This window comes from Chitinophaga sp. MM2321 (genome assembly GCF_964033635.1).
Classification (GTDB): Bacteria; Bacteroidota; Bacteroidia; order Chitinophagales; family Chitinophagaceae; genus Chitinophaga.
Genome location: NZ_OZ035533.1, coordinates 4,729,050 through 4,844,392, shown reverse-complemented (window position 1 = coordinate 4,844,392; position 115,343 = coordinate 4,729,050). Strand labels below are relative to the sequence as shown.

At 46.0% G+C, this 115,343-nt stretch carries 98 protein-coding genes (2 of these 98 cut by a window edge); 72 read left to right on the top strand and 26 right to left on the bottom strand.

Translation table 11 applies throughout. The features are described from left to right. The 8 genes from hisA to ABQ275_RS18685 all read left to right on the top strand — a co-directional run. On the top strand, positions 1–178 hold the final stretch of the coding sequence (gene hisA, locus ABQ275_RS18720) for a 1-(5-phosphoribosyl)-5-[(5-phosphoribosylamino)methylideneamino]imidazole-4-carboxamide isomerase (RefSeq protein WP_349314686.1). Its footprint begins 968 nt before the window's first position; only the last 178 of its 1,146 coding nucleotides appear in the window; its start codon lies off the left edge, out of view; its stop codon occupies positions 176–178. 11 nt (positions 179–189) lie between these two features. Beyond that, positions 190–945, top strand: coding sequence for an imidazole glycerol phosphate synthase subunit HisF (gene hisF / locus ABQ275_RS18715; protein WP_349314685.1), 756 nt, complete (start codon positions 190–192; stop codon positions 943–945). 21 nt (positions 946–966) lie between these two features. Continuing rightward, positions 967–1,560 (top strand): bifunctional phosphoribosyl-AMP cyclohydrolase/phosphoribosyl-ATP diphosphatase HisIE, encoded by a 594-nt coding sequence (hisIE, locus tag ABQ275_RS18710; RefSeq protein ID WP_349314684.1) that lies wholly within the window; start codon positions 967–969, stop codon positions 1,558–1,560. A gap of 141 nt (positions 1,561–1,701) precedes the next feature. After that, the gene (locus tag ABQ275_RS18705; protein WP_349314683.1) at positions 1,702–2,784 is read left to right on the top strand and encodes a TlpA disulfide reductase family protein; all 1,083 of its coding nucleotides are present in this window, start codon (positions 1,702–1,704) and stop codon (positions 2,782–2,784) included. 71 nt (positions 2,785–2,855) lie between these two features. Next, a complete protein-coding gene (locus tag ABQ275_RS18700) occupies positions 2,856–3,995 on the top strand; it encodes a TlpA disulfide reductase family protein (protein WP_349314682.1) in 1,140 nt (379 codons plus the stop codon). 152 nt (positions 3,996–4,147) lie between these two features. Beyond that, the gene (locus ABQ275_RS18695; protein WP_349314681.1) at positions 4,148–4,507 is read left to right on the top strand and encodes a BlaI/MecI/CopY family transcriptional regulator; all 360 of its coding nucleotides are present in this window, start codon (positions 4,148–4,150) and stop codon (positions 4,505–4,507) included. 14 nt (positions 4,508–4,521) lie between these two features. Beyond that, entirely contained in the window at positions 4,522–6,087 is a 1,566-nt protein-coding gene (locus ABQ275_RS18690) for a M56 family metallopeptidase (RefSeq protein WP_349314680.1), read from the top strand. Positions 6,088–6,204: 117 nt separating this feature from the next. Next, positions 6,205–6,714: a thioredoxin domain-containing protein gene (locus tag ABQ275_RS18685; RefSeq protein ID WP_349314679.1), complete on the top strand. Its 510-nt coding sequence runs from the start codon at positions 6,205–6,207 to the stop codon at positions 6,712–6,714. Here ABQ275_RS18685 and ABQ275_RS18680 read toward each other — a convergent pair. Further along, complete coding sequence (locus ABQ275_RS18680) at positions 6,688–7,758, bottom strand: formylglycine-generating enzyme family protein (RefSeq protein WP_349314678.1); 1,071 nt, start codon at positions 7,756–7,758, stop codon at positions 6,688–6,690. The genes ABQ275_RS18685 and ABQ275_RS18680 overlap by 27 nt on opposite strands. A 155-nt stretch (positions 7,759–7,913) precedes the next feature. On the opposite strand from ABQ275_RS18680, the gene ABQ275_RS18675 reads away from it, so the two are divergent. Beyond that, positions 7,914–9,263 (top strand): GH1 family beta-glucosidase, encoded by a 1,350-nt coding sequence (locus ABQ275_RS18675; protein WP_349314677.1) that lies wholly within the window; start codon positions 7,914–7,916, stop codon positions 9,261–9,263. 124 nt (positions 9,264–9,387) lie between these two features. On the opposite strand, the gene ABQ275_RS18670 is transcribed toward ABQ275_RS18675, so the two are convergent. Both ABQ275_RS18670 and ABQ275_RS18665 read right to left on the bottom strand, forming a co-directional pair. Beyond that, entirely contained in the window at positions 9,388–10,623 is a 1,236-nt protein-coding gene (locus tag ABQ275_RS18670) for a hypothetical protein (RefSeq protein ID WP_349314676.1), read from the bottom strand. A gap of 8 nt (positions 10,624–10,631) precedes the next feature. Then, on the bottom strand, positions 10,632–11,966 hold the full coding sequence (locus tag ABQ275_RS18665) for a DUF4270 family protein (RefSeq protein ID WP_349314675.1): 1,335 nt from the start codon (positions 11,964–11,966) through the stop codon (positions 10,632–10,634). Positions 11,967–12,213: 247 nt separating this feature from the next. Here ABQ275_RS18665 and ABQ275_RS18660 point away from each other — a divergent pair, with 247 nt between their 5' ends. The 5 genes from ABQ275_RS18660 to ABQ275_RS18640 all read left to right on the top strand — a co-directional run bounded on the left by ABQ275_RS18660 (position 12,214) and on the right by ABQ275_RS18640 (position 17,026). Beyond that, on the top strand, positions 12,214–13,209 hold the full coding sequence (locus ABQ275_RS18660) for a kelch repeat-containing protein (RefSeq protein WP_349314674.1): 996 nt from the start codon (positions 12,214–12,216) through the stop codon (positions 13,207–13,209). Beyond that, positions 13,202–13,549 (top strand): DUF4907 domain-containing protein, encoded by a 348-nt coding sequence (locus ABQ275_RS18655; RefSeq protein ID WP_349314673.1) that lies wholly within the window; start codon positions 13,202–13,204, stop codon positions 13,547–13,549. Before ABQ275_RS18660 ends, ABQ275_RS18655 begins: the two co-directional genes overlap by 8 nt. A gap of 198 nt (positions 13,550–13,747) precedes the next feature. Beyond that, the gene (locus ABQ275_RS18650; protein WP_349314672.1) at positions 13,748–15,019 is read left to right on the top strand and encodes a sensor histidine kinase; all 1,272 of its coding nucleotides are present in this window, start codon (positions 13,748–13,750) and stop codon (positions 15,017–15,019) included. Then, positions 15,016–15,726, top strand: coding sequence for a LytTR family DNA-binding domain-containing protein (locus tag ABQ275_RS18645; protein WP_349314671.1), 711 nt, complete (start codon positions 15,016–15,018; stop codon positions 15,724–15,726). The genes ABQ275_RS18650 and ABQ275_RS18645 overlap by 4 nt, the downstream gene beginning before the upstream one ends. Positions 15,727–15,898: 172 nt before the next feature. Then, a complete protein-coding gene (locus tag ABQ275_RS18640) occupies positions 15,899–17,026 on the top strand; it encodes a cysteine desulfurase family protein (protein ID WP_349314670.1) in 1,128 nt (375 codons plus the stop codon). A gap of 196 nt (positions 17,027–17,222) precedes the next feature. On the opposite strand, the gene glmM is transcribed toward ABQ275_RS18640, so the two are convergent. Next, positions 17,223–18,605, bottom strand: a complete 1,383-nt coding sequence (gene glmM, locus ABQ275_RS18635) for a phosphoglucosamine mutase (protein ID WP_349314669.1) — start codon at positions 18,603–18,605, stop codon at positions 17,223–17,225. Positions 18,606–18,767: 162 nt separating this feature from the next. On the opposite strand from glmM, the gene ABQ275_RS18630 reads away from it, so the two are divergent. The 30 genes from ABQ275_RS18630 to ABQ275_RS18485 all read left to right on the top strand — a co-directional run bounded on the left by ABQ275_RS18630 (position 18,768) and on the right by ABQ275_RS18485 (position 50,407). Further along, positions 18,768–20,792 carry an LTA synthase family protein gene (locus tag ABQ275_RS18630; RefSeq protein ID WP_349314668.1) on the top strand — a complete coding sequence of 675 codons (2,025 nt, stop codon included), beginning with the start codon at positions 18,768–18,770 and terminating at the stop codon, positions 20,790–20,792. 73 nt (positions 20,793–20,865) lie between these two features. Next, positions 20,866–21,609 (top strand): class I SAM-dependent methyltransferase, encoded by a 744-nt coding sequence (locus ABQ275_RS18625; RefSeq protein WP_349314667.1) that lies wholly within the window; start codon positions 20,866–20,868, stop codon positions 21,607–21,609. A 2-nt stretch (positions 21,610–21,611) separates the two neighbouring features. Continuing rightward, positions 21,612–22,190 carry a phosphatase PAP2 family protein gene (locus tag ABQ275_RS18620; RefSeq protein ID WP_349314666.1) on the top strand — a complete coding sequence of 193 codons (579 nt, stop codon included), beginning with the start codon at positions 21,612–21,614 and terminating at the stop codon, positions 22,188–22,190. Continuing rightward, complete coding sequence (locus tag ABQ275_RS18615; protein ID WP_349314665.1) at positions 22,187–22,918, top strand: ZIP family metal transporter; 732 nt, start codon at positions 22,187–22,189, stop codon at positions 22,916–22,918. Before ABQ275_RS18620 ends, ABQ275_RS18615 begins: the two co-directional genes overlap by 4 nt. A gap of 24 nt (positions 22,919–22,942) precedes the next feature. Further along, a complete protein-coding gene (locus ABQ275_RS18610; protein WP_349314664.1) occupies positions 22,943–24,235 on the top strand; it encodes a hemolysin family protein in 1,293 nt (430 codons plus the stop codon). A gap of 146 nt (positions 24,236–24,381) precedes the next feature. Then, positions 24,382–25,920, top strand: coding sequence for an aromatic amino acid ammonia-lyase (locus tag ABQ275_RS18605; protein WP_349314663.1), 1,539 nt, complete (start codon positions 24,382–24,384; stop codon positions 25,918–25,920). Positions 25,921–26,051: 131 nt separating this feature from the next. Beyond that, on the top strand, positions 26,052–26,780 hold the full coding sequence (gene fabG / locus ABQ275_RS18600) for a 3-oxoacyl-ACP reductase FabG (RefSeq protein WP_349314662.1): 729 nt from the start codon (positions 26,052–26,054) through the stop codon (positions 26,778–26,780). A 79-nt stretch (positions 26,781–26,859) separates the two neighbouring features. Continuing rightward, on the top strand, positions 26,860–28,086 hold the full coding sequence (locus tag ABQ275_RS18595; protein ID WP_349314661.1) for a beta-ketoacyl-[acyl-carrier-protein] synthase family protein: 1,227 nt from the start codon (positions 26,860–26,862) through the stop codon (positions 28,084–28,086). Positions 28,087–28,246: 160 nt separating this feature from the next. Then, a complete protein-coding gene (locus ABQ275_RS18590) occupies positions 28,247–28,504 on the top strand; it encodes an acyl carrier protein (protein ID WP_349314660.1) in 258 nt (85 codons plus the stop codon). Further along, positions 28,504–29,379, top strand: a complete 876-nt coding sequence (locus ABQ275_RS18585) for a lipid A biosynthesis acyltransferase (RefSeq protein ID WP_349314659.1) — start codon at positions 28,504–28,506, stop codon at positions 29,377–29,379. Before ABQ275_RS18590 ends, ABQ275_RS18585 begins: the two co-directional genes overlap by 1 nt. Before the next feature lie 76 nt (positions 29,380–29,455). Beyond that, positions 29,456–29,881 (top strand): 3-hydroxyacyl-ACP dehydratase, encoded by a 426-nt coding sequence (locus ABQ275_RS18580; protein ID WP_349314658.1) that lies wholly within the window; start codon positions 29,456–29,458, stop codon positions 29,879–29,881. 4 nt (positions 29,882–29,885) lie between these two features. After that, positions 29,886–30,617, top strand: a complete 732-nt coding sequence (locus ABQ275_RS18575; RefSeq protein ID WP_349314657.1) for a hypothetical protein — start codon at positions 29,886–29,888, stop codon at positions 30,615–30,617. A gap of 134 nt (positions 30,618–30,751) precedes the next feature. Next, the gene (locus ABQ275_RS18570) at positions 30,752–31,165 is read left to right on the top strand and encodes an acyl-CoA thioesterase (protein WP_349314656.1); all 414 of its coding nucleotides are present in this window, start codon (positions 30,752–30,754) and stop codon (positions 31,163–31,165) included. Between the two features lie 32 nt (positions 31,166–31,197). Beyond that, positions 31,198–32,337: a beta-ketoacyl synthase N-terminal-like domain-containing protein gene (locus tag ABQ275_RS18565; protein WP_349314655.1), complete on the top strand. Its 1,140-nt coding sequence runs from the start codon at positions 31,198–31,200 to the stop codon at positions 32,335–32,337. Between the two features lie 31 nt (positions 32,338–32,368). Further along, positions 32,369–33,433, top strand: coding sequence for a class I SAM-dependent methyltransferase (locus tag ABQ275_RS18560; protein WP_349314654.1), 1,065 nt, complete (start codon positions 32,369–32,371; stop codon positions 33,431–33,433). Between the two features lie 168 nt (positions 33,434–33,601). Beyond that, positions 33,602–34,861: an NAD(P)/FAD-dependent oxidoreductase gene (locus ABQ275_RS18555; RefSeq protein ID WP_349314653.1), complete on the top strand. Its 1,260-nt coding sequence runs from the start codon at positions 33,602–33,604 to the stop codon at positions 34,859–34,861. A 28-nt stretch (positions 34,862–34,889) separates the two neighbouring features. Beyond that, complete coding sequence (locus tag ABQ275_RS18550) at positions 34,890–35,480, top strand: hypothetical protein (RefSeq protein WP_349314652.1); 591 nt, start codon at positions 34,890–34,892, stop codon at positions 35,478–35,480. A gap of 25 nt (positions 35,481–35,505) precedes the next feature. Then, positions 35,506–35,775, top strand: a complete 270-nt coding sequence (locus tag ABQ275_RS18545) for a phosphopantetheine-binding protein (RefSeq protein WP_349314651.1) — start codon at positions 35,506–35,508, stop codon at positions 35,773–35,775. Further along, positions 35,772–36,965, top strand: a complete 1,194-nt coding sequence (locus tag ABQ275_RS18540; RefSeq protein ID WP_349314650.1) for a beta-ketoacyl-[acyl-carrier-protein] synthase family protein — start codon at positions 35,772–35,774, stop codon at positions 36,963–36,965. Before ABQ275_RS18545 ends, ABQ275_RS18540 begins: the two co-directional genes overlap by 4 nt. A 10-nt stretch (positions 36,966–36,975) precedes the next feature. Beyond that, positions 36,976–38,040, top strand: coding sequence for a beta-ketoacyl synthase N-terminal-like domain-containing protein (locus ABQ275_RS18535; protein WP_349314649.1), 1,065 nt, complete (start codon positions 36,976–36,978; stop codon positions 38,038–38,040). Next, positions 38,034–38,813 (top strand): polysaccharide deacetylase family protein, encoded by a 780-nt coding sequence (locus ABQ275_RS18530; protein WP_349314648.1) that lies wholly within the window; start codon positions 38,034–38,036, stop codon positions 38,811–38,813. The genes ABQ275_RS18535 and ABQ275_RS18530 overlap by 7 nt, the downstream gene beginning before the upstream one ends. 28 nt (positions 38,814–38,841) lie before the next feature. After that, positions 38,842–39,438 (top strand): outer membrane lipoprotein carrier protein LolA, encoded by a 597-nt coding sequence (locus tag ABQ275_RS18525; protein ID WP_349314647.1) that lies wholly within the window; start codon positions 38,842–38,844, stop codon positions 39,436–39,438. Positions 39,439–39,442: 4 nt separating this feature from the next. Continuing rightward, a complete protein-coding gene (locus tag ABQ275_RS18520; RefSeq protein WP_349314646.1) occupies positions 39,443–40,036 on the top strand; it encodes a hypothetical protein in 594 nt (197 codons plus the stop codon). A 41-nt stretch (positions 40,037–40,077) separates the two neighbouring features. Then, entirely contained in the window at positions 40,078–40,440 is a 363-nt protein-coding gene (locus ABQ275_RS18515) for a 3-hydroxyacyl-ACP dehydratase (RefSeq protein WP_349314645.1), read from the top strand. After that, positions 40,441–41,625 carry a DUF2062 domain-containing protein gene (locus tag ABQ275_RS18510; RefSeq protein WP_349314644.1) on the top strand — a complete coding sequence of 395 codons (1,185 nt, stop codon included), beginning with the start codon at positions 40,441–40,443 and terminating at the stop codon, positions 41,623–41,625. A gap of 2 nt (positions 41,626–41,627) precedes the next feature. Further along, a complete protein-coding gene (locus ABQ275_RS18505) occupies positions 41,628–45,503 on the top strand; it encodes a 1-acyl-sn-glycerol-3-phosphate acyltransferase (protein WP_349314643.1) in 3,876 nt (1,291 codons plus the stop codon). After that, positions 45,490–47,007 carry an NAD(P)/FAD-dependent oxidoreductase gene (locus ABQ275_RS18500; protein WP_349314642.1) on the top strand — a complete coding sequence of 506 codons (1,518 nt, stop codon included), beginning with the start codon at positions 45,490–45,492 and terminating at the stop codon, positions 47,005–47,007. The genes ABQ275_RS18505 and ABQ275_RS18500 overlap by 14 nt, the downstream gene beginning before the upstream one ends. Before the next feature lie 2 nt (positions 47,008–47,009). Next, positions 47,010–48,701 (top strand): C45 family peptidase, encoded by a 1,692-nt coding sequence (locus ABQ275_RS18495; RefSeq protein ID WP_349314641.1) that lies wholly within the window; start codon positions 47,010–47,012, stop codon positions 48,699–48,701. Positions 48,702–48,711: 10 nt separating this feature from the next. Continuing rightward, a complete protein-coding gene (locus ABQ275_RS18490) occupies positions 48,712–49,089 on the top strand; it encodes a holo-ACP synthase (protein ID WP_349314640.1) in 378 nt (125 codons plus the stop codon). 25 nt (positions 49,090–49,114) lie between these two features. Next, positions 49,115–50,407 carry an AMP-binding protein gene (locus ABQ275_RS18485; RefSeq protein ID WP_349314639.1) on the top strand — a complete coding sequence of 431 codons (1,293 nt, stop codon included), beginning with the start codon at positions 49,115–49,117 and terminating at the stop codon, positions 50,405–50,407. Here ABQ275_RS18485 and ABQ275_RS18480 read toward each other — a convergent pair. From ABQ275_RS18480 to ABQ275_RS18470, 3 genes are all read right to left on the bottom strand, one after another. Next, on the bottom strand, positions 50,404–50,784 hold the full coding sequence (locus ABQ275_RS18480) for a helix-turn-helix transcriptional regulator (RefSeq protein ID WP_349314638.1): 381 nt from the start codon (positions 50,782–50,784) through the stop codon (positions 50,404–50,406). The two genes, ABQ275_RS18485 and ABQ275_RS18480, sit on opposite strands and share 4 nt — an antisense overlap. Positions 50,785–50,836: 52 nt before the next feature. Next, the gene (locus ABQ275_RS18475) at positions 50,837–51,130 is read right to left on the bottom strand and encodes a type II toxin-antitoxin system HigB family toxin (protein ID WP_349314637.1); all 294 of its coding nucleotides are present in this window, start codon (positions 51,128–51,130) and stop codon (positions 50,837–50,839) included. 85 nt (positions 51,131–51,215) lie between these two features. Then, positions 51,216–51,704, bottom strand: a complete 489-nt coding sequence (locus tag ABQ275_RS18470) for a DUF6702 family protein (protein WP_349314636.1) — start codon at positions 51,702–51,704, stop codon at positions 51,216–51,218. 68 nt (positions 51,705–51,772) lie between these two features. Between ABQ275_RS18470 and ABQ275_RS18465 the strand changes: the two genes are divergently transcribed. From ABQ275_RS18465 to ABQ275_RS18455, 3 genes are read left to right on the top strand one after another with little or no spacing between them, the layout of a single operon-like run. Next, entirely contained in the window at positions 51,773–52,357 is a 585-nt protein-coding gene (locus ABQ275_RS18465; protein WP_349314635.1) for a HupE/UreJ family protein, read from the top strand. A 36-nt stretch (positions 52,358–52,393) separates the two neighbouring features. Then, a complete protein-coding gene (locus ABQ275_RS18460) occupies positions 52,394–54,724 on the top strand; it encodes a M1 family metallopeptidase (RefSeq protein ID WP_349314634.1) in 2,331 nt (776 codons plus the stop codon). A 34-nt stretch (positions 54,725–54,758) separates the two neighbouring features. Further along, positions 54,759–55,574: an alpha/beta hydrolase family protein gene (locus ABQ275_RS18455; RefSeq protein WP_349314633.1), complete on the top strand. Its 816-nt coding sequence runs from the start codon at positions 54,759–54,761 to the stop codon at positions 55,572–55,574. A gap of 82 nt (positions 55,575–55,656) precedes the next feature. On the opposite strand, the gene ABQ275_RS18450 is transcribed toward ABQ275_RS18455, so the two are convergent. The 7 genes from ABQ275_RS18450 to ABQ275_RS18420 form a co-directional block, all read right to left on the bottom strand. Further along, a complete protein-coding gene (locus tag ABQ275_RS18450) occupies positions 55,657–57,261 on the bottom strand; it encodes a SusD/RagB family nutrient-binding outer membrane lipoprotein (protein ID WP_349314632.1) in 1,605 nt (534 codons plus the stop codon). Positions 57,262–57,291: 30 nt separating this feature from the next. After that, positions 57,292–60,438, bottom strand: coding sequence for a SusC/RagA family TonB-linked outer membrane protein (locus tag ABQ275_RS18445; RefSeq protein ID WP_349314631.1), 3,147 nt, complete (start codon positions 60,436–60,438; stop codon positions 57,292–57,294). 405 nt (positions 60,439–60,843) lie between these two features. Then, positions 60,844–62,421 carry a SusD/RagB family nutrient-binding outer membrane lipoprotein gene (locus ABQ275_RS18440; RefSeq protein WP_349314630.1) on the bottom strand — a complete coding sequence of 526 codons (1,578 nt, stop codon included), beginning with the start codon at positions 62,419–62,421 and terminating at the stop codon, positions 60,844–60,846. Between the two features lie 11 nt (positions 62,422–62,432). Next, entirely contained in the window at positions 62,433–65,918 is a 3,486-nt protein-coding gene (locus ABQ275_RS18435) for a SusC/RagA family TonB-linked outer membrane protein (protein ID WP_349314629.1), read from the bottom strand. Between the two features lie 5 nt (positions 65,919–65,923). Then, positions 65,924–66,949 carry a FecR domain-containing protein gene (locus ABQ275_RS18430; protein ID WP_349314628.1) on the bottom strand — a complete coding sequence of 342 codons (1,026 nt, stop codon included), beginning with the start codon at positions 66,947–66,949 and terminating at the stop codon, positions 65,924–65,926. A gap of 76 nt (positions 66,950–67,025) precedes the next feature. Beyond that, positions 67,026–67,616 (bottom strand): RNA polymerase sigma-70 factor, encoded by a 591-nt coding sequence (locus tag ABQ275_RS18425; RefSeq protein ID WP_349314627.1) that lies wholly within the window; start codon positions 67,614–67,616, stop codon positions 67,026–67,028. A 145-nt stretch (positions 67,617–67,761) separates the two neighbouring features. After that, on the bottom strand, positions 67,762–68,637 hold the full coding sequence (locus tag ABQ275_RS18420; RefSeq protein ID WP_349314626.1) for an AraC family transcriptional regulator: 876 nt from the start codon (positions 68,635–68,637) through the stop codon (positions 67,762–67,764). Positions 68,638–68,896: 259 nt separating this feature from the next. Here ABQ275_RS18420 and ABQ275_RS18415 point away from each other — a divergent pair, with 259 nt between their 5' ends. From ABQ275_RS18415 to ABQ275_RS18400, 4 genes are all read left to right on the top strand, one after another. Next, entirely contained in the window at positions 68,897–69,913 is a 1,017-nt protein-coding gene (locus ABQ275_RS18415; RefSeq protein ID WP_349314625.1) for a substrate-binding domain-containing protein, read from the top strand. 122 nt (positions 69,914–70,035) lie between these two features. Next, positions 70,036–70,770 (top strand): hypothetical protein, encoded by a 735-nt coding sequence (locus ABQ275_RS18410; protein ID WP_349314624.1) that lies wholly within the window; start codon positions 70,036–70,038, stop codon positions 70,768–70,770. A 599-nt stretch (positions 70,771–71,369) separates the two neighbouring features. Then, a complete protein-coding gene (locus ABQ275_RS18405) occupies positions 71,370–74,621 on the top strand; it encodes a SusC/RagA family TonB-linked outer membrane protein (protein ID WP_349314623.1) in 3,252 nt (1,083 codons plus the stop codon). 27 nt (positions 74,622–74,648) lie between these two features. Beyond that, a complete protein-coding gene (locus ABQ275_RS18400; protein WP_349314622.1) occupies positions 74,649–76,352 on the top strand; it encodes a SusD/RagB family nutrient-binding outer membrane lipoprotein in 1,704 nt (567 codons plus the stop codon). A 163-nt stretch (positions 76,353–76,515) separates the two neighbouring features. On the opposite strand, the gene mutS is transcribed toward ABQ275_RS18400, so the two are convergent. Continuing rightward, on the bottom strand, positions 76,516–79,125 hold the full coding sequence (gene mutS, locus ABQ275_RS18395; RefSeq protein WP_349314621.1) for a DNA mismatch repair protein MutS: 2,610 nt from the start codon (positions 79,123–79,125) through the stop codon (positions 76,516–76,518). A gap of 46 nt (positions 79,126–79,171) precedes the next feature. Here mutS and ABQ275_RS18390 point away from each other — a divergent pair, with 46 nt between their 5' ends. The 3 genes from ABQ275_RS18390 to ruvX are packed head-to-tail and all read left to right on the top strand — an operon-like array spanning position 79,172 to position 81,088. Beyond that, on the top strand, positions 79,172–79,714 hold the full coding sequence (locus ABQ275_RS18390) for an RNA methyltransferase (protein ID WP_349314620.1): 543 nt from the start codon (positions 79,172–79,174) through the stop codon (positions 79,712–79,714). Positions 79,715–79,765: 51 nt separating this feature from the next. Next, the gene (locus tag ABQ275_RS18385) at positions 79,766–80,632 is read left to right on the top strand and encodes a UbiA-like polyprenyltransferase (protein WP_349314619.1); all 867 of its coding nucleotides are present in this window, start codon (positions 79,766–79,768) and stop codon (positions 80,630–80,632) included. Positions 80,633–80,677: 45 nt separating this feature from the next. Continuing rightward, entirely contained in the window at positions 80,678–81,088 is a 411-nt protein-coding gene (gene ruvX, locus ABQ275_RS18380; protein ID WP_349314618.1) for a Holliday junction resolvase RuvX, read from the top strand. An 82-nt stretch (positions 81,089–81,170) separates the two neighbouring features. Here ruvX and ABQ275_RS18375 read toward each other — a convergent pair whose 3' ends face one another. The 5 genes from ABQ275_RS18375 to ABQ275_RS18355 form a co-directional block, all read right to left on the bottom strand. Then, entirely contained in the window at positions 81,171–82,406 is a 1,236-nt protein-coding gene (locus ABQ275_RS18375; RefSeq protein WP_349314617.1) for a metallophosphoesterase family protein, read from the bottom strand. A gap of 32 nt (positions 82,407–82,438) precedes the next feature. Further along, the gene (locus tag ABQ275_RS18370; protein ID WP_349314616.1) at positions 82,439–84,217 is read right to left on the bottom strand and encodes a RagB/SusD family nutrient uptake outer membrane protein; all 1,779 of its coding nucleotides are present in this window, start codon (positions 84,215–84,217) and stop codon (positions 82,439–82,441) included. A gap of 25 nt (positions 84,218–84,242) precedes the next feature. Beyond that, the gene (locus tag ABQ275_RS18365) at positions 84,243–87,647 is read right to left on the bottom strand and encodes a TonB-dependent receptor (RefSeq protein WP_349314615.1); all 3,405 of its coding nucleotides are present in this window, start codon (positions 87,645–87,647) and stop codon (positions 84,243–84,245) included. 160 nt (positions 87,648–87,807) lie between these two features. Then, complete coding sequence (locus ABQ275_RS18360) at positions 87,808–88,863, bottom strand: FecR domain-containing protein (RefSeq protein WP_349314614.1); 1,056 nt, start codon at positions 88,861–88,863, stop codon at positions 87,808–87,810. Between the two features lie 145 nt (positions 88,864–89,008). Next, positions 89,009–89,587 (bottom strand): RNA polymerase sigma-70 factor, encoded by a 579-nt coding sequence (locus ABQ275_RS18355; RefSeq protein ID WP_349314613.1) that lies wholly within the window; start codon positions 89,585–89,587, stop codon positions 89,009–89,011. Between the two features lie 179 nt (positions 89,588–89,766). Here ABQ275_RS18355 and def point away from each other — a divergent pair, with 179 nt between their 5' ends. The 6 genes from def to ABQ275_RS18325 all read left to right on the top strand — a co-directional run bounded on the left by def (position 89,767) and on the right by ABQ275_RS18325 (position 94,385). After that, a complete protein-coding gene (gene def, locus ABQ275_RS18350; protein ID WP_349314612.1) occupies positions 89,767–90,345 on the top strand; it encodes a peptide deformylase in 579 nt (192 codons plus the stop codon). 35 nt (positions 90,346–90,380) lie between these two features. Further along, complete coding sequence (locus ABQ275_RS18345; RefSeq protein WP_349314611.1) at positions 90,381–90,965, top strand: sigma-70 family RNA polymerase sigma factor; 585 nt, start codon at positions 90,381–90,383, stop codon at positions 90,963–90,965. Positions 90,966–91,015: 50 nt separating this feature from the next. After that, entirely contained in the window at positions 91,016–91,843 is an 828-nt protein-coding gene (locus tag ABQ275_RS18340; RefSeq protein WP_349314610.1) for an anti-sigma factor, read from the top strand. 83 nt (positions 91,844–91,926) lie between these two features. Beyond that, positions 91,927–92,475: a sigma-70 family RNA polymerase sigma factor gene (locus ABQ275_RS18335; protein WP_349314609.1), complete on the top strand. Its 549-nt coding sequence runs from the start codon at positions 91,927–91,929 to the stop codon at positions 92,473–92,475. A 15-nt stretch (positions 92,476–92,490) separates the two neighbouring features. Next, on the top strand, positions 92,491–93,339 hold the full coding sequence (locus ABQ275_RS18330; protein WP_349314608.1) for an anti-sigma factor: 849 nt from the start codon (positions 92,491–92,493) through the stop codon (positions 93,337–93,339). 95 nt (positions 93,340–93,434) lie between these two features. Continuing rightward, a complete protein-coding gene (locus ABQ275_RS18325; RefSeq protein WP_349314607.1) occupies positions 93,435–94,385 on the top strand; it encodes a hypothetical protein in 951 nt (316 codons plus the stop codon). Here ABQ275_RS18325 and ABQ275_RS18320 read toward each other — a convergent pair whose 3' ends face one another. Beyond that, complete coding sequence (locus tag ABQ275_RS18320; protein ID WP_349314606.1) at positions 94,386–96,068, bottom strand: gliding motility-associated C-terminal domain-containing protein; 1,683 nt, start codon at positions 96,066–96,068, stop codon at positions 94,386–94,388. Between the two features lie 110 nt (positions 96,069–96,178). Next, positions 96,179–97,246: an RluA family pseudouridine synthase gene (locus ABQ275_RS18315; RefSeq protein WP_349314605.1), complete on the bottom strand. Its 1,068-nt coding sequence runs from the start codon at positions 97,244–97,246 to the stop codon at positions 96,179–96,181. 163 nt (positions 97,247–97,409) lie between these two features. Between ABQ275_RS18315 and lipB the strand changes: the two genes are divergently transcribed. Beyond that, positions 97,410–98,108, top strand: a complete 699-nt coding sequence (lipB, locus tag ABQ275_RS18310) for a lipoyl(octanoyl) transferase LipB (protein WP_349314604.1) — start codon at positions 97,410–97,412, stop codon at positions 98,106–98,108. Here lipB and ABQ275_RS18305 read toward each other — a convergent pair. The 3 genes from ABQ275_RS18305 to ABQ275_RS18295 all read right to left on the bottom strand — a co-directional run bounded on the left by ABQ275_RS18305 (position 98,096) and on the right by ABQ275_RS18295 (position 101,113). Next, positions 98,096–98,800 (bottom strand): hypothetical protein, encoded by a 705-nt coding sequence (locus ABQ275_RS18305; RefSeq protein ID WP_349314603.1) that lies wholly within the window; start codon positions 98,798–98,800, stop codon positions 98,096–98,098. The two genes, lipB and ABQ275_RS18305, sit on opposite strands and share 13 nt — an antisense overlap. Positions 98,801–98,865: 65 nt before the next feature. Next, positions 98,866–99,753: a pyridoxal-phosphate dependent enzyme gene (locus ABQ275_RS18300; RefSeq protein WP_349314602.1), complete on the bottom strand. Its 888-nt coding sequence runs from the start codon at positions 99,751–99,753 to the stop codon at positions 98,866–98,868. 19 nt (positions 99,754–99,772) lie between these two features. After that, the gene (locus ABQ275_RS18295; RefSeq protein WP_349314601.1) at positions 99,773–101,113 is read right to left on the bottom strand and encodes an alpha-L-fucosidase; all 1,341 of its coding nucleotides are present in this window, start codon (positions 101,111–101,113) and stop codon (positions 99,773–99,775) included. 130 nt (positions 101,114–101,243) lie between these two features. On the opposite strand from ABQ275_RS18295, the gene ABQ275_RS18290 reads away from it, so the two are divergent. From ABQ275_RS18290 to ilvA, 8 genes are all read left to right on the top strand, one after another. Continuing rightward, the gene (locus tag ABQ275_RS18290) at positions 101,244–102,146 is read left to right on the top strand and encodes a sugar phosphate nucleotidyltransferase (RefSeq protein WP_349314600.1); all 903 of its coding nucleotides are present in this window, start codon (positions 101,244–101,246) and stop codon (positions 102,144–102,146) included. Beyond that, complete coding sequence (locus ABQ275_RS18285; RefSeq protein WP_349314599.1) at positions 102,137–103,228, top strand: aminoglycoside phosphotransferase family protein; 1,092 nt, start codon at positions 102,137–102,139, stop codon at positions 103,226–103,228. The genes ABQ275_RS18290 and ABQ275_RS18285 overlap by 10 nt, the downstream gene beginning before the upstream one ends. 518 nt (positions 103,229–103,746) lie before the next feature. Then, complete coding sequence (locus ABQ275_RS18280; protein ID WP_349314598.1) at positions 103,747–104,649, top strand: branched-chain amino acid transaminase; 903 nt, start codon at positions 103,747–103,749, stop codon at positions 104,647–104,649. A 298-nt stretch (positions 104,650–104,947) separates the two neighbouring features. Beyond that, a complete protein-coding gene (gene ilvD, locus ABQ275_RS18275; protein ID WP_349314597.1) occupies positions 104,948–106,627 on the top strand; it encodes a dihydroxy-acid dehydratase in 1,680 nt (559 codons plus the stop codon). Continuing rightward, positions 106,593–108,341, top strand: coding sequence for a biosynthetic-type acetolactate synthase large subunit (gene ilvB / locus ABQ275_RS18270; protein ID WP_349314596.1), 1,749 nt, complete (start codon positions 106,593–106,595; stop codon positions 108,339–108,341). Before ilvD ends, ilvB begins: the two co-directional genes overlap by 35 nt. Before the next feature lie 105 nt (positions 108,342–108,446). Beyond that, the gene (gene ilvN, locus ABQ275_RS18265; RefSeq protein WP_349314595.1) at positions 108,447–108,980 is read left to right on the top strand and encodes an acetolactate synthase small subunit; all 534 of its coding nucleotides are present in this window, start codon (positions 108,447–108,449) and stop codon (positions 108,978–108,980) included. 96 nt (positions 108,981–109,076) lie between these two features. Further along, complete coding sequence (gene ilvC, locus ABQ275_RS18260) at positions 109,077–110,123, top strand: ketol-acid reductoisomerase (protein ID WP_349314594.1); 1,047 nt, start codon at positions 109,077–109,079, stop codon at positions 110,121–110,123. A gap of 160 nt (positions 110,124–110,283) precedes the next feature. Next, the gene (gene ilvA, locus ABQ275_RS18255; RefSeq protein ID WP_349314593.1) at positions 110,284–111,540 is read left to right on the top strand and encodes a threonine ammonia-lyase IlvA; all 1,257 of its coding nucleotides are present in this window, start codon (positions 110,284–110,286) and stop codon (positions 111,538–111,540) included. A 110-nt stretch (positions 111,541–111,650) separates the two neighbouring features. On the opposite strand, the gene ABQ275_RS18250 is transcribed toward ilvA, so the two are convergent. Further along, positions 111,651–112,703, bottom strand: a complete 1,053-nt coding sequence (locus tag ABQ275_RS18250; protein WP_349314592.1) for an NAD(P)-dependent alcohol dehydrogenase — start codon at positions 112,701–112,703, stop codon at positions 111,651–111,653. A gap of 105 nt (positions 112,704–112,808) precedes the next feature. On the opposite strand from ABQ275_RS18250, the gene ABQ275_RS18245 reads away from it, so the two are divergent. The 3 genes from ABQ275_RS18245 to ABQ275_RS18235 all read left to right on the top strand — a co-directional run. Continuing rightward, positions 112,809–113,609, top strand: coding sequence for a glucose 1-dehydrogenase (locus ABQ275_RS18245; RefSeq protein WP_349314591.1), 801 nt, complete (start codon positions 112,809–112,811; stop codon positions 113,607–113,609). 9 nt (positions 113,610–113,618) lie between these two features. Further along, on the top strand, positions 113,619–114,758 hold the full coding sequence (locus ABQ275_RS18240) for an FAD-dependent oxidoreductase (RefSeq protein ID WP_349314590.1): 1,140 nt from the start codon (positions 113,619–113,621) through the stop codon (positions 114,756–114,758). Between the two features lie 261 nt (positions 114,759–115,019). Beyond that, a protein-coding gene (locus tag ABQ275_RS18235; protein WP_349314589.1) for a sodium/sugar symporter crosses the window boundary here: on the top strand, positions 115,020–115,343 show its beginning. Its footprint extends 1,362 nt past the window's final position; 324 of the gene's 1,686 nt are visible here — the first part of the coding sequence; its start codon is at positions 115,020–115,022; its stop codon lies beyond the right edge, outside the window.

Sequence of the window (115,343 nt, the reverse complement as noted above, 5' to 3'; positions counted from 1 at the left end):
GGATCTCTACAAAAAGATTATTGCCCGCTTCAGCGATATTAACTTTGTAGCCAGCGGTGGGGTAAGCAACATTGAAGATGTAGCAGCCCTGCAGGAAATAGGCTGTAGTGGCGCTATTATCGGGAAGGCTATCTACGAAGGAAACATCTCGATGGCAGAATTAAAATCATTCCTGTAAATTATTATTGTATGCTGACCAAACGCATCATACCATGCCTGGATATCAAAGACGGACGTACCGTGAAAGGCATTAACTTTGAGAATATACGGGATGCCGGTGATCCGATAGAACTGGGTGCATTGTATGCTGAACAGGGTGCTGATGAACTGGTATTTCTGGATATAACGGCTACGAACGAACGAAGAAAAACATTAGCGGAGCTGGTTACGCGCATTGCCCGTCATGTAAACATTCCGTTTACCGTGGGTGGTGGCATTGCCGCGGTGGAGGATGTAAACATATTACTGCAATCCGGCGCTGATAAAATATCCGTGAACACGGCAGCCTTCAAAAATCCCGGCCTGGTGGATACACTGGCCCGTGAGTTTGGCAGTCAGTGTATTGTATTGGCTATTGATACCCGTTTCGAGGATGGCGACTGGTTCGTATACCTGAATGGAGGCCGCGTAAAAACGGACATCAAAGCCTACGATTGGGCGCGGGAAGCCGTGAACCGTGGCGCAGGTGAAATACTGCTAACCTCCATGAATAACGACGGAACAAAGAAAGGTTTCGCACTGGATATTACCGGTAAGTTGTCGCAAAACCTGAATGTGCCTGTTATCGCTTCCGGCGGTGCAGGTAATATGGAACATTTTGTGGACGTCTTTGAAAATGCACAGGCCGATGCGGCGCTGGCAGCCAGTATCTTCCATTATAAAGAAATAGAAATACCTGCGCTCAAAACCTTCCTTTATCAGAAAGGGGTGAACGTAAGATTTTAGTGATATTTGAAACAAGCATATATGCAGATAGATTTTCAAAAGTCAGCCGATGGCCTGGTACCGGCTATCATTCAGGACCCGGCCACCAATAAAGTGCTGATGCTCGGTTACATGAACCAGGAAGCACTGGACAAAACCCTGGCAGAAAAAAAGGTGACTTTTTTCAGCCGCTCAAAAAACCGCTTATGGACAAAGGGGGAGGAGAGTGGTAACTTCCTGTTGTTGCAGGATATCAAAATCGATTGCGATCATGATACCCTGCTCATCAAAGCCAATCCTGTTGGCCCGGTATGCCATACCGGCGCTGATACCTGCTGGGATGAACAGAATGTAAGCAACGATTTTCTCGCTAAACTGGAAAGTGTTATTACAGACCGTAAAAATAATCCTTCCGAAAAATCCTATACCTCCCAGCTCTTTGCACGCGGCATTAATAAAATGGCGCAGAAAGTAGGGGAAGAAGCGGTGGAAGTGGTGATCGAAGCAAAAGATAATAACGACAACCTGTTTCTCAATGAATCGGCTGATTTGCTGTTCCATTATCTTATCCTGTTGCAAGCCAAGGGATTCCAGCTGGCGGATGTTATAGCAGTGTTAAAAGAAAGACATAAATAGACGTAAACAGATTTTAAATGATTTTCCTGGGTTATTTTTGCGGTTAATAAATAATTAATTATTTATATTTAATCGACAAGATCAACCAGGAGGATCATTTTTTTTATTTAAATCCTGGTCAAAAATCAATTAATCATAGTTATGAAGCAAATGTTCCTGTTAGCCGCAGGTATATTATTATCAGCGGGAGTGTATGCCCAACAGGTATCGGGCACTGTAAAGGGAGGTAACGGTAAGAAAATATACCTGTTTGATGACCAGGATAATAATCCGGACGACTCACTACTTATTGCGAATGAGCAATTCAGCTTTAAGGTAAAGAACGGCAAAGAGCCGGCTGTATATGCCCTGATTCTGCAGGATGTTAATTATCCGATGCTGTTTGTATCCGGTAATGAGCCTGTTCATTTTACAACTACTACCGCCACGTATCCTATTGCTTCGGCAGTAAAGGGTAATGAAAATACATTGAGTATGCAGGCGTACCAGAAAGCATTTGATCCATTGATCAAAAGGGCGCAGGTATTGAATACAGAGGCAAGCAATATCAACCCGGAGGACGAGCCGGCAAAAAATGCTTTCCGTACCAAAGCGGAACAGTTTAGCAAGGATATTGTGAAAACGGGTACTGGCTTCATTAAGGAGCATCCAAAGAGTATTGCCAGCATCTGGTTGATGATGAATGAATTACGCTCCCGCGTGGAACCGGAAGAATTTCAGCGGCTGTTTGCATCACTGGATAAATCCGTTCAGGAAAGTCCGTATGGGGAAAGCGTCACCGCCTATATAAAAAGCCTGAAGGCAAATGCGGTGGATATTCCTGCAGATGACTTTTCGCAGCACAATGAAAAGGGGGAGCCTGTTAAACTGTCATCATTCCGCGGTAAGTATGTATTGGTGGATTTCTGGGCCAGCTGGTGCGGACCATGCCGGCAGGAGAATCCCAATGTAGTAAAGGCTTATAACAAATTCAAGGATAAGAATTTCACGATCCTGGGCGTGTCCCTGGACAACGACCGTGACCGCTGGCTGCGTGCCGTGAAACAAGATGGCCTTGCCTGGACCCAGGTATCCGATTTGCAGGGTTGGGGTAATGAAGTAGCTGTACAGTATGGCATTCAGTCTATTCCGGCTAATCTCCTCATTGATCCGGATGGTAAGATCATTGCCAGGAATCTGCGGGGAGCACAGCTGGAAGAGAAATTGCAGGAGTTACTGAAATAGCCGCTTATCAAAATCAGGTTGGCAATGATCGCCTGATACTTGAAATTTGTTATTCGTAAATTTTAAGATCAATGAAGATATCGATAATAGGCGCCGTCATGCTTTTCCCAGCAATGTTGTTTGCACAGGATAAAAAAACGGCGGCTGCGGGTAAGCCTTTTACCATAGAGGGAACGGTTACTGAATTGAAGGACCCTGCTACTATATATATCAGAATGCGTAAGGGTGGTGAAAGTGTGATCGATAGTGCGCAGGTGAAAGATGGTAAGTTCACTTTTTCCGGCAACCTGGAAGAGCCTTCACTGGCCAGCCTGATGCTGGTACAGAAGAATGCGGAAAAACAGGTGTCCATGAGCCGTGATATGCTCGCCGTATACCTGGATGAAGGGATGGTGAGTATCAATACCACAGATTCTATCAGCAAGGCCGTGGTAACAGGTTCCAGGGCCAATGATGATTACAGGAAATTACAGGAGCAACTGAAAGACGTGAATGTAAAAGGCGCCGCCCTTCAGAAAAAATACCGGGAATTGTCTGCCAATAAGGATGAGGAAGGATTGAAGAAACTGGAAGCAGACTACGACGAACTGGATGCCGAAGAGAAAAAGATAGAGTATGATTTTCTCCGCAAAAATACTGCTTCCCCTATCGCGGTATATGTATTAAACCAGTATGCCGGTTATGATCTTAAACCCGCTGAAGTAGCTCCCCTGTTTAAGAAAATCAATAAGGATGCAAAAAAATCCCCTTCCGGAAAAGAATTTGCCAAACGCCTGGAATCTGCCAGGAAAACGGCGATAGGCCAGTCTGCTATTGAGTTTGCGCAGACAGATGCGAATGGTAAAGAGGTAAAGCTGTCATCTTTCCGGGGTAAATATGTGTTGGTAGACTTCTGGGCCAGTTGGTGCGGACCCTGCCGTGCAGAGAACCCCAATGTAGTGAAGGCATACAATAAATTCAAAGCAAAAGGATTTGAAATCCTGGGCGTTTCCCTGGATGATAAAAAGAATAAATGGCAGGCGGCTATAGATGCCGATAAACTCACCTGGACGCATGTTTCAGACCTGAAGGGCTGGAAGAATGCGGCAGCTGAACTTTACGGTGTACGCGCCATCCCGCAGAATGTACTGATCAATCCTAAAGGAAAGATCATTGCCAAAAACCTGCGCGGCGAAGCCCTGGAAGAGAAACTGGGAGAAATATTGCAATAAACTTCCCCGTAAAAAGAAATTACTTCCCCTGATGAAACGTAAAGTTTTATCAGGGGATTTTTATTTTAATCCATCTTCAAAAATAAAAATTTGCATTATTACGAAACATTCGTAGTTTTACGAAACAATCGTAATTGATAAATAAAATAATTATGGAAAAACTGACCCAACAGGAAGAAGCTGCTATGCTTGCTATCTGGAAAGCGGGAAAAGGTTTTGTGAAAGATTTTCTGGAAATACATATAGCACCGGTTCCTCCGTATACCACCCTGGCTTCTACCATTAAGAACCTGGAAAAGAAAGGATTTGTGGCAAGCCATAAGGTAGGTAACGTATATGAGTATACGCCATTAATGGAGGAAGCTGCCTATAAAAAGAAGTTTATGAATGGCTTTGTAAAAGACTATTTCGAAAACTCGTATAAAGAGCTGGTATCCTTCTTTGCAAAGGAGAAGAAGATCAGTCCTGATGAGCTGAAAGAAATAATCCGCATGATAGAAAACGGCAAATAAATAAAATCGTGGTTATGGTACCTGCTATCTTAATATATCTGTTAAAAGCAAATATCGCCCTCACATTATTCTTTCTTGCTTATCATATCGGTTTGCGCAGGCTTACCTTTTATACGCTTAACAGAGTGTATCTAATAGGTGGGATCATTTTATCCTCCCTTTTCCCGCTCATTTCCATCGATGATTTTATCAACAGGCATGAAACCATTGCAGGAAATGTAATGACCTATGTACCTGATTTCAGCGCATGGCAGGCGCCTGCACCTGTTTTTACCATCTGGACGGCGCTGGTATATATTTTTTGGGTAGGGGTATCGCTAATGGCTATACGCTTTTCTATACAGCTTTTTTCATTATGGAAGATACACAGCCGGTCGGAACGTGGGGAGATAAACGGTTTCCGCGTACACCTGCTCCAACAGCAGGTAAATCCCTTCTCGTTTTTCCGGCAGATCTATATCAATCCCTCCCTGCACAAGGCCATGGAACTACCTGCCATACTGCGTCATGAAAAAGTGCATGTACGCCAGTGGCACAGCGCAGATGTTTTGCTGGGGGAACTGAACAATATTTTTTACTGGTTCAATCCGGGCGCCTGGCTCATGACCACTGCCATCCGTGAAAACCTCGAATTTATTACCGACAGATACCTGCTCCGGCAGGGCGTTGATAAAACAACTTATCAGTACAGCCTGATTAAAGTAAGTGGGATCCCATATGCGACGGCCATCGCAAACAATTTCAATTTCTCACATCTAAAAAACAGGATCATCATGATGAACAAGAAAAAATCATCAGGTTATCAGCTGGTGCGCTACCTGGTGTCAGGCATGCTGGTTGGTGGATTGGTACTATCACTCAATTACAGCCGGGCAACTGTTGCTGTGCAACAGGTAAGCCACCCGGAAAAAACAGATACGATTCCACCAACGCCGCAACCGGCCCCACTTCCACCTAAAGCACCCAAAGCACCACCGGCTCCGCCAAAAGCGTCCATCATCGGAGTGGCGCCTGTGCCTCCTGCACCACCCGTACCGCCTGCACCACCACCTGCGCCAAAGCTGGATAAACTTCCGGATAACGCAGTGTACCTGCTGGACGGAAAACTCAGCAACAAAATAGCAGTAGCTGCTTTGAATAGCCACGATATTGAAACAATAGAGGTATGGAAAAATGATGATGTGAAGGATGAAATGGTCGCAAAATATGGCGAAAAGGCAAGGAATGGAGTGATAAGCATTGTTACCAGGAAGGGTCCTGCCGCCCCCAAGGCTAACGTGACAGTTATAACAGGTAACAAACCTGATCCTTTATGGGTAATAAATGGGAAAATTGCACCGCCAACTGCTATGAAGGAGATGAACCCGGCTGATATAGAACATATAGATGTTCTGAAAGGTCAGTCAGCTACCAGTTTATATGGAGAGAAGGGAGCAAACGGGGTGATTATTGTTACCACAAAACCAGGTGCCGCTCAAGGAACGACTTTAAAGTCGGGTGGAGATACCACCAATGTTATCAGGGTGGTCGGCTTTAAATCAGGTGTAGATCTGCTGGATTCTATCCGGGTTATTAAATAATTATTTTATCAGGATACAAAAAGCCACGGTCCGCCACCGTGGCTTTTTTGTTTATAGCAAACATTATCTGCACCCGGATGTTTATATAAAAATACGGAAACCACAATTTGTATTTTTATGGCATCTCTTATTCCTCCCGTCAATAGTCATGATCATATTGCAGGTGGCACCAGTGCGGCAACTGAACTGGTAGAATATGGCGACTTTCAATGTCCTTATTGTGCAGCCGCTTTTCTTATTGTAAAGGAAGTACAACAACGCGCAGGGGAAACACTGAAGTTTGTTTTCCGGAATTTTCCGCTGTCAGAATCGCATGAATATGCTATGGATGCTGCATTGGCAGCTGAAGCCGCCAGCCGGCAAGGCAAATACTGGGAAATGTTTGATGCGCTGTACAGCCATCAGCAACTTTTTAGTGAAACCCTTTTTTCACGGCTGGCAAAAGAACTTGACCTGGACCCCGAAAAATTTCGGGAAGACATGGAAGATAACACGCTGCTCAGCAAAGTAGAAGCTGATTTCGAAAGCGGTGTGCGCAGTGGTGTAAATGGCACACCCACTTTCTTTATCAATGGCAAACGCTATAATGGTGATTACAGTTTACTTACTTCCGCGATCCCCCACTGAACGTGCGCACCGGAAACCAAGATTAGCCAGGCCCGATTCGGGGGTTGTTTTCATACGTGCTGATACGCGGTAACCCCGGCAATACTCATCACTGCACATGTAGGAACCACCTCTGATCACCCGTTTGTCCGCCGACGGATCTTCGGGGTCAAAACCTTTGGCCGGACCAGCCGGGTTCACGACACCGTTTTCTCCCTGTGCATAGTAGTTGGCATCATACCAGTCTGCACACCATTCCCATACATTCCCCGACATATCATACAACTGGTAACTATTAGGACTATACGATTTCACAGGTGCTGTACCATAAAAGCCATCAGTTTCGGTATTGTGATAAGGAAAGTTGCCATTCCAGGTATTGGCTTTTGGTTTGCCGCTGGTGAGGGCTTCATTCCCCCAGGGGTATAGTTGTCCGGACAGGCCGCCCCGCGCGGCATATTCCCATTCTGCTTCTGTAGGCAGCCGCTTGCCGGCCCATTTGGCATAAGCCTGTGCATCCAGCCACGATACCTGCGTTACGGGCAGCCGGTCGTTGTTGGGCACGTCTTTACCCACCCCATTGGGATGCTTCCAGTTAGCGCCGGGTTCAAAACTCCACCATTGTGATACATCATTAAAAGGTACCGCATGATCAGGAGGGGTGAATATCAGTGCGCCTGCTGCCATCATGCTGCTATCCGGTTCCGGAGAACCGGGGGGCATACTCGCCATCAGTTCTTCTTTGGTAATAGGTTTTTCCGCCGTGGTCACATACCCTGTGGCGGCTACGAAGGCCGCAAATTCCTGGTTGGTCACTTCGTGTTCATCCATCCAGAAACTATCCACCTGCACACTGTGTTTGGGGTATTCATCCGCGATGCCGGTGCTGTCGTCCGCTCCCATACTGAAGGTGCCACCCGGAATGAGTACCATCTTATTCAGTGTATCCGTTTCCGTTGTTGCCACGGCCTGCTTGTCCTTTGTTCCGCTGTTGACACCGCAGGCACTCAGGCCTGTTAATCCCAGCAGTACACAAATATTGATAAATTGGTTACTTCTTAACATTAACTTCGTTTGATTAGCGAGATAATATCAAAAATAGCAATAAAAAAAGGCGATAGGTAACAATTTTATAATGATTTATTTATCCAAACTATTGTAAACTGCACCTTCATTCGGTTCCGGTGCCATGCCGGTGCCGGTTATCATTGGTATTGCTTATGCAACAAACTGCCATACCCTTTACGCGAAAGGATTTCGGCGATGATTTCCTCTGGGGAGTCACGATTTCCGCGTTTCAGAATGAAGGCGCCAGTGAGCAGGATGGTAAAGGCGCCTCTATCTGGGATACCTTCTCCCGGCGTAAAGGAAAGATCAAAGATAAAAACCATGCACTGGTAGCATGTGATTTCTACAACAGGTATACACAGGATATTCTGCTGGCTAAACTGCTGGGCTTCACCGTATTCCGTTTCTCCTTGTCGTGGTCGCGCATCATGCCAAACGGCACAGGCAGCGTGAACCAGGCGGGGCTCGACTACTACCACCGGGTGATAGATGCCTGCCTGGAAGTGGGACTGGAGCCGTATGTGACCCTGTATCACTGGGACCTGCCGCAGGCGCTTGAAAACAAAGGCGGCTGGTGTCACCGGGGAGTGATATTTGCTTTCGAAGAATATGTGCGCGTTTGTGCCCGTGCTTTTGGCAATAAAGTCAAGAACTGGATTGTTTTAAACGAACCTTTTGGTTTTACGGCGCTGGGCTATATGCTGGGTGTGCATGCACCGGGAAAGTTTGGTCTTTCTTATTTTTTGCCGGCCGTGCATCATGTGGCGCTGGCACAGGCGGAGGGTGGCCGTGTACTCAGGGAAGAAGTAGCCGGCGCCAATATCGGCAATGCCTTGTCTTGTTCACAGATCATTCCATATACAAACAAAGAAAAGGATATGCAGGCTGCACGCCGTGCTGATGCGCTGTTTAATCGTTTGTTCCTGGAACCTGCGCTGGGAATGGGTTACCCGGTACAGGACTTCCCCCTGCTCAAACGTATTGAACGCCGCTACGCTTTGTGGCGTGACTGGGACCGGCTGGCCTTTGATTTTGATTTTATCGGGATACAGAATTATTTTCCACTGGTGGTAAAACACAATCCCTTTATGCCGGTGGTAAAGATTTCAGAAGTAAAAGCCCGGTCTAGGAATGTGCCGGTTACCGCCCTGGGGTGGGAAATTAATGGTAACGGCCTCTATGAAATACTGAAACAGTTTGCTGCCTGTAAGGGGGTGAAAAAGCTCATCGTTACAGAAGGAGGTGCAGCGTTTAATGATGTACGGGAAGAGGACGGCAACATCCATGATACCGCCCGCATAGCGTACTTCCGGGAATACCTCGCCGCCGTACTGAAAGCACGGCAGGAAGGCATTCCTGTAGACGGCTATTTCGCCTGGACACTCACCGATAATTTTGAATGGACGGAAGGCTACCGCGCCCGTTTCGGATTGGTACACATAAATTTCGACACACAGCAAAGAACCATAAAGGACTCCGGATATTGGTTCCGCAACCTGTAATCATGGGGTTATTTATCTCCCACATTTTTCTAAAAAAAATCACAAACAACAAAACACAAACAACAAAACACAAACAACAAATCACCCATCCGTTTTAATCCTATCATCTGTTTAATCCTGGTCTCTATTCGGCCAACCTTTTAAAGAACCATATATCTCTCAGGCTGAAATTAAACACAGCATTCACATAATTTTCCTTCACCAATCCGTTGTTGCTGCCACCTCTTTGTCCGGCTTCGAGGCCCACGTAATAGCGCAGCTGCCCGTTTTTGCTGGGCAGTGAAAGTCCCAGTGTGCCGGATATATCGGTGATCTGCGCGCCGTTAATAACCAGCGGGGATTTATTATAACTGAATCCCGCCTGCATGATGGCGCCTTCAAAAGTCTGGTTGTAATATTTGCGGGTAAGCGCATATTCCACCCCGGTAGAATACCGCTCTCCATCCTGGTAATAATAGTTGCTGCCTTTATTGCGCAGGGTATTCCATAACTGGTGACGATAATCCGCTACCCAGGTAATGGTACCGTTGGTAAGCGAAAGACCGCCGCCATATTCAGCCGGCAGGGTAAAGTATCCGGCAGGTAGTTGCTCGGTGTAGTAAGAGGTTTCATCCTGGTTTACAATATTCAGTTTTTCCTGTAGCTTCAGTTTTGTTTCAAAGCGGTAAGTGGCGCCCAGTCCCAGTTGCCAGCCTTTGGCGACTTTGGCAACGTATTGTGCGCCTGCTGTGAAGTTAGGTTTGAAGGTATATTTATTGTGTTGTGTCACGAGGGAATCAGAGCCTATTGTCTGTGCGGTATTCAGCGGTCCGAAAAGGAATGCAGTGGATACGCCGACAGACAGATGTTTATTCAGTTGAAAACCATTGGAGATGTAAGTCCTGTTGATACCGCCGGTGCCGGTGGTGGTAGCGGTGACGGGATTTCCGGTACCGGTGATAAACTGGTTGTTGAGCAGTTTATAATCTACGGTGCTGAAAGGAGAAATGCCGGCGCTGATGCCCCAGAACTTCGCGGCTTTGAATCCCAGTGCCAGCCGTTTGAAGTTTACATCGCCTGCATTTTGTGAGATGCCGGCGCCGGAGTAATTCACCTGTTGTGCTTTTATGGATACATCAAACATAAAGTTCTGGGTGGGTAATGCGCTGTAAGAGGCCGGATTCAGCTCGTTCAGGTAGCCGGAGTTGCGTCTGCCTATGCCGGTGCTTCCGAGGCCGTAATTGCGGCTGTAATCCCTTGTTTCCAGATCGCCTATGCCATAGGCGGAATAGATGGAATTAAGACCGTGTTGCGCCTTTACCGAGGCAGCGCCCAGGAGAAGGAGTAATAAACAGGTATATAGTTTTATCCGCATGAGCATATGATCCATTATTTATACAACAGGAAGTACACCTGTATTTTGATCTTGTTTTTTGTGTTGCGCTGATCGCCGATAGCGAGACGGTCCAGTGTTGTTCTGGCTTCCCCGCCGCTGGTGGTGAGCAACAGGCCGCGGGCCGTGTTGTCTGTAGCCGTTAGCTGTGCTGTACAATACGATGTGATGTCGTAGGTGTAGGTGGTATGTTCGTTATACATGTTGTCAATCGTCAGCGTGCCGTAATTGAGGGTGTCGGTTACATCGTTTGTTTTATTTACCGCACAGAGGACCAGGTTAGGCGGTAGCCGGTATCCGATTGTACTGCCGTTGGCGGGAGATACCGTCATGATCACTTTCATGAGCTTGAAGTATTGTCCCAGTTGCGGGAGGCTTTTCAGGTACGGCAGATCTATTCGTGTAGCCACCCCCGTTATAGGCTGTATAAAAGCAACATTCCCTGTTTGTGTAGATGGCAATTCCTTTTCAGTGCCGTCCAGCGCGGCTATGGGCGTACCGGTGCGGTTTGTGGACACCTGGTTGAACTGGAGCTCAGGCGTGGTCATTTTAAAATCCACATATTTCACCGTTGTGATGATCTCATTGGTATGATAATATAACCGCATGGTAAGACTGGTGTCCTCCGCTGAAAAGCCTGTTACCGCTTTACTGTTGGGACCGGGCCTCACCTGCAGCCCTTTGAAAAATTCGAGGAAAGTATTGGAAGCGGTAATATCCGGACTCTTATCGCGCAACATGGTAAACAGCTGGTTGCCCAGGATGTCAGACATCTTGACCGAAATAATCTTATCGGTGCCAGGGCGTATAATGCCCGTGAAACTACCGATGGGATTGGTTTCTGTAGAAAAGCTACTGTTGTTGTAGAGATAATAAAAGTTTTTTGCCGGCTGAATTTTTTCCGTCACCCGGTACACGCGCAGATCCTGCGGTATAGTAGAATCACCTGACATATATCCGTTGGGATGCATGATCAGCGACATGGAATCATATTGTGATCCGTGAACAGGAATATCAATGGTGGCGGGTTGTAACAGCTGAAAGAAAGAAGTAGCGGTGGTGGTACCGAACAACGGATCTGTTTTGATACCGGTGAGCAACGTAGCTGCACCGGAAGTGGGTATGGAATCATACCGGATTGTTTTCATGGTGAGCGACAAAGTATCAGAAAGGATATAATCTGTTGCCTGATTATTATCTACCACATTATTGTAAGTGAAGCCGGCCTTTTCACAGGAAGAAAAAGCTGCCACGAGCAAAACTCCCGGCAGGTATTTGAAGATGCTGCGCCGGAAGCGGCTGAAAAATAAATGATACATGGTCGTGTTCATGGTGCGCAATTTTAGACAGGATCAATACTTACAGTTCCTTTAATATGCCAACAGGCATAATTCATCGATGAACCGTGGATTCTGTTCTTTATGCTGCCAATAGCGCATGAACAAGCATTAGCGGCGAAAGATTACTGCTGGCAGATAAAATAACGGTATCTGTCATTTAAAAAGAGGGGTATATCTATTTCCTGTTTGCCGGAATGCTCCTGCGGATAATTTTGGCTATCGTAAAAAGAACATGCTAATGCGTTATTTAAAAGGTTATAGTTTATTATTGATCGCTTCTTTGGTGGCCTGCTCTAAGGATTCTTCCACCACCACCCTGGTGGGTAACTGGATCAAACGTTCCGAATTTGAAGGGGTCGCCAGAAGTTCGGCTGCATCTTTTGTGATTGATAATAAAGCCTACATCGGTACCGGCTATGATGGTGAAAACCGGTTGCAGGACTTCTGGGTATATGATGTAGATCTCAACCAGTGGACGCAGAAAGCAGCATTCCCCGGTGCGGGCCGCAATGGCGCGGTAGGTATTGCCATGGCCGGTAAAGGGTATATCGGCACGGGTTACGACGGACTCAACAAACTGAATGATTTTTATCAGTATGATCCTGCTGCCAACAGCTGGCAACGCAAGGCCGACTTTGCAGGCTCTGCACGTTATGGCGCGGTTAGCTTTGCACTGAAAGATAAAGGCTTTATCACTACCGGCTATGATGGTAACTGGTTAAAAGATAACTGGAAATACGATCCCACCACAGATAGCTGGGCACAGGCACCCAGCCTGAACACCGGTAAAAGAACAGATGCTTCTTCTTTCGTGATCGGCAACCGGGCATACGTGGTCATGGGAACGGCCAACTCTACTTTTATCAGCGATTTCTATGCGTATGACGGCGATACAGACAACTGGGTACAGTTGCGTGCTATCGACAATCTTTCTGACGACAGCTATGATGATAGCTACAACTTCAAAGGTAGCAGCGCAGCGGCTTTTGCCATGAAAGGAAAAGGATATATCGTTTCCGGTACCACCGGTGGATTAACCAGTGCGGTATGGGAATACACACCCGGTTCCGATACCTGGGTACAGAAAACAGACTTCGAAGGTGCTGCCCGTACAGGTGCAGTGGGCTTTTCTGTAAAAGACCGCGGCTTTGTAGTACTGGGTACCAGCTCCAGCCAGGCGTTTGATAACATGTTTGAATTTGATCCTACAGCTGAGTATAACAAGAATGACTAAACGAAATATCTTAATCGTAGCCGGCATCGTGCTGGCGGTACTGGTTTTTGTAGCCGTAAAACACCGCACAGTCACACCGGAAAAGAGTTCCACCGCAATGGTTTCCCTTGCGGTGGAGCCTTTTGAAATTAATGGTGGCTGGGGATATAAAGTAGTCATGGACGGACATCCCTACATTTACCAGGATGTAATTCCAGGCGTTCCCGGCAACCGGGTATTTCATTCAAAAGAAGATGCCCTGCGCGTAGGGAATGCGGTGATGGAAAAATTAGTACAGCGTAAAATGCCAGCCATGACGCAGGCCGAATTAGTAAAAATGCAGATCGCAGAAGCGCGGTAGAAATACCTGTCGGCACATCAATTCAAGGCCCCTCATTTTAAGCTGATTTTAATATTTTAATCGGATGGAGATCGCTATGGGCCTTAATTTTAACGTATTTTTAATATCATTGTAATTTTAACAATCCCTTATAGGGTGATTAACAAACTTTAACAGAAGGATAACCTGTTCTGGTGTAAGTTTATTGCGTCAAACAAAATGATGCTAAACTTCAAACAGATTCTTAGAAACCGTCCCTTCATCATTGCACTGCACATCCTGGGATGGGCGTGCTTTTTATTTTTTCCTTTTTTTATCTACCGGATTCAGATCCTGCACAAAGGGTTTTTTATCAAAGAACTGATTGATAATCTCTTTCTCATTGCTATTTTCTATCTCAATATTTACGTATTAATTCCGCGTTTTTTCAACGGAAAAAAAATTGCCATTTACCTGAGCAGCGTAATCCTGCTGGTTACCTTCATTACAGTACAACAGGCTGCACTTGATTTTTATTTTTTCAGACACTTTTTATCGCGTCCGGCCATGACGACGATGCGGATAGATAAAAATAATCAGGTACAAAATGTAACACGGGAAGGCTTTCCTCCGTTTCACCCTCGCAGGAATCGCATGTTCAGGATAGAAGCAGAGGAGGGTGTACATGCGATGCGTGCGGAGCGGATACTGGTTTCCCGCGGAACAGATAGTTTGCCGATACCGCCACCACCGGGTAGTACAGACAATTTCATAGTAAGAAGGGACCCGCCTTATTTCTGGGAATACCTGCTGTTTCCGGAAGTATTACGACGATCAGGGTTCTTTGCTTTGCTCATGTTGTTTATGAGTGGCTTTATAAAAATTGCCCAGGAATGGTTTAAGAGCGAAAAACAACGGGAAGAACTGAAAGTAGAGAAACTGAATGCGGAATTAAAATTTTTGAAGTCGCAGATTAATCCTCACTTCCTTTTTAACTGTCTGAATACTATTTATTCGCTGGCACATAAACAATCAGCACAAACAGAGCATGCGATCCTGAAGTTGTCAACCATTATGCGCTACATGATTTATGAGTCCAATGAAGCAAGGGTATTGCTGTCGCAGGAACTGAAATATTTACAGGATTATATTGATATACAGCGGTTGCGGTTGCCCAAGGACATCAGCATTAACTATCAGTTAACCGGCGACGCGGTGGCATGGCAGATAGAACCTATGCTCCTGGTACCTTTTGTGGAAAACGCTTTTAAACATGGCATCAGCTATACAGAACATTCCTTTATCGATATAGATATTACTATTGCGGAAAATATGATCAACTTAATCGTTAAAAACAGCCTCTTTAAAGAGCGGGTCGCAGAAAGGGGAGGAATAGGCTTACAGAATGTATTAAAAAGACTGGAAATGCTTTATGCAAATGAGCATGAAGTAAATATTACAGAAGCGGGAAACCAATTTATTGTTGAGCTTAAAATAGTATTGAAAAAATGATAAAGTGTATAGCAGTGGACGATGAGCCACTGGCGCTGGAAATCATGGAAGATTATATCCGGAAGGTGCCCTATCTGACCCTTGCAGGCAAATTTGAGAATGCGGCCAACGCATTGCACTTTCTGCAAGAAGAACCGGTAGACCTGGTATTTCTGGATATAAAGATGCCCGACATCACCGGTATCCAGTTCCTTAAGTCATTAAAATACCCGCCCATGGTGATCTTTACCACGGCCTACGGAGAGTATGCACTGGATGGCTTTAACCTGGATGTGGTGGACTATCTGCTCAAACCCGTGCCCTTTGAGCGTTTCCTCAAAGCTGCGGCTAAAGCCAACGAAACAATGTCGGCCACCCAGCAAAAAGGCAACACCGTGGATGCTGCCTGGCTCAATGACTACATCTTTATTAAAACGGAATACAAGATCATCAAGATTAATCTTGAAGATATTCTCTTCATCGAAGCATTGAAAGACTATACGAAAATCTATACGCAAAATCTGCCGGTACTCACCCTGCGCAGTCTCAAATCATTCGAAACCCGGTTGCCCGCCGATAAATTTATCCGCGTACACCGCTCTTACCTGGTATCGCTCAATAAAATAAATTCAGTGGAGAAGAATACCGTCATGATTGCCAATCAACCTATTCCTATCAGTGATGGCTACCGCGATCGGTTCTATGATGTGATCAACAGGAACTCGTAAATCATTTATGAATTTTCGGATTTATGAATTTTGATATTTGTTTAGACGATAATATGCTGTTTAAACTAAATATCTAAGTTCATAAATCGGAAAATAGCTCTATTCCATCCACGGTCTAATTCACATTTTTTTCGGAACTTTGCGGGCACCAATCATCAAAAACCATCCGACATTGGAAAGAATTTATTTTGATAACGCCGCCACCACACAACTTGACCCAGTGGTATTGGACGCTATGCTGCCCTATCTGACCGGAAAATTTGGCAATCCTTCTTCTATCTACTCATTTGGAAGAGAAACAAGACTGGCTATCGAAACTGCACGTAAATCTGTCGCGAAAATCCTTCATGCCAATCCGGGAGAGATCTTTTTTACTTCCGGTGGTACGGAAAGCAGCAACACCGCCATCAATGCGGCTATAAAAGACCTGGGATGCACGCATATCATCACCTCGCCTATTGAGCACCATGCTACCCTGCACACCGTGGAATGCCTGCATAAACGCGATGGTATTGCCCTCTCTTATGTAAACGTATTACCTTCAGGACATATCGATCTGGCCCACCTCTATGACCTGCTGAAAGGCGCCGAAGGGAAATGCCTGGTTACCCTCATGCATGCAAACAACGAAATAGGCAATATGCTGGACCTCTGGGAAGTAGGTGAAATGTGCAAGGAGTTTAATGCCATCTTCCATTCAGACACGGTACAGACTGTAGGGCACTATCCGTTTAATCTGCATAAAACAAACGTACACTTCATTACCGGCGCCGGTCATAAATTTCATGGTCCAAAAGGAGTTGGTATTTTATATATCAATGATAGTGTGAAGATATCCCCCTTCATCCAGGGAGGCAGCCAGGAACGCAATATGCGTGCAGGTACTGAAAATCTGTATGGTATTGTTGGTTTCGCCAGGGCACTGGAAATGGCAACCGAAAGTTACGAAGAACACAGACGCTATATCAGCGACCTGCGTATGTATATGGTAGAACAGCTGGAAAGCCACATTCCCGGTGTTGTTTTCAATGGCGACCTATATGGCCGTAGCCTGTACACGGTACTGAACGTATCTTTCCCCAGAACAGATAAAAGTGAGATGATCCTCTTTAACCTCGATATAAACGGTATTTGTGCCTCTGGTGGCAGCGCCTGTTCTTCCGGCGCCAGTACGGGGTCTCACGTTATCAGTACATTAAATAACGATCCTGACCTGGTGGCCGTACGCTTCTCTTTCTCTAAAAATAATACCAGGGAAGAAGTGGATAGGGTGGTGGCTAAGTTGAAGGAACTAATATGACCAGGATTAAAGGATTATAAGATTTACCCGGATGGGTGTTTTGTTGTTTAATTAGAATAGTATTAAAAAATTATATAAAGAAAGAAGTCCTGCTTGTTAAGGCAGGACTTCTTTCTTATATTCTTTAAAAATTCTTTAAAAAAAATCAAACAACAAAACACCCATCCGGGTAAATCTTATAATCCTTTAATCCTGGTCAGTGCATGAACTCTTTTATATCCTGCATAATCCTCTTTGCAATATTATCTGCCGTTGTTTCATTCTGGCTTTCTGCGTAAATGCGGATAATGGGTTCTGTATTGGAAGTGCGCAGATGCACCCAGTCTTTATCAAATTCTATTTTTAGCCCGTCTTCAGTGTTTAAAGGTTGGTTTTTATACTTGCCCTTAATTTTTTCGAAGATGGTTTTTACATCTACGCCTTTATCCAGCTCTATTTTATTTTTAGAGATAAAATAATCGGGATAGCTGTTGCGGAGTGCTTTGATATTTTTCTTGCTATGCGCCAGGTGGCTGAGGAAAAGACCAATACCAATCAGTGCATCGCGGCCATAATGCAGGTCCGGAACGATGATACCACCGTTACCTTCTCCACCGATTACAGCGTTTGTTTCTTTCATTTTCTTTACTACGTTCACCTCGCCAACAGCAGAAGGAGCGTACTGGCCGCCATGTTTCAGGGTAATATCTTTCAGTGCCTGGGTGGATGACATGTTGGAAACAGTATTGCCGCTGCGTTTGCTCAGTACGTAGTCAGCCACCGCCACCAGTGTGTATTCTTCGCCGAACATGCTGCCATCTTCGCAAACAAAGCAAAGACGGTCCACATCCGGATCAACGGCGATACCCAGGTCGGCCTTGGACTTATTTACTTCATTGGAGAGGGCTGTGAGGTTTTCCGCCAGCGGCTCCGGGTTGTGACTGAATTTACCATTCACTTCACCAAACAGTACTTCTACTTCTTCCACGCCTAATGCTTTCAGCAGGGGCGGAACAAATAAAGCGCCGGTAGAGTTTACGGCATCAATCACTATTTTGAAATTACGTGCTTTAATAGCGGCCACATCCACCAACGGATAATTCAGTACCAGGTCAATGTGTTTTTGCAGATAGGAATCATCTTGTGTGTAGGTGCCGAGTTTGTTCACGTCTACAAAGTTGAAATCCTCTCTTTCAGCGATGTCCAGCAGCAGGGCGCCGTCTTCACCGGAAATGAATTCACCTTCTCCATTCAGGAGTTTCAGGGCGTTCCATTCTTTAGGATTGTGACTGGCAGTAAGAATAATACCGCCTGCTGCATTTTCCATCTTAACGGCAATCTCTACCGTCGGAGTAGTGGAAAGGCCCAGATCTACTACATCGATACCCAATGCGTTCAGGGTGGATACAACCAGGTTTTTCACCATTTCGCCGGAAATACGGCCATCACGGCCTATTACCACCTTACGGTTTTCTGTTTGACGGAGAAGCCAGGTGCCATAAGCTGCCGTAAATTTTACCACATCTAATGGAGAAAGGCCCTCACCGGGCTTGCCACCTATGGTTCCGCGTATACCGGATATTGATTTGATCAGTGCCACAAGATTCTATTTTTAAGGAAGGCAAATATAAAAAAAACCCGTGCAGATTTCCTAATTATGAATAGAGGATGAGTGGCGCCGGAGGTTATTGATTTTCTCTTTTCCCCACTCACTTTTCATTATATTTGCAGCTACGCTTTTAAAAAAACAGCTATACGTTGCATGCAATACTCCTGGAAGAATATACCCCGGTATATTCGTTATGTGCTTGTTCAGACGCTTTACCTTTTCTTGCTGACGGTGATGTTCAGGGTTATTTTTTACCTGTTCTTCTTCAAAACCACGGTTACTGATAATGGGGCAATTGCTAAAGCATGGTACCTGGGATTGAAGTTTGACATGCGACTGGCACTCATCCTCATCATCCCTGTTGCACTGGTGGCGGTTATCGTAAGAAACCGCTTTTTTACGTCCAGGGCTATACGCAAAAGCATTTCCATCTATCTCTTCCTGGTATTTACCTTACTTACCTTATTATATATATTGGATCTGGGGCATTACGATTACCTCGGTCAGCGCCTGGACCCTTCTATCCTGCGGTTCCTGGCTAAAGGCGAGCGCGCCGATAATGCCCGCATGGTATGGCAAAGCTACCCGGTGGTACGCGGTTTACTCGCTATCGTGGTATTCATGTTTTTAATATACCGGCTTCAAAAATATACCTGGAAAAAGTTTGCGGCGCAACCGGCTGTTTACCTCCGTAACTGGCCGTTTACCGGCTATGTAACCGCATTGGTACTCCTGGTGGCCGCCGGTATCTATGGCAATTTTGCATATTTCCCCCTGCGCTGGAGCCAGGCCATGTTTACCCGCGATAATGGAGTGACCAGCCTGGGGCTCAATCCCATCCTGTATTTCGTATCTAACTTCACGGTGGAAGGAGATACTTTTGATCTCGCTAAAACAAAAAAATATTACCCTTATATAGCGGAATACCTCAAAGTTGATAGCCTGGATACCGCCAACCTGAATTATGTACGCACCGTGGCTGGCGATACCGCAAAACCGAAACTCAATGTAGTTCTGGTGATGCTGGAATCTACCGGCGCAGCGGTAACCAGTATGTACAACAACCCGATGCAGGCTACCCCGCATATGCAGCGGTTGGCAGACAGCGGCGTGCTCTTTAAAAACTTTTATGTACCCGCTATCAGTACCGCTAAAACAGTTTTTGGCGTAACCACCGGCCTGCCGGATATTACCGCGGTGAAAACGGCGAGCCGTCATCCTAAAATGCTGGATCAGCGCATTATCCTGGACCAGTTCAAAGGATACGATAAAATGTACCTGTTGGGCGGAAACACCAACTGGGCCAATATCCGCGCAGTATTTACCAACAATATAGAAGGCGTCCGGATTTATGAAGAAGGGATGTACAAGTCGGCAAAAGCAGATGTATGGGGCATTTCAGACTACGATCTTATCACCGAAGCCAGTGAATTGTTCAAAACCAATAACGACCGGCAGCAACCTTTCGTGGCTTTCCTGCAACTGGCCGATAACCATCCGCCTTACACCACCAGCAGTGGCGCCGGCGATTTCAAAAAGCTGACAGAGAAAGACATTGATATGAACAAGTTCAAAAAGTCCGGGTTCGTATCCATAGATCAGTTCAATGCCCTGCGCTATGAAGATTATAATGTAGGTCACCTCATAGATATGGCCCGCAAAGACGGTTACCTGGATAACACTATCTTCGTTTTCTTTGGCGATCATAATTGTGTGCTGAATCCGTATAGCTTTATGCCACTGCCAGAATATGAGATGGCTACCGGCGGAGAACACGTAACGGCATTTATGTATAGTCCCGCCCACCTGGCGGCGCAGCAGATCAACAGCCCCGGCAGCTTGCTGGATGTGTATCCTACGGTGGCCGGTATGGTAGGCATGCCCTATAAAAATTATACCCTGGGCGTAAACCTGTTCGACAGTAGCCGGGTGAATGATAAATATGTGTTTATAACATATATCCGTAACCAGCAGCCTTATTATGCTTTACTGGGCGACCGTTACCTGTATGAAATAAACATGAAAACAGATGCGGCGGCGATGTATGACCTGCAAAGCGATCCGCTGAAAAATATCAGGGATGAACAGCCGGATACGGCAAAAAATCTGGATAACTTAACACGCGGCTTCTATGAAAGCACGCGATATTTGATGTTTAATAATAAAAAAGGACTTTAGCACTGACCGTCATGCAGTAATTATATTTACGGAATGGCTGGTGAAAAACAGCTGCTAACAGCAGAAATGAACTATGGAAATTGATAAACGCTGGTTTGAAGATTGGTTTAATTCTCCTTACTATCACTTATTGTATAATAACCGTGATGAACGGGAGGCTGCTGCTTTTATTGACAAGCTGCTGGCCTATCTGCACCCGCCGAAGGATGCGGAGATGCTGGATGTGGCCTGTGGAAAAGGCCGTCATGCCAAATACCTGGCAGATAAAGGCTACGATGTAACCGGTATTGATCTTTCCATAGAAAGCATCAACGTGGCAAAAAAAATGGAAAATGCGCACCTCAGCTTTTTTCAGCATGATATGCGGTTGCCATTCCGCGTAAATTATTTTGATGTTGTACTGAATTTTTTTACCAGCTTCGGATATTTTGAATCCCAGCGGGATAATGACAACGCCCTGCGTACCCTCAAAAACGCATTAAAGCCGGGAGGCAGGCTGGTACTGGATTACCTCAACAGTAATTATGTAGCTGCCCACCTCGTAGTGGATGAAGTAAAGGAAAAAGACCAGGTGGTGTTTGATATCCACCGGCAATACATCAATAAAAAATTCATTAAAGAGATCAATATTCTCGATAAGGAGAAAATGCGCCGTGCAACATTTACAGAAAGTGTAAATGCTTTTGTGAGAGAAGATTTTGAGAAGATGTTTGCAAAGCAGGGGCTGATCATAACAGAAATATTCGGCGATTATCACTTTAACAGTTATGATGAACAACGTTCACCACGACTGATTATCATCGCTACAAAATCATAGGCATGCTTGAAAATATTCTTAAAGGCGATCTAAGGTTATTCTTTCATATCAACGGACAGTGGCACAATGCCGCGCTGGACGTTATTATGCCTTTTTTGCGGGAGCCTTACGTGTGGGCGCCCCTGTACCTTTTCCTGGGCTTATTTGTTACCATTAATTACGGCTGGAAAGGTTTATTCTGGATCATGTTCTTTTTGCTCTGCTTCGGTTTGGCCGATCAGAGCAGTCTTTACATCAAATCGGCTTTTGGCAGGATAAGACCCTGCCGCGACCCTGTTGTATCCCATTATACGAGGGTGCTGGTGTCTTATTGTCCTATGAGCGGCAGCTTTACATCTAATCATGCTGCTAATCATTTTGCGCTGGCTACATTTTGTTTCTTAACTTTAAAATCAGCTTTTGGCCGTTACACCTGGTTGTTTTTTGCATGGGCAGCCGTTATCTGCTATGCACAGGTCTACGTAGGTGTACATTATCCACTGGATGTAACGGGTGGTGCGGTGCTGGGCATTTTAATCGGGTTGCTGAGCGGTAGTTTCTTTCAACGCCGCATAAGACTGGAACCTGAACTTACATCATGAACTGGAACTATCTGATACTAATACTGGTGGCTACGCTTGCCGGAGGGGTGATTCCCATGACAGTGAAGCGTATTCACGCTAATTTTTCCATTTACCTGCTGGCCTTCACAGGCGCCTTCCTTTTTGGCGTAACCATTATGCACCTCCTGCCGGAAGTGTATCATGAACTGGGACATGCAGCCGGGATTTATGTCGTGCTTGGTTTCTTCCTGCAGGTTTTCCTGCAACAGTTGTCGCACGGAATGGAACACGGGCATACACATATACCCGGTGAAAATCATCATCATATTGCAGTAACACCGCTGCTGCTGGGGCTTTCCATCCATGCTTTCATGGAGGGTATCCCGCTTGGGTTTCATTATGAAGATCAATCTGCGCTGCCTTCTTTAATGCTGGGCGTTGCGGCACACAAAATACCGGAGGCATTAACGCTCATCACCGTAATGATGCACGCACATAAGAAAAGAGCGGAACTGTGGCGCATATTACTGCTATTTGCGGTTGTAACACCGCTGGCAGCTATACTGGCGGGATGGATGGGTGATCGTTTCGAAATCGTTTCCCACTACCTGCTGTTTGTAGTAGCACTGGTGATAGGCGCATTCCTGCACATCTCCACCACTATTTTCTATGAAAGCGGAACAAAACATCACGAACTAAGCGGGCGTAAAATTATGGCAATTGCAGCGGGGCTGCTTTTGGCTTTTCTTACCCTTATATTTGAATAATTTTTTATTTTTAGACTTTAAATCATGGAAGTCGTCATTATCCTCATCCTTATTTTATTAAACGGCATATTCTCTATGTCGGAAATAGCTATGGTGTCGGCGCGTAAAAGCCGCCTGGAATACCTGGCCAATAAAGGGGATGAAAAAGCGAAAGCAGCATTAAAGCTGGCAAATAATCCAGACACTTTTCTTTCTACCGTGCAAATCGGTATCACCCTTATCGGGATATTAACGGGTATCTACTCCGGCGAAAACATCAAAACAGATGTATTGGCCTGGGTCAATACCTTTCCTGTATTACAGCCTTATGGCAGTGCCGTTGCTACTACGATTATCGTGGTGGTGATCACTTATTTCTCTATGGTACTGGGCGAACTGGTACCCAAACGTATTGGGCTGGCCAAGCCGGAAACCATTGCGAAGGCCATGTCAAAGCCCATGCAGGCGTTATCCTGGCTTACGTTTCCCTTCATCTGGTTGTTGACCGCCTCCAGCAATGTCCTGATAAAATTATTCAACCTGCAACCAAAAGATACGCAGGTGACAGAAGAAGAGATCAAAGCAATTATCAGTGAAGGCACCAGTTCCGGTGCCATCGAGGAAACAGAACAGGAGATCATCGAACGTGTATTTCACCTGGGAGACAGGAACATTACGTCGCTCATGACCTACCGCAATGATATTACCTGGCTCGACATTACTGAGTCTTCCAGTGATTATCAGCAAAAAATTCACAGCAGCCTGCATTCGGTATATCCCGTATGTGAAGGACAGATAGACAGCATCAAAGGCATTATTTCTATCAAAGACCTGTACGTGGTGGCCGGTAAAAGCCTGCCCCTGACACAGATCATGAAGAAACCGCTGTTTGTGCCGGAAAATAATACTGCCTACCAGGTACTCGAAAAGTTTAAGGAAACACATAGCCATGCCGCCTTCATCGTAGACGAGTATGGTACATTCCTGGGCATGATCACGCTCAATGATATCCTGGAAGCGATTGTAGGTGATATGCCGGAAACAGGGGAGAGCGATGATTATGAAATGGTGTTGAGAGAAGATGGTTCCTACCTGGTGGATGCGCAGGTGCCGTTTTACGATTTTCTGGCAGAATTTGATAAGGAAGACTGGATGGCAGAATTTGATCAGGACTTTGATACGCTGGCCGGATTTATCCTGCACAACCTTGAACATATCCCGAAAACAGGCGAAAAGTTTACCTGGCGCGGCTTCGAGTTCGAAATAGTGGACATGGATGCTCACCGTATTGACAAAGTACTGGTTACACCTCCCGCCGTATCCACAGAGGAGGAATAAGGGTTTTCTCCCGGTAATCAGGTATAAACCGCATACGTAATTACCCGTAATTCATAAATGGTCAGCTGGATTTATTTGAATAAAGCCAGCTTTGTACTATTTTTGAGCACTTTTTTACATAGATAAATATTTTAATTTAATATAAGATGGTCGAATTAGGAAGTAAGTCGCTGACGCTGGACGAAGTGTACAGGATTCTCTTCGGCGGAGAAGAGCTGGTATTGGAAACAGCGGCTTTACAACAAGTGGAAGCTAGCTTTCTATTTCTTAAAAAGTTTTCGGCGAAAAAGCTGATCTACGGTATCAATACGGGTTTTGGGCCGATGGCACAATACCGGATCAGCGATAGTGACACCTTACAGCTACAGTACAACCTGATCCGCAGCCACAGCTCCGGTGCGGGGAAGTGTCTGTCGCCGGTACTCACCAAGAGCCTTATGATAGCGCGTTTGAGCAGCTTTATGCAGGCGCATTCCGGTATTCATCCGGAAGTGGTACACCTCCTGAAAGACCTGATCAATAAAAACGTATATCCATGCGTGTTTGAACATGGTGGCGTTGGCGCCAGCGGCGACCTGGTACAACTGGCTCACCTGGCACTGGTACTGATCGGCGAAGGAGAGGTGTGGTATGAAGATAAAATACAGCCTGCGGCAGAAGTATTTGCCCGCCTGGGACTTAAGCCCATCAACATTCATGTGCGGGAAGGACTGGCCATCATTAACGGTACATCCGCCATGACCGGCGTAGGGTTGGTAAACCTCATAGAAGCCAAAAAGCTCCTGGGATGGTCTGTGACCCTCTCCGCCATGATCAATGAAATAGTGGAAGCATTTGACGACCACCTGTCTGCTGAACTCAATGCAGTGAAAATGCATGAAGGACAGAACGCAGTAGCCGCCAAAATGCGTGGCATATTGCAGGGTAGCAAAATGGTCCGCCACCGCCCCGAGCACCTTTATAAAGAACTGGAAGAAGAAATATTTAAAGATAAAGTACAGGAATATTACTCCCTGCGCTGTGTACCGCAGATCCTCGGCCCCGTATACGATACGCTTGTACAGGCAGAGAAGCTGGTAGTACAGGAACTGAATTCTGTGAGCGATAACCCCGTAGTAGATCACCACCTGGAAAATGTATTCCATGGCGGTAACTTCCACGGCGACTACGTTTCACTGGAAATGGACAAACTGAAGATTGCCATCACCAAAGTATCCATGCTCTCCGAACGGCAGCTGAATTACCTGCTGAACGATAAGCTCAATCATAAATTCCCGCCGTTCATGAACCTGGGCAAACTGGGCTTCAACTTCGGTATGCAGGGCGTGCAGTTCACCGCTACTTCTACAGTGGCGGAAAACCAGACACTGTCGTTCCCGATGTATGTACACAGCATTCCCAACAACAATGATAACCAGGATATTGTGAGCATGGGTTGCAACGCAGCACTGATGACCAACAAAGTGATCGAAAACACTTTTGAAGTACTGGCCATTCAGATGATGACCGTATTACAGGCAGTGGATTACCTCCATTGCCAGGACAGGCTGGCTGCTTTTTCCCATAAGATATACGGGGAAGTAAGAGCAATTTTTCCTAAATTTATTGAGGACAGTCCCATGTATAAGGATCTCCGGAAGATTAAGGAGTACCTGTTGAATAATGAACCGGTGAAGATGTATTGATTTTTCCTGTATTCATTTTTTGTTTTGTTTTAAGGGAATAGCTCCGCTAAAGACAAGATCTGAATGATCATTCAATAAGCGGTATGCAAAAATTGTTAGCCGTAATTCGCAATACATAATTTTTAATTCTCATGAAATGTGCCTTAATAACAGGCGGTTCCCGCGGCATAGGAAGAGCAGTGTGCATAAAAATGGCTGAACTGGGATATCATGTCCTGATCAATTATAAAGGCAATGAAGCTGCTGCGCAGGAAACCCTGGAGGCGGTGAAGGCCAAAGGAAGTACCGGGGAACTACTGCCATTCAATGTAGGTGATGCCGCTGAAGTGCAGCAGGTATTGGGTGGATGGATAGAAAATAACAAAGAACACCAGGTAGAAGTACTCGTGAATAATGCCGGTATCCGGGAAGATTCCCTGTTATTCTGGATGACAGCTGATCAATGGAATAATGTACTGAACATCAGTTTGAACGGATTTTATAATGTTACCAAACAGGTACTGAATAATATGTTGCTGAAACGTCACGGACGGATCATCAACATGGTATCTTTGTCTGGTATCAAAGGGTTACCGGGCCAAACCAATTACTCTGCGGCAAAAGCGGGTTTAATTGGCGCTACCAAAGCACTGGCACAGGAAGTAGCCAAAAGAGGCGTTACCGTAAATGCCGTTGCACCCGGCTTTATCAGAACAGATATGACGGCCGAACTAAATGAAAAAGAACTGGCGGCGCAGGTACCCATGAATCGTTTCGGCACACCGGAAGAGGTAGCAGAAGCGGTTGCATTCCTTGCATCCGGCGCAGCAGGATATATAACAGGCGAAGTACTGAATATCAATGGAGGCCTCTATACATAAGGCCGCGCTGCCCCAGTAAGCTTTTAGCTGAAGGCAGCGACCATATTTTTTAATACAAAAGACTAAAAGCAGCATACAAATGAACCGAGTAGTGATTACTGGAATGGGAATCTACTCCTGCATTGGTAAGGATATGCAGGAGGTGAGGGATTCATTATATCAAGGTAAATCAGGTATTGTACTGGACCCGGAAAGAAAAGCCTTCGGCTATCGTTCCGGCTTAACCGGTTATATAGAAAGACCTGCGCTCAAAGGTTTGCTGGACCGCAGGGCCAGGCTCATGATGCCTGAGCAGGCCGAATTTGCTTTTATGGCCACCCGCGAAGCATTAGCGCAGGCAGGCATTGACCAGGATTATATCGACAAAACGCCGATCGGCCTTTTGTACGGCAACGACAGTTCTGCCAAACCCGTGGTGGAAGCTAACGATATCATGCGCGAAAAAAAGGATACCATGCTGGTAGGCTCCGGGTCTGTGTTTCAGACCATGAACTCTACGGTGAATATGAACCTGGCCACCATTTTCAAGCTTCGTGGGGTAAATTTCTCCGTAAGCGCGGCTTGTGCCAGCGGTTCCCATGCTATCGGTCTTGGCTATATGTTTATCAGGAACGGTATGCAGGATGCGGTGATCTGCGGCGGTGCACAGGAAGTGAATGTGTATGCCATGGGCAACTTCGATGCGATTGCCGCTTTTTCTGTAAGGGAAAGTGATCCCACACGTGCTTCCAGGCCGTTTGACCGCGACCGCGACGGCCTCGTACCCAGCGGGGGCGCGGCTACTGTGATCCTGGAAAGCCTGGAATCGGCACAGCGCAGAGGCGCTACCATCCTGGGAGAAGTACTGGGTTATGGCTTCTCTTCCAATGGCGGCCATATTTCCAACCCTACCGTAGACGGCCCTGTACGCTCCCTGCAAATAGCCCTTCAGGACGCCGGTTTACAGGCAGCAGATATAGCCTATATCAACGCCCACGCTACTTCTACACAGGCCGGCGATGCCAGCGAAGCCCGCGCTATCAACGAAGTATTCGGTGCTTCCAGGCCCTACGTCAGCTCCACCAAGTCCATGACCGGCCACGAATGCTGGATGGCAGGCGCCAGCGAAATCGTGTATTCCATGCTCATGATGCAAAACGGATTCATCGCTCCCAACATCAACCTGGAAAATCCGGACGAAGATGCCGCGAAACTGAATATCGTTACCAATACAATTAATAAAAAATTTAATATATTTTTGTCCAATTCTTTTGGCTTTGGTGGAACCAATTCCTCCCTTATTGTAAAAGAATGGCGTAACATTTAGGTATTTGGTCATTTGGGGATTTAGTTATTTGGTTTTAAATAATTAAATACCCAAATGACCAAATACCTAAATGTTATAACTTTGGCACAGAAATCGGAATAGATAATTCAAAACCGCATAAACAAATTTTAGAACGACCTATATCTGATTATATATTTTTATGGAGATTAAAGAAATTATAGCTGTCACAAATAAGTTTCTGGTAGAGGAGTTTGAAGCAAACCCCGGAGATATTACGCCTGAAGCAAACCTCAAATCCACACTGGATCTTGATAGTCTGGACTATATTGATATGGTCGTAGTTATTGAAGATAACTTCGGGTTTAAAGTTAAACCGGAAGACTTTCAGGCTATTATCAGCTTCCAGGACTTCTATGATTATGTAACTGCTCGTGTACAACAAAAAGAACTGGTATAATGCCTTCCTGGCAAGGAAAGTCAAAGGGAAGTAAGTTTGGATATAGTATTTTCGTATTCCTGCTGAAATATGGAGGTATTCATCCGGCCTATTTACTATTGCGATTTGTAGCATTTTATTTTTTTCTGTTTTCCCGGAGTTCTTCCAAACCCATGTACCGGTATTTTCGCACAAAAATTGGCTACGGCAGGTGGCGTTCCTTGTGTAGTATATACCGTAGCTACCATGTTTTCGGCCAGACACTGATAGATAAAGTAGTGGTGATGGCGGATATGGCAAACAAATTCACCTTCAACTTCGATGGCGAACATAACCTGCGGGAAATCGTTTCCGGCGGACGTGGAGGGATTTTGCTCAGTGCCCATCTCGGCAACTGGGAAGTGGCCGGCCACCTGTTCAAACGTCTCCAGACCCCGATTAATATTGTGATGTTTGATGGAGAACACCAACAGATCAAGGATTACCTGTCATCTGTTACCGGCGACAGGAATGTGAATATTATTGTTATTAAAGATGACCTGTCGCATATCTACGCCATCAATGAGGCGCTGAACAACAAGGAGCTGGTATGCATGCATGCGGACCGCTTTTTACCCGGCAATAAAACAGTGGCGGCCCCCCTGTTGGGCCATGATGCGCGTTTTCCCATGGGCCCCTTTTTGCTGGCCGCTACTTTTCGGGTACCGGTATGCGTGGTATTTGCCTGTAAGGAATCATCTACCCATTACCATTTTTACGCTACCCCTCCCCGCCAGTACCATGGGCGCCGCAACCAGGGCGTGGAAACTGCCCTGAACGATTTTGTACAATTATTGGAAGAAAAGATCCGCCTTTACCCCACCCAATGGTTCAATTTTTACGATTTTTGGGAATAATGCGTGTTTTTACTGTTAATAATGTCGTATAATTCCATTTATTTAGCGTTTTATTTTTTAATAATAATTTGTGCAGATGTTTATTCATACAGATGATATTACCGCATATATCCCCCAACGCACGCCTATCGTCATGATCAGCGGCATTCTGGAAGTAGATGGTCCCAAAACCCGTACAGGACTAAATATTGCACTGGATAACATCTTTGTAGAAAACGGTGTGCTCACCCCACCCGGCCTCATGGAAAATATTGCGCAAACCGCAGCTGCCCGCATCGGCTATATCGCCAAACAGGAAAATACGCCCGTACCCCTGGGATTTATCGGCGCTGTAAAAGACCTGGAGATCTTTGAACTGCCACCGGCGGGACAAATGATCGAAACCACCACAGAAATCGGTGGCGAAGTATTCAATGCCACCATGGTAACCGGAAAAGTAATGTGGGAAGGCAGAGTAATGGCCCAATGCGAAATGAAAATTTTCATCAACCCACAAATATAGCGTCATGAACAAAAGCAGATTTATTCCCCTGTTAATCATCTTCCTGTGCCTGTTCGCAGTGAATGTAAAGGCTCAGAAGTTGAAAAACTTCCTGGACAACAAAGACAGCAGCTTTACCTGGCTGGGTGTGGACTTTACACAGGCCCGCCTGATCGGTGATGCAGCTGCCAATGCAAGTGATATCGTAGAGCGTCAGTTTACCGGTATCAACCAGGTAGTTGTGAATGAACCTAAGAAATATGATATCAAAGGTGCATTTCATCACGATAACGTAACCACCGACATCGGCATTGTGAATAAACGCAATGAAGCCGCTAATAAAGATGCCCTGAAATCCGACAACGGTAGCGACTTCGAACGCCTGAAACCGGAAGATATTACCAAACTGGTAAAATCTTACGACTTCGGCGGCAAACATGGCATCGGCGTATTACTGGTAATGGACGGCATGAGCAAAACAGAAAAAAAGGCTTCCATGTACGTAACTATTATAGACATGGACCGGAAAAATGTACTGATGGCAGAACGTTATTCCGGCAAAGCACAAGGATTCACCTGGCGCAACTATTGGGCCTATACCGTTTATAAAGTACTGGACGATGTGGAAGATGATTACAAGAAACTGAAAGAAAAATATGCCAGCGCCACAGATCCGGCAGAAGAAAAAGTAGCAGCACCCGCACCTGCACCAGCGCCCGCAGCTAAAGACAAAAAGAAAGTAAAGAAGAAAGGATAATCATTTTGGGATTTTGAGATTTTGAGATTTTTTTATTTGTTTCAAATAGTTATTTCCCTCAGGAGGAAGATGGCTGTTTGAAACAAATAAAAAAATCTCAAAATAAAAAAATAACCAAAATAAAAATTTGGGTTATGTCGCTTACTGCATATACGAACATACTGATAAGATTTAATGAAGCAGATCCGTTGGGAATAGTATGGCACGGGCATTATGTGCGGTATTTTGAAGATGGGAGAGAGGCTTTCGGCGAAAAGTACGGGTTACGTTACCTGGATATTTTTGAACGGGGATATACCGTTCCTGTGGTAAATATACAATGTGATTACAAACGCTCTTTGCGCTATGGCGACAGGGTAGTGGTAGAAACAAGGTATGTGGATAACATGGCGGCGAAAATACAATTTGAATATTTATTAACGAATCCGGCCACAGGTGAAGTGGTAGCTAAAGGCACTTCCACACAGGTATTCCTGGATAAGGAAACAGCTAGTTTACAGCTCACCATACCGGCATTTTTTAGTGAATGGAAAGAAAAAAATCTTTAGCTCCGGATAATCCGCTGTAAGCTATCATTCATATGATTTTTGTAGTAACAGATAATATTGTTGGGCCACTGGGTAACACTACCCGGGAGAACTTCAACCAGGTGCTGGAAGGCAATAGTGGTATAAGTTTACAGGAAAATACTGCCTATGCTGCTGCACCGTTTTATGGGGCTATGATGGCACCCGGACAACTGGAAGCATACACAGGGGATCTTAACGTAAAGGGATATACGAAATTTGAGCGTTTGCTGGTCGCCTCCATCAACGGAGCGTTACAGCAAACGGCTATCAGGTTATCCGATCCACGCACCGGCCTGATCATTTCCACTACAAAAGGAAATATTGAATTGCTGGAACAATTGCCGGCAAATACAACACCACCACTGCACGACATGCAACTGGCCACTACCGCAAAAAAAATCGCTGCACATTTTCACGCCGTGAACCCGCCCGTGGTGGTAAGCAGCGCCTGTATATCCGGTTTGCTGGCTATTTTAACCGGGCAACGCTTCATCGCTTCCGGCAAATATGACCATGTAGTAGTAGCCGGTGCAGATGTACTGACACGTTTTGTGTTATCTGGTTTCCAGTCGTTTCTAGCAGTGAGTGCAGCACCCTGCAAACCATTTGATGCCGGTCGCACCGGTGTTACACTGGGAGAAGGCGCTGCCACCGTGATCCTCAGCAACAACCCTGCCGGCGCCTCTTTTGTACTGGGTACAGGAGCGGTGAGTAATGATGCTAACCACATTTCAGGCCCGTCCCGCACCGGAAAAGAGCTGTCGGCTGCCATGCAGCAGGCTTTGACAGGAAGTGGACTAACGCCGGCGGATATAGGTTTTGTATCCGCCCATGGCACAGCCACCCTGTACAACGATGAAATGGAAGCGAAAGCCCTCCACCATGCTGGTCTGGCTGATGTACCGGTAAACAGTTTAAAAGGATATTACGGTCATACGCTCGGCGCCGCCGGCATCATTGAAGCCATTGTCAGCATGCAGGCCATGAAAGCAGGTGTGGTATTGCCGACAAAAGGATATGAAACATCCGGTGTTAGTATGCCCGTTAACGTTAGTAATACCCTGTTGCAGAAAAGATCATCTCATTTCCTGAAAACGGTTTCAGGATTTGGTGGTTGTAATGCAGCGATGGTTATTAGCAGCATCATATAATTAATCACATTCATCATAATAATAGAAGTCCGTGTTTGATAAAGAAACAAAAACAGCATTACAGGCAAAGGAAGCAGCACTATGGCTGGCCTTTGCTCCCGTTGCCTTTCAGGCTACAAGAGCTTTGCGTGATATGGGTATCTTAACTGCCGTGAGCGAAAGAGGCTCCGCAGGAATAACCATTGAAGCGGTGATGGAGAAAACCAAGATGAATCGCTACGCAGTAAGAGTATTGCTGGAAGCCGGCTTAGGGATGGACCTCGTTATCGTAAATGATAAAAAATATACCCTTACCAAAACAGGCTATTTTATTTTACACGACCAGCTGACCCGCATCAACATGGACTTTACACAGGATATCTGTTATAAGGGCATGTACCATTTGCAGGAAAGCCTGGAGCAAGGTAAACCTGTGGGCTTGCAGGAGCTGGGCCCCTGGGATACTATTTACCCCGGATTATCGCTGCTGCCACCGGCGGTAGGCAAAAGCTGGTTCGATTTTGATCACTATTATTCCGATCTCGCCACACCAGGTGCACTGGATATTGTATTTGAAAACAATCCCAAACGCTTGCTCGACATCGGCGGAAACACCGGTAAATGGGCGCTGGCCTGTACGGCCAAAGATCCGGAAGTGGAAGTCACTATTTTTGATATCCCCGGACAGGCAAACATTGCACAACAAAAAATGATGGATGCCGGTGTGGAAAACCGCGTACACTTTCACATCGCTAACATTCTGCATGAAGAAATCCCTTTTCCAAAAGGCTTTGACGCAATCTGGATGAGCCAGTTCCTGGATTGTTTTTCAGAAGCTGAAATCATTTCCATCCTTTCCCGTTGCCGTGAAGCACTGAATGACGGAGGAACCATTTATATCCTGGAGCCATTCTGGAACCGCCAGCAGTTTAAGTCTGCGGCCTTCTGCCTCCAGCAGACCTCCCTCTATTTCACCGCCATGGCAAATGGTAACAGCCAGATGTATCATACAGACGACTTTTTCCAATGCATCGAAAACGCCGGACTGGAAATAACAGAAGAAAATAATAAAATGGGACTCAATTATACGTTGCTGAAGTGCAAAAAGAAATTATAAATTTTCGATTTTTTGATGTTGAGATTTGAAAATGCAGCGGAGATTAATTATTGAAACAAATGTTGAAACAAAATTCCGACATCTCAACATCAAAAAATTCTAAAATGATCTCCGCTGTATTTTCAAATCTCAACGTCAAAAAATTCCAAAATCGTAAATATTTACCGTATGAAAACTGAACAAGTAGATGTTTTAGTCATTGGTGCGGGGCCTGCCGGAACTGTTGCGGCGTCTATCATCCACCAGGCCGGGTATAAAGTGAAGATTGTAGAAAAGATGAAATTTCCCCGTTTTGTGATTGGTGAGAGCCTGTTGCCGAGGAGTATGGAGGCGTTGGAAGAAGCCGGGTTTATTGACGCTATCAAGGCGCAGGGTTTTCAGGAAAAATCCGGTGCCAAGTTTGTGAAGGGAGACGCGCTTTGCGATTTTACGTTTGAACAGCAATTCACCCCCGGCTGGACCTGGACCTGGCAGGTAACCCGGGCAGATTTTGATAAAGCACTGGCAGATACCGTAGAAAGTATGGGCGTACCGGTTTCCTATGAAACAACGGTAACGGGCATACGCTTCGACGGATCAGATTCTGTTACAACCATAGAAGATAGTAACGGCAACAAGTCGGAGATTGCTGCCCGCTTTATAGTAGATGGTAGCGGCTATGGCAGGGTTATTCCCCGTCTTTTCAACCTGGAGGGAGCTTCTAATCTGCAACCCCGGAGAGCATTATTTGCCCATACGTTCGATGAGCGCCGCTCTATGGTAACGGATCAGCCCAACCGCATTACCGCCGTTGTACATAAACCCGGTGTCTGGATCTGGATCATTCCTTTTGCCACCGGTGTTACCTCCCTGGGATTTGTGGGCGAACCCGAATTTTTTGATCAGTATCCCGGTACCGACGAAGATAAATACCGTGCCCTCCTGGAAGCGGAACCCTATACCAGGGAGCGTTTCCGCGATGTGAAGCTGGTTTTTGAACCCAAAACGCTGCAATCCTGGTCGGCCACTACTAGCAAGTTTTATGGCGATGGATTTGTGCTTACCGGCAACGTAACAGAATTTCTGGACCCGATTTTCTCATCTGGCGTAACTTTGGCCTGCGTGTCTGCACAAACAGCCGCGAAGCTGGTCATCAAAAAGCTGAAAGGAGAAGCGGTGGACTGGGAAAAAGAGTACATGGAGCCTACCATGCAAGGGGTAAATACTTTCCGCTCGTATGTAATGGCCTGGTATGAAGGCACGCTGGATACCATCTTCTTCAAAAAAGATCCGGATCCGCTGATCAAAGGGCAGATCTGTTCTGTGTTGGCCGGCTATGTGTGGGATATGAGCAATCCTTTTGTAAAGAATCACGATACCGCATTAAAACGGTTGGCAAGGACCATCGAATTAACAGAGAAATTAAAAAGCAGTTCAGAGATTGAATAGCGCGGAAGCATATATAACAGGAAGTTGCGTGATTCGCCATAACAGTATCTTTTTAAACGGGAAGCTGTTGTGGGAAGCAGAGAAAGGATGGGAATTGCAGGAGTTCCTGCGGGCAGCCTACGATCACTTTTCCGGGCAGTATCCGAAATTTCATAAAATGGATGCGCTCAGTAAGCTGGGTTGGCTGGCGGCAGAAGTACTGCTACAAGGTACGGCGGTCAATACTTATCCGCCGGAATCGGTGGGCATGGTGCTATCTAACCGTAGCGCCAGCCTGGATACGGATTTGCGCTACTATGCTACGGTACAGGATATTGCAAGTCCGGCGCTTTTTGTATATACGCTGCCGAATATTGTAATGGGTGAAATATGCATCCGGCATGGGTTTAAAGGAGAAAATACCTTTTTTGTATCGGAAACATTTGATACGGAGCTGATGAGTACCTATCCGGCGCAATTACTAGCTACCACGCCATTGCAGGCTTGCCTCTGTGGTTGGGTGGAAGTGATGCACCAGGCATATGAAGCTGTATTGTTCCTGGTGGAAAACAGGGAGGAAGGATTGGCTCAACCTTTAACAGGAGAGGCTTTAACATCTCTCTATAAAATAACAACATAACAAAATAAATAAATCACAAAATAAAATGGCATTTGAAAAGTTGATGGCGGATCTGAAAGCGCAGATCGTAGAACAATTGAACTTACAGGAAGTAACAGCGGAAAATATCGGCAACGACCAGCCGTTGTTCAAAGAAGGATTAGGTCTCGATTCTATCGATGCGCTTGAATTGATCGTACTGCTGCAACAGCATTATAATATCCGCATTGCCAACCCGGAACAGGGGCCTGAAGTATTTTATTCTGTACGCACGATGGCAGAATTTATTACCGCCCATCAAACGTCGAAAGCATGAGTGAAAAGGTGTGGATAGCAGGTGGTGGGGTTATCAGCGGCATTGGACTGGATTTGCAGGCTTGTGTGCAGGCATTCAGACAAATGGAGCCGGGTATGACCACCATGCAGTACCTGTCATCCGTGCACCGGCAAACCTTTCCGGTGGCGGAAGTGAAGGCTGATAATGCTACACTGGCAGATATGGCCCGCATGCCGGAAGAGATCAGCAGAACAGCCTTGCTCAGCATGATCGCTGCCCGCGACGCCTGGAAGTCTACCGGCCTGGGCGATGTCTCGGAATACCGGGTGGGCTTTATTTCCGGCAACACCGTTGGCGGAATGGATAAAACAGAAGACTTCTTCGGCTCCTTCCTCGCGGATGCAGGCAAAGGACGCCTCCGGGATGTAGCACATCATGAATGTGGAAGTATTACGGAGCTGGTAGCCGATGCGCTGGGTATCCGGCATCATGTGTCTACTATCAGTACGGCTTGTTCATCAGGTGCAAACGCCCTGATGTATGGCGCCCGCCTGATCCGCAATAATATTGTGGATGTGGTGATAGCTGGTGGAACAGATGCACTGACCCGCTTTACGCTCAACGGTTTTAATACCCTGATGATCCTGGATCAGCAGGCGTGTCGCCCGTTTGATGATACCCGCACCGGGCTTAACCTGGGTGAAGGCGCCGGTTATGTGGTGCTGGTATCGGATAGTCTGGCAGCACAGTTGCAGCCCTGGTGCCGTTTCAGCGGCTTTGCCAATGCCAACGACGCCTATCACCAGACAGCTTCCTCACCGGATGGCACCGGCAACTACCTGGCCATGAAAGGGGCGCTGGATATGAGCGGCGTACAACCGCAGCAAATCGGGTATATCAATCTGCATGGTACAGGTACACAAAATAATGACATCTCTGAAGGGATGGCCATCAATCGCCTTTTTGCACCACATTTCCCGGCGATGAGTTCCACGAAGTCATTCACGGGGCATACATTGGGCGCCAGTGGCGGTATAGAGGCGGTATTTTCGGCGTTGTCACTGAAGGAGGGAATCATCTATCCCAACGCAGGTTTTGCACATCAGATCAAAGAATTGCCGTTTGCACCGGCTACCGCTTATTCCGAAGGGAATGATCTGCGGCATGTGATGTCCAACTCATTCGGTTTTGGCGGCAATTGTTCCAGCCTGGTGTTTTCTAAAGAATAAACAATAATACATGAACATCTACATAAATGGCACCGGTTGTATTTCTCCGCAGGAAACTGCGGCAGGAGGTCCTTTGCTGGCTACTCCACGGGAATATGAACAGGTACGCCTGGCTACCGTAGATCCGGATTATAAACAATGGATCGACGTAAAACAGATCCGCCGCATGAGTCGCGTGGTGAAAATGGGCGTGGGCGCGGCCAGTCTGAGCCTCGCAGAAGCCGGGATATCCATGCCAGACGCCATTATCACCGGCACCGCATACGGCTGCCTGGATGATACCGGTGTGTTTATTACTAAAATGGTGAATCAGCAGGAAGAAATGCTGACGCCTACTGCTTTTATACAATCCACACACAATACCGTAGGCGGACAGGTAGCCCTGTTGCTGGGTTGTCATGGCTACAATAACACCTTTGTACACCGGGGTTTCTCTTTTGAAAACGCATTGCTGGATGCCATCATGATATTGAAGGAAGGCTCCGCAAAAAATATACTGGCTGGTGGGTTGGATGAAATTACCAACTACAGCTATCAGATCCTGCATCGTTTTGGCGGCTATAAAAAAACGCCGGTAAAAACCATGGAGCTGCTCAACAGCCCCTCCAGCGGTACTATTGCCGGAGAAGGGGCTGCATTTTTTACATTAAGTACGGAGAGAGGCGACCATACCACCGCTATGCTCAGCGGTCTGAGTACCCTGTATAAGCCGCTTTGGGAAGGAGAGGTGATTGGTCATATTATGAAATTTCTGGAAGATAATAACTGTACCCCCACCGATATTGACCTGATCATCACCGGTAGAAATGGAGATATAGACCAGGATGAAATATATGAAGAAATAGCCGCCGCTTTGTTTCCGGATCATGCGGAAGCGAGCTTCAAACACCTTTGCGGCGAATACCCTACTGCGGCTGCTTTTGGACTGTGGATGGGAAACCGTATCATCGCGGAGCAACAGGTACCGGAAGCCGCGGTGTTTTTTGGGAAAGCGCCGGAAAAGATCAACAAAGTATTATTGTATAATCATCATCAGGGTACCCATCATTCCCTGATTTTATTAACCGCATGCTGAACAGTAGAGCCGTAAATATTATCATCATCTGCGTAATAGCCGTGTTGCTGGGAATCAAATTATCCGGCCGCTACCCTGTGCAGTTATGGATGTTCCTGGTGCCGGCGGTTGTATCGCTGCCGTTTTATATCCGCGGAGCGATTAATATCCGCTCCAACTTCTTTATAAAAACAGTTTGCCAGGCTGCTACCACGGAGAATGTGGTGGCGCTTTCTTTTGATGATGGCCCGCAAACAGCCTATACGCCTGTTATCCTGGACATCCTGGAAACACATAAAGTACCCGCTGCATTTTTTTGTATCGGGAAAAATATAGCAGATAACACCCACTTACTCCAACGCATACACGCAGAAGGGCATGTTATCGGTAATCACTCCTATTCCCATCATTTCTGGTTCGATATGTTTGGGAGTAAGAAGATGGGAACAGATATGGAGCAGATGGATATGCTCACCATCAACGCTACCGGGCTGCAACCGAGATTGTTTCGTCCGCCGTATGGTGTCACCAATCCAAACGTAGCGCGCGCCGTGAAAGCAGGCGGATACCTGGCCATAGGCTGGAGCATCCGTTCACTGGACACGGTAGCGAAAGATGAAAATAAATTGCTGCATAAGATTATGGACGAACTGCATCCCGGTGCGGTTATCCTCCTGCATGATACCTGCAAAATAACCGCCGATATCCTGCCACAGCTGATTACCGGCATCCGTGCAAAAGGTTACCGGCTGGAAAGAATTGATAAAATGTTAAACGTGCCCGCATATGTGTAAATGGATTTTAGTAGTAATTTGTTGTGTGATGAGTCTGCAAATGCAGGCACAAACAGGCTTTAAACCCGTTGCAGACCTGGGCCCGGTAAAACAACAGTTTACAAAGGCAGCGCAGCAGACACAGAGTATTCAGTGCGACTTTATACAGGAAAAGAACCTGAGCATGTTGTCTGATAAAATTGTGTCCAAAGGGAAATTCTGGTTTAAGAAAGATAATAAAGTGCGGATGGAATATCAGCAGCCTTCTTATTACCTGTTGATCATCAACGGAAAAGATATAAAGATCAGGGATGCGCAGAAGGAGAGTAAAGTATCTGGCAAGAACAATAAACTGTTTGAACAGATCAATAAAATTACGGTAGACTGTGTACGCGGTACTGTGCTGGATAATACCGACTTTAGCACCAGGATATCAGAGAATGCGCAGTATTACCGGCTGGAAATGGTGCCGGTAGATAAAGCGATGAAAGCATATTTCAAAACCATTGTATTACTGGTAGATAAGCAGGATTATTCCGTATCGAAGATTACGATGGAAGAATTATCAGGTGATGATACCACCATCAGCTTTTTACGTAAACAACTGAATATAAACATCCCGGATGCGGTATTTGTGGCTAAATAGTATTTTGTGTATAGCATTGCTGGGAGGATGTACATCGACCTACAAAGGGTTACAGCGTAGCAGCGGGGATGTAAACTGCATCCGCCGGTTTAGCCCGCAGTTTAATGCTACCTTGTATAGTACGCAGGTAAACATCCTGAAGCATCACCTGAGTGGGTTGTTGTTTTTCAAACAAATGCCGGACAGCAGTCTGCGGGTTGTATTTGCCAACGAGATGGGATTCAAATTCTTTGATTTTGAATTTGACCGGCAGGGGAATTTTACCAAACATTACCTGCTTCCCAAAATGGATAAGAAGGCGGTGGTGAAAACGTTGCGGCAGGATTTTGCACTGGTGTTGTTGCGTCCCGACCTGCAACAGGCGTATACTGCTACGGATAGTCATCACCGTTATGTGGTGGTGCCCACGGAAAAGGGCAATAACTATTACATCACTGATAGCGCCTGTACAAAGCTGGAACGCATAGAGCAATCATCCAGGCGCAAACCGGCAGTGAAAGTATGGATGGAGCACTATACCAACGGGGTGCCTGATACGATCAGGATTGAACACCAGCATTTCAAATTCAATATTTCTTTACAGAAGGTGGAGAAATAAACGGCAGATTGCAAATAAAAAATAAATCATAATCATCAGTTATGTTGCTAAAAAGTAATTTCTATCATATCATCAACGCATCGCAGGAAGATGGACAGGTGGCTAACACGATTGAACTGAATGCAGCCCATCCCATTTTCCAGGGCCATTTTCCGGAGCAACCGGTAGTGCCAGGTGTATGCATGATGCAGCTCATTACAGAGATACTGGAAAGTGCGGTACAAAGGAAAGTATTGCTGCAAAAAGCGGGCATGATGAAGTTTCTGCAAATGATTGATCCTGTAAAGCAGCCACTGGTGGATGTAACAGTGACATACAAAGAAGAGGAGGCTGGCCTTAAAGTAAGCGCCACGTTGAAGCGAGACGATAAAACATTCATGAAATTTCAGGGCATCTTTAAGTAAGTGACGGCTATTACTACACATAACGAACATTTTGAGCGGCATCGTGCTGCTGTGCTCATACCAACCTACAATAACGCCACTACGCTGGGGGCTGTACTGGAGGCGGCGCTGACGTATACTACGCATGTAATTGTAGTAAACGATGGTGCTACTGATGATACCGCGGCTATACTGGATCAATTTCCGCAGTTGCAGCGTGTTTCGTATAGTCCTAACCGTGGAAAGGGTATTGCTTTGCGCCGGGGTTTTGCCTATGCAAAGGCGCAGGGCTACGATTACGTGATCACAATGGATGCAGACGGGCAGCATTTTGCAACCGATCTGCCGGGCATGCTGGAAATGATCGGCACCAGCCCGGACACCCTGATCATTGGTGCGCGTAATCTGCACCAGGAAAATATGCCCACCAAGAATACGAAAGCCAACAAAATATCCAACTTCTGGTTTTCTGTAACAACAGGATTGAAAGGACCCGATACACAATCGGGTTACCGTTTATATCCACTACACCGTATTGGAAATATGCAGTTCTGGTGTACGAAATATGAGTTTGAAATAGAAGTGCTCGTACGCAGCGCCTGGAAAGGGATTAAGATAGACTGGGCGCCGGTGAAAGTATACTATCCGCCGGCAGATGAGCGGGTATCGCACTTCCGGCCTGTGCATGATATTGTGCGTATCACCTTGCTGAATACCATGCTGGTACTGATCACCTTTTTATATATCAAGCCGCGTGATCTTGTACGGTTCCTGCTGAAAGGAGAGAACTGGAAAAAGATGTGGTATGAAGAGGTATTGCGGGCAACAGAATCCAATGCAGTGAAAGCGGCATCTATTGGCTTTGGGGTGTTCATGGGCATCGTACCTATCTGGGGATTTCAGTTGCTGGTGGCTATCCTGGTGTCTATCAAACTGAAACTGAATAAGGCATTGGTGGTGATTGCAGCGCATATCAGCGCACCGCCATTGATCCCGCTGATCATTTTTATCAGCTTTCTGATGGGGCGTGTGTGGATGGGACAAACAGCCAAAGACCTGATATTCAGTAACGGTATTAACGCGGAAACAATAAAGGAAAATACCCTGCAATATATTTATGGGAGCATTACATTGGCTATCGTGGCGGGCATTGTAGCCTGGCTGGTCAGCTATGTGTTATTGAGTGTGTTTAGAAGAAAAAAATAAGAATGGCTTTTCTCTTTATAGCAATATATAATTTTTTTGAGCGGCACAAAAGCTGGTTTTGGGTCACCGCGGTGAGCTGTTGCCTGCTGATCTCTTTTTTTGCTGCACAGATAAAGCTGGAAGAAGATATCACGAAAATTTTACCGCAGGATAAAAAGCTGGATAAATTGCAGCAGGTATTCCAGGATTCCAAGTTTGCGGATAAACTGGTGATCACCATTTCCCAGCGGGATACACTCGGAGAGGCGCAACCAGACAGCTTAACCGCTTACGCTGCGGAGCTGGTAGCCAAAACAGGCGCACAATTATCGCCCTACATCAAACAGATTCAAGGGCAGGCAGATGAGGGAATGGTCATGGGCCTGATGGAAGTGATCCAACAACACTTACCTGTTTTTCTCGAGGAAGGCGACTACAAAAAAGTGGATAGCCTGCTGATGCCGGAGCAGTTGCAGGCATCTTTGCAATATGATTATAATACCCTCATTTCTCCCGCGGGTATTGTATTGAAGAAAGTGATCCAGACCGATCCTGTAGGTATTTCCTGGATTGGTGTGCAAAAATTGAAGCACCTGCAATACGATGATCAGTTTGAATTGTATGATAGTTATGTGATGACGAAAGACCATCGTCACGTGATGATCTTTATTACACCGGCTAACCCGCCCGGTGCTACGAAAATAAATACGAAATTTCTGCAAGGGCTTGATCAGATAAAAGATACGCTGGATCAGCGTTTCCCAGGTGTAACCCTCAGCTATTTTGGTGGCACGGCCGTATCTGCGGGTAACGCCATACAACTCCGGCAGGATACCTTTCTTACACAGGGTATTACCATTGTATTACTGGTGGTGCTGATCGCATTGTTCTTCAGAAAAAAACGTTCCCCCGTGCTGGTGATGCTCCCCGTAATTTTCGGTGGGCTGTTTTCGCTGGCATGTATATACCTGATTAAAGGACATATTTCTGTGATGGCATTGGGTGCAGGTGCGGTAGTGTTGGGCATTGCGGTAAATTATTCCCTGCATGTGTTCAATCACTTCCGGCATTCGCCGGATATCCGGGAAGTGATCGGCGATCTGGCTACACCTATGACGTTGGGAAGCTTCACAACGGTAGGAGGCTTCCTGTGTTTACAGTTTGTGCATTCGCCCATGCTGCAGGATGTGGGGCTGTTTGCGGCGTTCAGCCTGGTAGGGGCGGGCCTGTTTTCTTTGATCTTTTTACCACACTGGATTGTGCTGGGGCACAAGCCGGAAGCCGTGGCGGTACATCATGATAACTGGCTGGACAAATTTTCAGCCCGCAGACCTGAAAGGAATAAGTACCTGGTGGGCGCTATTTTTCTGCTGACGATTGTCTTCTTTTTTACGGCACGCTATGTTTCTTTTGAAAGCGACATGATGCGCATGAATTATATGTCGCCCCAACTGAAAGCAGCAGAAGTACATCTCAATAAAATAAATGCCTACACTGCGCAATCGGTGTATGTGGTAACAGACGGCGATGACCTGGAATCTGCCCTGGAAAGGGAAGAACAACTGATGCCGGTGATCCGCCGCTTACAGGAAGAAGGCATCGTAAAAAAATATGCCGGCGTACAGGCGTTACTGTTATCCGCTAAAGAACAACAGGCGCGTATAGACCGGTGGAACCAGTACTGGACAGCCGATAAGAAGCAACAACTGCTGGAATACCTGCGTACGCACGGGCCGGCCGTTGGTTTCAGCGCCAGTGCATTCAATAAATTTGATGCATTACTGCACCAGGATTTTCAGTCGTTATCACCCGATGCATTGGCCATCATACGTCATGGCAGCCTGGGTGACTTTATTATGGAGAAGAACGGCCGTACTTCCCTGGTGACCTTGCTGAAAGTTGATCCTGCGCATAAACAGGCGGTGTATAATGCATTGGAAACACAGGCCAATACAACGGTGCTGGATAAACAGTATGCCGCCAACCGGTTGGTAGAAGTAATCCAGGAAGAGTTTAACAGCATTGCGTGGATGACCTCCCTGCTGGTGTTTTTCGCTTTATTGTTGTCTTATGGCCGTATAGAGCTGGCACTCATTACCTTTATTCCAATGGTGATCAGCTGGGTATGGATACTCGGTATTATGGGGCTGTTCGGGATTAAGTTTAACATCGTTAATATCATTCTCTCTACTTTTATTTTTGGTTTGGGAGATGATTACAGCATATTTATGATGGATGGACTGTTGCAGGAATATAAAACCGGCAAGAAAACATTGTCATCTTTCAAATCATCTATTTTCCTGTCTGCTATTACTACCATACTGGGATTGGGTGTGTTGATCTTCGCGCAACACCCGTCGTTACAGTCTATCGCGCTGATCTCTATCATTGGGATAGGCACGGTGGTATTGATTTCGCAGGTAATGATCCCTTTCCTGTTTAGCTGGCTGATTACAGACCGTGTGCGTAAAGGCTTTGCACCATGGACTTTCAAAGGATGGATACTCTCTACTTTTTCTTTCCTCTACTTTACAACGGGCTGTCTGCTTCTGACATTGATCGGTACAGTACTGATCCGCTGGAATCCTTTTAACAAGGAGAAAGGTAAACTGTTGTATCATCGTATTTTATCCAACTATACACATAGTGTCTTGTATATTATGCGCAATTTCAGGAAGCGTATTATCAATCCGGCCAATGAACAACTGGAAACGCCTGCGGTGATTATCAGTAATCATCAATCGTTCCTGGATATCCTGGTGTCCACGATGTTGCATCCGAAAGTGATCCTGCTCACCAATCAGTGGGTGTGGCGCTCGCCTGTATTCGGCGCTGTAGTGCGGCTGGCAGACTACTACCCCGTGGCCGATGGTGCGGAAGGTGCTATCGATAAGCTGCGGGCCAGGGTTGCGGAGGGCTATTCTATTGTGGTGTATCCGGAAGGCACCCGTTCACCTGATCCTGTTATCAAGCGTTTTCATAAAGGCGCCTTTTATATTGCCGAACAACTGGGGCTGGATATATTGCCGATAGTTATTCACGGTACCGCCTATACGATGTCTAAAGGAGATTTTTTATTGAAAGACGGATTAGTGACGGTGAAATATCTGCCGCGCATTGCATCCGGAGATACCAGCTGGGGAGATAACTATAGCGCACGTACGAAAAGCATCAGCAGGTACTTTAAACAGGAATATGAACAGCTAAGGGCAGCCACTGAAGTACCGGCATATTTCCGGGAGCAGCTGAAATATAATTACATCTATAAAGGGCCGGTACTGGAATGGTATATGCGCATTAAAACAAAAATGGAAAACAACTACCAGTTATTCCATGAGTTGTTGCCGATGCAGGGTCGTATCCTGGACATAGGCTGCGGATATGGGTTTATGGACTATATGCTCAGCTTCGCAGCGCCGGGAAGAGAGATTACCGGTATTGATTATGATGGGGAAAAGATTGCCACCGCAGCCCATTGTTACAGCAGGCCACAACAATTGCAGTTTATTCACGGTGATATTTCAGAGACACCGTTTGAAAAATATGATGCCTTTATACTGAGTGATGTGCTGCATTACCTGCAACCGGAAGAACAGGAGCAGTTGTTACAGCAATGTATCAGCAGGCTGACACCTGAGGGGGTAATTATAGTACGTGATGGCGACAGCGATAGGGTTAAAAGGCATGAAGGAACCAGATTTACAGAATTTTTATCTACACGGGTTATAGGATTTAATAAAACGAGGAATAAACAGTTATCGTTTTTCTCAGCTACGCATATGCGTAGCCTGGCCAGCAAATATGGAGCCGTAGCGGAAGAAATAGATAATACCCGGTATACATCCAATGTAATATTTGTTATTAAAAAATCTCCGTTGAAAAATTATGCGCAACAATGAGGTAGTTATAATCGGTAGCGGCCTCGGTGGCCTGGTATGCGGTGCTATCCTGAGCATGAACGGATACCGGGTACGTATATACGAAAAGAACCGCCAACCGGGAGGTTGCCTCCAGACCTATTCCCGTGATAAAGTGATCTTTGATTCCGGCGTACACTACATCGGTGGATTGGCAGCAGGAGAAAATCTCTATAAAGTTTTTAAATATATCGGCATACTGGATAAACTCCGGTTGAAACGCATGGATATGGACGGATTTGACCATATCAACTTCAATGCGGAAGATAAAGTATACCGGATGGCACAGGGAAGGGATAACTTTATCCATACATTACTGGCCGATTTTCCGGATGAAAAGGATGCCTTACATGCCTATTGTGATAAGGTCAGCGACGTGTGTAGCAAGTTTCCGCTGTATAACCTGCGGGTAGGTGACTATGAAGAAAAACAAAGCGTGCTGCAACTCAACACGGTTGATTTTCTCCGCAGTCTCACCAACAATGAACGGTTGCAAAATGTACTGGCAGGAAATAACCTGTTGTATGCAGGCGTACCGGATAAAACGCCGTTTTACGTACATGCGTTGGTGTTAAATAGTTATATCAATAGCTCCTGGAAATGTGTGGATGGCGGCTCACAGATCGCCAAATGGCTTTGCCGCAGGATCCGGGAAAACGGGGGCAGCATCATCCGCAGCACGGCCGTGAAAAGCATTCAGGGCCAGGGCGACCGGGTGGACCATATCGTGTTGGAAAACGGCGAACAGGTATTTGCGGATCATTTTATCTCCAACCTGCACCCCGCGCAAACAACGGCTATGACGGAAAGTGATATGTTGCGTGGCGCTTACCGCAGCCGCATGCGGCAACTGGAAAATTCTATCGGTGCCTTTGTGTTGAATGTAGTACTGAAACCGGGCACTTTTCCTTACCTCAATCATAACTACTACTATCACGCTACAGATGATGCATGGGCCGGTATCAGTTATGAAGCAGCTGAATGGCCGCAAACCTATGCTATGTACGTATCTGCCAGCTCAAAGCATGAAACCTTTGCAGATAGTTTGTCGGTGATGACGTATATGCGTTATGATGAAATGACGCCGTGGCAGCATACATTTAATACAGATCTGCAGGAAAACAGCCGGGGAGCTGACTATGATGCATTTAAAGCACAAAAGGCCGTACAGCTGATGGATTGCGTGGAGAAGAAATTTCCCGGTTTCCGGAACTGTGTGCAGTCATACTATGTGGCTACACCGCTGTCATACCGCGATTACATCGGTACCGGTGATGGCAGCATGTACGGGATACAGAAAGATAGCAATGATCCCCTGCGGACAATGGTTTCCGCCCGGACCAAACTATCGAATTTGTATCTTACAGGGCAAAACCTGAACTTGCATGGAATTCTGGGGGTTACTATCAGCAGTGTGATCACCTCAGCGGAATTACTGGGGATGGATTTCCTGGTCAATGAAATTAATCAGTCAATACATACATAAAAGTGGAAAAAAAGAAAAGAAGCGGGTGGCGGAAACTGGGTCGCGTACTATTATACATCTTCGGCAGTTTTTTATTGCTCTTTATTGCACTGGCTATTTACCTGGTGTCGGTAAGCCGTATGGATCCGCCTGTAATAGCGGACCCGCAAGCTTTACAGCTTCAACGCAAAGCACTGGACAGCACTGCTTATACCATTGGCAACAACTGGTTCCGTAAAAGCAACAGTGGTTTGTATGAGATGTATGTGGAAGGGGCGCCCTTTGAAAGAGGTGTTATCAACGGGAAGTTATCCGGGGAGCTGATCCGCCGGCAGGAAGATAATTTTGTAGCACAGCTCAGGAAGATGGTGCCGTCTACCTTTTATATCCATTTTCTGAAATATTTTATCGGCTGGTTTAACCGCGACCTTGCCGAGCATGTACCGGAAGAATTTAAAGAAGAAATCTACGGCGAATCTTTTTCTGCCTCTACACACTATGATTATATAGGTACTAATTATGCGCGGCTCATGAACTATCATGCGGCGCATGATATTGGTCATGCCCTGCAAGGCATGATGCTGGTGGGTTGTACCTCTTTCGGCACCTGGAATGACCATTCAGCGGATAGTAACCTGATCATTGGCCGTAATTTCGACTTTTACATGGGCGATAAATTTGCGGAAGATAAAATGGTGGTATTCTATCGCCCTGAGCAGGGACATAACTTTATGTTCGTTACCTGGGGAGGCTTTACCGGCGTGGTTTCCGGAATGAATGATAAAGGACTTACCGTTACCATCAACGCCGCAAAAACCAGTGTGCCTACAGCCGCTGCTACGCCCGTATCGCTGGTAGCCAGGGAGATATTGCAGTACGCTGAAAATGTACAGGAAGCATGGGACATTGCTAAGAAAAGGAAGATGTTCGTATCCGAATCATTCCTGGTGGGATCTGCAGCAGATAATAAAGCCGTAGTGATAGAAAAAACGCCGGAAGGCATGGATATGTACAGTCCCGATCAGAACTTTATTACCTGCACTAATCATTTTCAGGGCGACAGCCTGGGTAGCCTGGCATCCAATAAATTACAGATCAGGGAAAGTGCTTCGGAATACCGCTATGAGCGCCTGACGGAATTGATGAAGGAGAGTGGTCCAAATACTGTACAAAAAACGGTTGACATACTTCGCGACCGCAAAGGGCTGCATGGCGCCAATATTGGAATGGGCAATGAAAAGGCCATCAACCAGTTTATTGCGCATCATGCTATCGTATTTGAGCCAAAGAAAAAAATGGTGTGGGTATCTACTGCTCCGTGGCAGCTGGGGCAGTTTGTAGCCTACGACCTGAATAAGATCTTCAGTATGCATGGCCTGGATAGCGATCATGAAGTGTATGACAGCGCACAGAATATTGCAGCAGATACTTTCCTGTTGTCAAAAGATTTCGCCGCATTCCAGACTTACCGTAAACTGAAAGAGGAACTCCTGAACGGGGAAACAATTGATATCAAAGCCCTGGTAGCCTCCAATCCGGAGTACTACCACACCTATGTGCTGGCAGGAGATGCTACTTTTAAACGGCATGATTTTGCGGAGGCAAAACAATATTATGAAACGGCATTGACGAAGGTAATTGCTACCAAGGGAGAAGAAGATCATATCCGTAAGCAGTTGGCATTGTGCAATAGTAAAATACAGGCAAACCACTAAATTCACTCCTATGATTATCGGCATCGGCACAGATATCGTAGACGTATCGCGCATTGAGGCGAAGCTCGGCAAAGGGAATGCTTTCCGGGATATGGTGTTTACGCCATATGAAATTGTGTATTGTGCAAAACAGGCGGTACCGGCGCAAAGTTATGCCGCACGGTTTGCCGCTAAAGAGGCACTGCTGAAGGCTTTTGGCACCGGCTGGGGGAATGGCGGCGTAAATTTTGACGAAATAGAGATCCGGAATGATGCTGCGGGCAAGCCGGAACTTTTTCTGATCGGCGCGGCTGCCGCCAGGTATGACCTGCTGGGCATTAAAAAGATATGGGTGTCACTGTCACACGAAAAAGAAGCCGCTGTGGCAATGGTGATCATAGAAGGATAAATTTGTAATCCGCAATTTTAAAATTATGTACATACCAGATATTGAACTACAATCCAAAGCAGTCATCAAAGCATTCCAGGAAAAGGAAGTGATGCGGCTGTTAGGCTATCTGCGTGAGTTTTCACCGTTCTATAGCGCATGGTTTACAAAACATGATATACAGGCAGATAAGGTACGTTCGCTGGAAGCTTTTTTGCAGATCCCACCGGTAACAAAGGAAGACCTGCAGGAACACAACTGGGAATTTTTGTGTGTAGATAAAAGTAAAATAGCGGAATACACTACTACTTCCGGCACCTTGGGAAGACCGGTGATCATTGCACTGACAGAGAAAGATCTGCAACGTCTGAGCTACAACGAATACATTTCTTTTTGTTGTGCAGACGGATCTGGAAACGATATTTATCAACTGATGCTCACGCTTGATCGCCAGTTTATGGCCGGCATGGCCTATTATAACGGCATCAGGAAGCTGGGCGCCGGCGTACTGCGCGTAGGTCCGGGTGTGCCCAGCATGCAATGGGAGAATATCCAGCGCATTAAACCTACTACCATTGTTGGGGTGCCTTCTTTTATCGTGAAACTGATCGCTTATGCAAAAGAGCATCATATAGATATCAACAATACTTCTGTAAAGAAAGCGGTATGCATCGGTGAAAATATCCGTAACACGGACTTCTCCTTAAATGTACTCGGTAAAAAGATCACAGAACAATGGGATATCAAACTATATTCTACCTATGCCTCCACTGAAATGCAGACAGCATTTACAGAATGTAAGGCAGGCAAAGGTGGACATCATCATCCCGAATTATTATATGTAGAACTGCTCGACGAAAACAACCGGCCGGTAGCACCGGGCGAAGAAGGGGAGGTAACAATTACTACCCTGGGCGTAGAAGGTATGCCCCTGTTGCGTTACAAGACGGGTGATATCTGTCAGTATCAACAGGATACCTGTAGCTGCGGTCGTCATACGCTTCGGTTATCTCCCGTTATCGGTCGTAAAAAACAGATGATCAAATATAAGGGCACTACCTTATATCCTCCTGCGTTGTTTGACTTGTTGAATGATATGGAAGAAGTAAAAGAATTTGTGGTAGAAGTATATTCCAACGAACTGGGTACCGATGAAATCTTGCTGCACCTTTGGCCGGTAGAGGAATCCGAAGAAATGGACCGTAAGATAAAATCTTATCTCCAGGCTAAGTTACGGGTAATACCGCAGGTACATTATTGCGGGCAACAAGAAATTATGCGGATGCAATTTCCGGAGAATAGCCGCAAGCCGATGAAGTTTGTGGATAACAGGAATTAGACATGTTCCAGGATAAAAGTTGCATCAATCTTTAATTTTTTATAGATTTTTTTCAGGAAATCTACATCAGGATCGCGTTTGCCATTCAGGATTTGCGAAAATTTTGCTTCTCCGATATCAAGCATACCAGCCATTTCTTTTTGTTTGAGTTTCATTTCAAACATTTTCAATTCGATCATACCTGTAAGGGTAGTCGGTTTAGGTAATGGATAATGTGTATCTTCAAAATGTTCCACAGCAATTGAAAGTTCCCTGAGTTCTTTCCGTTCTTTTGCAGTGAGATGGTCGTCCCCTTTTTTCATCAGTATATGTATCCGTTGCATGGCGGCGTTGCGTGCTTTCTCTGTTGAGATATGTTGGTTAAGAGACTTCAGCATACATAAATTGTTTTGAGATTAGCCCTCGTCATCTGATTGGCTTTTGTTGTTATTAAAGGGTGGTGTGGTTTATCTTGTCGTACTCGCTATGTGTGCCAATAAATCGGATAAAGACTGTTCGGACAGAGAAAATTATTCTGGCTATGAGCCTGAATTTATTCCCACCAATATCAAAAACATATAAGTCGTGACCTATATAGTCTACCGTATTAAAGCTTTCCTTTACATCCTGGAATTTTGACCAATCAGCAAGTTTACTGGTATAATACCAATATAATAAGGGTTCAACAGCAGCTGGATGTTTTAAAGAAAACTCATTGATGGAAGCTTTCGCGATAATCACCATAACATGAGTTTACATACCAAAAGTAATAATAAAATTTCAAAAAATGAAATTTTATTTCAAATGGTGAAAGTATTGATTTGATCTTTTAAAACGCAATCACCGCATCCGCTTTGGGGTTATCCAATTTGATACTCTTCCGCACCCCGCCTATAAGCACATGCATCATATTTATCTGAGAGGGGTGTTGTGCATAGAGCAGGTCGTTCTTTATCGCTACTTTTTTAGGCGCCGGTACCTGCGTAGCTTCGAGGAAGCTCCACACGGCATCTTCTTCTATTTTATACCCGATAAAATGCAAGGGAATATTTTTGCCATCCAGTGTAATCTGTAGGTGCCGGGAGAGATACTCGGCTATATAACCTTCTACCTGTGCGCGGTTGGCAGGTTTCGTGATATCGAAGGACGCTTTATATTGTGCTTTCAGTGTATTTTCCAGGTCATCCGCAAAGATGCGGCAGCTTACTTCCAGCTCCTTTTTAGCAGCGTTGTGTGTGATCTCCGTAACGCTCACATAAAAGGGATGCATGGCTGCGAGCCACATTGTCATCCACCATTTACATAATAATAAACCCACCAGACTAAATTTTTTGGGAAAATTAATTTTTAGTTTCTATAATTACCAAATTTAGACAAAGTAACGCAATGGATGAGTTGTATTTTCAACTGGGCTGGCAACATATTATCAACTGGGATGCATATGATCATATCCTCTTTGTGGTGGCCCTGAGCGCCATTTACCTGTTGCGGGAATGGAAAAAGGTGTTGGTGCTTGTGACAGCCTTTACGATCGGACATTCTATTACACTGGCTTTAAGCGTATTGCAAATTATCCATGTTCCAAGTGCGCTGGTGGAGTTCCTGATCCCTGTCACCATTTGTGTTACTGCCCTTTCAAATATTATAAGAAAAGATGAGGAGCCACAAAATCTGCAGTTGAACTATTTCTACGCGCTTTTTTTTGGCCTGATCCACGGACTGGGTTTTTCCAATTATCTGAAAAGTTTGCTGGGTAGTCAGACAAACATCGTTAAGCCACTGTTTGGATTCAATGTAGGGCTTGAATTTGGGCAGATCATCATCGTTGCGGTAGTGATGCTCATCTCCGGTGCAATCGTGTACCTGGGCCGCGTAAAACGCCGCGACTGGAATATGTTTTTGTCGGCCGCCACTTTCGGCGTAGCTTTTTTAATGGTTATACAAGGAATCAGGGCTGCTTTTGTAAATTAATTCCGGGCCTGATCCATCATTTTTCTAAATCTGTTTATGAGAAGAACGCTTATCTGTTTACTCGGTATCTTTTGCAGCAGTGTACCTGCACTGCATGCGCAGGATAATCCCGGGTCCAACCATGCTAACCGCTTTGAACAATTGGGTACGATGTTGCAATCACCCAATATGTACCGCTCGGCTTCCGGTGCACCCGGACCAAAATACTGGCAGCAACGCGCCGATTACGACATCACTGCGGAGCTGGATGATGCCGCACAAAAGCTCACCGGCGCTGAAACTATCACTTATTTCAATAATTCACCTGATCCGCTGACTTACCTCTGGTTGCAGCTGGATGAAAACGAGCACGATCCTAAAAGCGATAACCGCAGCTTCGATGGTAGCAGGATGTCGGATAAGATGACGCAACAGGAGCTTAACAGTATCCTGCCACCAACAGGCGATTTGGGTGTAAAGATTGTGAAGATAACAGATGCAGATGGCAAGGTATTGCCATATACCATTAATCAGACCATGATGCGCATCGATCTGCCGAAAACCCTGATGCCGGGTGAAAAGTATCGCCTCAAAGTAGAATGGTGGTATAATATCTCTAACCGTATGACTATAGGTGGTCGTGGTGGGTATGAATATTTTCCGGAAGATCAGAATTACCTGTATACCATCGCACAGTGGTATCCGCGGCTGGCTGTTTATTCCGACTTCCAGGGCTGGCAGAATAAACAATTTACCGGCAGGGGCGAATTTGCCCTGACCTTTGGTGATTTTCGTGTACGCATGACCGTGCCCACCGATCATATTGTAGGTGCTACCGGTGAATGTCAGAATTATAAAGAGATGCTGACCCCTGCGCAATACCAACGCTGGCAGCAGGCGCAAAGCAGTAAAGAACCCGTGGAAGTAGTAACGCTGGAAGAGGCAAAGAAGGCGATGCAAAGCAAAGCAACGGCCCGTAAAACATGGGTGTATGAAGCGCAGAATGTCCGCGACTTTGCACTGGTATCTTCCCGCAGACTCGTATGGGATGCGATGGCAGCCAAAGCAGCAGGCAATAAAGTAATGGCCATGTCTTACTACGGCCCTGAAGCGTATCCACTCTATCGCCGCTATTCTACCAAGGTGGTAGCACATACCGTTCAATCCTACTCTCAACATACTATTCCTTATCCTTACCCGGTGGCTATTTCAGTGGAAGCGGCCAACGGTATGGAATATCCTATGATCTGCTTTAACTACGGCCGTGCAGATAAAGATGGCACCTACTCCGAATCTACCAAGAATGGTATGATAGGCGTGATCACCCACGAGGTAGGACACAACTTCTTTCCCATGATCGTGAATTCAGACGAACGGCAATGGACCTGGATGGATGAAGGACTGAACACCTTCTGCCAGTTTATGGCGGAGCAGGAGTGGGATAGTAACTTCCCCTCCGGACGTGGTCCGGCACATAAGATCGTGGATTATATGAAGATGCCGAAAGATCAGCTGGAGCCTATCATGACCAACTCGGAAAATATTGTACAGTTTGGACCGAATGCATACGCAAAACCTGCCACAGCCCTGAATATCCTGCGGGAAACAGTGATGGGCCGCGAACTGTTTGACTTCGCCTTCCGCGAATATGCCCGCCGCTGGGCATTTAAACATCCTACACCGGCAGATTTTTTCCGTACCATGGAAGATGCTTCTGCTGTAGACCTGGACTGGTTCTGGCGGGGATGGTTCTTCGGAACAGAGCCGGTGGATATTGCGATAGACAGCGTGAAATGGTACAGGATGGATTCTAAAAATCCGGCTGAAAATAATAAGGATGCACAGGCAGCCTACGATAAAAATATGGATCATGTGGCAAGGCAGCGTAACAAAGCTGCGGGCATGAAATTCGTTGTAGATCAGGATACCAGCTTGCAGGACTTCTACAGTAAATGGAACCGTTTTGAAGTAACCAATGAAGATAAAGCTACCTATGATGAACTGATCAAAGGATTATCTGCAGAAGAAAAAATATTATACAACAGTAAGAAGAATTTTTACGAAGTAACTTTCTCTAACAAAGGCGGTCTTGTAATGCCGCTGATCATTGAATGGACATTTACGGACGGCACCAAAGAAACAGACCGGATCTCTGCATACATCTGGCGTAAAAATGAATTCCAGGTAACCAAAGTATTTGCGAAGGATAAAACCGTAGCCGCTGTAAAGCTGGACCCACTGCGGGAAACAGCAGATATCGATGAAGATAATAACAACTGGCCGCGTCAGGCATCGCCTTCTAGATTTGAAATGTTCAAAGCTGCATCCGGTGTACGTGGCGCTTCTACCGGCGACAACCCGATGAAGAAAGCCAACGCAAATAAGTAATAATCAAGTGCAGCATATCTCTAAATAGAAAAATATGAAACAAACGGTCCTTTTTATTTGCCTGATCTTTCTACTGCAAGCCGCCAGGGCAGCAGATGTGGATACTGTTAACATTTCCAGTGCCAAAATGCACCGGAGCTATAAATGTGTAGTCATTACACCTGCTTCTTATAAGGATGCCAAACAACGCTATCCTGTAGTTTACCTGTTGCATGGTTACAGCGGTAACTATGCCGACTGGATCACGAAAGTTCCGGCTGTGAAAGAACTGGCGGATACCTATCAGTGTATGATCGTATGTCCGGATGGCGCCTTCGGTAGCTGGTATTTCGACAGCCCGGTAGATAGTTCCATGCGTTTTGAAACCTATGTAGGAAAGGAGATTCCGGCGTATATTGATAAGCACTACAAGACCTTAGCGGAGCCGCGCTACCGCGCTATTACCGGTCTGAGTATGGGCGGTCATGGCGCTTTATACCTGGCGATCCGTCATCCGGAAATATTTGGCGCCGCCGGAAGCATGAGTGGGGGCGTTGATATCAGACCCTTCCCAAAAAACTGGGACCTGGTAAAAAGACTGGGTGAGCCCGGCCTGAATGGTGCTAACTGGAATGACTACACGGTTATTAACCAGGTGGATCACCTGAAGCAAGGTGCTTTATCGCTGATCATTGATTGCGGGATAAAAGATTTTTTTATTGATGTGAACCGCAACCTGCATCAGCGGTTGTTGCAACTGGGCATCCTGCATGACTATACAGAAAGGCCGGGCGAGCATACCTGGAACTATTGGGCGAACTCGGTTAACTATCATTTCCTCTATTTTCACCGCTTCTTTCAACAACAGTAATTAAAAAATATAAAAAAATGCCGGTCCTGGATAGGGCCGGCTTTTTTTATGCACGCGATTCAAAATAAGTTTTTGGTTGCCATCAATGGGCGACATCCCACCAGAGACGGGTACCGCCAACGTCTTTCTGCACGCTTAATGTGGATATTGCCTTTTGTATGGCGCCACTATTGGTTGCATATTCATTGCTTGGGAACGTAGCACGACGGATGAAATCTTTTGTACTGATATTACCATTGCTATTGTTAATCACCACAGGAAAAAGTTTGGGGTATCCTGTTCTGCGGAATTCGGACCATGCTTCCTGACCTTCGGGATACATCGCAATCCATTTCTGTGTAATGATGCGTTCCAGCTTTTTTTCAAGCGGAGCGGCATCATCCCATTTGATGGTTATGGTACTGAGGTTGGGGGAGCCGGCCGGAATATCGTTCTGTCCAGGTGTGATTGCCTTGGGATCTACGTATGGCTTGGGTTTCAGCACATTATTGTTATAGTAGGCAGTGGCATCACCGAGCTTGTACTGGTCAAATGATTGCTGAATACCCTGCTGATAATTGGTTTGGGCGTTGCCTGCGCCAGCCCAGCCGCGTATTGCTGCTTCTGCTTTCAGGAACCAGGCTTCTGCCGCCGTCATCAGCTGTATTTTGCTGGCGAAGGTGGTCAGTAATGAGTAGTCCTGATAGCGTTCTTTGGCATCAATGTTAATACCGTTACGGATACCTTTATAAGTACCGGCTACTTTCGGATCGGTCGCCTTTTCATAGTATTTGGGCAGGCGCGGATCATTATAGCCGCCCATGATAGATTCTGCCGGTGCTCCCATACGTATATCCCCCCACGAACTATTGATCGTATTCAGTGGATGCGTAGTAGCGCCGATGTCTACCAGGAAATTATCTGCGGGATTATCCAGTAATCCCCCGGCATTGGCCAGTGCTGCCTCACCTTCTGTTTTGGCTTTGGCCGGATCGATGTTTGCAACGCGGATGGCTAAACGTAAACGTAAAGTGTTGGCAAATTTTAACCACTGGGCATACTTACCACCATATACGAGATCTGCTTTGGTAAAAAGTACGCTACCGGGTTTATCTTTAATAGTGGTAAAGATATCAATGGCTTCTTTCAGGTCATCAAAGAAAGCATAGTAGGCATCTTTCTGACTATCCAGGTCTACGGTTCCATCTTCATTGGGCGCATTATATTTTGTGTAGATGATGGGGCCGAAGATATCACTTACCCTATGTAAACCTTCTACACGAAGTACTTTAGACATCGCATATGCTTCCGGGAATTTCTCTTTGGAGAAGTTGCCTGCTTTGTAGGCGGGGTTCATCACACTGCTATAGGCAGTATTCCAGGAGGCGCTTACCCAGCCATCTATCAGAGCATAATTGGCATTATTAATATTTCCGCCGAAGGGAGTGGGCGGCATCATGTAGCCACTGTAAATGTCTCCCAGCAGGTTTTGCTGTAACTGGAAAGTAGGTACCGGCTGGTACAGGTAAATGCTACGTTGCGCCTGTTGTAATTGTGCTGCTACGATGGCGAAATCTCCTTCCAGGTCTTTATCTGTAGATCCGTATGGGTTTTTATTGATCTCCTCAAAATTCTTGGTACAGCTGCTAAAGCTCAGTACGGCCGCTGTTATGACCAAACCTGCTTTTATGAATGTTTCATATTTCATAGCTCAATTTTTTTGTTGTTCTGAATCAGGTTAAAACGCACATTTCAGGTTCAGGCCAAAGCTGCGGGTAGATGGCAAACCAAATACATCCACACCCTGTACACCATTATCTGTACTCATACTCATTTCAGGATCGTAAGGCGCTTTTTTTGTGAAGAAGAACAGGTTACGTCCCACCAGACCAATTTTCAGGTCTTTTATGAAAGTGGCGTGTAAAGGAATAGTATAACCAATGGCCAGTTCTCTCAAACGCACGTTGGTAGCATCGTACATGTAGTATTCCGTAATACCGGCACGACCGCCCACTACACCATAAAAAGTACTTGCAGGTATTTTACCGGAGAATTTACCACCGCTTGCTTTGGTCGCCGCAATGTCTACGCCGCCGTTGTCGCGGGCATTTTCAGTAGCTTGTGATACACCATATTCATCCAGCATAGCCTGTGTGATACTCATGACTTTACCACCAAAACGACCGTCTATAAGAACATTCAGACTAAATTGTTTGAAAGTAAGGGTGTTGTTCCAACCCAACAGGAATTTTGGTGTAGGGTTACCGAGGAAAGACTGCGCACCGGTTGCTGTCATCGGTTTGCCGGCATCATCCACCATAATGGAACCATCTTCCGCGCGCTGGAATTTCACCCCATAGATATCGCCAAAGGAACTGCCTTCGTGTAATTTCAGCGTATAGCTGTTTACGTTATCTCCTTTTGGTGTGATGGTATAATCACCTCTTAACTGCGGCGCCAGTTCAATCAGCTTATTCCTGTTATGTGTGAAGTTGAAAGTTGTTTGCCAGGTCAGATTCTTTTGTTTGATAACCTGGTAGCCGAGCGACGCTTCTATGCCGGTGTTTTGTACGTTACCTGCATTCACAAAAGCATTGGGATACAGGTAGCCGGAAGAGATCAGGAAGTCGAAGTATTGATCTTTTGTATGAGAGTTATACCAGGTGAAATCGAAATTCAGGCGGTTGTCCATGAAGCGCCATTCTGTTCCTATCTCTACAGAAGTAGTCATTTCAGGTTTCAGCGATCTGTTAAGATAAGCACCGGAAGTATTGGAGGTCAACACACCGGATGTGATGGTATTAACAGGCAAGGTGGAAAAGGCCGCTACATCGTTCCCTACTTTGGCATAGGACACGCGCACTTTGGAGTAGTCTATAAATGCAGGCATGTGGAACACATCACTGATGATGGTGTTGAGTCCTGCTGAATAGTAGAGGTATCCTTTTTTTACATTGGGCGTATACGCCAGGGTGGATGACCAGTCGTTACGTGCGGTCAGATCCAGGAAAACTTTTTCACTCAGGTTGAAGCCTACGGTACCAAATACTGACTGTAGCTGCCTTCTCTGTCCCTGGTTGAAAATTTTTGCAGCAGGGTTGAGGTTCACGTTACCAATGTGGAACTGGTTGGCGAATGCCAGATCTGCATCTTTGGAATCTACAAAAGTACGGTCCTGTTTCAGGTCAGTAATACTGGTACCACCCGTGAAGCTGAAACCGATTTTGTCAGACAGTCTGGTATTACCCACCACTAACAAATCACCATAATACTGGGTACTGCTCAGATAATCATAGGTATAACGACCATTGGCATCCGCAATAGTGGTTTGTGTACCGGCATTTGCTTTTAATTCATACTTATCCCATGACTTATTCACATTACCACGTGCCTGAATACTCAGCCAGCTGTTGAGGGAATATTTTAATGCCAGTGATGCGATCAGGTTATCCTTGCGGTTTTCCGTGATGTTCCTGTTTAGTATCCAGTAAGGGTTTTGCTGGGAATCCTGTCCGACCAGTTTTTTATCGGCATTCAGGTTCCACCAGTCCTGGAGATACATATTACGTGTAGGAGAAAAGTACTCGTAGTTATTTTTATATTGATTGAAATCCAATCCTCTTGGAAACAGGTACAAACCTGTCAGCGCATTATAATATAAGCCGGATGTAGGGCGGTTATGCGCGTTTTGTGTTGTCATCTGCACATTCGCGTCCAGGTTCAGTTTATCATTCAGGAAGTTGGCGTTTTCCCTGAAATTAAGCGTATGCTGTCCGAATTTGGCCGTTGGCACAATGCCACTGTTGGTGGTATTGGAATAAGAGAAATAGGTCTGTGCTTTTTCAGTGCCGCCGGAAACATTGATGGAGTTGATCCAGGTGCTGCCGTTTTTGAAAAAGTCTTTTACATGATCAGGGCTGCTACCTTTATCACCCCAGCTGTAAAGGTTGCCGGGCGTGGATTGCAGGTAACTGTACTGCAGGTCAGGACGGTAGGAAGGCTGATCAACCGTGAAGTTGGAAGAAAAAGTAATTTTAGCCTGACCTGCTTTACCTTTTTTAGTTGTGATCATGATAACGCCATTGGCGGCCTGACTACCATACAGTGCAGATGCAGAAGCACCTTTGAGTACGTTTACACTTTCAATATCATCTGGATTGATGGTACTTAATATATCACCGCCATCGCGACCCCCGGAAGACGCACCGCTGGACTGGCCCCATAGGTCAGTAGGCTGTGCGCTGGTGAAGTTAGCCACCGGTACGCCATCAATTACATACAATGGTTGATTTTCACGGATAGATTTCTGTCCGCGTAATACTACTCTCGAGGAGCCTCCCACACCGGATGCACTCCGGTTGATTTGCAGGCCGGAAACCTTGCCGGACAAGCTATTGATAACATTGGTTTCTTTTACTACAGTGAGTTCATCACCCTTTACCTGTTGGGTGGAGTAGGTGAGATCTTTTGCTTTACGTTGAATGCCGAGTGCGGTTACAACCAGTTCATTCAACCCTTTTACATTATCGTCCAGTTTTGCGTTAATAGTAGTGTTGCTTCCAACGGTCATCTCTCTGACAGCAAAACCTACAGAGCTGAAAACCAGTATGTCACCAGCTTTGGCACTGATGTGGTAGTTTCCTTCTGCATTTGTTTGCGTACCCTTGTTACCTCCTTTTATCTGTACGGTAACACCTGGCAGTAAATTGCCTTTGTTATCGCGTACAGTGCCGCTGATTTCCCTTTCCTGTAAGATGCTACGAAATGAAGCTGTGGGCAGATAAGTATAGCCGGCAGCCTTCGCATATGCATGGTCTGCTAATATGGAAGTGAGCGCCAGTCCTGTTACAGCACACACTTTCATAAGGCGTAGGTTTGTTTTCATACATGCCTTTTTATTGGTTAATAATGGGATTTTTATATGTTGGATAATTATGTCCATCTGTAATGATATACCTGGTGAATAATGATGCCTGTTGAAAAAAATAGTATGCCCTTTAGCATGATGTGAATCATCCTTTATCGCTTTATAATAAAAAGGGACGTGGGTTGTATGCGCCGGGACCAGGCGGCGCGCAGTACCGCCGCCTGATTGGCTTATTAAAATAATATGGTAGATTTTGGTTGAAAAATCCCGGCTATATTTATTCTGCGATGTTATCCTTACATGAAATACAATTTTTAGTTATTGCTATGGATATAACTACAGCAAGGAAGTCGGATGATGGGGAAAGAAGTACTATCGTTTTAAAAAAAAAATTTTGTTGTTTGTTTAAGGAGGAACAGCTATTTATCTCAGATCCCACCACAATGGGGTGCCCCCGGTGTCCGGACCCTTCAGGGTACTCACCGCGCGGGCTACTGCTTTGGGATTGGTAATAAGTTCTATCTGCGGCATTGGCAGTCTGCGTATAAATTTTTCTGTGGAGATAGTACCGCCACTGTTATTGATGACCACCGGAAATAATCTGGGGTAGCCGGTACGACGAAACTCAGTCCAGGCTTCCTGTCCTTCCGGGAACATGGCGATCCATTTCTGGGTGATGATGCGTTCCAGCTTTTGCTGGGTGGAAGCCTGCTCTTCCCATTTGATGGTGATGGTGCTTAGATGCGGATCGCCGGCCGGTACATTGTTCTGTGCATTCTGTGGGTCGAGGTATGGAATGGGCTTGTTGGTGTTGTTATTCGTATAATCATCTACGTTAGTGATGTGGTATTGGTTAAAAGAAGTGCGGATACCATTTTTGTAATTATCTGCTGCAACACCGGCTCCCCGCCAGCCATAGAGGGCGGCTTCTGCTTTCAGGAACCAGGCTTCTGCGGCCGTCATAAACTGAATTTTATTTTCAAATTTCACCAGCATGGAAAAACCTGAATATTCTTCTTTGGCGGAGATATTGATACCATTGCGGATACCATGGTACTCATTCACGCCACCATCCGTATGCACGAAATAATGCGGTAGCCGCGGATCCTTATAACCCACCAGGATAGACTCCATGGGGGCGCTCATCCGCAGATCGGCCCACGTATAGCACATGATGTTGAGGGGATGTGTAACAGGTGATATGTCTACGGCAAAATTATCTTCCGGGTCCTGCAACAGCCCTAAAGGATGCTGCAGGGCTGCTTCTCCTTCAGCTTTCGCTTTCTCCGGGTTTATCCCAGAAATCCTGATAGCTAACCGTAAACGTAGTGTATTGGCAAACTTTACCCATTTTGTATAATCGCCTTTGTATACTAGATCAAAGTTTGTAAACCGTGGAGTGGCATTGGCCTGCGCATAGCCTGTCAATATTTTGATAGCCTCATCCAGGTCCTGGAAAAAGGCGTCATAAGCGGCTTCCTGTGAGTCGTAGTCTACACTTTTATCTGCATTGATAATACCATAATGGGTATAGATAATAGGACCGTAGATATCGCTGATGCGGTGCATGGCTTCTACTTTAATAATCTGTGCCCATGCATAAAAATCGGGATAAGTATCTTTCGATTTCTCCTGTGCAAAATTGCAGGACTTCATCACATTGGCGTAGGTGATCCGCCAGGGTGCATTGTTCCAGTAATAAAGGAGCCCATAGTTTGCGTTGTTGATATTGCCTTCAAATGGTGTGGGCGCCATCATGTACCCGGAAAAAATATCTGCATTGAGGTTCTGTTGCAATTGCGCGGTAGGAGGGTCATTGTAAATGAGCAGGTTCAGCTGCGCCTGCGACAGCGGCTCACCCATCAGCTGATAATCTGCTTTCAACTCGTCTTCTGCAAAGTCGAAAGGATTTTTGTTGATCTCATCAAACTTTTTAGTACAACCGCTTCCCAGTAAAATGGCTATGACAGCCAATAATGCCGGATGTCTCCAATGTTTCATTTGCGCGTGATTTAAAATCCTACTTTTAAATTGATCCCCATACTCCGCACCGGCAGTAAGCCGAATACATCCACGCCTTGCAGGCCATTTCCTGTACCCATCGATACTTCCGGATCGAACGGCGCATGCAGCTGGAAAAAGAAGAGATTTCTTCCTATGATGCCTGCCCGCAGATTACGCACCCATTTCCATTTCAACGGAATGCGGTAACTGAGGCTCAACTCCCGCAAACGGATATTGGTGGCATCATACATATACATTTCTCCAATACCCGCCCTTCCGCCAATGGTGGTGTAATATGTCTGCGCATCTACCTTCCCGGTGAAAGGCGTACCATTTTCGTACACGGCATCGATGGCAACGCCGCCTTTGTCCCTGGCGTTCGCAGTAACGGCGCTCACGCCATACCAGTCCAGTACCGCCTGTGTAACGCTCATCACCTTGCCGCCGAAACGGCCATCTATCAGAAAACTGAGGGTGAAATTTTTATAGTCGATACTGTTATTCCAGCCCAGTGTAAAATCAGGATTTGGATTGCCTACTTTTTTAAAGGCCGCATGCGTCTTTAATTTTCCCTGCTCATCAATGATCAACTGGCCTTTCTCATTCCGCAGTAATTCTTTATTGGAGTAAATGTCGCCCCAGGAGCCACCTTCCATGATATAAGACCCAAACATATTCACACCAAAATCAGTAAGACTGAACATGTTGCTGGTATCTGCGCCGGCAATATCCGGATTGCTCAGCGTGATCACTTTATTCCTGTTGGTGGCAAAATTAATAGTGCTGCTCCAGATAACTTCCTTATTGCGTATGGGCGTTAACGTTATCACTGCTTCCAATCCCTGATTCTGTATATTTCCCATGTTGAGATAATAGGTCATGTATTTGGAACCCAACGGGGCAGGGACTTCCATATACTGGTTGAAGTTATTGTTTTTGTAAAAGGTAATGTCTGCGCTTACCCGGTTGTTGAATAACCGGGTTTCAATCCCTGCTTCAAAAGAGTGGTTGTCTTCCGGTTTCAGGTACACACCCGGATAAGGTGTGCGCTGATTCAGCACGACCCTCGTTACACCGGCGATGGTTTGCAGCGTAAAGGGCGCTGGTCTTGATGCGTAGCTGGCAATGTCGTTTCCTACTTTGGCGTATGAAATGCGCGACCGCAGCAGGTTTATTTCCTCAGGCAGTTTAAACAGATCATTCCATACGAATGAAATTCCGGCGGAATAATAGAAGTAACCTTTGCTCATGGTCGGCGTAAAGGCGAAGGTGCTGGACCAGTCATTACGGCCGGTCAGGTCGAGAAACAGGTAGTTTTTAAAACCCAGTTGGGCATTGGCGAATAATGCCTGTAATTGTTTCTGGTCTATATTATGTTGTGCATCCATAGCAGTACTCATAATGTTGGATACAGAAAACTTGTTGGCATAGCTCAGGCCCGGATCGGCATTGGGGTTGGCGCCATTATACGTGCGCTCATGCGCTTTTATATCGGTGATACTTGCGCCCACGTTGCCTGCCAGGTGCAGCCAGTCGTTTATTTTTTTGCTGGCATTTAACATCATGTCCGCATAAAGCTGTGTGTTGAACTCACGTTCCAGCGTATATCTTCCGTTGGAACCCGCCAGCACCACCTGTGTACCGGCATATGCCTCCAGTTCATATTGATCGAGTGATTTGTCAAAGCTGGCGCGCCCCTTAAGCGATAACCAGTTATTGAGCTGATAGGTAAGCGCCAGCATAGCCATACCGCGATACCTGTAATCCAGCCGCAGGTTGCGTTGCAGCGCCCACATCGGATTCTGCTGATCATCCTGCCCTATCCATTTTTTATCATTGCGGATATTCCACCAGTTTTGCATGTACAGATTTCTGCCGGTATCAAAGTATTCAAAGTTGTTTTTATAGTAATCGAAATCCTGTCCGCGTGGAAAAGTGTACAGGCCGGAGATAGGGCTGAAGTACAAACCGGAGGATAACCGGTTTGTTGTTTGCTGCGCCAGGAAAGATACGTTGGCATCCATGACCAGCTTATCATTCAGGAGCTTTAGTGTTTCGCGGAAGTTAATAGTATGGCGGGTAAATTTATTGGTAGGAAGAATCCCTTTGTTGGTTGTATTGGCGTATGAAAAATAGCTTTGTGCTGTTTCGGTGCCGCCACTGAAGGCGATGGTATTGGTCCAGGTGGAACCGGTGTTGTAGAAATGTTTTACATGATCGGGGGCGGTAACAGCTGGGCCCCAACTGCCCAGTGATCCGGGTTGTGGGGTACCTACCCTGTCTGTGCCGGGTGGGTCTGTTTGTCCGTATCGGTATTGCAAACCGGGAAGGAGGGAAGGGGTTTCCAGGGTGAAGTCGGAAGCTACATCAATTTTGCTTTTACCGGGCCGTCCTTTTTTTGTGGTGATAAGGATAACGCCATTCGCTGCCTGGCTACCGTATAAAGCCGCGGCGGAAGCGCCTTTCAGGATACTGATGCTTTCAATATCATCAGGGTTGATGTTGGAGATGCCATCGCCGCCATCGCGGCCGCCGGCGCCAATGATGTTGTTGGATTCCCCCCATACATCCGTGGGTTGCGACGGTGAGAAATTAGCATAAGGTACCCCGTCTACAATGTAGAGCGGCTGGTTTTCGCGGGTGGATTTATTACCCCGCAACACTACTCTAACGGAGCCGCCTATACCGGATGCGCTGCGTGTAATGGTTGCTCCTGCAGCCTTTCCGCTGAGGCTATTGATTACATTGGCATCTTTTACGAGCGAGAGTTCATCGCCATCCAGTTGTTGTGTAGCATAGGGGAGTTCCCTGGCTTTTTTGGAGATGCCCAGGGCGGTGACCACAAATTCACCGAGTGCTTTGATGTTTTGATGCAGTACCACATTTAATTCATTGCCTGTACCTACACTGATTTCCCGGTTCAGAAAACCGACAGAGCTGAAAACAAGCATATCGCCGGGATCGACCTTGATCGTAAAGTCGGCGTCAGCATTCGTTTGCGTGCCTTTGTTACTGTTTTTGATCTGAATGGTAACTCCCGGAAGTGGCGTGCCTTTTGTGTCGCGTACGGTTCCTGTAATTTCTCTTTCCAGGGAAACATGATTCATCAGGTCTACCGTGGTAGATTGGCCGGGGTTATTATCGGCGCCTACAATGATTTTGTTGTTGATACGGGTAAACTTTAATCCGGTTTGTGCAGACAACAACGCTAATACTTCTTCAACAGGTGTTTGGGTACAGGTGAGCGTTACCTTTTTCTTCAGGTTAAGATCAGTTTTGTCGTAATGAAAGTTGAGCCCTGTTTTTATCGAAATTTCGGCCATCACTTCTTCCAGGTTTTTATTTTTTACCTGGATACTGATGACAATAGCTGTTGGCGGATCCTGTATTTGCGTGATTGCGCTAGTCATGGTGTTCAAGCTCCCGGCTAACAACAGTGTCAGCATCAGCCCCATGAATACAAACCATTTCACGGGGTACGGCTTTACCCTCATATGAACTAGTTTTTGTTTACGAGATAAATGGTGTCGTTTTTAATGGTATAAGAAAGTGATTTAGCTAAACAAATAATATCCATCACATCCGTCAGGTTTTCATTTTTGAATAGCCCGGTATATTTCCATTCTGTTTTATTACTCTCATTCATAACGGTTACGCCATAACGATTTTCAATACCTGTCATCACTTCATCGTAAGGGGCATCTTTAAATACCAGGTATCCCTGTTTCCATCCGGTCACTTCTTCCGGTTTTGCAAACACGGTTTTCACCATGCTCAGTAGCTGGCGGTCATAGCTCAGCTGTTCGCTGGGCAACAGGATGAGAGAGTTGGTGGGGTCGTTGCTGTTGGTCAGGCGGTCAATTTTTACTTTACCGCTGATCAGTGCTACGGTTACTTTATTTTCAGTATGATAGGCGCGGATGTTGAAAGAGGTGCCCAGTGCGGTGGTGGAAAGTTCGGGTGTGCGTACCACAAAGCGGCGGGCGGGATCAGGTGCAGCAGTAAAAAAAGCTTCTCCTTCTTCCAGGAAAATACTGCGTTCGGTGGTGCTGAATGTAACCGGGTAGCGCACTTTGCTGCCTGCATTGAGTACAATGGAGCTGCCGTCTTCCAGATGGATGGTTTCTTTGGCGCCTTTGGCGGTAGTGATTTCCACAAAGCCGTTCTTTACTACGCGGCTGCTATTGGCGGCCGGTAATTGGGCTACCTGTTGACCGGCAGAGATGTCAGCAGGCTGGCGGTGGCTATTGAACCAGAACAGGCCGGCAGCCAGCAGGATCACCGCAGCGGCGGCAACCGACCAATGCCATGGCCGCAACTTACGGACACGCGGGGCTGGTGTAATCTGTTCGTTGATACGCAGTTTTACTTCGTTGAGTTGCACATCAAGTACACCTTCATCCGCGATGGTGGACTGGTGGCGGTTGATATGCTCAAACCACTGCGCTATAATTTCCGCTTCCTCCGGTGAGCAACTCCCCTGATTATATCGCTCCAGCAATATTTTTATCTGTTCTGTGTCCACCTGTTAGCGTTTTTTGATGATGGTAAGTCGTATTAACATGGAAATGGTACCATTGACACTTAAAAATTTAATATAGCTATCCGCGGGTGGTGAGGATCAGCGATATGATCAATAATATCATGTCTGTCTGCGCGTAATTGTTTCTCAGGATCTTTAATGCTTTGGTGATCTGGTTCTTAACTGTTTGCTGGGACAGACCAAGCTGGGTGGAGATCTGTTCTATAGACAGGTTTTCAAACCTGCTGAGCATAAAGATTTCCTTCATCCTTCCGGGAAGGTGGTTGATGGCTTCAAACAGTTCCTGTGTTCTGGCTTTATGATCTACGGCATCTGCCACAGAATGCGGTTGTTCATCAAAGTGTTCGATGAGCTGTTGCAGATATTTGCGGTAGGTAGCATTTTTACGGTAAATGTCTATGACCTTGTGACGGGCTGCCTGGTACAGATAAGATTTCAGGGATGTTTGCAGTACCAGTGAATGCCGTTTCTCCCAAAGGGATACAAACAGGTCCTGTAGCACGTCTTTGCTGATTTCTGCGGCATCCAGTTTACTGTATATAAATAAATACAGCATTTTACTGTAACGATCGTAGATGGCATTGAAGGCAATGGTGTTATCACTTTTTAACAGTGATACTAACTGGTTATCTGAATAACTGCTAAACATTGAATTACAGTAGTAACTAGATGTTTTGGTTGAATATTCCTGCAATCAAAGTAAGGATAAAAAATTGATTTATGAATTTTATGATTTACTTATTTATAAATCTCAAAATCTTAAAATTCGTACATCCATAAATCCCAAAATATCATTATGCTTCTTTCAGCCTTAGTTCATTCTTGTATTCCTTGGGTGTTTTTCCTACAATTTCCTTGAAGAAGCGGTTAAAGTTAGAGAGATTTTTGAATCCGCAGGAATAGGCAATTTCGGCGATGGACCAATCTTCTTCGGTCAGCCGTTTACAGGCATGGCCAATACGTACTTCGTTCAGGAACTGTACAAATGATTTTTTGGTACGGTTCTTAAAGAAGCGGCAAAATGACTGTGGCGATAAATTGGTGATGCTGGCAACGTCCTGCAAAGAGATTTCTTTGGAGAAGTTATTCATCACATATTTAAATACTTCGTCAATCTTATGGTTATCCTTCACATTATAGGCATGCGAGTAGCCTGTACTGGCCAGGAAATAGCAATCGCGGGTTTCGGATAATGTTTTCAGGATGCTGAGCAGGGAGATAATCCTGTCCAGTCCTTCTTTTTTAGGGAGAGATAAAATTTCCGGTTTCAGTTTATCATATGTCGCACCTGTGATCTTCATGCCACGCTGGGCGCGGTGAAAAAGTTCGCTCAGGGCCTTTGTTTCGGGGAGGCCGTAAAACTTCTCCCCAAAAATATCTTTTGGGAAATAGATGACAACAGAACGCGCTTTCAGGTTATCGTCTCCTTTATAGTATTCTTCTTCATTATACCATACGTGCGGTATATGTGGGCCAAGAAATACCATATCACCTTCCTCAAAGCTCTCGATGCTGTCTCCTACAATTCTCTTCCCGTGGCTTTCCGTAACAAATACCAGCTCGCACTCCGGATGAAAGTGAAAGGGGGTATTAAAATATGGATCACATCGCTCTATGATGGTGATCTGGTTATCGGCAAAAGCCCCAACTTTAATAAGGATGGGTTTCATTCATGTATTAATTTAGCTACTGTTTTCCTGATAATACCCAATAATAGTATTGCCATTATCCTATGAACATGGGCAAATTATTAAATTTTGGTTAAAAAAATATCATTCTTTGTAAAATGACCCTTACATGTCATAGAAATATGCGGGTAAACCGGCATGCGTGATTTGGCTTGTATTTGGAATAATTAAAGCAAGAATGTAAATTTCACCTTTCATTTTGTAATTTACGCTAGGCTAAATCGATATAGCATTGTTTTCTATGAAAGGAATTTCTATTAAAGATATTGCAAAACAGGCAGGAGTATCTCCTACAACCGTCTCTTTTGTACTCAACGGCAAAGCAAAGGAAAAGAGGATCAGCGAGCAGGTTAGCAAGAAAATACAGAAAATTGCGACCCGGTTAAAGTACAAGCCTAACCAGCTGGCGAGGGGGCTGCGTACCGGAAAAACGAAAACCATCGGGTTAATTGTAGAAGATATTGCCAATAACTTCTTTGCCAGCCTGGCTAAAGTAGTGGAAGATGAAGCCGATAAACACGGCTATAAAGTATTGTACGGTAGCACCGAAGACAATACGGAAAAGGCCAAAGGCTTACTGGAAGTACTCAAATACAGGCAGGTAGATGGTTACATCATTACACCCACCAAAAACCTGGACAAGGAAATTGAATTACTGAAAACAGCCGCCAAGCCCATCATACTGATGGACCGCTATTTTCCGCACGTCAGCTCCCACTATGTGGTAGTAGATAACTATAAAGGCGCGTACAATGTAACCAGCCACCTGGCGAAGCAGGGCTATAAAAAAATAGCCATCGTCACCATCGCTTCCGACCAGATCCAGATGAAAGACAGGCTGGATGGCTATACCCAGGCGCTGAAAGATCATCAGCTTCCTGCAGGTAAAAACCTCGTCAAACGCCTGGCCTTTGAACAGGACCGGGAAAGCTTCAATGCTGAAATTAAAAAGTTCCTGGTCGCCACCAAAGGCATTGATGCGGTGTTTTTCGCCACCAACTACCTTGGTATTTACGGTATCGAAAGCATCCGTTCCCTGGGATGGCAGATCGGCAAACAAATCGGCGTCGTGAGCTTTGATGACCACGATATTTTCCGTCTCCACAGTCCTTCCATCACCTGCGTATCACAGCCCATCGGTGAAATAGGCCGGAATATAGTGGAAGTACTCATGAAAGAACTTAATCACCCTTCTGCTTCCCCTCAACAGATCGTGCTGGAACCTGCACTGATTGTGCGGGAATCTACTACACTTTAATATAATGTCATCTTCAATATAATGGTATCTCCGCTACAGTTGTTCCCTCCGGGACCTATTGCAGCGGAGGTACCATTTTGTTCGGGGATTTTCCATTAAATTCGTATTATAAAGATATACTTATGAGAAAAGTAACCCTTTTTATCGGCGCCCTGCTGATAACTATCAATTGCCTGAAGGCGCAGGATTCTACGGGCCTGTCCCAAACAATCCACACATCCAATATCCTGGATAATTTCAGCGGACTGAAATCTTATTTTGTGGCAACCAGTTTCAGACCGGTGGAAAATACGGTCGGCAGTCCTTACTTATATCCGGATTGGGGGCATCTTTGGCTGGATTCTATGGAGAATAAAGCCGTAAAGTATTCGGTGGTGTATGAGGGAAATCTTGATCTGGAAAAAAATATGCTGATCATTAAGGCGGGTGATTCAAAAGCATTTGCGCCTGAAACAAATGATATCCAGGCTTTTCATCTTCGTAAAGATGATATGGAACAGTCTTTCGTCAGTGTAAAGGCGGATGGTGTTTCCAAATTTATGCAGCGGTTGTCTGCTGGAAAATACTGGCTGGTGAAGGATATTAAAGTGAAACTGGAACGATCCAACTTCGAAGACAAAGGAATGGTACAAACCGGTAAGAAATATGATGAATATAAAAGAGAAGCCAATTATTATCTCCTGAAAGATGGTGTTCCGGTAAAAGTAACTATGAAGAAAAAATCTTTCTTAGCCTCACTGGGAAAGGATCCCAAGGCCCTGGCAACTGCAAAAAAGTTCCTGGATACTTATGATAGCAGCTTTGATGAAAAAGCAATGGTAGGAGCGGTGGATGCCATCAACCATGACCAGGATTAAAAGTGACCAGGATTAAAGGATGATAGGATTTAAAGGATGGGTGTTTTGTTGTTTGATTAAATTTTTTTATAGGAATAAATTCTGTTGTATAGACAGAAATTATTCCTATTTTTTTTCAAAAAAATAAACACTTTTAAAAAAATAAAACAACAAAACACCCATCCTTTAAATCCTATCATCCTTTAATCCTGGTAGTTTTTTATTCTTTCTACATATTTTCTTCTCACCTTTAATAAGATATTAACCAATTATAAAAAAATTGTTAAATCTTTTTTGCACTTCTCATAATAATCCCTAAGTTTGAAACCATTATTTACGCTGAGCAAAAACTTGTCTGTGAAATTGAATTGTGAATAGATATATGCAGGTTTTTTTTTATCACAGGTTGCTAAAACGTTTTACTAAAGGCACTGCGGGCAAGCGGAAAAATAATGGAATGCCAATGGGAGTAATCCCTTGTACAATTTAGTAGCGGAAACCAAATAATATTCATCTGTAATCCTGCGCAATGCAGGGATGCTGTGGTAATGGGGTTTGCCTTGCATTTTTTTTGCTTATGTGACTGATTCACTTGTTATAATTTAAACCAAAAGGAAGCTATGCGAAGATCACTTCTTCTCACCACGTTGCTTTTCTTATGCTGCTGTATTACTGCATGGGCGCAGGATAAGAAAGCTATTACGGGATCCGTAAAAGACGAAAAGGGAACGCCGTTACCCGGTGTTACGGTAAAAGAGAAAGGAACTGCCAACGGTGCCATGTCAGACGGCGACGGAACCTTTAAAGTACAGGTAGCTCCCAACGCCACGCTGGTACTCTCTTATATCGGATTTGTCAACCAGGAAGTAGTTGTAGGGGAACAAACTACTTTATCAATTGTATTAAAAGAAGACAACAAGAACTTAAATGAAGTGGTGGTTACCGCTATGGGTATGAAACGCGAACAGCGTAAACTCGGCTATGCGGTAACTGAACTGAAAGGTGCGGATGTGGCTAAAACCAACTCCATCAACCCAGTATCTGCTTTACAGGGTAAAGTTGCCGGTCTGGACATCTCCGCTGCTGCGGGTGGTCCTGCTGCCGCTCCCCGTATCGTACTGCGTGGCGCCAAATCTTTAAACGGAAAAGATCAACCCATCTTCATCGTGGATGGTGTGATCTTTGAAAATGACGAAAGTGCGGCGGATGTAAACTTCGGTAACGTACTGAAGAACCTCAACCCCGACGATTATGAATCTGTAACTGTGCTGAAAGGCGCCGCCGCCACTGCATTGTACGGTTCACGTGCTATCAATGGCGCCATTCTCATTACTACCAAAAAAGGGAATGCAAGAAAAGGTATAGGCGTTACCGTTAGCCAGACCGCCCAGGTGGAAAAAGTATACCGCGGCGCTATTGACCTGCAAAATAGCTACGGTCAGGGGCTCGACGGAACATATGACAACACCGCCGGTGGTAACAGCTTCGGTTCTTTCATGGACGGCAGCCAGGTGAAACTGGCCAATGGCCTGATGGTGCCTTACTCACCAAAACCAAATAACGCTAAAGATCTTTACCAGACAGGTAAATATTTTAATACCAACGTAGCCATGGAAGGCGGTAATGATAAAGGAACTTTCCGTTTATCTTACTCCCACCTGGACAATAACAGCGTTTCTCCCAACAACAGCTTTGGTAGAAATACTTTTGCTTTCCGTGGATCTTCACAGATATCAAAAGTACTGAGCGCAGATGCGGGTGTTACCTACGCTACCTCCAAAACACTGAATCCTGACCGTCAGGGCGGTGATTATACCAATTATAACATTGGTCGTAAATGGGTGTATGTGTTTCCGCGTAACTATGACCCATCTATCTGGGGCCAACCTGCCAACTACCTCGGCCCACAGGGCGGAAGAGCAGACCTCAACACCAACCCCGGCGCCGATTACTTCTTCCAGCAGGCGTATAACAGCTGGTCACGCAAAGAGTCACTGATTACCGGTAACTTCTCCCTGACTGCTACTGCTACTGACTGGCTGAAATTTGTGGGTAAAGCTAACTTCAGCAGTGAACAAAGTACAGACGAACGTAAAGAAGTGGGTACAGATGCTTACTTCAAAGGTCCTGATGGCCGCTACTCCATTGCAGGGGTGAATAAATCACAATACACCTTTACCGGTATGGCGATGATCACCCCTAAACTGGGTAAGAAATTTGAAGGTAACCTGAACCTGGGTGCGGAAACATGGAACAGCGGGATCGGTAAACAGTACAACAACTATACAGATGGTGGTTTACGTATTCCTTTCCTGTATGATATCAGCAACAGTAACAATGCTTATGTTATCAAGAATGATCCGCTGCTGCGTAAAGTGATTAACTCCGCGTTCTTCGCTGCCAGCCTGTCTTATAACAATGAATTATTCCTGGATATCACCGGCCGTAACGACTGGTCTTCTGCCCTGACTTATCCTAAAGGTAGCCTGGGTCATACCACTAACTCTTACTTCTATCCTTCTGTAAGTAGTGCATGGGAATTTACACAAACACTGAAAAACACATTACCTGAATGGGTAAGCTATGGTAAACTGCGCGCTTCCTACGCAATGGTAGGTGGTGACCTGGATCCATACCAGATCAATACAGGATATTATACTTCCGATTACTTCAGGGGCGCTTCTACCGGCGAAAACCTGCCGATGGTAAATATCTTTAACTCAGATATCCTGCCCAACATGAACCTGAAACCATCTATTTCCAAAAGTGTGGAATTAGGTGCGAATGTCCGGTTCCTGGATAATCGTTTAGGCTTTGACGTTGCCTGGTACCGTACCAACATTACCAACCAGATCATTAATCTACCTACTTCCCTCGAAACAGGTGTTACATCCCGTTACATCAATGCAGGTAGCATGGTAAACAGAGGTATTGAAATTGCGATCAATGCAACACCGATCCAAGGCAAAAGCTTTACCTGGGATGTGAACCTGAATGGTAGCCGTAACAAAAATAAAATCGTCAGCCTCACACCTGGTGTTAACCAGCTGGATCTGAACGAAGACCAGGGCGTAAGAGCTATTGCCACTGTAGGTGGCAGCTATGGCGACCTGGTAACAGACTACGGTTATACCCGCGATGCCAATGGCAAAGCACTGATCACCCTGGGTGGTAGTGACTTCCCGTACAAATTTGTACGTGGCTATTCCGTAGTAGGTAACATTATGCCCGACTTCAACCTCGGTTTGCAGAACACCTTCACTTACAAAAACTGGAACCTGGGTGTATTGATCCAGGCCCGTATTGGTGGCGACTTCTTCTCTGCTTCTCACCAGTATGGTACCGGCAGAGGAACTACTGCTAACACCATGGACGGACGTGATGCAGAACATGGCGGTCTTGCCTGGACAGACGCTTCCGGCAAAAGCCGTAACGATGGTATGATTCCCGATGGTGTATTCCAGACAGGAACCAAGGTTAGCAAAGATGGTCAGGACGTTGTACTGGATGGTATGACTTACAGAGAAGCTTATGAGAAAGGTTATGTATCGCCGGTTACACCTTACCAGTACTATAGTATGATTGGTGAGTGGGGTATCGGTATCCGGGAAGCTTCCGTATTTGATGCTTCTTATGTAGCACTCCGTGAATTATCACTCGGCTATTCCCTGCCAACAGACATGGTACAACGCTGGAAACTGAACAGTCTCCGTGTTTCACTGGTAGGCCGTAACCTGGGTTACCTGTTCAACAACCTGCCGGATCACATCAACCCGGAAGCCGTACGTAATAACAAAACGTCTGCTTTCTCTGAGTATGGTGGTGTTCCATTTGTTCGCAACATGGGTTTAACCGTACAGGTAGGATTCTAATAACCGTTTAACAACAAAAAAATGAAAATGAAAGCTGTTAATAAATGGGGCATTGGTGTAGCAGTAGCTGGTTTGATGCTGGGCTCCTGTACAAAAAACTTTGAGGATATCAATACAAGTCCGGTTATCAGTGATGAAGCGCCCCCGGAACTATTGATCACACAATCTGTAAAAAGCATAGTAGACCGCGATTTTGACTGGTTCTACGATTGCTATCAATACCAGATGCAATGGTTGCAGTTTGCTACTGCTGCACCGGGTTCATCTCCCACTGGTCTTTTCAGTCCTAATAATACCAACGATTTTTATAATGCCTTTTATAAAAACGTAGGCCGCAACCTGGTGGAAATTGAAGATATGGTGGGCAGAAAGCCAGCGGAAGAAAAAGTACAATACAGCAACATGCTGGCTATCGCCAAGATCATGAAGGTGTATTCCGCGTGGAGAGTAGCAGATGCGAATGGTAGTATTCCTTACAGTGAAGCTTTCAAAGCCCGCACAGATGGCAACTTTACTCCTGCATATGATACCCAGGAATTATTGTTTGCCACCTGGGATGCAGAGCTGAAAGCTGCGGTAGAAACACTCAGCAGCAAATTAGCTTCTCAGGCCAACTACGGCGCTAATGATATTTTTTATAGCGGCAACGAAAGTAAGTGGGCCAAAGCGGGTAATGTGCTACGCATAAAAATTGCCATGCGCCTGCTGAAAAGAGCACCGGAAAAAGTAGCGCCTATCGTAAAAGATGCGATGAGCAATACAGCCGGTCTGTTTACGTCCAATGACGATGAATGGAAATTCATCTCTGCTGCACAGGGCTTTGCCCGTGGCGGCAACTGGGCGATGGACAATAGTCCGCTGTCTGCCAGCAGAAACATGTTGGATTACATGTACAACAATAATGATCCGCGCCTGGGTATCTTCTATGAAAAGAACAGTTACACAGAGGCGCTGGTGGATAGTTTGAAAGCCGGTGGTGCATTAAGCGCCAATGCTACCTATAATCCACGCCGCTATTTCGGATTACCGTCCAGCCCCGATAGCAGAGCGGTAAAAGCCGACAGCGTTATCTTTAACGTGAAGCGTTATACGATGGTGTTTGGAAAAGATACCATTACCCGCAGGGTAGATACCGTATCTTCCGTGCAACGCAGGTTATTCAACCTGGCTGCCGAAAACGCCGGTACTAATGGTGCGCGTTACATACAACCTATCCTTACTTATGCGGAACAATGCTTCATGCTGTCTGAACTGGCAGTACGCGGTATTGCGCAGGGTGATCCGAAAGCGTTGTATGAAAAAGGTATCGAAGCATCTATGGATGCTTACAGCCAGATAGGTAAAGAAGCCAAAATTCAGGACTATGCAGCATTGGATGCAGCGGCTGTACAGGCGTATATCAATACCCCCGCTGTTGCCTTTGCAGGCGCTACAGATGTGTTGCTGGAAAAGATCAATATTCAGAACTTCCTGAACCACTTCAAGTCTCCATGGGAGGCATGGGGCGCCTGGAAGAGAACCGGTATTCCTAAAGAAGGCGGTATCCTGGCTTTTGAACCCATGAAAGTATCAGGACAGTCTGTTGCCGTACCACGTCGCTGGTTACTGCCGCAACCTACTATTGCCAATCAAACCAACTGGAGAAATGCCATTATTGAAATGCAGAAAACCGGTGAATACGGTTCGAACGATAATGACTTTACCGGCCGCGTATGGTGGGACAAGAAATAAATAAAAAAACCGGGGGAACCCGGTTTTTTTATTTACGAATTTTTTGATTTTTTGATTTAGGAATTTGGAAATGCAGCGGAGATCAACCTTTGATGTAAAATCAAAAAATTGATCTCCGCTGCATTTCCAAATTCCTAAATCAAAAAATCAAAAAATTCGTAAATCAGTTTATCATTCCTTTGATCTCGCTCAGCTTCAGCAGGGCTTCTACGGGTGTTAGCCTGTTTATGTCCACGAGGTCAAGTTTTTCCCGGATCATTTTAAAGGTGTCGCTGTGTGCATCAAAGATGTTTAGTTGCAGCTGCTGCGTGGGTGTGGAGATGTTCTTCACATTTTTTTGCAGGGGTGCATGGATATGTTTTTCTTCGAGATGCGCTAATACTTCGTTGGCACGGTCAATCAGTTCCGGTGGCATACCGGCCATGCGTGCCACATGAATACCAAAGCTGTGGCGGCTTCCGCCAGGCGCCAGTTTACGCAGGAAAATAATTTTATTGCCTGATTCCATATTAGTGATATGGAAGTTCTTTACACGATCGTGTTTATTTTCCAGTTCATTCAGTTCATGGTAGTGCGTGGCGAATAATGTTTTGGGCCGGTGCGGTGTCATATCATGGAGGTATTCCACGATACTCCATGCAATAGAGATGCCGTCGTAGGTGCTGGTACCCCTTCCTATTTCATCCAGGATAACAAGACTGCGCGGCGTGATTGTATTGATAATGCTGGCCGTTTCGTTCATTTCTACCATGAAGGTGGATTCACCACCACTCAGGTTATCGGAAGCGCCAACGCGGGTAAATATTTTGTCGGTAAGTCCTATTTCCGCGCTGGTGGCGGGCACGAAGCTGCCCATATGCGCCATCAAAGTGATGAGGGCCGTTTGTCTTAACAGGGCCGACTTACCACTCATGTTGGGTCCGGTGAGGATAATGATCTGCTGTGATTCCTTATCGAGCTGCATATCATTGGCTACGTAGGCTTCTCCGGCAGGCAGTCCTCTTTCAATCACCGGGTGGCGGCCTTCGCGGATATCCATGTTAAAGGCATCCGTGATCACCGGGCGGCGGTATTTGTATTGTACGGCATTTTGTGCAAAGCAGCGCAGGCAGTCGATGATGGCAAACATTTGTGCATCCTGCTGCACCGGTTGTATGTATGGTTGTAATGACAGCAGCAGTTCATCGAACAGGCGTGTTTCCAGCGCCAGTATTTTATCTTCCGCACCTACTATCTTTTCTTCATATTCTTTCAGTTCCGGTGTAATGTAACGTTCTGCGTTGGCCAGCGTTTGTTTGCGGATCCAGCTTTCCGGTACTTTATTTTTATGGGTGTTGGTAACTTCCAGGTAATAGCCGAAAACGTTGTTGAAGGCGATTTTCAGGGAAGGGATGCCGGTTGCTTCCGATTCCTTTTGCTGGATTTGCAGCAGGAAATCTTTTCCTTTGGTGGCGATACCCCGGAGTTCATCCAGTTCTGCATTCACGCCTTCGCGGATCACGCCGCCCTTGTTGACCAGTACCGGCGGGTTTTCCATCACCTCATTCAATATTTTGTCGAGGATAGGAGTGCAGGCATCCAGTTTTTCGTTGAGGCGTAACAGGTAGTCGTTGCCGGTATCGGCCAGCAGGGCTTGCACAGCCTGTACCTGCTCCAGGGAGCGGGCCAGTTGCATTACTTCCCGTGGATTGATTTTCCGCAGCGGTATTTTGGATACCAGCCGCTCCAGGTCACCGGTTTGTTTGAGGTGATGCAATAATGTTTTGGAGAGGTCTGTTTCTTTGATAAAGAATTCAACCGTATCCAGTCGTTCGTTGATGGAGGTAATGTCGCGCAGCGGGAATACCAGCCAGCGTTTCAGCAGGCGCGCACCCATGGGCGTAACAGTGTTGTCCAGTACTTTCAGCAGGGTATGGCCGTTTTCCACGCTGCTGTGCAGCAATTCGAGGTTGCGGATGGTGAAGCGGTCCATCCACAGGAAATCTTCCTGGCTGAGACGTTGGATGCGGGTAATATGTTGCAGATGCGGATGCTCCGTATCTTTCAGGTAGTGCATGGTGGCGCCGGCGGCGATGATGGCTTCCGGCATGCCTTCTATCCCGAAACCCTTGAGGGAATGGGTCTGAAAATGTTTCAGCAATATTTCTTCTGCATAAGTGTTGGTAAAGATCCACTCATCCAGGTTGTAAGTATAAAAACGGGTACCAAAGGTGGCTTTGAAATGTTTTTGCTGTTGCCGTGCAAATACAACTTCTGCGGGGCGGAAGCTTTGCAGCAGTTTATCCACATATTCTGTAGAGCCTTCCGCAATGATAAATTCCCCGGTAGAGATATCGAGGAAAGATACGCCGGTGATGTCTCCGCCAAAATGTACGGCTGCCAGGAAGTTATTGCTGGTATTTTCCAGCAGTTTATCATTTACAGCCACACCGGGCGTTACCATTTCGGTGACACCCCGTTTCACAATACCTTTTACCGTTTTGGGATCTTCCAGCTGATCACATACGGCCACACGATAGCCAGCTTTCACCAGCTTATGGAGGTAAGTATCCAGTGAGTGGTGAGGAAATCCTGCCAGGTCCACAAATGTAGCGGAGCCATTGGCCCGCTTGGTGAGTACAATTCCCAGTACCCTGGAGGCTATAACTGCATCTTCATTGAATGTTTCATAGAAATCCCCCACCCGGAAAAGGAGTACCGCATCCGGGTATTTATCTTTGATAGCTTTATGCTGTTGCATAAGCGGCGTTTCTTCCGATTTGCTTTTTGCCATGCCGCAAATATATAAAACTCAGATCATCCAGCTATCTTTGCAGATAATGAGAAAGTTAAGCATGGATGAACTCGGCCGTAAAACCGTAGCTGAGTTCAAGGCCGCCGATAAAACTCCGATAGTGCTGGTACTCGACAATATCCGCAGTATGCACAATGTAGGCTCCGTATTCCGTACAGCGGATGCCTTTTTACTGCAGGGTGTGGTGCTGTGTGGATATACACCGGTACCACCGCACCGGGATATCAATAAAACGGCCCTCGGTGCCACCGAAACGGTGGAATGGCAATATTTCCCTACCACCATGGAGGCCGTAAAGGAGCTGCAGACAGCCGGTTACAAGGTGATGGCTATTGAACAGGCGGTTAACAGTATCATGTTGGATGCTTTTGTACCACCCGCAGATCAACCACTGGCACTGGTTTTTGGTAACGAAGTAACCGGTGTAGACGCAGCCGTGATGAAGATGACGGATGGATGTATCGAAATTCCGCAATCAGGTATGAAACATTCTCTTAATATTTCAGTCAGCACCGGTATTGTGGTTTGGGATATCTTTGCAAAAAAACTGGCCACAAAAAGCCGGTAGACAATGTGTTGTATTTTTTTATGCTGATAGCTAAAAGCTCAATTTTGATATATGTTTGCCACTATCAATAAATATCTTTCGCTGGTAAAGTTCAGTCACACGATCTTTGCCATGCCCTTTGCCCTCATCGGTTTCTTTATGGCTACCACCAAAGGCGGTGGCAGTTTCAGCTGGCAGCTGTTTGGCCTGGTGGTCCTTTGTATGGTGTTTGCACGCAGTGCTGCGATGGCTTTCAACCGCTGGCTGGATGTGGATATCGACAAACTCAACCCCCGCACCGCTAAAAGAGAGATCCCTGCTGGGGTTATCTCTCCTGGAAAGGCGATGTTTTTCATCATCGCCAATGTGGTGCTGTTTATGATCACCACCTGGTTCATCAACCGGATCTGTTTTTTCCTGTCGCCGGTAGCTTTGCTGGTGGTGCTGGGATATAGCTATACCAAGCGTTTTACGGCCTTGTGCCACCTGGTGCTGGGTGTGGGCCTGTCGCTGGCGCCCATAGGCGCTTACCTGGCCGTAACGGGTGCATTTGCCGTATTGCCGGTACTGGTGTCCTGCCTCGTATTATGCTGGGTATCGGGCTTTGATATTATTTATTCTTTGCAGGATGAAGATTTTGATAAGTCGCAGGAGTTGAATTCTATTCCTGCCTGGCTGGGGCTTTCAGGTGCGTTGCGCTTCTCTGAGCTGCTGCATGTGGTAGCCGCTGCCCTGGTGATCTGCATCGGTATGACCGGGCATTTCCACTGGCTGTTCTGGATCGGTGCAGCTGTTTTTATAGCCATGCTGCTATCCCAGCACATGCTCGTAAAACCGGATGATCTGAGCAAGGTGAATATCATGTTTATGACGACAAACGGTATTGCCAGTGTGGTATTTGCCGTTTTTGCCATCAGCGATATGCTTATCTACCCGTAAATCATCTCTATAAAAAAACAAAACACAAAATCACCTACTATTCATATGGCGCGTATAATGGCAATAGATTACGGGAAAAAGAGAACAGGACTGGCAGTAACAGACCCTTTGAAGCTGATAGCCACCGGGCTCACCACCGTGGCTACACATGAACTGATCCCGTTCCTCAAAAAATATTTTGCGGCTGAACAGGTAGAGATGATCCTGATAGGAGAACCCAAACACCTGGATGGCAACGATACCCATGCCACCCCGCTGGTGGTGGAATGTATCCGCATTATCAACAAAAATTTCCCGGATATTCCTGTGAAAAAAGTAGATGAACGCTTTACCTCTAAAATGGCGTTTCAAACCATGATCGATAGCGGGCTTAAAAAGAAAGACCGCCAGAACAAAGCTCTGGTGGATGAAATCAGCGCCACAATTATATTACAGGCGTATCTCCAGGCAATGTGATAAATTGATTTTCTTTTATGAAGATAAAAACAAAACCCGCTACAGGAGCGGGTTTTGTAAAATACGGGCGACCTGTTGCCCTTTATTTCTTCTTCAGGTTATAAGCACCTGCCACGGTGCCATCATCCAGCAGCATTTGCAGCGATAGTGATTTGTGATCTGCCTTCACTTTAATGATCGTTCTCTTTCCACCGCCTCTGCCCACGTAGCCGGGGCCACCACCTATCACAATCGGATAATGATGTGTTGCAGGGTCAGCATCAAAAGTTCCATACTTGTGCGTATGTCCTGATATGGCAATATCAATTTTCCCTTTGTTAAACAGCGGATTGAAAAGGGTACGGCAATGCGTGGTGCCATGCCAGTCGCCGGAATGGAACACCGGAATATGAATGAAAACAACCCGGAAAGCAGCCTGTTTGAATGCTTTGCTGTTGATCTCTTTTTCCAGCCATTTGGCCTGTTCTTCCCGGTAGTCATCAAAAGAAACCAGACCAGAATATTCTACAGAAGTATCCTCTTTGTCTTCACCGGAATCCATGACGATAAACCGTACAGGGCCACGGGTAAACGCATAGTAGCAGCGATCTTCCGGGTAATCGAAATAATCGAACAGCTCACGGGCATAATTCCCTCTTGGCTCATGATTTCCCTGTACCATTAAAAACGGGTGAGTCGTAGAAAATACGTTGCCGCTGGGTTCCAGCAAATCTTTAATAATAGGCTCTTCTCCATCTACCCAGTTGAAACTGTCTCCGTTATAAACAACAAAGTCATAATCCTTGCCTTTATCCGGGGCAAACTTTCCCATCAGTTCCGTAATGTTCTGCGGATGATTATGCATGTCATTGAACACGACAAAACTTACTTCCTCTTCTTTCAGTGCAGGCGTGGAAAACGTGAAGGGACCTTTTTGAATGGTATCGCCATACGTTACTTTGTAAGGCTTGAACTCCCGGATCTCCTGCGAAAAGATACGATACTCGTAGGTGGTGCCGGGTCGTAAGCCGGTAGCCCTTATTTTGTTAATCCGGTTGTAGGCCTGCTTCAGGCCATTCCTGGCGCTGTAAACTTTTTCCGGCGTACCACCGGGTTCACTGATTTCTATCCAGCTGAAACATTTCTCTGCGGTTATCCACATCACGGTAACTGCCTCCGGTGTTATATGCTGTAAATAGGGTGCTGTCAGGAAAGTGTTACTGGTTTCGTTTGCAGCTGCCACCGTTTTATCCATTGCTTTCAATCCGCTTAGCGGCAAACAACTTAATAATCCGGCTTTTGAGATATGGCCTATAAAATCTCTTCTTTTTAACGTCATGATTTTTTCTTTGAGAGATGAGTTATACTATTTTAATATCCGGGATTCTGTTTCATACCGGGATTGGAATTTGTTTCAAATTCCAGGGAGGGAAGCGGCATGGCATAATGCTCATCCCGCCATACAATGGCCCTGCCGGCAGCAACTGTTTTGTAAAACGAGGCTTCCTTCGGGCCCAGTCTTAACCGGCGTACATCTTCCCACCATTTTGCTTCCCCGAAAAATTCTGCCCAACGTTCGTACAACAACGGATTGTTGGCAAGATGATCTGTGAGTGGCGCTTTGGTGCGGTCTGTGAGGCTTTTGTAATCAATAGGAGAGATCGCGCCGGGATCGTATCCATATGCACGTCTTTTCACCTTATTGATGTATTCGAGGGCCAGTACCGGATTGGAATTTTTGATCACTTCTGCATACATAAGATAGATGTCTGCAAGACGGATGAAATAGAAATTGGCGCCGGCTATATTCCTTGTTTCTTCCAGTTTACCTTCCAGGTATTGGTTTTTCCTCAGCGCCCAGCCATAAAATTCATTGGGTTTCAGACCGGTGGCAGCATCGATAGTATACCATTTCCCGAATTCAGCTTGTGCCACTTTATAGTACTTCCCGGCTACTTTCACAGAATCGAAGAAGGGTTGTAGTCCGCACACGTAAAGGCGGGGATCCGGCCCGTCCTGCTGCTTGCCCACCTGCGCACGGCGTTCCTGTTGTTGTGCCACGTAGTCATCTTTCAGTTTCCACTGGCCGCCAACAGATTCTATTGCCTGAAAAGGAGGAATATCATTGTAGCCAAAACGGGTGAGGTTACGGTCATGCATAAACTCGTTGCTGTATCCCATGGCTTTTCGTTCATCATCTTTGGTATCGATATAGAAAGGCGTATAAAGCTGTGATACACCTGAACCGGTATTCTGTTGGGTAGACCCGTTATTGTTCGTGAGCTCAGGGTGCGCCCGGTTGCCGGTTTCATAAAACGATTCGGAATTATATTCATACTTGGTATCGCCGTTAAACATCTGTTTATAGCTGTCAAGACTCACCAGCGATTTTCCGCTGTTGTTGATACACGCTTCCAGGTAGATCTTTGCACTGTCGGGCTTTTCGGCAAACAGGTATGTTTTCGCCAGGGCAGCAATAGCAGACCATTTCGTGGCCCGGTGGTTGTTGGTTTGTCCTTCCAGTAATACCGCTGCTTTGCTGAAATCATCGATCATCGCTTCATACGTTTCGCGGGTGCTTGCCCTGGGAACAGACATGGTAGCAAGATCTTTTGGCACACTGCGGATGATGGGAACGCCCATACCATCAAGGTTTGGCTGACCATATAACACTTCCAGGTGCCAGAGATAGAAGCCTCTCATAAAAAGGGCTTCTCCCTGCCTGTTATCAATGGCCTGCTTTTCTGTGGCAGGCGCTATTGTCCGGTAGCGTTCTATGGCTTCAAGAGTGCTGTTGGCAAAATAAATACCTTTCTGAATATCGCGCCACTGGTGCTGTACTTTGGTATCGCCTAACCTGGCCATACCGGTGCTGATACCTATCCAGGCATCATCGTTGCGCCATTGCATATCGATGGTGTGGTCCAGGCAATAAATGGAGTAGCCGTGCCACCAGTATCCCAGGAATCCCCTTTCATGCTGTACACCGTAAACTGATACCAGCAACAAGTCCAGATGATTCAGCGAGGTAGGGAAATTATTTTCTGATATCGCTCCTTTATCTTCAAGTTCCAGGAATGATTGTTTACATCCGGGTAAGCTGAACATCAAAAGAATGAATAACCAACCTGCCAATATATTTTTTATCATGATTGTAGTTTTAAAAGATCGTGAATTAGAAACTTACATCTACGCCGGCAGAGAATAATTTTGTCTGTGGATAGGATGTCATACTGTAAAGACCATGATTCTTTACATCGTTGGAAAATTCAGGATCTAATCCGGTGAATTTGGTGAAGGTGAAAAGGTTCTGTCCTGTAACGTATACCCGTAACCGGCTGATACCGGCACGGCGTATCAGCTGCTGTGGTAAGGTATATCCAAGCGAGATGTTTTTAATTTTCAGGTAGGAACCATTTTCAACGTAATAGGAAGAGTACCAGGAATAGTTTTTACTGGGATCCTGGATATATTTATTCGGGTTGGCCGGGTCAGTAATACCTACCCTTGGCTGATCAGTAAGCCCGTTATCCAGGAAGAAGGAGGCGTTAAAAATGTCTTTGGTCGACTGGAAATCCTGCTGAAAAGATTGTTGAAAGATTTTTACGCCATTGATAACATCCCGTCCTGTAATGCCGGTAACTAATACAGAGAGGTCGAAACCTTTCCATCCCAGGTCCATGTTAAAGCCGTATTGCAGTTTGGGCCAGGGATTGCCAATAAAAGTGCGGTCATCGTCTGTGATCTTGCCATCTCCGTTCAGGTCTTTATACCGGAGATCTCCGGCGCTGGTATACTGGTGATTGTACCAGGCACGTTGTCCGTCTTTGATCGTACCTGCTTTCAGTGCTTTCTCTGTGGCGAGGTCGTTCAGCGCATCGATTTCTTTCTGATCCTTGATCAAACCTTCTGCTACCAGTCCGTAGATCTGTCCGATGGGTTGACCGTTCATTGTTTTGAAGGGAGAGTTACCACTCATGAACATGAGACTTCCGCTGTAAATATAGGCGGATGGCAGCCCCAGGTCGAGGACCTTGTTCTTGTTCTGGGCAAGGTTGGCAGACAGGCCATACGTAAAATCGCCGTGGCGGTTCCGGTAGGAGGCACTTACTTCCCATCCCTTATTGGATATTTTACCAATGTTGACAGGCATCGTGCTGGTAGTAGCATAATAGCTGGCAATGCCTGATGACAGTGGAGTGGGAAGGTTGTACAACATATCTTTGGTTTGCCGGTCATAGTATTCCAGTGTAACCGACAACTTATCCTGGAACATGCTTACATCCAGCCCGAAGTTGATAGAATGTACTTCCTCCCATTTGATATTTTTATTCACCACTTTGATAGAGTTGAATCCTCCTACAATGCTTTGTTCATCAAAACTGTGCTGCCCTACCTGCTGATAGGATGATTGGTAGGCGAAGTTGCCGATAGCGGCGTCATTGCCAAGGATTCCCCAGCTGATGCGTGGTTTCAGGAGTGTTATTATATTTTGGGAAAGGCTTTTGAAGAAGGGTTCTTCGTTCACTTTCCAACCGGCAGACACGGAAGGGAATACACCCCAGCGATGCGCGGGAGAGAACTTCGTGGAACCGTCGCGGCGAATATTGGCGGTGAGGAGATATTTGTTATCATAGCTGTAGTTCAGTCTCCCGAACTGTGACAGGAATCTGCCATAGCTCAGCGAACCATCTGCTACTTTGTTGGGATTGGTAGATAATGAAAAGGACTCCGCTATCTGAACGGGGAATGCTGTAGCAGTAGCACTCAGTGCTGAACCGAGTGATTTCCTGACTTCATAGCCCGCCATTACTTTCAGGTCGTGCTTTTTAGCAAAAGTTTTGGAGTAGGTAAGCAGCGTGGTCAAGGTATAGCTTTCATTATAGCCGGATGATTTGGAATAGGTTTCGGGAAAGCTGGTTCTTGCCAGTGTATTATTTTCTGTAAAGCTGTCGTAGTAGCTGCCACTGAAACCTCCACCTGCGGTGGCGCGGAAAACGAGGTCGTTTGTGATCTTCCAGTCGGCATATAATACGCCATCCAACAGCAGTGTGCTGCTTTTCCGGTGTATGTATGCGAGGGAAGCGACTTCATTGCCGCCGGAAAATTCTACTTCAGAAGGCACCCTGGCAAAGCTGCCATCTTCATTATATACCGCCATATAGGGCAAGGTGCGCCAGGGAACATCTCGGGTGGCAGGGTTTTCTGATATTTTCGCCATGTATAGCTGGTGTCCGAAAGTAAAACGCTTGTTGGGTTTATAGTCCGCATTTACGCGTAGCGAGTAACGTTCCCAGAAGTTGTCTTTCTGTATCCCGTCTTCCCGCTCGTAGCCGGCGGAAACATAATACCGTGTTTTACTGGAGCCGCCACTTATGGACAACTGGTATGTTTGTTCTGCACCATTCTGAAATAGTTCGTCAAACCAGTTGGTATTGGGCAGATCGGGATTATTCCAGAGGCCATAATCCTGCTTCATCCCTCTTCTGGCGCGTATGTAATCGGGTGTTTCCAGCATGTTGTACGACTTGCTTATCTGGCGAACACCCTTGTTGGCGCTGAAGTTGAAATTTGTTTGCTGATCAAACATGCCTTTTTTGGTAGTAATGAGTACTACGCCACCGGCGGCCTGCGCGCCATAGATGGCTGCTGCGCTGGCATCTTTAATGATCTCTATGGACTCTACGTCTTTCGGATTAAAGCTGGTGCTGTTGCTTCTTGGCACACCGTCAATCACAAAGAGGGGATTTAATCCGTTAATGGAACCGACACCGCGTATAATGATCTGTGCAGCGGAACCGGGTTTACCGTTTTCTTTGCTGACCATCATCCCGGCGGCTCTTCCCTGTAAGGCTTCTGCCACTGATCTTACGGGGAGGTCTTTTATTTCATCTGATTTAATGGAGACAATAGAGCCGGTCAGGTCAGATTTTTTCTGAACGCCATAACCCACTACTATCACTTCGTTTAGCCCTGCCACATCTTCTTCCAGGATGATGGAGAGAGTGGTCTGGTTATGAACGGGTACTTCTTTTTTCAGATAGCCGATACCGGAAAGCACTAGTGTGGCATTGTCCGGCACTTCTATGCTGAAGCTGCCATCAGGGGCGGTAACCACTCCCCGCGAAGTGTTTTTTATCTGCACGGTAATGCCGGGTAGCGGGTTCCCGTGGGCGTTCACTACTTTCCCGATGATCTTTTGGGATTGTAGCTGATTCGTTTCTTTCCGAACAATAACGAGGTTGTCCTGCAGTACGCTGTAATTGATGTCGAGCCGCCGTGACAAGGAGTCCAGGAGCTGCGATATGGTTACATCCTCCAATGCAAGATCGATAGCCGGCAGCTTGTCCAGCTCTTCATTATTATAATAGAAAACATAATCCGATCGCTTTTCAAGATAATGCAGGATCTTTCCGACGCCCGCGTTTCTGACGGAGATCGATACCCTGTTTTGCGAAAGCCCTGAAGCAGAGACTTGCAGGAAAGCCATCAGGAGCAGGCAGGTAAATTTGACCATGAGCAAGAACTTTCGAATGGGAATAGGCAACGCAAATCTCGCTTGCGTAGAATTTTTTTTCATAAATTGCATTTAGTTATAATTATGGAGAATACGACAGTATTTTCCCGGCGGGAAATAGTGACGTATTTCCCGCTTTTTATATATACTGTCTTGTCTGTATGGCTGATAGTGATCAGGGCGGCGCTTCCCGCCTGTTATTTACCTTCATTGTTTATCCTGTTTATTGAATGGTAACATCCCCTCCTTTTATAGAAAAATCAAAAGGTGTGATTGCCTGGAGAATCTCCAGCAAGTGAGGCAGTGGCACATTATCCGCCCGCCCGGTGAAACGTTTGGAAGCCAGGGCCGTGTTGTTGATCGTGATCTTCACACCATACCATCTTTCCAGTCGTAACGCCAATGCAGCAAGGGTTTCATCCTGAAAAACCAGTTTGTCTTCTTTCCATGCGGTTTCGGCTATCGTGTTATCATTTACTTTACTCACGGGTTGGAGTGTAACGGATGCAGCGGGCATCTGCTGCACGGTACCGCTTTCAGGCAATTCCGCTTCCTGGTATTTCGCCACTACTTTCTGTCCCGGTTTCAGGCGGTAGGTGCGGGCGTTTTCCGTGGACTTCACCATTACTTCCACCGCACCCTTCACCAGGGCAGTTTCGGAAAATCCTTCATCCGGATATACGCGGACGTTCAGTTCTGTACCCAGTACTTTTACATCCATTTTGCCGGCATGGATAATAAATGGTCTGCCGGCATTGGGTTTTACATCAAAATAGGCTTCTCCCTCCAGGAATACCTCCCGGATCTTGTCCTGTTGGTGGCCTTTCCCCGGATAGCGCAATACGCTGCCGGCATTGAGCCGGATGGTAGTGCCATCTGCCAGGACAACATTTTTTTTGGTGCCGGGTGCGGTAGCAATTTTTTCCCAGGAAGATGTGCCAACTTCCCGGTAATAATAAGCTGCCAGCATCAGGATGCCGCATAGCATGGCGGCCAGCAACAAACCGGTGTGCTGTCTTGTAAACCAGTTTTTGGATGGCAGTGATGCTTCTCCGGCAAAGGTTTCCCGGAACACCCTGTCCTGGATATCGTCTGCCAGCCGCAGGGCATCCTCCGTGGATAAGAGCGGCGTTGCCTTGTAAGAAAGATTTTCTGTCAGGCCTGCTTTCAGCCAGTATTCCGGATGGTCCAGCAGGTACTTTTCCAGTTCAGGCTTTTCTTCCTGCGTGATCTCGCCGCTCCAGTACCGGGCCATCAGTTCCCAAAATCTGTCGGTCATTTTTATAATAATAAAAGGTCAGTATTGTTATTATTGCGGGAAACCGTGGAATATCCCGTAGTAATACCAATAAGACAACAGCGGAATGCATTCCAATTAAGGCGCAGAAAAAAAAATTGATCTGTGTAGGGAAGAAGGGGACGTTTCAGGACGTGGGAAGGTGCAGCACAGGCTCCAGGGTTGTCCATATCTTTTTCAGGGCAATGGTGATCTGTACGTTTACTGTTGCAACAGATATATCCAGCAGGTTCGCTACTTCGGCGTAGCTAAGACCTTCTTCTTTTACGAGGATGAATACTTCCTGGCAACGGGGTGGCAAGGCCTGTATGGCATCGCGGATGGCGTGGAGGTTTTCTTTGGTGATCAGGAAGTCTTCCGGTGTGGGCGTTTTGTTATTGCTCACCAGCACTTCCCACCTGTAGTGGCCTGCAGCTCTGCGGCTGTTGTGTTTAATATAATTGAGTGCAGTATTCCTTACTGATTTGTACAGGTAATATTTTAATGCACCGGGAGGAGGAAGATGATCCCGTTGCCGCCACAATTTCACAAATACATCTGACACCACTTCTTCCGCTTCCTGCTCGTTACCTACTATGCTGTAGGCAAAGCGGTGGAGGGAAGGACTGAAGTACAGTACCAGCTGCCTAAGCGCCTGCTGATCGCCCGATGCAAGTTGTTGCGTGTATTGTATGAATAACTCTTCTGCCATTTCAGGCTTTAGCATAACGTGGTAAATTACTTATTTTGCAGGGAGTACACCAAAGTAGGAAGTTAATTTTACTTTATCAAATTTCTGCTTTCCCTTATATGACCAAAAGAATAACGGTTAATGCTTCCAGCAGGAATAATAATGACAAAATAACTAAATGTCTTAATTTTGCAGATCAAACTAAGTACAAGCACATGATTTTGCCAATAGTAGCTTACGGGCACCCGGTTTTAAGGAAGATAGCTGAAGATATAACGCCAGAATATCCTGATCTGAAAGGATTAGTGGCGAATATGTGGGAAACGATGTACGCGTCTAATGGCGTAGGCATTGCTGCTCCGCAGGTGAATAAAGCAATTCGTTTATTCGTGGTAGATAGTGAACAGATTATCAGTAACCTGGAAGATGATGAAAAAAATGATTATCCGGGAGATGATGGTACGAAAGAAGTTTTTATCAACGCACACATTGTGGAAACCGGTGGAAAAGACTGGGCATATAACGAAGGTTGTTTGAGTATCCCAAAAGTGAGAGAAGATGTAAGCCGTGCTGAAACCGTTACCCTGCGCTATGTTAACGAGAATTTTGAGCCGCAGGAAAAAACGTTTACCGGTGTTACGGCAAGAGTGATCCTGCATGAATATGATCATATCGATGGTAAACTTTTTATCGATCATCTCAAGCCGTTAAAGCGCAGGATGTTGAAAAGCAAACTGGATGATATTACAAAAGGAAAGATAAGAGTAGATTATAAAATGACGTTCCCTAAATAGGAAATAATTTTGTAATGTAAAGAAAAGCTACTATTTTGGTAGCTGAAAGTATAACATCCGTATCCATTTTGGGAGCTACCTTAACATACACTGAAGTTGAACTTGTTCAGGGCCTGCGGGCCAGGGATGAAAAGGTATTCAGCTATTTGTATGATCATTACTCGCCCGCATTGTATGGCGTTGCACTCAAAATAGTTACGGATGAACCCTCCGCAGGAGATGTATTGCAGGAAGTTTTTATAAAGATCTGGCGGAATATAGACAGATACGAAGCCTCCAAGGGACGCCTGTTTACCTGGATGCTGAATATAGCGCGTAACACAGCTATTGACAGCCTGCGTTCGAAAGCGCATAAACTGGATCAGAAGATCCAGGATGTTACCAGTACCTCGCTTATGTATGAACCCCAATTGGCAGTACACCTTTCTGTAGACCATCTGGGACTAACTAAAGTAATAGAAGGCCTTCCTAAAGATCAGCGTATTATTATTGATTTGGCTTACTTCAAGGGGTGTACCCAGGAAGAGATAGCCAAAGTATTGGATATACCACTGGGCACCGTGAAAACCCGGATGCGCAATGCTATCATACAATTGAGAATCCTATTAAAACAGCTATAAAATAAGTGGATGTCTTACGTTACATATCATCCGGAATTTTAGAGAGCTACGTGTTTGGTCTCCTGCCTGAATCAGAGCATGCAGAAATTGAACTGGCAGTTGCACAATTTCCCGAAATAAAAGCCGCAGTAGAAGCATTGCAGCTGGACAAGGAGAAATTTGTGAAATTATATGCCCTTACACCGCCTCCTGAAATAAAGGACCGCCTGCTGGATATCCTCCGGCAGGAAGATACTTCCGCAGGTAACGACCTCCTGCCGGAAGAGTTACGTACACCACCCGTTGCTGCACAGGAAACCTCCCGGATGAGCATAGCCGGTACCTCCTCCTCAAATGACCGGGTCTGGAAATACCTGGCCGCTGCTATTATTGCGCTGTTCCTGGGTAGCGTTATCCTGAATTTTTTCTTCTTTAATAAATCTACCGATTATAAAAGCCGCTACAAATCACTGGTAGCAACACAGGAAAAGCTCAACGCAGAAAAAGAACAACGGTTGCTGGCCAGCCATCAGGAAACACAGAAAGAGCTGGATATGTTGAAAGACCCTGCTTTCCTGTGGATTAAAATGAAAGGAGCCGGCAAACATGATGGTAACGTGGTGACTATTTGCTGGAACCCCGATACGCAAATGTTATTTCTCATGGCACAACTGATGCCGGTAGCTCCCGCTGGTAAACAGTTTCAGCTGTGGGCCATCCGTAATAGAAAATTAGTGAATGCAGGCGTATTTGAAAGCGGTGCGGATGTATCACAGAAGATACAAAAAATGAAACCATTAGCTGAGGCAGATGCTTTTGCTGTAACACTGGAAAATAAAGGAGGAAATACCGTACCTTCAATGGATCAACTCTTTATGTCCGCAAAAGTGGCAAAGTAACGGAACTGTTTTTTTGCGTACCTTCTTTCTTGTCATGGAGTCACTTGTAATTTTAACCACCAATAAATAAGATCCAATCTGTTTTGGAATATTCTGCTACATATACAGAAGCTGAACTGGTACAAGGGCTGAGAGCCCGTGACCAGAAGGTTTTCGGCTACTTATATGATCATTACTCACCTGTTTTGTATGGTGTGATCGTAAAAGTGTTGAATGACAACAGCTCAGGCGGCGATGTATTACAGGAGGTTTTTCTGAAAATATGGCGACATATCGACCAATACAATGAAGATAAAGGACGGCTTTTTACCTGGATGCTCAATATTGCAAGGAATACCGCAATAGATATCCTTCGTTCGAAATCTCATAAACTGGAACAGAAAATCCAAAATATTACAGACGACGTACATTCAATCAACGGTCCGTTAACCGTTCACCAATCTATCGACCATCTTGGCTTTTCCAAGGTATTGGAGAAGCTGACGAAAGAACAACGTATCCTCATCGATTTGGCGTATTATAAAGGTTGTACCCAGGAAGAAATTTCCAGGGTGCTGGAGATTCCTTTGGGTACTGTGAAAACAAGGATGCGTAATGCGATTACACAATTGAGAAATATTTTAAACAAATAAATTCTTTTATCTATAGTGGACGCACAATACTTCATATCGTCCGGGCTGATTGAGCTCTATGTGGCAGGCATGGCTAACGAACAGGAAGTTCGGGAGCTGGAAGCTGCTATGCGCCAATTCCCGGAAGTAGCTGCGGAAGTGGAATCTTTCCGGCACAGTATGGAGGAATATGTGCGCTTGCAGGGGATGCAGCCGGCAACAGACATCAGAGCAGATCTGTTTAACCAGATTAATAATGAAGAATCTGATGTGCAGGAAGGCACATTGCCCGATGAAAACGGGCATCAACCCGGCATCGTATCCATGAAAGCATCCAGTCTTCCATCCTGGAAGTGGCTGGCCGCCGCCTCCGCTGTGCTGCTGATAGGGAGCCTCATTTTGAATTATATTTTCTTTAACCGGTATAAAGAATTCAGGGATTACAAAGACAAATACCAATCTTTACTCCTTTCCCAAAATTCGATTTTGTCAAAGAGCGATCTTTACAAAACCCGTGTAGAGCAAATGCAGGAGTCCATGAATATCCTCGAGGACCCCAATACCATGAAGGTGAAGATGCCCGGTACCAAACCATTCCCCGAAGCATTAGCCACTGTATACTGGAATCAGGACAGCAAACAGGTATACCTGAAAGTAAATAACCTGCCGCAACCTGCCGCAGACAAACAATACCAGCTGTGGGCAATCGTTGATGGCAAACCTGTTGATATGGGTGTGTTTGAAATGGGTGATACCGCTACACTGTTGCAGAAAATGAAAGTAACCGGTAAAGCACAGATGTTTGCCGTTACCCTGGAAAAGAAAGGCGGTGCCGTTTCTCCAACAATGGAACAGATGTATGTAGCCGGGAAAATACCCGGTTGATAAAAATATTATTATAAGATAATTAACCGAAAACAATGCGCACTTCCTGTATGGGAGTGCGCATTGTTTTTTCCGCATATTGATTAAATTGCAGCATGTCACATTTTTGGAAAAGTATAGCCGGAGCCGTAGTGCTGTGCCTGTTGCAACTGCAACCACTCACCGCACAGGACACAGCCCGCTATAAGGGAATGACCGTGAACCTGGATGAGGTTATCGTAGCTGCAAAACGTATAGGCTTCGACGTTAACAGCTTTATTAAAAGGGTAGAAGATGATACCACTTTCTACCGCGCATTCAAAAACCTGCATATCATTGGCTTTAATGCCGACAATGACATCCGTATTTTAGATAAAAAAGGAGCCGTACAGGCATCTCTCAAAAGCCTTACCCATCAGAATGTAAATGGCAGATGCCGCACCATGCAGGTGAAGGACGAAAAAGTAACCGGCGATTTTTATACCCGTAAAGGCGACTATAACTACTATACCGCGGAACTATATGGCAACCTGTTTTTTACAAAAGGAACTGTTTGCGTGGATGCCAGCGGTGAAACACCGGAGAATGCAGGTGGTAGCCTGGCCCGACATAAAGCACAACTGAAACAACTCATCTTCAATCCGGGGAAACCCATTCGTGGCGTGCCTATCGTGGGATCCAAAGTAGCTATCTTCAGTAATGATGTGATCCGCTTCTACGATTTTTCTATCACTGCAGAAAATTATGTAGATGGTACCCCCTGCTATGTGTTCTCCGCGAAAACAAAACCAGGACTCAATCGTATTGATCGGGCAGATGTGGTAATAGATGAACTGATCACTTATTTCAACAAAGAGAATTTTGAAATTGTAGGACGTACATACGCGCTCTCCTATAAAACGATGTTGTTTGATTTTAATGTGAAGATGAATGTACAGATGACCAAACAGTTTGGATTGCTGATCCCTGCACTGGTGACCTACAACGGTACCTGGGATGTACCTTTCAAAAAACGGGAAACCGCCGTTTTTGTTGCAAAGTTTTATGATTTCACTGCCGCAGAGTAATCAGTAAATGACAGTGATCGTACCGGTTTTATGCACGGCTATACCGGTATCTACTTCTTTATAATCCACAATCCAAACATAGGTGGCCAGATCAACCAGCTTGCCATAAACGCGGCCTGTCCAGCCTATCTGCGGATCTGTTGTGAAAAACACCCTTTCTCCCCAACGGTTATAAATACTCAGCGTATACTGCTGAATAGGACACCTGTATATCGGCCGGAAGTAATCATTCCTGCCATCCCCGTTCGGTGTAAATGCCGTTGGAAAATGAACGGTACACGCACAATCGTGATAACGCACCACCACCGAGTCAACCGTTTTGCCACAGGCATTGTACGCCATCATGGAATAAATACCCGGTTGCGACACGGTAAATACCGGTACGCTGGTGCTGTCCTGCCACTTGAAAAGGCCGCCACCGGCGCCCGTAGGACGAAGCTGATAAATTTCATTTTTGCATAACAGCGTATCCGGTCCCAGGTTTACACGCAGGGTATCATTATATGCTACTTGTATGGTATCAGTCGATTCGCAACGCCCGATCTGTGCATGTACGTAATACTTGCCTGATTTGGTTACGTAATAGGTGGCCTGGTCTGATTGATCCTGCCACAGGTACTGACCATTTCCGAAATTGGCGTCAAGCACCAGGAAGCTGCCTTTACAGATAGTGGTATCGTTGCCAAGATCGATGTTGCGCAGGCGGTTGAAGTTGACGAATATCGTATCCACCACACTACAGTAGTTATTGATCTCCACCAATGCCCATATGTTTGCTTCATAGTTGACCGAAATCGTTGGTCGGGTAGAGCGGTCGCTCCACAGCCAGGCGGTGGCTTCGGGTACTACCGGCGCCAGGGTAATGGTTTCCCCGGGGCAGAGTAAAGTATCCGGTCCCAATGAAAACGGGTAAGGCGCGCCCCTGAAAGTGATGTTGATCTCATCATCAATTTCTGCGCATCCTTCCGGGAATACCCGCACCTGGTAAGTGCCGGTGGTGCGTACATCCTGGGTTGGTTCGGTGTTGCCCGTATTCCATTCATACGTACAGTTCTGTGCGGTGGCGTCCAGTGCAATCTGTTCACCGGTACACAGGATCAGGTCAGGACCCAGGTCAATAGTAGGAATGGGCGTATAAAAAACATTCACCGAATCCGGTATCAGGCACCCGTTGATCTTTACTTTATAGGTAACAGAAGTATCTACCAGGATGGAAGTGGCCGTGGAACTATCCTGCCACAGATAGGTAGCGCCGGGAATAACAGGCGCATTCAGTATCATGGTATTGCCTTCACAAAGAGTGGTGTCCTGCGGACCAAGATCCCAAATAACAGGCGTTACTATCGTGATGGTCTGGATCGTGGTATCAGCAATACCATTGCGCCAGGTGATCAGCGTGTTGGTATAAGTGCCTGTATTTTTATAAACATGAAAAGCACGGAGGGCTATAGAAGAATCTTTTTCAGCGGATACCGGATCTCCAAAGTACCACTTTACAGAATCAATACCGGCAGGCGCAGGGATCACATAAAATACCGTATCATTCAAACAGGTAGAGGAGGTGGTAAATATAGTTGCACGTACATTGCCGGCCTTAGCAGGAGCGGAGATCAGCACACAGGTCACAGTGACCAGCAGCAATAATATAAGTGATAATAAGGGACGTTTTACAGGGCTTCTCATGTGTTGACATGGTAATAAACGCTAAGATAGTTTAAATATGTAATTTTATATTAATAAAAACTGTTGTAAATAACTGATGCAGATAATTATCTGCATCAGTTATTTATTTTTTATTCTTCTTCCAATGGTCTTGCCACGGTATATCTCCGCCATTTTTCCAGGACGCTGGTAAAATCGGGCGGCAGTGTACTTTCGAAGTACATCTGTTCCCTGGTACGGGGATGTATGAATCCAAGTTGCTGTGCATGCAGGGCATGGCGCGGCATAATTTCGAAACAGTTTTCCACAAACTGTTTGTATTTGGTGAAGATGGTTCCTTTTATAATGCGGTTACCACCATAAGTATCGTCATTAAAGAGTGCGTGTCCGGTATGTCGCATATGCACGCGGATCTGGTGAGTACGGCCGGTTTCCAGCCTGCATTCCACCAGGGTTACATAGTTAAAACGTTCCAGCACGCGGTAGTGGGTGATGGCTTCTTTACCATATTCACCATCGGGGTATGCATCCATAATCTTGCGGAATCGTTGGTGGCGACCTACGTGGGCTACTATGGTGCCTTCATCTTCCTCAAAATCTCCCCATACCAGGGCTATATATCTGCGGTGTACGGTATGATCAAAAAACTGTTTGGCCAGATCTGTCATGGCTTTTTCAGACTTGGCAATGACCAGCAAACCCGTCGTGTTTTTGTCGATACGGTGTACCAGTCCGAAACGCGGTATCGTGGGTTCTGTTGCCTGTGTTTTATCTCCCAGGTACCAGGAAAGGCCATTCACCAGCGTACCGGTGTAATTACCACAACCAGGATGAACCACCATACCGGCAGGTTTATCAACGATCATGATATCCTCATCTTCAAACACAATATTCAGCGGCAGTTCTTCCGGTAATACAGCAGTACTCTCCGGGTTTTTGTTGGAAAACACCACAATCCGGTCCAGCGGACGGATCTTGTAATTGGATTTGACGGGCTTGTCGTTAACCAGCACCAGTTCAGCATCCAGGGCGTTTTGCACTTTATTGCGGGTGGCGCCTTCAATACGGTTCGTGAGGAATTTATCAATACGAATGGGTTCCTGACCTTTGTCAACCACCATATTAATTTTCTCGTACAGTTCTTCACTGCCATCCCCGTTTTCCAGCTCATCTTCCAGTTCCAGCAATTCTTCAGCCATCAATGTAAATTTTTGCAAAGGTAAAGTTTAGTTAGGAGTTTCGTGCAAAGGCATCCCCAAGTAAAGGTGGATGATCTTTCCGGGATTTTTTTTAAGTAGATATTCCCCTAACTTTGCCCCTTCGCGCCTTTGCGGAAACATGCCGCAACGTGAAATGACGAATATGGAAAAGCAACAGATAGTCGTAAAAGATCTTGGCATTATGGATTACCAGCAGGCATGGGATTACCAGGAGCAACTGCTGAAAGAAAATGTGCAATTGAAATCGCAGGCTGTAGACCAGTGGCCTAAACCCACTACCAATTACCTGTTGTTTTGTGAGCATCCGCCGGTATACACCATCGGCAAAAGCGGGCATATGGAAAATCTCCTGCTGGATGAAGCACAGCTGGCCTCGCGCGGTATCGGCTTTGTGCCTACCAATCGAGGCGGTGATATTACTTTTCATGGCCCCGGACAGGTTGTCGGTTATCCTATTATCGATCTGGAGAATTTTTTTACAGATATCGGCAAATATTTACGCAGCCTGGAAGAAGTGATCATCCGCACCCTGGCAGATTATGGTGTGAAAGGGGATCGTTCAAAAGGCGAAACCGGCGTATGGCTGGACCCGCATGATAAAGGGGCCGCCCGCAAGATTTGTGCGATGGGCGTACGTTGCAGCCGTTGGGTAACCATGCATGGATTTGCCCTGAATGTAAACACGCCGATGGATTATTTCAGCAACATCATTCCCTGTGGTATCGTTGATAAAAAAGTAGCCTCCCTCAACCAGGAAGTTGGGCACGAGGTACCGGTGGAAGAAGTAAAAGCAAAGCTGAGTAAGTATTTTGCAGAAGTATTCGACTGTTACATTTTGTAGTTCAATGGAATAAATAAGCTCCATTTTTCTTTCAGTTTCCCCTCTTCATACAATTCGAAGTTAAACCAACCCGCGTGCATGAAAATGGCCTTTTCCAGGATCAGCGCAGGGCCTTTCACCTGGTCAATATCAAACAGGAAAGTACCGTTCGATTCAAAAAACTTGATGGAATATTTCTTCTTGGGAGCATCTGCGAGCCGGATGTTCACATTGCCATCTGCGGTGGTGTAAATATAATTGGAAGGATGCCAGGCGATTCTTTCTGCTTCCCCTTTTTCTTTGGAGGCATCCTTTATATCCGCGTACTCCAGTTTCTGGTCTGCACGGATAGTGCTGTCGGACAAGGCCAGCATGGTTTTGCTGTACATAAAACGTCCGTTGTTGAAGAGAATAAACAGGCGGTAATAGTTGGTGCCGGGCAGTGGTTTATTATCCAGGTAAGCATTCCTCGTTTGCATAGGATAGCTGGCATAGCCAATCGTATTGAAGTTCAGCACACTATCCAGTGATCGCTGAATACCAATCTCTTTTACATCTCTGAATCCCGAAAGCCAGTCCAGCTGGATTTTACCGGTTTTGATGGATGCTGAAAATTCCGGTAACACAGGAGGCATAAAATCCTGGGCCTTTCCCGCGAATGCTGTCAATAAAAAGATGCCTATAGTTAAAGAAATACGCACGACCTGCTTCATACTAAAATCCGTAAACGCTTAAAGTTGGCAAAAATACACTACCGTTCAAATATAATGAACAGTTTTTATAGGGACAGAACGCCGGGAGGCAGGGAAAGATTGCCCTGCAGGCCGCCGGTATGTATTAACAATACTTTGCTCTCGTCCGGAAAGTAGCCCTGCTGCGTCAATTCACGGAATGCCATGACTAATTTTCCGGTGTAAATAATATCGGTGGGGATCCCTGTTTCTTTATGAAAGGTATTGATAAAATCTATAAGTTCCGGAGATGTTTTAGCATAACCGCCACCGTGGTAATTATGCAGGATGCGCCAGTCAGGCACCGTAGCGTGTAACAGCGCCGCCACCTCTTTTTCGAGGTACGCCGCACCTTTTAATACGGCAATACCCAGTACCTGCTGCGGGGGCTGTGCACTGTTGATCAGCCCTGCCAGCGTAGTACCGGTACCAACGGCACAAAGGATATGTGTGAAATCAGCTGTGGGGAAGATGGATAATATTTCTTCACAACCTTTTGCACCAAGGGCATTGTGGCCTCCTTCGGGAATAATATAAACAGGATCAGCCAGTTCTTTGAAAAGCGGGCTTTTTTCCTTTTGCCTGTAATCCGAACGGCTTACAAAAAGCAACTGCATTCCGTTATCCGAAGCCTGTTGCAGGGTATGACTTAAAACGGCGGGCCTTTCTCCCCGGATCACACCGGTGCATGCCAGTCCGGCCAGTTTGCAGGCAACGGCTGTTGCCGCAATATGATTGGAATAGGCGCCACCAAAAGTGAGGAGGTGATCTTTTCCCTGCCGCTTCGCTTCCTCTAAATTATATTTTAGCTTAAACCATTTATTACCTGAAACCGCTGTATCTGATTTATCCAACCGAAGCATGGCCGCCTGAATGGTATCAGGCAGCCAGCTGGTGGAAAAAGCATCTAAAGTGATATGATCGTAGGTAATCATCTATATAAAAAATAATATCCTATTCATTCGTCAGAAAACCTCCTTTGCCGCGATACAGCTTCACAGCCTTATCCAGCTTCACTTTCAGCACGGTTACATATTTGTCCTGTACGTTTTCAGGAACATCGATGTATACCAGACCGGGTACGGGGCTCCAGGAAATTTTGCCGACCACTTTATGTGTCAGCTTGGTGCCGTTGCCCACTACCGTGATGTCTTCAATTTTGTTACTCAGTCCTTTCAGAGCTACCTGGCCGCTGGTTTTACCGGGCAGGAACAGGTAGAGGGTACTGGAATCTTTGGAGAGGGTAGTAGGGCCATAGAAGTGGCCTAACGGAATACCGCCGATGGTATTGAAAATAGCTTCCCCATTCTTCTTATTCCAGGCGCCCAGTTCTTTCAGCACGTGTACTTCTTCTTCCGGAATGCTGCCATCCGCTTTGGGGCCAATGTCCAGGAGGAGGTTGCCTCCATTGCTGACTGCATCCACAAAGATGGTGATGATCTCGTAAGGCGTTTTCCAGTTGGTGTCCTGTGGCTGCCAGCCCCAGTTATTGTTGATGGTCATACACAGTTCCCACCAGTGGTAATGCGGGCGGGTAACCGGGAAGTTTTGTTCCGGCGTGTCGTAATCGCCATAACCCTGTAAACGGCCATTGATAATGGTGTTGGGGTTATGCGTGGTCAGCATCTTCCGCATTTTTTCTGCTTCCCATTCTTCAGCAGAATGTTCCCAGTCGCCGTCAAACCACCACAGGTCGGGGTTGAACTTAGTCATCACTTCCGCCATCTGTCCTTCGTAAAACTTCAGGAAGCGTTGCCATCTTGCAGGCTGGGCCTTGATATCATAGCGGTTGCTGTCTTTGAGGAACTGGGGATAATCGTTATGACTCCAGTCAATCAAGGAAAAATAGGCACCACATTTGATACTATCGCGGCGCAACGCAGCGTAGAGGGGTGTGAGCACGTCTCTCTTTGCGGGTGTACTGTTAGCAACGTCGAGTTTACTGTACTTACTGTCCCACAAAGCCACACCGTCGTGGTGTTTGGTGGTCATGACCGCATACCGGGCGCCGGATTCTTTGATCAGATCGGCCCATGCCTGCGGGTTGTAATTACTTGCAGTAAAGCCTTTCAGCTGTTGCATGTAATCAGGGTAAGAGATTTTTTTGTTGTGGAAAGACCACGATTCATCCACGCCGTTTACTGAATAAATGCCCCAATGGATGAAGATGCCGAGTTTGGCATCTGTAAACCACTGCATTTTTTCTTTGATGTCTTCCGGATTGGTTTTCTGTTGCGCTTTTGCGGTTGTAAAAAGCTGCATGGCACAGGCTCCCAGCACTAATAATCTTTTCATCGTTCCGTTTAATTAATCTTTAAAATATGTATTGTCCACAAAAAGAAAGTGTGAAAATACTTTTAATGATTAAATTTAGCGCCGATATTTTTAGGTAAATAATTGAAAATTATAAACTAATATCAAGCAAATGCAACCGACTTTATTGATTTTGGCAGCCGGGATGGCTAGCCGATATGGCAGTTTAAAGCAGATCCAGGAATTTGGGCCAAGCGGTGAAACTATCATTGATTACTCTATTTACGACGCTATCCGCGCGGGTTTTGGGAAAATAGTGTTTATTATCCGCGAGAATTTTGCGGAAGATTTTAAGACCATCTTTGAGCCGAAGCTCAAAGGACGCGTAGCTACTGACTATGTATTCCAGGAAATGGATGCATTTGTTGGTAATCATACCGTGCCGGCAGACAGAACAAAACCATGGGGAACCGCACATGCGATCCTTTGCGCCAAAGACGCTATCAACGAGCCATTTGCAGTGATCAATGCAGATGATTTCTATGGCGCTGATGCGTTTGTAAAAATGGCTGCTTTCCTGAACGGGGAATGCAAGGCAGATACTTACAGCGTAGTTGGATATGAACTGGGCAAAACCGTTAGTGAGCACGGCTCCGTATCCCGCGGCGTATGCGAGGTAAACGGGCAGGGTAACCTGTCAGCTATTGTTGAAAGGACCAAAATATATACAGATAACAACCAGATCGTTTACGAGGAAGCAGACGGTAGCAAGCACCCACTTTCTCCTGCAACACCGGTGTCTATGAACTTCTGGGGTTTCCATCCCAGCGTATTTAACCTGAGCCAGGACCTGTTCAATGAATTCCTGGATAAAAGTATCAGCAATCCTAAATCTGAATTCTTTATTCCGATTGTAGCTGATGAGTTTATCCGTCGTAACATCGGACAGGTACGGGTATTACCTACCAGCGCAAAATGGTTTGGCGTTACATACAAAGAAGATGCACCCGGTGTGCAGTCCAGCTTGTCGGCTTTGGTAAAAAATGGAGCATATCCCGACAATTTATGGAAATAACACCCAACAAACTGATCCTTCAGGCTTTTGGACTGGAGCCTGAAGGATTGCATGTCCGAAAATTCGGATCAGGACACATCAATAACACTTTTCTGCTCGAAAAGAAGCTGGACGGCAGCAAATACGTTTTACAGAAAATCAATGTAAACGTATTCAGGGAACCTTGGATAATCGCCACCAATCAACGTATGGCCGCTGATTATCTCGCAGTACATCATCCGGGGTATCTGTTTATTACGCCCATCCCCACCGTAAACGGGGAAGAGCTCTTTGTAATGGACAACGAATACTGGCGTATGATTCCGTTTATTGCCGATTCCGTTACGGTAGATCAGGCTGATAACCCAAAGCAGGCGTTTGAAGCAGCCAAACAGTTTGGCCGCCTCGCCAATTACCTTTCGGGCGTCGACCTGAAGCCGTTTAAAGCTTCTATTCCAAACTTCCACAATCTTACCCTCCGTTACAGTGCTTTCCAGGAAGCCATCAGGAACGCGAAGGAGGACAGGAAGGAAGCAGCAGGAGAGATGATTGAAGATTTCCTCCGCTATTCCGACATCGCCGTCACTTATGAACAGCTGAAAACAAATCCCGAATTCAGGGACCATCTCATGCATTGCGATACTAAAATCAATAATGTATTGCTAAACAAGGATACCTACGAAGGAATCTGCGTGTGTGACCTGGATACACTGATGCCCGGGAAAATCATCTCCGACCTCGGTGATATGGTGCGTACCTACGTATGCCCCGTGTCTGAAGAAGAAAAGGATGTAAGCCAGATCATAATACGCGAGGAATACTTCGAAGCCCTCATGCAGGGGTATCTCGGGGAAATAGGCGGAACTTTAACAAAAGTGGAAAAAGAACAACTGTTCTTTGCCGGAAAGTTCATGATCTATATGCAAGGTATCCGGTTCCTCTCCGATTATCTCAATGGAGATGTTTATTACCCGGTTAAGTATGCGGATCATAACTATGACCGCGCCCTCAACCAATTGGTGCTGCTACAGCGCCTCATCGAAAAAGAAGCCACATTACAGGCCATCATCGACAAATGCCTGCATGTAAGCCAACAGGTTTAGATAGTGAACAATAAATGAAATCATTTGGTCCCGGTGCAATGCACCGGGATTTTTTACTTTTAATCACCGCCTGCCCGCCCCGATAACCGTTTTAACCCACATTACACCCATTAATTACACGCCCAATATTTAGTAATTGATAACCGGTTTGCACTATTTATTAGAATTGACTCAGTATCTGGTCTGTTTTTTTAAATATTTTCAAAAACAGGTGGTGTGGTTGATTTTTTACGAAATATTCAACAGTTTGTTGGTTTTTATCCTTTTCACAAATACATTTGTATTGTTCATAAAAATAATCACCTCCATGTGGGTAAATAAAGACAACATAAAATTGAATCACATCGTACCTCAGCTTAACTGGGCGATTACTGTCGTGATTCTCGTCGTTGTCATTATTAGCCACCATCATGGAGGATAGGTACACGTGCATATACTACAATATATATAAACGCCTTCCTCCGCAACGAGGAAGGCGTTTTTTTGGATGGTATTTCCCTTTTACAATTTCTTTTTTTATGTATAGCTACTACAACGACAACACATTTCTTTACCTCGACGGTGAATTCCGTAAAGCCTCTTCGGCCACAACAGATCTGTTCGGCCAATCATTACACTACGGGTATGCTGTATTTGAAGGAATCCGCGCCTATAAAACAGCGAACGGATCAGTAAAAATTTTTAAAGCAAAAGAACATTTCGACCGCCTGCAACGCTCTTGCGAATTGATCCACATCCCCTATAAATTTGATAACGAGGAGCTTATCGCCGCCTGTTATAAAGTGCTGGAGATGAATAATATGGAAGAAGCCTACATCCGCCCGCTCGTATTCTGTCCACCGAATATGACCCTGAAAGGCGCCTCCGAATCGCGTATCCTGATATGCGCCTGGGAATGGGGGGCGTACCTGGGTGAGAAGCTCCTGCGCGTAATGACTTCCTCCTACGAGCGACCCAATCCCAAAGCATTCAAAATAGAATCCAAATCGTCGGGTTTATATGTAAACTCAATACTGGCCTCGCAGGAAGCAAAAGCAAAGGGTTACGATGAAGCATTACTCCTGGATATGAATGGTTACGTAGCAGAAGGCCCCGGCGCCAACATCTTCTTTGAAAAAGACGGCAAACTCTACACCCCTCCCGCCGGTAACATCCTTCCAGGTATCACCCGCGCCACTGTTATCGAACTTTGCCAGGAACTTAACATCCCCCTCGAAGAAAAGCTGTTTACCATCGCTGAATTAAGAGAAGCAGAAGCCGTTTTCTTCTGTGGCACCGCCGCAGAGCTGATTGGCATCGATTCGCTGGATGATCAGCATTTCAGCAAGCCCTGGGCTACTTCATTGGGGAAACTATTACAACAGGCTTATAAAGCCAGGGTGCTGGAGGAATCATTTGAACCCGAAGTGCACCTGGTCTGATAATATAACGACCCCAGGCTGGCAGAAAGCATAGGGGCGCAACATAAAGCCCCCGACAAATGGCAAATAGGCCTCAGTCAACAGTAGTAGCTTTATGATTTCTGCCCGCTTGGCGGTTGTAAAACGAAAAATCTATAATCCTTTACAGTAAAGGGTTTGAAAGCTCAAAAGGCAGATTTGAAGACCGGTTATTTGGAAATTGTTGGTTTGAATATCACGTCGCGACCCGGTAATTTGTGTAGAACTTTTAAAATGGGATTACTATAAACGCTTGGTAGTCTGTATAATAACAATAACGATGGAATTAAATAAATATAGCAAAACGATTACACAGGACCCTACGCAGCCAGCTGCGCAGGCGCAGTTATACGGAATAGGATTGACAGAGGAAGACCTGAAAAAGGCACAGGTAGGTATTGCTAGCATGGGTTACGATGGTAATACCTGCAACATGCACCTGAACGACCTCGCCAAAGATGTGAAAAAAGGTGTCTGGGACAATAACCTGGTCGGACTCATCTTCAATACTATCGGTGTAAGCGATGGTATCAGCAATGGTACCCCCGGTATGCGCTACTCCCTGGTAAGCCGTGATCTGATTGCAGATTCCATTGAAACTGTTTGTGGTGCACAATACTATGATGCACTGATCACCGTACCCGGCTGCGATAAAAACATGCCCGGTTCCCTGATGGCGATGGGTCGTCTCAATCGCCCGTCTATCATGGTGTACGGCGGTACTATCGCGCCAGGTAAATATAAAGGACAAGATCTTAACATTATATCCGCTTTCGAAGCACTGGGCCAGAAAATGGCAGGTAAACTCGACGAAGGCGATTTCAAAGGCATTGTACAGAACTCCTGCCCCGGTGCAGGTGCCTGTGGCGGTATGTATACGGCTAATACCATGTCTGCAGCCATTGAAGCATTGGGTATGAGCCTGCCCTACAGCTCCTCCAACCCTGCGCTGAGCAAAGAGAAAAAAGAGGAATGCATCGCTGCCGGTCAATATATCCGTTTGCTTCTGGAAAGAGATATCAAACCCAAAGATATCATGACCAAGGAAGCATTTGAAAACGCGATCACCGTAATCATGGCACTGGGTGGCAGCACCAACGCGGTATTGCACTTCATTGCTATCGCAAAATCAGTAGGCATATCGGTGAGACTGGAAGATTTCCAGCGTGTAAGTGATAAAACCCCGCTGATAGCAGATCTTAAACCAAGTGGTAAATACCTGATGGAAGACCTGCACAACATCGGCGGCGTTCCAATGGTGATGAAATACCTGCTCAAACAAGGACGACTAAACGGCGATTGCCTGACGGTAACGGGTAAAACCATTGCTGAAAACCTGGAGAGCGTACCAGATATCGACTTCACCACACAGGATATCATCGTACCACTGGAAAAACCATTGAAAGTAAATGGTCATATCCAGATCTTATATGGCAACCTGGCCGAACAGGGCGCTGTTGCAAAAATCACCGGTAAGGAAGGAGAGCTCTTCATAGGCCCTGCCCGCGTATTTGACGGCGAATTTGAACTGATCGCAGGTATCCAGTCCGGCAGGGTGAAAGAAGGAGACGTGGTCGTCATCCGCCAGGTGGGTCCAAAAGGCGCTCCCGGCATGCCCGAAATGCTGAAACCTACCAGCGCCATTATGGGCGTAGGCTTAGGCAAAAGCGTGGCACTTATCACCGATGGCCGCTTCTCAGGAGGTACACATGGCTTTGTGGTAGGACATATCACACCGGAAGCCTATGAAGGAGGAACTATCGCACTGGTAAAAGACAACGATATCATCAAAATAGACGCCGTAAACAATACGATCGATGTGGAGATCAGTGACGAAGAGCTGGCAGCCCGCAGGGCGCAGTGGACGCAACCCGCATTGAAAGCAACTAATGGAATCCTATTTAAGTACGCAAAACTTGTAAAAAATGCAACAGAAGGATGTGTTACTGATGAAGACTGAGAAGGTAGACCAACAGGTAGCCGCTAAGCCTGTTATCACCGGTTCTGAAGCGGTAATCCGCTCGCTGATAGCAGAAGGCGTGGAAACCATATTTGGTTATCCGGGTGGAGCTATCATGCCTATTTATGATGCGCTGTACGATTTTCAGGACAAAGTTCATCATATACTTGTAAGACATGAACAGGGTGCTACGCACGCTGCTCAGGGATATGCACGCAGTTCGGGTAAAGTGGGTGTGGCTTTTGCTACCTCCGGCCCCGGCGCTACCAACCTGGTAACAGGCTTGGCTGATGCTTACATGGATAGCACCCCTATGGTCTGCATCACCGGTCAGGTGGCTGCATCCCTGCTGGGTACAGATGCTTTCCAGGAAACAGACGTGATCGGTATTACCATGCCTATCACCAAATGGAATATCCAGGTTACCCGCCAGGAAGATATTCCGGAAGCAATGGCCAAAGCATTTTATATCGCCCGTAGCGGCCGCCCCGGCCCGGTACTGGTAGATATTACCAAGAATGCACAGTTTGGTGAATTTGAATACGAGTACAAACCATGCAATTATATCCGCAGCTACCAACCCGTGCCCCAGCTGAAGCCGGAAGCGGTACAGGAAGCAGCGGCATTGATCAACGGTGCTAAAAAGCCCTTCATCCTTTGTGGTCATGGCGTATTGCTGTCAGGTGCTGAAAAGGAACTGATTGCACTGGCAGAAAAAGCACAGATCCCTGTAGCTTCCACCCTGCTGGGCCTCTCCGCAGTACCTGTAGATCATCCGATGTATGTAGGTATGCTCGGTATGCACGGTAACTATGGTCCGAATATGCTCACCGGCGAATGCGATGTACTCATCGCCGTAGGGATGCGCTTCGATGACCGTGTAACCGGCGATATATCCAGTTATGCCAGCAAAGCAAAAGTGATCCACATTGAAATAGATGCAGCGGAAATCAACAAGATCATTACAGCAGATGTAGCCGTACATGCGGATGCAAAAACTGCCTTGCAGGCGTTGCTGACGGAAGTAAAACCGGCAGAACATGCAGCATGGCTGGCTGAATTCCGCGATGCAGATAAAAAGGAATACGATAAAGTACAGCATCGTGAACTGTTTCCGGAAGAAGGAGAGCTGAAGATGGCGGAAGTAATTCGTCTCATCTCAGAAAAAACAAAAGGGGAAGCAGTACTGGTAACAGATGTAGGACAACACCAGATGGTAGCCTCCCGCTACTATCGCTTCAAAAACCCAAATACCAACATCACCTCCGGTGGTATGGGTACCATGGGCTTTTCGTTGCCGGCAGCTATGGGCGCCAAAATGGGTACACCTGAAAAAGAAGTGGTAGCCATCATCGGCGACGGTTGTTTTCAGATGACACTCCAGGAACTGGCCACTATCCATCAATCCAAGATCGGGGTGAAGATCGTGATCCTGAACAACAACTTCCTCGGCATGGTTCGCCAGTGGCAGCAGTTGTTCTTCGACAAACGTTATTCATCTACCGAAATGGTAAATCCGGATTTCGTACAGGTAGCAAAAGGATTTTATATCCCCGGTAAGAAAGTAACAACAAGAGAGAATATCTCTGCAGCGATAGACGAAATGCTGGCACACAAAGGCGCATATCTGCTGGAAGTGGTGGTAGAAAAAGAAGATAACGTATTCCCGATGGTGCCGGCGGGCGCACCTGTTTCCGCCATCAGGCTGGAATAGTATCGCCGGACGATAGCAGAATAAAGATAAATTTTTAATAAGATAAGCCCTTCAAGGCTCCCTCCGTTGGGAGAAGAACCGGGAGGGGCCGCCCAAGCTGTTTTTATGCAAAAAGAATATACAGTAACGGTATATACGGAAGATCGTATCGGTATCACCAACCGTATCACCATTATATTTACCCGCAGAGGCATCAATATCACCAGCCTTACTACGGCTGAAACAGAAATTCCCGGTGTGTATAAGTTCATCATAACGGTGATGTCTACACGTGAGAAACTGGATAAGGTGATCGGTCAGATAGAAAGACTGATCGAAATACACCGTGCCTTTGTACATGAGGAAGAAGAAGTGGTGTACCAGGAGCTGGCATTGTATAAAATATCTACCAAATCATTACACAACGGAGATATAGAAAAACTGATCCGCGAAAATCATGCGCGTATCCTGACGATCACTGCTGACTATTTTGTCATTGAAAAAACAGGCCACCAGCAGGAGTTGACAGACTTTATCAAAAAACTGGAGCCATACGGACTGATAGAATATTCAAAGAGCGGAAGGGTGGCCATTGTAAAATGGAGCCGCCGTTTCCATGAACATCTGAAAGATCTGCAGGCGAGCAGGGCTACCGTGTAGTACTTCACCGCAGCAATTTAAATAACTATAACAATCATTCATTCAAATCACAGCTAATAGCTAAGGGCTAATAGCTAACAGCTAAAAAAACAAAACATGGCAACCATCAATTTTGGAGGGGTACTCGAACAAGTAGTAACCAGGGAAGAATTCCCTATGGAAAAAGCAAGGGAAGTGCTGAAGAACGAAGTGATAGCAGTAATAGGTTATGGTGTACAAGGCCCCGGCCAGGCACTGAATCTGAAAGACAACGGCTTCAATGTTATCGTAGGACAACGTAAAAATTCCAAAACCTGGGATAAAGCAGTTGCTGATGGCTGGGTTCCGGGCGAAACATTATTCGATATCGAAGAAGCAGCACAGAAAGGTACCATTCTTCAGTTCCTGTTGTCTGATGCAGGACAGATCACCCTCTGGCCTACCCTGAAAAAACACCTCACTCCTGGTAAAGCACTGTACTTCTCCCACGGATTTGGTATCACGTATAAAGAACAGACAGGTATTATTCCTCCTGCTGATGTAGATGTAATCCTGGTAGCACCTAAAGGCTCCGGTACTTCCCTGCGTCGCCTGTTCCTCGCTGGTCAGGGTCTGAATTCCAGCTACGCTATCTTCCAGGATGCTACCGGCCGCGCTAAAGAACGCGTAGTAGCACTGGGTATCGGCGTTGGTTCCGGTTACCTGTTTGAAACAGATTTCAGAAAAGAAGTATTCTCCGATCTCACCGGCGAACGTGGTTCACTGATGGGTTGTATCCAGGGTATCTTCGCAGCACAATACGAAACACTGCGTAAAAATGGTCACTCTCCTTCTGAAGCATTCAATGAAACAGTAGAAGAACTGACGCAGTCACTCATGCCACTGGTAGCAGAAAACGGTATGGACTGGATGTATGCCAACTGCTCTACTACAGCGCAACGTGGTGCACTCGACTGGTGGAAAAAATTCAAATCCGCTACTCAGCCCGTATTTGATGAACTGTACGCCAGCGTAGCAGCAGGTAAAGAAGCTGCCCGTTCTATCGCTTCCAACAGTACTCCGGATTACCGCGAAAAACTGAACGAAGAACTGAAAGAACTGCGCGAAAGCGAAATGTGGCAGGCAGGTGCGGCTGTACGTAAACTGCGCCCTAACAACGCTTAATAGCAATATTATAAATTAGAATGGCAAAGCATTTTCGAATTATTGAAATTATTGGTGCTGGTATTTAGTATAGAAGAAAAATATTTTTCTGATACTGAATACAGGTTCCATGATTTCGATAGTCCCGAAAATGCTTTGCCGTTTCTATTAATTACATTTTATGTCTGAAGTAATAAGTAGTGTAAACTCCCTCAATATCCTGGATGCGGCCGTAAAGCTGAAACCGGTTGTAAACCGTACCCCGCTTATGTATAGCGCCAATCTCTCCCGGCGCTATAACTGTGACGTATATCTGAAAAGAGAGGATATGCAACTGGTACGCTCCTATAAATTACGCGGCGCATATAACCTCCTCAGCAGTCTGCCTGCTCATGTATTGGCAAATGGCGTTACCTGCGCCAGCGCCGGTAACCATGCCCAGGGCTTTGCTTATGCATGTAAAGCCATGAACATTAAAGGCGTGGTATTCATGCCCATCATCACACCCAAACAAAAAGTAAACCAGGTGAATATGTTTGGCGGCGACAACATCGAAATACGCCTCATTGGCGATACTTTTGATGATTGCTCTGCCGAAGCACAGGCATTTACCATCACAAACGGTATGACCTTCATTCCCCCGTTTGACAATGCAAAAATTATAGAAGGACAAGGCACTGTAGCCGTAGAGATCCTCGAAGATCAACCGGTCATAGATTATCTTTTTGTACCTGTTGGCGGCGGTGGGCTGGCTGCCGGTGTGGGTACCTATTTTAAAACCTATAGTCCGCATACACACATCATCGGCGTAGAGCCGGAAGGCGCTCCTTCCATGCTGCGCGCCATGGAAAATGGCGGTCCCGTTACACTGGATGAAATTGAACGCTTCGTTGACGGCGCTGCCGTAAAAAGAGTAGGTACGCTCAACTATGAAATATGCCGGGAAGTACTGGACAAAATGCACCTGGTACCGGAAGGCATGGTGTGCTCCACTATCCTGAAATTATATAATGAAGATGCCATCGTGGTAGAACCGGCAGGAGCCTTGTCTATAGCGGCGCTGGAAGGTTTTTCGGAAGAAATAAAAGGCAAGAAGGTAGTATGCGTGATCAGCGGTGGTAATAATGATATTGACCGCATGCAGGAAATAAAAGAACGTTCCCTGCTCTACGAAGGATTGAAACATTATTTTATTGTACGTTTCGCGCAACGTCCCGGCGCACTGAGAGAGTTTGTAAATAATATTCTTGGCCCCACAGACGACATCACCCGGTTTGAATATATACAAAAACACAATAAGGAAATAGGGCCGGCACTGGTAGGCGTAGAGCTGAAAAACAAGGAAGACTATGACATCCTTATCGCCAATTTCAGAAAATATAATTTTCAGTTTACAGAACTGAATAAAGACGATAACCTGTTCAGCTACCTCGTCTGACCAGGATTAAAAGATTACAGGATTTAAAAGGATGGGTGTTTTGTTGTTTAAATGCTTTTAAAAAGATAAACAACAAAACACCCATCCTGGTAATCCTTTTCTAATCCTTTTTAATCCTGGTTAAGGCTGGCGATATCAATCACAAATCTATATTTCACATCTCCTTTCAACATCCGCTCGTAAGCAGTATTGATATCTTTTATATCAATTACTTCCACATCGCTGGTGATATTGTGTTCGGCGCAATAGTCCAGCATTTCCTGTGTTTCACGGATACCGCCTATCAGTGAACCGGCTATACTCCTGCGGCCCATAATGAGGTTGAAAGCGGGTACTACAGAGGGCGCCGGAGGTACGCCCAGACAGATCATCACGCCATTCAGGTTGAGCAGATTGAGGAAAGTACTGTAATCGTGCGGGGCAGATACCGTGTTGATAATGAAATCAAACTGGCCTTGCAGTTGCTTCATGTGCGCCTGATCATTGATCAGCGAGAAGTGATGTGCGCCCAGCCTTTTAGCATCTGCTTCCTTGGAGGGAGAGGTACTCAGCATGGTTACTTCTGCGCCAAATGAAGCCGCCAGTTTTACCGCCATGTGCCCCAGACCACCGAGGCCCAGTACTGCTACTTTATGCCCTTTGCCTACTTTCCAGTGGCGCAGCGGGGAATAAGTAGTGATGCCTGCGCAAAGCAACGGCGCCACACCTTCCAGTGGTAACTTATCAGAAATTTTCAGGGTGTATTTTTCATCCGCTACAATCCGGGTGGAATAGCCGCCATAGGTAGGCGTTTTACGGTCCATTTCCAGGCCGTTGTACGTGCTGGCGCCACCTGTTACACAATACTGTTCCTCGCCTGCTTTGCAGGGATCGCACACACGGCAGGAGTCAACAAAGCAACCTATTCCTGCGAGGTCACCCACTTTAAAGTTGGTCACATGATCGCCTACTTTGGTAATCCGCCCTACTATTTCGTGGCCGGGTACCATCGGGTAACTGGAATTACCCCATTCATTTCTAACCTGGTGTATATCTGAATGGCATACACCGCAATATAAAATTTCAATCTGTACGTCGTGCGGACCAACTTCTCTGCGCTCAAAGTTCCAGGGGCCGAGCGGGGCGGTGGCATTTTGTACAGCGTAACCTTTGGTTTCAGTCATGGTGAAGGAATTTATACCGAAGCTACGGAAATTGACCAAAATCACATTAATTCCTGTCTGATTCGTAATTTCATTCTTTATCCTTTGTGCTAAAAAAACATAATCATGGAACTACAGTTAAAGGGGAAAGTAGCTATTATCACCGGTAGCAGTAAAGGTATCGGCAAAGCGATTGCGGAATCACTCCTGCTGGAAGGTGCTAAAGTGGTGATCTCTGCACGCAATGTAGATGAGCTGGAAGATACAGCTGCTATGCTGCGCCTGCAGAATGCGGATGTACTGGCCGTGCCGGCAGACATAGCGAAAGGAGAGGACCTGGCGAGACTCGTCAGAACCACGATAGAGCGGTTTGGTCGTATCGACATCCTGGTGAATAACGCCGGTATCATTGATACCGTTGGCCCGGTAGAAACGATCACAATTGATCAGTGGCGCCGGATCTTTGAAGTGAACCTGTTTGGCGTGGTGGCGCTCACCAGTCTTGTCATCCCTTACCTGCAAAAGCAGGGTGGTGGCAGGATTATCAACATCTCTTCTGAAAATGCCGAACAACCCGATCCTATGATGGCGCATTACAATGCTACCAAGGCAGCGTTGAATAATTACAGTAAAACGTTGTCCAAGGCTTATGGAAAAGATAATATCCTGGTGAATACCGTTTCTCCTGCTTTTATCAAAACACCTATGGTAGATAATATGCTGGAAGAAATAGCGAAAGATAAAGGCATCACCGTGGAAGAGGCGGCAAAAATATTCCTGAAAGAGAACCGCCCGGCGCAGGTACTGGGCCGTCCCGGACTGGCCACTGAAACCGCCGGTATTGTGGCATTCCTGGCATCTACGCAGGCGTCTTTCATTACAGGCGCCGTATTCAGGGTAGATGGTGGTTCCGTATCAACAGTGTAAATTAGTAGCATGCTTAGTTACTGGGAAAAACAAAGCCTGTTGCAATACGACTATATCATTATAGGCAGTGGTATCGTCGGATTGTCTGCTGCCGTGAGTCTGAAAGACCGGGAGCCGCGGGCGCGTGTACTGGTACTGGAAAGGGAAGTATTGCCCACCGGCGCCAGTACCCGGAATGCAGGTTTTGCCTGTATCGGCAGTCTGACCGAAATACTGGCAGACCTGCAAACCATGTCCACCGAAGATGTGCTGAACCTCGTAGCCATGCGGGTGGCGGGATTAAAGCTGCTGCGCAGACGTTTGGGAGATGACCGGATCGGATACCAGGAGAACGGCAGCTACGAACTGATAGGGGCTAAACAGGAATGGGCCCTGCACCAGCTGGACTTCGTAAATGATATGATGCGCTTTCTTTTCCGCGAACAATCCGCTTTCACGGTTACGAATGAAATGATGGATACTTTTGGTTTTGCGACGACACACGTCAAAGCCATTATCCGCAATAATTTTGAAGGAGAACTGCATACCGGTAAGATGATGCGCGCCCTTATTGATATGGCCATGGAAAAAGGAGTGGAAATCAAAACAGGATGCCCCGTGAGCCGGATCGTGGATCTGCATACAGGCGTTAACGTTGTTGTGCCGCATCATACCCTGAAAGATGAAATTGTTTTTTCTGCGCGTAAACTCCTCCTCTGTACCAACGCCTTTACGCGGGAGCTGCTACCGGACGAAGATATTGTGCCCGGCCGTGGTCAGGTGCTGATCACCGAACCGGTGAAGGACTTACCGTTTAAAGGCATCTTCCACATGGAAGAAGGCTACTATTATTTCCGGGAACTGGATGGCCGCGTGCTGATAGGCGGTGGCCGGCAACTGGACTTCGCAGGCGAAGCCTCCACAGAATTCCTGTTCAACGACCGTATCCAGCATGAACTGGAAGTGCTGTTGCGTACCCTCGTGCTTCCGGGAAGAGACGTCACCATCGCAGACAGGTGGACGGGGATCATGGCCTTTGGCAAAACCAGGCAGCCTATCGTCCGCGCACATACGAAAAATATTATTCTCGGTGTACGAATGGGCGGCATGGGGATCGCTATCGGGTCCCTGATAGGGGAGCGGATTGCTTCCATGGCTACTGACAGCTGAACATGTAAACATTAAAAAGGAAAATAAAAATGCAGGAAATGCAACAGGAGGGAACATTTTGTGCCAAAATTGGGTATCAAATGTTGCTTTTTTTGTTAATAGACTATGATAGCTGATAAAAATTTATAGATTTGATCTCCTGAAAACCGCGGTGCCCGCCGCGGTTTTCAGTTTTTAAATTTTAAGAGGTCATAAGCGTATTTTTTACATTTATTTACTATATTGATCCGCTAAATTTATTTATAATCACGTAAGAACGTTATGAAATCAAACACACTTCACTATGTTGATTACCTGGTATTCCTGGTATACTTCTTTATTGTGGCCGGTTACGGGTATTATATTTACCGGAGAAAGAAAAAGGCAACTACTGATTCAAAAGACTTTTTCCTGGCAGAAGGATCGCTTACCTGGTGGGCTATTGGTGCATCCCTGATTGCTTCCAACATCTCCGCAGAGCAGTTTATCGGGATGTCCGGTAATGGCTTTAATATTGGTCTGGCCATTTCTACCTATGAGTGGATGGCTGCCGCTACGTTGATTGTAGTCGCCATATTCTTCCTGCCTATTTACCTGAAAAACAAG

Coding starts and splice junctions, on each gene's coding strand:
- hisF (WP_349314685.1), top strand. CDS start 190: ATGCTGACCAAACGCATCATACCATGCCTGGATATCAAAGACGGACGT.
- hisIE (WP_349314684.1), top strand. CDS start 967: ATGCAGATAGATTTTCAAAAGTCAGCCGATGGCCTGGTACCGGCTATC.
- ABQ275_RS18705 (WP_349314683.1), top strand. CDS start 1,702: ATGAAGCAAATGTTCCTGTTAGCCGCAGGTATATTATTATCAGCGGGA.
- ABQ275_RS18700 (WP_349314682.1), top strand. CDS start 2,856: ATGAAGATATCGATAATAGGCGCCGTCATGCTTTTCCCAGCAATGTTG.
- ABQ275_RS18695 (WP_349314681.1), top strand. CDS start 4,148: ATGGAAAAACTGACCCAACAGGAAGAAGCTGCTATGCTTGCTATCTGG.
- ABQ275_RS18690 (WP_349314680.1), top strand. CDS start 4,522: ATGGTACCTGCTATCTTAATATATCTGTTAAAAGCAAATATCGCCCTC.
- ABQ275_RS18685 (WP_349314679.1), top strand. CDS start 6,205: ATGGCATCTCTTATTCCTCCCGTCAATAGTCATGATCATATTGCAGGT.
- ABQ275_RS18680 (WP_349314678.1), bottom strand. CDS start 7,758: ATGTTAAGAAGTAACCAATTTATCAATATTTGTGTACTGCTGGGATTA.
- ABQ275_RS18675 (WP_349314677.1), top strand. CDS start 7,914: ATGCAACAAACTGCCATACCCTTTACGCGAAAGGATTTCGGCGATGAT.
- ABQ275_RS18670 (WP_349314676.1), bottom strand. CDS start 10,623: ATGCTCATGCGGATAAAACTATATACCTGTTTATTACTCCTTCTCCTG.
- ABQ275_RS18665 (WP_349314675.1), bottom strand. CDS start 11,966: ATGAACACGACCATGTATCATTTATTTTTCAGCCGCTTCCGGCGCAGC.
- ABQ275_RS18660 (WP_349314674.1), top strand. CDS start 12,214: ATGCGTTATTTAAAAGGTTATAGTTTATTATTGATCGCTTCTTTGGTG.
- ABQ275_RS18655 (WP_349314673.1), top strand. CDS start 13,202: ATGACTAAACGAAATATCTTAATCGTAGCCGGCATCGTGCTGGCGGTA.
- ABQ275_RS18650 (WP_349314672.1), top strand. CDS start 13,748: ATGATGCTAAACTTCAAACAGATTCTTAGAAACCGTCCCTTCATCATT.
- ABQ275_RS18645 (WP_349314671.1), top strand. CDS start 15,016: ATGATAAAGTGTATAGCAGTGGACGATGAGCCACTGGCGCTGGAAATC.
- ABQ275_RS18630 (WP_349314668.1), top strand. CDS start 18,768: ATGCAATACTCCTGGAAGAATATACCCCGGTATATTCGTTATGTGCTT.
- ABQ275_RS18625 (WP_349314667.1), top strand. CDS start 20,866: ATGGAAATTGATAAACGCTGGTTTGAAGATTGGTTTAATTCTCCTTAC.
- ABQ275_RS18620 (WP_349314666.1), top strand. CDS start 21,612: ATGCTTGAAAATATTCTTAAAGGCGATCTAAGGTTATTCTTTCATATC.
- ABQ275_RS18615 (WP_349314665.1), top strand. CDS start 22,187: ATGAACTGGAACTATCTGATACTAATACTGGTGGCTACGCTTGCCGGA.
- ABQ275_RS18610 (WP_349314664.1), top strand. CDS start 22,943: ATGGAAGTCGTCATTATCCTCATCCTTATTTTATTAAACGGCATATTC.
- ABQ275_RS18605 (WP_349314663.1), top strand. CDS start 24,382: ATGGTCGAATTAGGAAGTAAGTCGCTGACGCTGGACGAAGTGTACAGG.
- fabG (WP_349314662.1), top strand. CDS start 26,052: ATGAAATGTGCCTTAATAACAGGCGGTTCCCGCGGCATAGGAAGAGCA.
- ABQ275_RS18595 (WP_349314661.1), top strand. CDS start 26,860: ATGAACCGAGTAGTGATTACTGGAATGGGAATCTACTCCTGCATTGGT.
- ABQ275_RS18590 (WP_349314660.1), top strand. CDS start 28,247: ATGGAGATTAAAGAAATTATAGCTGTCACAAATAAGTTTCTGGTAGAG.
- ABQ275_RS18585 (WP_349314659.1), top strand. CDS start 28,504: ATGCCTTCCTGGCAAGGAAAGTCAAAGGGAAGTAAGTTTGGATATAGT.
- ABQ275_RS18580 (WP_349314658.1), top strand. CDS start 29,456: ATGTTTATTCATACAGATGATATTACCGCATATATCCCCCAACGCACG.
- ABQ275_RS18575 (WP_349314657.1), top strand. CDS start 29,886: ATGAACAAAAGCAGATTTATTCCCCTGTTAATCATCTTCCTGTGCCTG.
- ABQ275_RS18570 (WP_349314656.1), top strand. CDS start 30,752: ATGTCGCTTACTGCATATACGAACATACTGATAAGATTTAATGAAGCA.
- ABQ275_RS18565 (WP_349314655.1), top strand. CDS start 31,198: ATGATTTTTGTAGTAACAGATAATATTGTTGGGCCACTGGGTAACACT.
- ABQ275_RS18555 (WP_349314653.1), top strand. CDS start 33,602: ATGAAAACTGAACAAGTAGATGTTTTAGTCATTGGTGCGGGGCCTGCC.
- ABQ275_RS18545 (WP_349314651.1), top strand. CDS start 35,506: ATGGCATTTGAAAAGTTGATGGCGGATCTGAAAGCGCAGATCGTAGAA.
- ABQ275_RS18540 (WP_349314650.1), top strand. CDS start 35,772: ATGAGTGAAAAGGTGTGGATAGCAGGTGGTGGGGTTATCAGCGGCATT.
- ABQ275_RS18535 (WP_349314649.1), top strand. CDS start 36,976: ATGAACATCTACATAAATGGCACCGGTTGTATTTCTCCGCAGGAAACT.
- ABQ275_RS18530 (WP_349314648.1), top strand. CDS start 38,034: ATGCTGAACAGTAGAGCCGTAAATATTATCATCATCTGCGTAATAGCC.
- ABQ275_RS18525 (WP_349314647.1), top strand. CDS start 38,842: ATGAGTCTGCAAATGCAGGCACAAACAGGCTTTAAACCCGTTGCAGAC.
- ABQ275_RS18515 (WP_349314645.1), top strand. CDS start 40,078: ATGTTGCTAAAAAGTAATTTCTATCATATCATCAACGCATCGCAGGAA.
- ABQ275_RS18505 (WP_349314643.1), top strand. CDS start 41,628: ATGGCTTTTCTCTTTATAGCAATATATAATTTTTTTGAGCGGCACAAA.
- ABQ275_RS18500 (WP_349314642.1), top strand. CDS start 45,490: ATGCGCAACAATGAGGTAGTTATAATCGGTAGCGGCCTCGGTGGCCTG.
- ABQ275_RS18490 (WP_349314640.1), top strand. CDS start 48,712: ATGATTATCGGCATCGGCACAGATATCGTAGACGTATCGCGCATTGAG.
- ABQ275_RS18485 (WP_349314639.1), top strand. CDS start 49,115: ATGTACATACCAGATATTGAACTACAATCCAAAGCAGTCATCAAAGCA.
- ABQ275_RS18480 (WP_349314638.1), bottom strand. CDS start 50,784: ATGCTGAAGTCTCTTAACCAACATATCTCAACAGAGAAAGCACGCAAC.
- ABQ275_RS18475 (WP_349314637.1), bottom strand. CDS start 51,130: ATGGTGATTATCGCGAAAGCTTCCATCAATGAGTTTTCTTTAAAACAT.
- ABQ275_RS18465 (WP_349314635.1), top strand. CDS start 51,773: ATGGATGAGTTGTATTTTCAACTGGGCTGGCAACATATTATCAACTGG.
- ABQ275_RS18460 (WP_349314634.1), top strand. CDS start 52,394: ATGAGAAGAACGCTTATCTGTTTACTCGGTATCTTTTGCAGCAGTGTA.
- ABQ275_RS18455 (WP_349314633.1), top strand. CDS start 54,759: ATGAAACAAACGGTCCTTTTTATTTGCCTGATCTTTCTACTGCAAGCC.
- ABQ275_RS18450 (WP_349314632.1), bottom strand. CDS start 57,261: ATGAAATATGAAACATTCATAAAAGCAGGTTTGGTCATAACAGCGGCC.
- ABQ275_RS18445 (WP_349314631.1), bottom strand. CDS start 60,438: ATGAAAACAAACCTACGCCTTATGAAAGTGTGTGCTGTAACAGGACTG.
- ABQ275_RS18440 (WP_349314630.1), bottom strand. CDS start 62,421: ATGAAACATTGGAGACATCCGGCATTATTGGCTGTCATAGCCATTTTA.
- ABQ275_RS18435 (WP_349314629.1), bottom strand. CDS start 65,918: ATGAGGGTAAAGCCGTACCCCGTGAAATGGTTTGTATTCATGGGGCTG.
- ABQ275_RS18425 (WP_349314627.1), bottom strand. CDS start 67,616: ATGTTTAGCAGTTATTCAGATAACCAGTTAGTATCACTGTTAAAAAGT.
- ABQ275_RS18420 (WP_349314626.1), bottom strand. CDS start 68,637: ATGAAACCCATCCTTATTAAAGTTGGGGCTTTTGCCGATAACCAGATC.
- ABQ275_RS18415 (WP_349314625.1), top strand. CDS start 68,897: ATGAAAGGAATTTCTATTAAAGATATTGCAAAACAGGCAGGAGTATCT.
- ABQ275_RS18410 (WP_349314624.1), top strand. CDS start 70,036: ATGAGAAAAGTAACCCTTTTTATCGGCGCCCTGCTGATAACTATCAAT.
- ABQ275_RS18405 (WP_349314623.1), top strand. CDS start 71,370: ATGCGAAGATCACTTCTTCTCACCACGTTGCTTTTCTTATGCTGCTGT.
- ABQ275_RS18400 (WP_349314622.1), top strand. CDS start 74,649: ATGAAAGCTGTTAATAAATGGGGCATTGGTGTAGCAGTAGCTGGTTTG.
- mutS (WP_349314621.1), bottom strand. CDS start 79,125: ATGGCAAAAAGCAAATCGGAAGAAACGCCGCTTATGCAACAGCATAAA.
- ABQ275_RS18390 (WP_349314620.1), top strand. CDS start 79,172: ATGAGAAAGTTAAGCATGGATGAACTCGGCCGTAAAACCGTAGCTGAG.
- ABQ275_RS18385 (WP_349314619.1), top strand. CDS start 79,766: ATGTTTGCCACTATCAATAAATATCTTTCGCTGGTAAAGTTCAGTCAC.
- ruvX (WP_349314618.1), top strand. CDS start 80,678: ATGGCGCGTATAATGGCAATAGATTACGGGAAAAAGAGAACAGGACTG.
- ABQ275_RS18375 (WP_349314617.1), bottom strand. CDS start 82,406: ATGACGTTAAAAAGAAGAGATTTTATAGGCCATATCTCAAAAGCCGGA.
- ABQ275_RS18370 (WP_349314616.1), bottom strand. CDS start 84,217: ATGATAAAAAATATATTGGCAGGTTGGTTATTCATTCTTTTGATGTTC.
- ABQ275_RS18365 (WP_349314615.1), bottom strand. CDS start 87,647: ATGAAAAAAAATTCTACGCAAGCGAGATTTGCGTTGCCTATTCCCATT.
- ABQ275_RS18360 (WP_349314614.1), bottom strand. CDS start 88,863: ATGACCGACAGATTTTGGGAACTGATGGCCCGGTACTGGAGCGGCGAG.
- ABQ275_RS18355 (WP_349314613.1), bottom strand. CDS start 89,587: ATGCTAAAGCCTGAAATGGCAGAAGAGTTATTCATACAATACACGCAA.
- def (WP_349314612.1), top strand. CDS start 89,767: ATGATTTTGCCAATAGTAGCTTACGGGCACCCGGTTTTAAGGAAGATA.
- ABQ275_RS18325 (WP_349314607.1), top strand. CDS start 93,435: ATGTCACATTTTTGGAAAAGTATAGCCGGAGCCGTAGTGCTGTGCCTG.
- ABQ275_RS18320 (WP_349314606.1), bottom strand. CDS start 96,068: ATGAGAAGCCCTGTAAAACGTCCCTTATTATCACTTATATTATTGCTG.
- ABQ275_RS18315 (WP_349314605.1), bottom strand. CDS start 97,246: ATGGCTGAAGAATTGCTGGAACTGGAAGATGAGCTGGAAAACGGGGAT.
- lipB (WP_349314604.1), top strand. CDS start 97,410: ATGGAAAAGCAACAGATAGTCGTAAAAGATCTTGGCATTATGGATTAC.
- ABQ275_RS18305 (WP_349314603.1), bottom strand. CDS start 98,800: ATGAAGCAGGTCGTGCGTATTTCTTTAACTATAGGCATCTTTTTATTG.
- ABQ275_RS18300 (WP_349314602.1), bottom strand. CDS start 99,753: ATGATTACCTACGATCATATCACTTTAGATGCTTTTTCCACCAGCTGG.
- ABQ275_RS18295 (WP_349314601.1), bottom strand. CDS start 101,113: ATGAAAAGATTATTAGTGCTGGGAGCCTGTGCCATGCAGCTTTTTACA.
- ABQ275_RS18290 (WP_349314600.1), top strand. CDS start 101,244: ATGCAACCGACTTTATTGATTTTGGCAGCCGGGATGGCTAGCCGATAT.
- ABQ275_RS18285 (WP_349314599.1), top strand. CDS start 102,137: ATGGAAATAACACCCAACAAACTGATCCTTCAGGCTTTTGGACTGGAG.
- ABQ275_RS18280 (WP_349314598.1), top strand. CDS start 103,747: ATGTATAGCTACTACAACGACAACACATTTCTTTACCTCGACGGTGAA.
- ilvD (WP_349314597.1), top strand. CDS start 104,948: ATGGAATTAAATAAATATAGCAAAACGATTACACAGGACCCTACGCAG.
- ilvB (WP_349314596.1), top strand. CDS start 106,593: ATGCAACAGAAGGATGTGTTACTGATGAAGACTGAGAAGGTAGACCAA.
- ilvN (WP_349314595.1), top strand. CDS start 108,447: ATGCAAAAAGAATATACAGTAACGGTATATACGGAAGATCGTATCGGT.
- ilvC (WP_349314594.1), top strand. CDS start 109,077: ATGGCAACCATCAATTTTGGAGGGGTACTCGAACAAGTAGTAACCAGG.
- ilvA (WP_349314593.1), top strand. CDS start 110,284: ATGTCTGAAGTAATAAGTAGTGTAAACTCCCTCAATATCCTGGATGCG.
- ABQ275_RS18250 (WP_349314592.1), bottom strand. CDS start 112,703: ATGACTGAAACCAAAGGTTACGCTGTACAAAATGCCACCGCCCCGCTC.
- ABQ275_RS18245 (WP_349314591.1), top strand. CDS start 112,809: ATGGAACTACAGTTAAAGGGGAAAGTAGCTATTATCACCGGTAGCAGT.
- ABQ275_RS18240 (WP_349314590.1), top strand. CDS start 113,619: ATGCTTAGTTACTGGGAAAAACAAAGCCTGTTGCAATACGACTATATC.